Genomic DNA, 114,511 nt, shown 5'->3' with positions numbered 1-114,511 from the left:
ACCTGAGTCTGATACGGCTTGCTGCCGCTGCCCTGGCATTCCCCCCAAACCGCAGCATCATTGCTGCCTGTGTTCGGCCATTTGCTCAGGGACTGCAGTCCCTTGGCCGCCTTGGATGACGCAGCATCCGGCGACAGCGCCAAAACTTCCGCTTCCGTTGCTAATACACGCGACACCAATGTCTCCCGTCCCGAATCGACGCAATATCTTGATAGTTCGAGGCGTTTACGCACCAAGGGCGAGTGCGAGACTACCCTCGGAAAACCTCGTCCGCACTTTGCTGAAACAGTGCTTTCAGCGCGGCAAAAACTGTGGTTTGACAGACCGCGCAAACCGTTGCGCGCAATGCGTCAGCCTATCATCGCCATGGCACTGTGCCGATGAAAACGTGCAAAAAATCAGAACATAGAGAAGCTGGGTGACATGCATCAACCGGCTTCCTCGTCAAGCTGCGGTACCGCTGTTCCCGGTGAACATTCAGCCCACCGACGCTGCTGCAGATGCAAGTACCGACTCCGCCGCAGCCAAGCCACGACATTCCCGCTACTTTTGCTTACCAATGGCTCGACCCGGCTTCGGTGCTCATGCCGCGCCAGCTGCCCGCAAGTGCACCTTGCTGCCTATCTGGCTGTCAAATTGCTACCGAGGGTCTGAATGCTCTGGGTCAAATCGACCAGCACACCTTCGACGCCATACACGCCCTGTGTCACAGCCTTGGAAGTCGGCTCTGGGTCGGAGAATTAGCCACGGACGATGCTTCGGCTGGCAAGCCCGCGGCCAACAACACAGAAGACTGCAAGAGATTCTGTCTGGCAGCTAACGAACAGCGTCGAAAGTTCTCCAGCAAGAGCTGTTCGCTGGCATCCCCCGCTGGAAGATCTGACTGGCGCCGGCCTGTCAGCACAAACAGCACATCAACACCTGCTGCGGCAACCGCAACAAGGTAATCGCTATCCGGCTTTCGTTCGTCTTTCTCGTAGAGCAGTTGCGCCTGCTTGCGCACACCGCCAAGTTGGCCAAACCCTTCCTGATTTAAGCCAAGGCGTTCTCGTTCCTCACGCAAACGCGCACCAATACCCATATGTGTAACTCAATATTGACAAATATACGCATTTGCGTACCATTGCCATACCAAAGCCAAGCTAGCGCCGCTTCACAGCACCGCACTAGAGGCAAAAAGCAGCAGCCCTTTGCACAGAGCTGCTGCACCTATTCACATCAATCGATAGATTTTGACATGAAGCAGCTACATCCTCACGCGCAGGCCCGCACATGACTTGAGAGCCAAGGCCTACGGTCGCCCAATGGACACGGAACAGTCCAGATAGCCGCTTCCCGATCAACAGCCGGTGCAGTGTCGGCAACGGATCTTGCCTGCTCTGACAGCAGGCACTCTACGAATGTGTTCTGTAGCGCTCGACAATTTCAGCCTTTGTCTGAGTCCGGCGTTTACGGACTTGATACTGTCAAAGCATCAGCTATCCATGCGCGACTGTCGCGGGCAAATCGGTGCAGCTGAAAGCATGCGCTATTCAACACCAACGCCAGGACCTGCAGATCAGGCCCGACTGGAGTTTTGAGTCATGAGCCAGGACATTTTCGATCAGCGTGCCGATGGCAAGGCTTTTACGGCAGCAGCTTCGTTGGTGCCGGCAACCGTGCCGCAAGCCCAGATTGCCTGCCACCAAGCGCAGTTGATCGGCTATGCGTTGAGCCACCATGTGCCGGACATGCGGCGAGGCTTCGATATCCTTACCAGCTATGGCCGCTGGCATATAGATGCGAAGCCAGCCGCGCAGATGGCCGAGTTGATGCGCCAGCATCTGATGCAGCAACTGGAGACGATCTAGACCTACGCTTCCGACAGGACGCGGAAAGCAGTTCATCCGATCCTTGAAATCGGCCTCCGGGAAGACCATGAACCATGAAAAAAGGCTCTGCAGAATGCAGAGCCTTTTGATTGCACTAGCAGTGCCAGGGAATCAACCCAGCCACTTGCGGGCGTTGCGCCAGACGCGCATCCAGGGGCTGAATTCAGACTTGTCGCCCGAGGTCCAGCTCATCTGCACATTGCGGAATACGCGCTCGGGGTGAGGCATCATCGCCGTGAAACGGCCATCGGCCGTCGTCACTGCTGTCAGGCCACCGGCCGAGCCGTTGGGGTTGAACGGGTACTGTTCGGTAGGCTGGCCGTGGTTGTCCACATAACGCATGGCCTTGACCACTTGCTCTGCATTGCCACGGAACTGGAAGTTGGCATAACCCTCGCCATGCGCCACGGCGATGGGCAGGCGGGAGCCGGCCATGCCTTGCAGGAACAGGCTGGGCGACTCCAGCACTTCGACCATGGACAGACGCGCTTCGAAGCGGTTGCTCTGATTCTGCGTGAAGCGCGGCCAGTCCTGCGCACCGGGGATGATATCGGCCAGCTCGGCAAACATCTGGCAGCCGTTGCACACGCCCAGACCGAAGGTGTCGCTGCGACCGAAGAAAGCCTGGAACTGCTCGGACAGACGGTCGTTGAAAGTGATGGAACGTGCCCAGCCAATGCCCGCACCCAGGGTGTCGCCGTAGCTGAAGCCGCCACAGGCCACCACACCGGCGAAGTCCTTGAGCTGCGCACGACCGGACTGCAGGTCGCTCATGTGCACGTCCACCGCATCAAAGCCGGCTTCGGTGAAGGCGTAGGCCATTTCCACATGGGAGTTCACGCCCTGCTCGCGCAGCACCGCAACGCGGGGCTTGGCAGCCACGTTGATGAAGGGCGCTGCCACGTTCTCCTGAGGGTCGAAGGTCAGATGCACATGCATGCCGGGGTCGGCAGGCTCGCCCGCCGCAGCATGCTCGCTGTCGGCGCAAACGGGGTTGTCGCGTTGCTGGGTGATCTTCCAGCTCACGGCATCCCAGACCTGGTGCAGATCGGACAGGCTTGCGCCGAACACCTTGTTCGCATCGCGCCACACCTGCAGCTCGCCCTTGCCGGCGTCCACAGGAGAAGCAGCAGGACGGGTCTTGCCGATGACATGGCTGCACTGGATCAGGCCATGTTCGCGCAGCACCTGCAGCACTTCGGCACGGTCCTCGGTCCTGATCTGCAGCACGGCGCCCAGCTCTTCGTTGAACAGCGCGCGCAAGGTCAGGTCTTCGCGACGGCCGGAGACCTGCTTGCCCCAGTTCTTGCCTTCGCCGCTATCCATGCGGCTGTCGGAGATGCCATCGCCTTCGGTGATCAGCATGTCCACATTCAAGGCCACGCCCACATGGCCGGCAAAGGCCATTTCGGCGGCCGTGGCCAGCAGGCCGCCGTCGCCCCTGTCGTGGTAGGCCAGGATCAGTCCCTTGGCGCGCAGTGCATTCACTGCATCCACCATGGCGATCAGATCCTTGGGGTCATTCAGATCCGGCACTTCGTTGCCCGACTGATTGAGCACCTGGCCGATGATGGAGCCGCCCATGCGCATCTTGCCGCGGCCCAGGTCGATCAGCACCAGGGTGCTGTCTTCCACCTCGGCGTCGAGCTGGGGCGTGAGCGTGGAGCGCACATCGTCGATGGCGGCAAAGCCGGTGATGATCAGGCTCACGGGCGAGGTGACCTTCTTGGTCTGGCCGTTCTCGCTCCACTGGGTGCGCATGGACAGGGAGTCCTTGCCCACGGGAATCGAGATGTTCAGCGCGGGGCACAGCTCCATGCCCACGGCCTTGACGGTGGCGTACAGCGCAGCGTCTTCACCGGCTTCGCCGCAGGCGGCCATCCAGTTGGCCGACATCTTCACCTTGGACAGTTCAATGGGGGCGGCCAGCATATTGGTGATGGCTTCGGCCACGGCCATGCGACCCGAGGCGGGAGCGTCGATGGCGGCCAGCGGTGTGCGCTCGCCCATGGCCATGGCTTCACCCTTGAAGCCCTTGTAGTCGGCCAGGGTCACGGCCACGTCGGCCACCGGCACCTGCCAGGGACCGACCATCTGGTCGCGATGGGTCAGGCCACCGACGGCGCGGTCGCCAATGGTGATCAGGAAGCGCTTGGAAGCCACCGTGGGGTGGGCCAGCACTTCGATCACGGCCTTTTCCAGCGGCACGCCGGTCAGGTCCATGGCGGGCAGCTCGCGCTCCACGCTGGTCACATCCTTGTGCACCTTGGGCGGCTTGCCCAGCAGCACGTTCATGGGCATGTCCACGGGGAACTTCTGGTCGCCGGACTCGACCGCCGTGTCCTCCAGCACCAGCTGGCGCTCTTCGGTGGCCGTGCCGATCACGGCAAACGGGCAGCGCTCGCGCTCGCAGAAGGCCGTGAACTGCTCCAGCGACTCCGGAGCAATGGCCAGCACGTAACGCTCCTGCGATTCGTTGGACCAGATTTCCTTGGGCGACAGGCCGGACTCTTCGAGCTTGACGGCTCGCAGGTCAAAGCGTGCACCGCGCCCGGCATCGTTGGTCAGCTCGGGGAAGGCATTGGAGATACCACCGGCACCCACGTCGTGGATGGCCAGAATGGGGTTGCCTGCGCCCTGCTGCCAGCAATGGTTGATGACTTCCTGCGCACGGCGCTCGATCTCGGGATTGCCGCGCTGCACCGAGTCGAAGTCCAGTTCCGCAGCATTGGTGCCCGAAGCCATGGAGCTTGCCGCACCGCCGCCCATGCCGATGCGCATGCCGGGACCGCCCAGTTGGATCAGCAGCGTGCCCGCCGGGAACTCGATCTTCTTGGTCAGCTCGGAATCGATCACGCCCAGGCCGCCGGCGATCATGATGGGCTTGTGGTAGCCGCGGGTGATGTCGCCGACCTGCTGCTCGTACTCGCGGAAATAGCCTGTCAGATTGGGGCGACCGAACTCGTTGTTGAACGCCGCGCCACCCAGAGGGCCTTCGATCATGATCTGCAGCGGGCTGGCGATGTGCTCGGGCTTGCCCACTTCGCTGCCCCAGAGCTTGGAGACGGTGAAGCCGGTCAGGCCGGCCTTGGGCTTGGAGCCACGGCCTGTTGCGCCTTCGTCACGGATTTCGCCGCCGTTGCCGGTCGAAGCGCCGGGGAAGGGCGAAATTGCCGTGGGGTGGTTATGTGTTTCCACCTTCATCAGCACATGGTTGGTAGCAGCCTGCTTCTGGTAGCTGGGGGCGCTGACTGCGTCTGCCTTGGCATCGAACTTGGCGACAAATCGCTCGACCTCATGGCCTTCCATGATGGAAGCGTTGTCGGCATAGGCCACCACGGTGTGCTGGGGCGAGCAGGCTTCGGTGTTGCGGATCATGCCGAACAGCGACTTTTCCTGCTCCACGCCGTCGATGGTGAACTTGGCGTTGAAGATCTTGTGGCGGCAGTGCTCGGAGTTGGCCTGCGCGAACATCATCAGTTCCACATCCGTGGGATTGCGCTTGAGATCGTTGAAGGCGTTGACCAGATACTCGATCTCGTCTTCGGCCAAGGCCAGGCCCCATTGCTTGTTCGCGGTTTCCAGCGCTGCGCGGCCACCGCCCAGCACATCCACAAACTCCATGGGTTGTGCCGCCAAGGTGGTGAACAGTTGCTCGGCTTCAGCACGTGTCGCAAACACGGACTCGGTCATGCGGTCGTGCAGCAAGGCGGCAATCTGAGCCGTCTGCTCTGTCGACAGCTCGGGCTTGCCGCCCAGCAGGCCCGCCTTCACGTCCACGCGATACTCGGTCATGCGTTCCACACGGAACACATTCAGGCCGCAGTTGCGGGCGATATCGGTGGCCTTGGATGCCCAGGGAGAGATGGTGCCCAGACGGGGGGTGACGATGAAGGCCAGGCCTTCAGCGCTGCCCGTGTAAGGGTCTCCATAAGTCAAGAGCGCCGAAAGGCGCTCTTGCAATGCGGGCGCAACTGCGCCCTCGGTGGCAACCAGGTGCACAAAGCGTGCAGATACGCCGGTGATCTTGGGGTGGATGGCGACCAGATCGGTCAGAAGCTGTTGGGCGCGGAACGAGCTCAGGGCGTTTCCACCCTCAAACTGTGTCAGATGCAATGTCACGTGGCGGCCTGTTTATGTGAAGGCTGTTGAAAAGCGTCCTGGCCAATCCCCTGCCTGAGAGGACCGGGCCAAAGCGCTGAATTCGGTGAGCCTCGGATTTTACCGTGCCTCGGGGTTAGTCCGAATGCTCACACCCACAAGCCCTGCATGTTCAAGCGCGCAATGGGATAATTGCGCCCATGAGCATCACACTGAAGACCCCCGAAGACATCGAGCGCATGCGCGTTGCAGGCCGCTTTGCTTCGGATGTGCTGGACTACATCACCCCCCACATCAAGCCCGGCATCACCACCCAGCAGATCGACGATCTGTGCGCCAAGCGCATGGCCGAGCAAGGTACCAAGACGGCCTGCCTGGGCTATCAGCCTCCGGGCATGACGCCCTACCCGGCCTACGTCTGCACCTCGGTCAACCATGTGGTGTGCCACGGCATCCCCAACGACAAGCCTTTGAAGAAGGGCGATATCGTCAATGTCGACGTGACCATCATCACCGAAGACGGCTGGTTCGGCGACAACAGCCGCATGTTCATCATTGGCGAAGGCACGATTGCGGCCAAGCGTCTGTCCAAGCTGACCTTCGAGGCCATGTGGAAGGGCATTGCCCAGGTCAAGCCCGGTGCCACGCTGGGCGATATCGGCCACGCCATCCAGACCTATGCGGAGAGCAACAACCTGTCCGTGGTGCGTGAATACTGCGGCCACGGCATCGGCAAGGTGTTCCACGACGAGCCACAGGTGCTGCACTACGGCCGCCCCGGCGAAGGCGTGGTGCTGGAAGAAGGCATGGTCTTCACCATCGAGCCCATGCTGAATCTGGGCAAGCGCGACATCAAGGCCATGCCTGACGGCTGGACCGTCGTCACCAAGGACCGCAGCCTGACTGCCCAGTGGGAGCTGATGCTGGCCGTCACCAAGACCGGCTATGACGTGCTGACCTGGTCCGAGGGCTCGCCCACCCCGCCCGACTTCATCACGGCCATCCGCACCTGAGCGCACTGCTGCCGCTGACCTGCATGCCGCACCGGCCAAAGCCGGATGCGGCATATTTTTTGCTTGTAGACCTTGTGCTGCAAGCGCCATGCGCTCATCTTTTTGCCATCACAGGCCTCAAGCCCAAGTCAGTTGGGTTAAGGTGACGCTCAAGCACTTGCCCTGTTGAAACGCTTTTTTCTACTGCGCATGACCTCCTCTGCCCACTCCTACGCCAACTCTGCCGACGTCTCCGACCTCTCCTCGCTACAGGGCCTGCGCGAGCAATACCGCGAGGCCAAGGCCCGGCAGATGGACTTGCTGCGCAACCCCACGCTGGGCAGACGCAGCGTGCGCGGAGTGCTGCACCATTTCAGTGAACTGGCCGACGGTCTTCTGCGCACCCTCTGGCAGCGCGCGCAGATGCCGCAAGGCGCGGCCCTGCTGGCCGTGGGAGGCTATGGACGCGCCCAGCTCTTTCCCTACTCGGACATCGATGTGCTGGTGCTGCTGCCCCAAAGCAGTGCACAGCCGGCTGCGGAACTGGCGGCCAGCATCGAGAAGTTCATCAGCAGTTGCTGGGATGTCGGCCTGGAAATCGGCTCCAGCGTGCGCAGCATTGCCGAATGCCTGCAGGAGGCTGCGCAGGACCTGACGGTACAGACCGCCATGCTGGAGTCACGCCGCATCACCGGCAGCAAGGCCTTGTTTGCCGACTTCGAGCAGCAGTTTCGCGCGCAACTTGATCCCAAGGCTTTTGTCGAAGGCAAGCTGCTGGAGATGCGCCAGCGCCACGCCAAATATGACTTCACGCCCTATTCGCTGGAGCCCAACTGCAAGGAATCGCCCGGCGGGCTGCGCGATCTGCACACCATGCTCTGGCTGGCCAAGGCCGCTGGCTTCGGCAACAGCTGGCATGAGCTGGCCGAGCAGGACCTGATCACCCATTTCGAGGTGCAGCAGCTCGAATCCAACGAATCCCTGCTCAGCCTGATCCGTGCCCGCCTGCATGCCGCTGCCGGCCGCCACGAGGACCGGCTGGTCTTCGACCTGCAGACCGCCGTGGCCGAAGCCTTCGGTTATCGCTCCACCACGCCGGAGGGCCGCAAGCTGGCCATGCGGGCCGGCGAGACCCTGATGCGCCACTATTACTGGGCCGCCAAGGCGGTGACCCAGCTGTGCCAGATCGTGCGCATGAGCATCGAAGAGCGCCTGAACCCCGGCTCGCACGAGCTGATTCAGCTCAATGATCGCTTCTGTGAGAAGGCCGGCACCATCGAGGTGGTCAGCGACGATCTGTACGAGCGCGATCCGCATGCCATTCTCGAAACCTTTCTCATGTATGAGCAGCATGAGGGGCTGACAGGTCTGTCGACACGCACGCTGCGTGCGCTGTATGCCAGCCGCGACGTGATGGACAGCGCCTTCCGTCGCGACCCGGTCAATCGCGCCACCTTCATGAAAATCCTGCAGCAGCCGCGCGGCATCACCCATGCCATCCGGCTGATGAATCAGACCTCGGTACTGGGCCGCTATCTCTGGCCCTTCCGCCGCATCGTGGGACAGATGCAGCACGATCTGTTCCACGTCTACACCGTGGACCAGCACATACTGATGGTGCTGCGCAATGTGCGGCGCTTCTTCATGGCCGAGCATGCTCATGAGTATCCGTTCTGCTCCCAGCTCGCCGCAGGCTGGGACAAGCCCTGGATTCTGTATCTGGCTGCCATCTTCCACGATATCGGCAAGGGCCGAGGCGGCGATCACTCCGTGATCGGCGCCGTCGAAGTCAAGCGTTTTTGCCGCGCCCACCAGATCGACAAGGCCGATGCGGAGCTGGTCGAGTTTCTGGTACGCGAGCACCTGACCATGAGCCAGGTGGCCCAGAAGCAGGACTTGTCCGACCCCGATGTGATTCGTGCCTTTGCCGAACGCGTTGGCAACGAGCGCAAGCTCACTGCCTTGTACCTGCTGACGGTGGCCGACATTCGCGGCACCAGCCCCAAGGTCTGGAGTGCCTGGAAAGGCAAGCTGCTGGAAGACACCTACCGCCTGACCCTGCGTGTGCTAGGTGGTCGCGCCCCGGATGCCGCCGCCGAAATCGAAGCCCGCAAGCGTGAGGCGCTGGTGCAACTGGCCCTGTCTGCTCAACCCTTTGAGTCCCACAAGAAGCTCTGGGAGACACTGGATGTGAGCTACTTCATGCGCCATGAAGCGGCCGACATCGCCTGGCATACCCGCCATCTCTCGCGCCATGTGGGCCTTGGCAAGCCCGTGGTGCGCGCCCGGCGGTCGCTGGCCGGCGAAGGCCTGCAAGTGCTGGTCTATGCACCCGACCAGCCCGATCTGTTTGCCCGCATCTGCAGCTACTTCGACCGGGCCGGATTTTCCATTCTCGATGCGCGCGTGCACACGGCCAACAACGATTACGCGCTGGACACCTTCCAGGTCGTCGCCCCCACCATGCAGGAGCAATACCGCGAGCTCATGCACATGGTGGAAAGCGATCTGACGCAGACACTGCTGCGGGGCGGCCCGCTGCCCACACCCTCGCAAAGACGGCTGTCGCGCCGCGTCAAAAGCTTTCCATTCGCCCCGCGCGTCATCCTGCGCCCCGATGAAAAAGCCCAGCACTGGCTGCTGTCCATCTCCGCGTCAGACCGCGCCGGGCTGCTCTACATCATTGCCCGCATTTTGGCCCAGCACCATATCAGCGTGCACCTGGCAAAGATCAGCACCCTGGGCGAGCGCGTGGAAGACAGCTTCCTCATCGAAGGCCCTGAGCTGCAGGACAACAACAGCCAGTTGCGCATGGAGACCGAGCTGCTCAAGGCCCTGGCCCAGCCCGGTTGAAGCAGGCCCGGCAATTCGTGCTTTAGTTTGATGATTCGCTGCCGATAAGCAGTCACCACTACTACGGAAAGCCCATGCAGCTCGCCTCCAATGAAGTTGCGGCATCGCCGCCCACCACACGCAGTGGCCTGTTTCATATGCCGTTGTTTCGCCCCGGCACCGAGGTCACTCAGAATGGCCGACGCGAAATCGTCAGCCATGTCATCTTGCGCAGACGCGAACTGATGGTCTACCTCCGAGGTCACGACGACCCGGTCAAACCTGATCGCCTGAGTCTTGCCCCCACGGTGTTCACCACCGAACGCCGGCCTGAACCACTGACCTGGTTTCTTTGATCCCTCGAAACAAGAAAGCCGCTGACGCTCATGGCATCAGCGGCTTTTTCCATGGAACCCGGCTATCAGCCCAGCTTGGCCTGTGCATTGGCCATGATCTGGCCCAGTTGCACCGGCGCCGCCGGTTGCCACTGCGGATTGAACTGCAGGCCTGCAGCCTGAGGAAACAGCATGACCACCGTGGAGCCAAGCTGAAAGCGGCCCATCTCCTCGCCTCTAGCCAGCGTCACCGCTTCGGCACCTTCGTAATTCCAGGTCTTGATATGGCCTGGACGCGGAGGATTGATCAGGCCGTGCCACACCGTTGCCATGCTGCCCACTATCGTCGCTCCCACCAGCACCAGCACGAAGGGCCCATGATCGGTATCGAACACGCAGACCACGCGCTCGTTGCGCGCAAACAAGCCGGGTACGCCACGTGCGGTAACCGGGTTCACCGAGAACAGATCCCCTGGCACATAGGTCATGCTGCGCAGCTTGCCGGCACAGGGCATATGAATGCGGTGATAGTCGCGCGGGCTCAGATAGATCGTGGCAAAGCTGCCGTTATCGAACTGACGGGCCAGAGCCGCATCCCCTCCCACCAGCGCAGTCGCACTGTATTGATGCCCCTTGGCTTGAAAGATCTGCTCGCCTTCTATCCTGCCGAACTGACTGATCGCACCATCTACCGGGCAAATCCAGTCCGCCTGCGCCAGAGGGCGAACACCGTCCTTGAGCGCACGAGTGAAAAAGGCATTGAAGGTCTTGTAGGCTGCGGGGTCGGGATTGGCTGCCTCGGCCATGTTCACCTGGTAGCGCAGGATAAAGCGACGAATGACTGCCGTCGTCAATCCGCCGGCCTCGGCTTGCGCCAGTTTTCCCATCAGCGCGGTCAGCGCCTGCTTGGGCAAGAAATATTGGGAAAGTACGGCGAGTCGATCAGACACGATGGAATTTTGCTATCAAAGTTATAGAGCTGTCGAACAGGATTCTAGCCAAGACCACGGCAGCGGCGGCTGTCTTTGGGGGCTACAGGCGTTTTACCCCATCCAGGCCACCGCCCAGGCGCGACATCTCAATGATGCAAGCGTCATGACAAAGACCCATGTCCCCGTCTCATCGCTGCGACGCTTTACCCCTTTATAAGGGCATAAGCGAAGGCGAGACGCTACAATTCCAATGTTTAGCTGAATGCTGTTTCACAGCACGGCTTGATTGGATATCGGCCTTTTGTTCGGTCTGCGCAAACAGCGCAGCGCCCTTGCCACATTGAGGCCTGAGCAGTTGTTCTGCTCAGGCCTTTTCCGTGGTGATGACGAGCAAGCGCCGCAACTGACCTTTTCTAAGAGATTGAACAAATGGCCAAGGAAGAACTGATTGAAATGCAAGGTTCCGTGACGGAAGTCCTGCCTGACTCGCGTTTTCGCGTCACGCTGGACAACGGTCACCAACTGATTGCCTACACCGGCGGCAAAATGCGCAAGCACCACATCCGCATTCTGGCTGGCGACAAGGTGTCGCTGGAAATGTCGCCCTATGATCTGACCAAGGGCCGTATTACCTTCCGCCACCTGGCCAACCGTGGCCCGGCCCCCACGACACCTCGTTCAAAATAAATAGCGCCTCATCATCAAAAATTCGCCACTTTCAAAAGATGCGCAATTTTTTGTAGTTAGAATAGAGGCTTCGGAGCGTAGCGCAGCCTGGTAGCGCATCTGCTTTGGGAGCAGAGGGTCGCGAGTTCGAATCCCGCCGCTCCGACCAAATGACAAGGGGTTAGATCGAAAGATCTAACCCCTTTTGTCTGTCTAGGCTTCTCGACCTTGCCGGCTTATACGCGCCATCATATCTATTTGCGGCTTGGCAGACTAAGAACCGCCTTAACCCCCCTTGAGGCCGGCACGAAGCATCGATGCTTTGCGCCCTCATGGCAAGAAGGCTGACGCCTCCCTCCTCATTCGAGCTTGCACTCCTTCGGCCCAAAGTGACACATGCAAGAGCTCTCCGTGAGCGATGAAGCAGCCCGCATCATCCGCGCGACATGCCACCCGGGCGCGGCCTTGGCTGGCTCAAGGGAATAAGAAAAGCCGTCGAGACAGAACCTGGGCCGCAGCAACCAGCTTTCGGCAGGCAGAAGACAAAAGAAAAAGCCCCGGCTGCTACGGCCAGGGCTTTGGAATTGGCGCCAGGGGTTAAGCCATCTTTCAGTGCTACAACCTGAACCTAGCGATGCGTATCTTGCTCTCGAAATATGACAGACAGATGGCAAAAAGCCCTGACCGTTTCCGGCCAGGGCTTTATTGGTTGCGAGGGCCGGATTTGAACCAACGACCTTCGGGTTATGAGCCCGACGAGCTACCAGACTGCTCCACCTCGCGATATTCCGCGCCGGGGGCCGACCACCATTCCTAGGCGCCTGCATGATTTCCCCGACGCTTGTATTATAGCACATATGTATAAATTTACAGCATGAATAGATATTCAGTAATGAATCCCCTCGGGAAGCAGCACAAAAGTCAGTTGGCCAACCTAGCGGACTTTGCTCGTTAGAGCTCGTGCAGCTTACTTTTTGGCCGTCTCTTAAATCGCTTCTTTCAGATCACCTATCTTCTTCTGAGCGGTGCCTTCAACCTGCGTTGCGATCCCCTGGCTTCTTGCTCAGGACTGTCTATGTGTTCACCAAGCCTTTCCTGAATCCTGCCTGCCACATCCTTCAACGTGCCCTTGACTTGATCAGTATTCATGACGCCCTCCTTATGAACAAAGCCGCGAAATGCGGCTTGAGTCAAAGTTAAGCGCTAGTGAGGCCTACGGCCGTGGGACCTGCCAGGGCATCCATGTGATGCAAACCCTTGCGCGCCATCAATTGCTCACAACGGCAAACGCAAAACAAAGGCGCCCGCTGATCATGCTTGAAACTATGGTCACGCCGCTGGCTACCCCAGGCAGCCTGGGCATACGCCTCAGTATTGCGATGAATGGCCGCTATCGGACATTCCTTATCAAGATACGTCAGCAGCATCCGAAATATCGACCAGAGGGAACGCAAACCGTGGATTCGACATCATGCCAGCCCTGACCAGACGCCAGCGCACAGAGTTCAAGTGCTCCTTCTCCAGGACATAGGCTGCAAACAGCACGTGATGGAGCTTCATGGACGCGGCTTGCAGCACAAGCTAAGCCTGTCCAGCGCCCAGTCCGGAATTGAAGGCAATGTCTCATCTTCCTGCCGCAGAGGCTGGTACCGCTCCTCGGCACTGACACCTCGCAGCCTCTTCCAACCGCCCTGAACCCAGCGCCCGCATCTATCCGGCAACTCTTGGTGCCATTCAGTTTCATGTCTCCAGGCATCGATCCTCTCTTTTTATAGTCCTGAGAATTACACGGTTATTTGCAAACGATTCTCAATTGCGTTTATGATTCATCCCATGGTGCAGCGAGTCGCTGTACCGCCTCTTCATCGTGGGGCGCTGACAAGCAGGGGCTTGCAGCGTTTTAGCTAGCCAGCGGCCCTCTCCTATTAGCCAAGCCTTTTTTCCACGATCGAGCCAATCAAGTCGTCAGCCACAGCAGCACGGCCAAATACCGTTGCGCAGCCACAAGCCTGTGTCCCGGCTGGAGCACCGGCCAGAGCTTCTCGACTGCGCCATCACGCACCGCATATGGCCGGCAGAGTCCTGCACCAGATTGACGGCAAGCATCCTGCAAAACCCGGCCATCGCCGCTACTGATCCACCGCCCTGCGTTGCGGCAACGATCCCGAAGAGGATGAAAACCCATGGCTAAACCACTTGGCACCATCGCGCTTGCTGCCCGCCCCTCCGCTGCCGCGATACCCTGAGCCACTGGCCCGGCTTGGGCGGATGCCCCCTTCCGCAACTTCATTCCTCTCTGGCAGTGCAATCCGAATCGCTGCACGCACTGCCTTTTCCTGCCCGTGCAAACAGCCTAGCGACTGGACAACAAGACCGTGCAATGCATGTTTGAGAATTCGCGAGCACACCTCACAACTTACATTCCTGTCAACGAACTGACACAGTCAAGCATTAAAAAGGGACTCATCAGCTTCCATCCCCCCTGCAAGGAGTAGCCATGACCTACCTGTACGCCGCCTATCCCGAACTCAAAGCGACGAATCAAGAGATCATGACGCCAATGCCTGACCCCCACTCTCCCGAAGAGGTTCTGCGGATACTGTCCCAGACCCCACCCGAAGGCGAGTACAGCGCCGACGCCTTCTAAACGGTCTCCAGATAAACCAAGCCACCCGAAGGTGGCTTTTTTGTTTGCGTTTCAAGTCTAGCGCCGACCGTTCCCACGCCCGCCGTGGTGCTTATGCCCACCTCCATGACCACCTGACCGATGGCCATGATGCTTGTGGCCGTGCGGATGCCCGTAGTACCCATCATGGTGACGGTGCCCATAACCATGCCCGTGATGCGCATAGCAGCCAGACAAGAACAGCGCAAATGCAGAGACTCCAAGTAACTTTTTCATAGCAATAAGTCTAGGTTATTCAATCGCTTGCGGGTATTCGATGTGTAAGCAAGTGAAGCTCCTGCCATGCCTAGCCAGCCTTGAACTGGCTGTTGTTTCTGTAGCCTCATGTGGCCTCGAATTTAGTGAACCCCAACAGCCCCTCTTTCCAGGACCAGGATGGCTGCGATACGAGCCAGGAATGAGGCTCAAGCGTCAGAAGTGCCTTGTCACCAGGTCCGATACCGCGCCCCTTGCGCGTCTCGGGTATCACGCCCTGGAAGCAGGAGGACAAAAAGCATGCCCAAGAGCGGCGTTGCCGGATAGTCCAAAGGACAGCTGGAGCAAAAGGCTGATTGCAGATGAAAGCCCTTTGTGACGGCTATTGCAATTCCAGAAATCGAGAAGATGACCGCCTGGAACCGAAACCGGCTCGCGTCATGTTCGAGCCAGCTGATATGACCAACGCATTCATCTGCCGGGTAGCCAGACGCAAGAAAGTTAACTCATCAGATAGAGAGCCCCATAGAGTTTCGACCTCTCCATACAACAAAAAGCAAAAGGCGAGAGGCATGCCCGGCCAAATTGCAATCTCCAAATATTTTTAAAATTCGACTGTCTGTAAACAGGGTTTACTCCTGTTTTTCCCTATCATCATTACGTCAAAAATAGAACGAAGATTCATTCTATTTTTACGATGCAAAAAGAAACTTGGACATTCTTTCCAAATTCCAGCTCCCGTCATATTCAAACGCTTGGTGTGGCTCTGAGGCTTTTTGTAAGAAATGGCTTCTTTAACACTTCAATCCAAGAGTTATGCACCGAGGCCGAAGTTTCTATCGGATATTTCTACAACCACTTCACTGATAAAGAAGGCATTGCCAGGGAGCTTTATCGACACCTGCTCTCCCGCATGAATGCGCTGCTGGATGAAATTGAAGTGCAGCACGCAAGCAGCCGTGAACGCTGTGAAGCCGTACTGCGCATGCTGTTCGCCTTGGCTGAAGCCGAGCCTGATGCAATGGGTTTTGTGGTCAACGCACGCCACCGCGAGTTTCTGCCAGAGGAGCAAGCGATCTGTTCCGCTTCCGCATTTGTCCGTATGCGCGGCTTTGTGTTCTCCGGCATGAAAGACGGCGAGATTCGCTCAATGGAACCCATGGTTGCCGCCAGTTTGATGTATGGCAGTGCCATCCGCATTATCTGCCTGCACCTTGACGGATTGGTGGACACACCGCTCGAACAACTCTTTGACTCCTTGTGGGAAGGAGTATGGCGCTCACTTCGGCCCGATTGAGTTTGGTTTCACGAACCGACACCTATCAGGTGCCGGCCATTTTCCGACTGAATGTTAAAAGGAGTAGCAGGATGGCGCATCACATATTGATCATTGGCGGCGGCATTGGCGGAACCATGACAGCCAATCATCTGGTCATCAAGTTATATCCGGAATTGCTAAGCGGCAAGGTGCGCATCACCATGCTCTCCAATTCTCCTTGGCACTATTACAAGCCAGCCTTTATGTATGTGGCTTTCAATGCATTCTTCCGGGATGAACTGAGACGTAAACAGCGCGGGCTGCTGAGGCCTGAAATCGACTTTCAAGTCGAGGAAGTAGAGAGCTTTGATTTTTCGGCTCAATCAGTCCAATGCAAAAGCGGAAAAAGCTTTAACTACGACCATCTTGTGATATCCACGGGCTGCGTTCCTTCCCCAGAGCGCATTGCCGGCTTGGCCGAGGGCGGCGACCATTTCTACCAGCATGGGCCTGCCCGCAAATTGGCCGACAAGCTGACTCGTATCGAGAAGGGTCGAATATTCATCACCGTGACCTTCCCCAAGACCCCGAACGTCCCCCACCAGTGCGGCATCGCACCGATCGAGACAACTCTGATGCTCGACGATCTGTTGCGCCGCCGCGGAGTGAGAGACAAGGTGGAGATCATCTATACCTACCCCACGGTATCGCAATTGCTGCGCAACTGCCTGTTCCTTCAGAGGGATACCTGCGAGATCCTCCCCACGGTGTTCGAGCAACGCGGTATACGTTATCAGCGCGGGTTCACGTTGTCGCACGTGGACCCCGACGCAAAGATCGCCTATTCGGAAGAGGGCGAATCAGAAGACTTCGACATTCTCATGGCCACACCCCCCATTCGCGCAGTACAGGCCGTACGCGATAGCGGTATGTCCCAGGCACAGGATGGCGAAGGTTGGCTCCCCACTGACCACGAGACGATGCAAATGCTGGGCACCTCGAATGTCTACGTGCTCGGCGACACCGTGGATCTTCCTGTCAGCAAGGCCGGTGGCTCCTGCCACAGCCAGTCACCTGTTGTCGTCAACAACATCGCATCGCAAATCCGCTTCGACCGTACTTGCGATGCATACGACGGCCGAGTTGTGGCCATCGCGCAGATGGGACTCGATGACGGAATGCCTCTTTGGTATGACTACAAAGTAGATGTCAAGCCAACGCCTCCCACCAAGATCGGCGGAATGATGCGCAAGGGCTTCAATCGAGGCCTGTACTGGGCGGTAGCACGCGCCCTGGTCTAAGCCAGCTTCATGGATGTACACAAGGAGATTCGAGATGAATAGCACTACCGATATTCCGATGGCCGAGCACGAATCTGCCATGAAACTCAGTGCAGGCCTGCTGAACGACGATGCCGCTCTTCAGGGTTTGGAAGAACTCATGAGCAAACTCGAGCCTCTATTGGCAGGGCGCCGCCTGAACCGTGTCGTAGACATGCTTTCCGCGGCTGCCGATGCGGTCGATATGAGCGATGCGTACATGGTCGAAAAGCTGGCCAGAGCTTTTGAAGAAAGCGTATCTGCAGCATGGTCAGCCGGAAACGCGGCCCGCATGGCCGCAGCCCGCATGGAGCGACTCGAGACAACACCTACTTTAATTGGCCTTCTTCGCATGGCGGGTGAGCCAGATGTGCGCCGTGGGTTGGCGTTCCTGCTATCCATGGCTGGAGCATTGGGCCGGCAACATGCCTATGACCCTATCGACTACACAGCGGACTGAAGCCAAGTCCTTAGCAGTTCTGGCCCCAGCCCCTCCGCCGCAGCCGGTCTTTCTTTTCTGGAGAGGCAATCAATCTATGAGGCCTTGCCTCCTGAATAGTTGTGCCGCCTGCGCAACGCCAATCCTTATCCCCCGAATCCCTTGGACAGATCAGCAAGGCACTGGAAGAGCACTTTGCACCATCAGTTGCAGTCGTGAAGCAGATGAGCCAAAAACCTTTGCAATCAAGCCGCCATGTCCACCGATTGCATTCGCCGGGGTGCTGCCACACATTCACAAATCCACCACGGATGACGGGCCAGCGCCCCTCGGGGCCGCAGGAAAGGATGGCTGGCACGGCGCTGCTCTTGCCGTAGTGATGCCGCACACCGTCTGCTGGCGAGGCAGCCGCAGCTCTGTCCTGACAGCACTTGAAGGTGCGCGCCGCTGACTGCATGCAGGTAGCTCAATGCAAAAGCCCGACCACTATCACGAGGCTCTCAAGCACCGGGCAGCCTGTTTAGCGAGAAAGTAGAGCCTCAAAACAGTCTGCGCTCGCTGCATAGCAGCGAGCTGCAAAAAACAAAAATGCCCCACAAGCAAACCTGTGGGGCATTTTATAAACTGGGGTGGCTGATGGGACTCGAACCCACGACAACAGGAATCACAATCCTGGACTCTACCAACTGAGCTACAGCCACCGTAGAAGTCTCTATTCTACTTCAGAATTTGAGCCATCAAATCAAAATTGAGAGCAATAAACACTGAACTAGCAACGATTCAAGGCAAACACCTCTCATCAAATAAAAACGCTCTGCGCTGCAGAGCGTTTTTGAAATTCTGGGGTGGCTGATGGGACTCGAACCCACGACAACAGGAATCACAATCCTGGACTCTACCAACTGAGCTACAGCCACCGTAGAAGCATCTATTGTAATGCATAAATCAGGCCGGAAATAAACTCATGCCTGATTTAAATGCCTTACTGAGGACGCGGCACCTTGATCTGGACCTTGAAGGTCTTCTTCAACTGTTCATAGTAGGCCATGACTTCAGCCATGGAAGACCACTGCGTGAACTGCGCCTTTTGCTGCTCCAGCACCTGAGCATCTTGCGCAGGACGCTGGGCAATGCGATTGACCTTGATCACGGCATAACCTGCATTGCCAAGGTCGACACCCTCCCATGCAGGCAGGGCATTCGTGGGGGCACGCAATGCCGCATCCAGCACTTCACGCGGCAGGTCCCTGGCTTGATCGCGACCCACCTCGACAGCCGCAGGCAGTTGAGCTGCTTCAGGCTTGGCCTTCCATTCGGTCATCTTGGCCTTGCCTTCCTGCTTGGCCAGCTCTGCGGACTGGTGCGCCACATATAGCTGCTTGAGTTTCTCACCCACTTCATCCATGGACTGGGTGTGCGCAGGAGCATAGCTCAGCACACGACCAGCCACCAGGTTGCTGGGGGCCAGTTCCACTGCGTCGGTATTGCGCTTGTTCTCCAGAGAGTCTGCGGAGAACAATGCCTCAAGGAAACGCTTGTTGGCCAGAGGACCTTGCGCATCAGGGGCTGGCTCACGCGTCACGTTCTCGACCTTGTGAATGCTCAGCTTGAACTTCTCGGCCACAGGCTTGAGGCTTTCGGACTGCTCGTAAACGGCGTTGGAGAAGGCTTCGGCCGCCTCTGCAAACTTGCGCTGAGCCTGTTGTTGCTTGAGATCTGCTTCCAGCTTGGGGCGCATTTCCTCGAACGAGGGCACCTTGGGCTGCTTGATGCCGGTCAGCTCGATGATGTGAAAGCCAAAGTCAGACTCGACCACATCGCTGATGTCGCCCTGCTTCATCTTGAAAACGGCTTCTTCAAATGGCTTGACCATGGCCTCACGGCCAAAGTAACCCAGATCACCGCCATTGGCAGCAGAGCCGGGATCCTGCGAGTTGGCCTTGGCTACCTGGGCAAAGCTCTTGGGATCTTTGCGCACCTGGGCCAGCAATTGCTCAGCCTTGGCCTTGGCTTTTTCACGCTCGGCAGCCGGAAGATCCTTGGCCGCATTGATCAGGATATGGCTGGCACGACGCTCTTCGGGTCCAGCAAGACGGGCAGCATTTTCCTTGTAATAGGTGCGCAGGTCGTCTTCGCTCAGAACAATGCCTTGCTGTACAGCGGCCAGGTCCAATTGGACATATTCCACCGTTGCTGCCTCGGGCTGTTTGAACTGGTTGGTGTGTGCTTCATAGAAAGCCTTGAGCTCGGCCTCCGTGGGCTGGACCTTGCCTGCAAAGGCACTGGCATCAAACCGGGCAACTTGAATTTCTCGGCGCTGATACAGGGCGTCCATGGCCTGCTGCAACTGCGCGGCAGTCGTGAAGCTTGTCGAAGAGACGGAACCCAGTACCTGATTGAGTGCCAGTTCACGACGCAGATTGGCTTCAAACCCTTCGGGAGTCATGCCCTGCGAACCGACCAGAGCCTTGTAGGCTTCAGCATCCAGCGAGCCATCGGGTTTTTGCAAGGATGCAATCGCGGGGATTTCACGCAAGGTACGCACCAACTGTGCATCGGGCGTTGTCAGGTGCATCTTGGCGGCAGCAGCTGCCAGCACGCGATCACGCACCAGCTTCTCCAGCGTGGCATAGCGCGCCTCTGGCGAGTCGAGCAGCTTGGCATCCATGGTCGGATTCTGCGCACGCAGGCGGTCGCTTTCAGCCCTGTGAGCGTTGTCCCAGTCCTGCTGGGTGATGTCATGCCCATCCACGCGGGCCACAGTCTGGCTGGACTCGGTGAAGTAGTTCTGGTTGACTCCGACAAAAATGAAAGAGGGAATGATCAGCAAGAACAACAAGATCATCACGAACTTGGAATGCTTGCGGATGGATTCGAACATGGTCAATCTTTCTGCGGCAGCAAAAATAAAGGCGAACTTGCGTTCGCCTCATTAACAATGGTGAAAGCCGTGCGACCCGCTTGCGCCACCGACCGGGCCTCTACAGGGCACTGATGCTCTACAGAACTGCCATCCAACCTCCACCAACAGGGTTAGGCTAATCCTGTCCATTCTAACTGCCAGCTTTTCCATTGCCGCTGTCTAGCCAGGGCATCTTGCATAGAAATACCCCGAACAACCGTCACCTCCAGTAGCAATAGACGCCAAAACTCAAAGAAGGCTTTGAGCTCTCCAAGCCTTCTTTGCGCTGTAGCGGCGGGTACTGAATGTCTCGAACCGCCTAGCCACTCTGCGCAAAGGTTTATATCTTCATAAATATCCGCAACTTGCAGTGGTCTCCAGCTTTCCTTCCCAACCACACTCGAGGATGACGCACATGCACATGCACACGCACACGACTGCTGCTGCATGCGCTGTTTGACGCCCGGTCCAGGCACCGGAAACTGCTTGCAGATCCCCTGATCCAATACCGTCCGGCGTCCTCCTTGACCTCGTCGTCGGCATCTCAAGGACGACACCCTGACAACCCGATGCGAAGAGCTGGCTTCGACAACGTGATCCTGCGCAGTCTCTACGACACGTTCTCCCAGCAACTACCCTGGGAATGGCTCTTTGACCGCGACATGCGAGCCATCCTTGACCTTCACCCCGCAGCAAAAGCTGTGGGCGGCTTTGTGGACGTAAAGCACTACGCCCTGCATGAAGCAAGCCATGAGGCCAAGCAACTGGCAAAGTCACTCACCCTCCTCCAAAGCCTGATTGCCAAGGGGACCTGTGAAATGGCCGCATACCCGCACCCTAGCCCTCGCGCTTCTGATAGCACCGCCCCTGAAATAAAGCCACTGATCGCGCTGACCCTCTTTGGCTTCTTCTGCCTGATTGGCGTGCCCGTGGTGAACGCCAATACGCCAGATGCCTGGCCGATGTGAGTGCGATCGACTCAATTGAGATAGCTGCTTGCGCTTTACAGACAAGTGCTACGAAGCGAAACCATGAAAAATCTCGTTGCAGGACTGCTCCTGACCGCCGCCATCTGCATGGGCCGACCAGCACTCCCGCACAAGCAGATGAGCCAATCTTTCCCATCAAGACGCTGAGCGATGAATGCACGTGCCCCGGCATGCACACCGAGCGGCTGGATGAAAAGACCGTTCAATGCCTGAAAGTGAAACAATGACCAGAATCCCCAGTGAAGCAAGGTGCTCGGCTGGCCAGTCCTGTCACCTGGAGAGCCTGCAGAGCGCTACATCCCGCCCAGGACAGCTATGACAGCAAAGAGCTGCGGCGCACACTGGGCATTCCTGATAGCCGCTTCCGTGTGTTTGAGCTGCCAAGCCGCACCCATGTCTACCCCAACGGCACGCGGCTCCCCCTACCCCACCTCAACGACAACACGACCCGCTGCTCAGCGGGTTTCGCTTTTCTGGAACTCAGGTGCTCAAGAGCATGATCATTTACCGCATTGCCAAGAGCTGGCAAGACAATCTGCAGGTGTTGGACGACGCCCTGCAAAGACAGTATTCGAGGAGTGCTGCGCGCCCCACGAACGCGCCGCTGGCTGAGCAATGGGCCATGCGCTTCATGACCGAGACCAAAGTGCTGCCAGCCAGCGTGCTCAACCGCAAAGTCAACGAGAAGGCCAACCGCCGCAAGCCTGGCAAGAAAGAGCTCCGCGATCTCAAGGATGAGCCTAAGCTGAACCTGCTGCCCATGGTCTTCGCCAATGGCCGACATGCGCGCCCAAGGAGCGGAGTTCTAGCGCCAGCGTCGCCTGGCATCCAAGGCGAAACCTGTGTCTGTTCACAAAGGCTGGCGGGTCTCCGGCATCCGGCCCGGGAAGCTGGATGAGGCAAGGCAGGCCCATGAGCGGCTTTGTCAGATGGCACAGAAGGCAGACGACAAGCCACCAAAGCCCTTCGACAAAGCCTCATGGCTTCGCACTGCAGTACGCAGCAAGCCAGCCGTACATCCTTCAAAAGGGCGCCCAGCAATGCAAGGAGCTGACCATAAAAGCAGACTGGCATTCAGATTCAGGAGATTAAAAAGATCACTGCATAAGCTTCAAAAATCGCACGGAAGTTGCATGCCAGCGATGAATGCGAATCAATAACCTGGAACGATTTTCATTCATGGAAGAAAGTCTTGGCATTGACAATTTTTGACTGATTTACCACTCCAAACAAGAAGCAGGCTGACATGGATGAGGGAGGACGCACGCTGTAATAAATTGTGACGCCAATAGCGGAACACATTTGCGGTGCAAGTAGATTGTCGCTTTGCGCTCAAGGAACAGGCGTTACCGCTCTTCGATCGAGGAGGCTCTGGTCATATGTTCGCGAATAACGACCTCTTGGTTCTGACGCCACCTTTGGCGATCTTTGTTCTGGCAGTCATATTGGTCGCTGCCTGGCTCGCCCAACGATCTCAGCGCTTTCTGCTCTGGCAATCTTGCGCCTATTCACTCACTGCACTGCCTCTCGCCGCTCAAACCTTGATGCCCCTGGAGGAGCTCACTCGCTACGCACTCCTGCTTGGCAGTTTCTACCTGCTGAGCGCTTGGTGCCTTGCGAAAAGTTGGGCAGAGAGATGGCGTGTATCGGCCCAGCCACTTGTAGCGCTACTGATTGCCGGTATCACGTTAGCTGCGCTGTATTACTTTAGCCGGATCAGCCCCAACGTCTGGGCACGAGTGAACTCCTTCAGTGTTGGTTCAGGCCTTGTTTTACTGCTACCTATCCTCCAGGTCTATTCAAGGAAGAACTCATTTGACTGGCTCGACAAGTCACTGCTCTGGCTGAGCATGATTTTCACAGCCTACACCCTTACTCGACCCATGATTATTTCGCTGCTGGGATACCCGGATCCGCGGTCATTTCCAAGATCGCCGTATTGGCTCTTGACACTGGTGAGCATATTGAACTTCGCGATACTCTTTACCTTGGTCATGACCGTCATTGCCGCAAAGGAAACCGTTGGCAAACTACAGAAAGAACGTGACCTTGATACTTTGACCCAGATATTGAATCGCAGATCCTTCCATGAATATGCCCTGAAGCTTTTAACCGACATGAGGCTCTATCCCATGGCGGTGCTGGCCTGTGATATAGACCACTTCAAACGAATCAACGATACCTGGGGCCATGAATATGGCGATAAGGTGCTGCAGCTTGTCTCCGCGACTCTGCAAAACCATGTACGAGAGCGCGACCTCGTCGCACGGTTCGGCGGTGAAGAGTTTGTGATTCTGTTGATCGACATCGCACTGCGAGATGCAGAAGAAATTGCTCAACGCATCCGACAAGACCTCCGGTCGAATAAAGACCTTCTTCTCTCTGGCACAAAATTGACCATGAGCTTTGGGATTTCATCGATCACCGATCCGTCCCAGCTGGACCATGCCTTGAGAGAAGCCGATCAGCTTCTTTACCAGGCAAAAAATGCTGGACGTGATCAAGTGCATGTATCGGGAGTGAGTTATCCAGATATCTCTATCGAGAGCACTCATCCCAGCCTCGACCCATAGTGGCAAGATGACCTGCCGCAGCGCTTTATGAAAACCCTGTAGCGGGAGCTTTCCCAGCCGCCACTGAGCGGACTTCTGGCGTTCCGGGGAGCGATGCTCAAGAACATGATCATCTAGTGCATTGCCATCGGCTGGCAGGGCGATCTACAGGTGCAGGAGGATGTACCCCGCAACAGACTTTCTTTGCCGACTGCGGCTCCACACAGGAACGTTCGGAGGTCGCCCATCTTTGCAACCGCTTGGCGGTCAAAGCCAGGAAGCCAGCATCACTTCAATATTCGAGCGTATTTTTTCAAGCGTCTCCTTGAAGCGCTTGCCCTCCTCGGCCAGCTGCTCGCAATCGGACTCTTGCTTGCTCTTTAGGGCCGCGAGATGCAGATCCAACTTAGCGCGCTGCCTCATGGCTTGATCCAAAAGCCTTTCAGCTTCCACTTGATCGGCTGCGTTCGCACTCATTTTCTGTGCACGCTTCATCAACACATCGATATGAACCAAGTCCGCTTCAAACTCGCGGATGTGTCTTTCAGCCATCTGTTCTATCGTTTCCATGGCGACCTCCTAGCTAGGGACCGTCGCGTGAAGAGTCCTGCCAAATTGGTTGATATTCCGATCTTCTCGGAACACCCCCATCAAATCAGCCATCCCCTCGCAATTGCCCCAATCTATAAGGTACCGCATCTGCCCAGCCCGCAACAAGTGAGCGCCACCCAACACCATGAGCCCCATGCGCAAAACCGCTGGACTGGAATCTTCAGCACCAGCAATCTCCAACTTCTCAAGCTGAACAGCCAGCCACCAAGCGGGCTCGTTTTCTGGAGCTCATGCTTACACCTCAATTCGAGCGGGCACTGCCTGCCAAGCTGATGATTGGCCTGTTGATCGGTGCCTGTGATGCCTGCACAGGCATTGAGCATGCCAGCGGCCGCTCCATTGACACAGGGATCAACCATGACCCCGACGCAATCGGTGCGCACGATGCCAACACGCCCCCCCCGAAGACCTGCCACTATCGCCCGGACATTCGGGAGATATGCCGCGCGAAGCTACAGGCGGGTAGCCGTAGACCTGCTGAACGTATCCGGCCCAAGGGCGAGCGCGAGGTAGCCGCAGGCATGGTGCTGCGCATGCTCATGCAGCGTGAGCGCCATAGCGTCCAGGACTTCCCGCCGGGCTACATCATCGATCACCCGGCTGCAGACTAGCCTTCCACAAAAACGGCCCGGGAGCGAGCGGCCGGCAACAGCATCAACCCTCTGGCTGATCGTGGCCGGGAACAGCAACGAAGCGAGCCCGCACAAACAACCAAATGAGCAGACTCCTAGCAGTCCTATCCAAGTCCCAGTCTTTAAGGCCGTGGATTTGGATTCGCAGGAGATGGCTCAGGCCTCGGGACTGCTGCTCCAGGATCTGGCTGTGGTCGCTGTATTCCCTCCATTGCCGGCGGCCGCGTTTCCAGTTCAGGCTTTGGTGCTTTGTCATCGCAGGCGCTCAGCGCGCCAGCGGTCACCAGCAACGCGATAGCAGATAGAGATTTCATGATTGGCCTCCTGTCATCGAACACATGAGCATGCTAGGCCGAGCAGTTACGCGAAATGGAGCCAATTTTGCAAAACTCACACCCAGAGACACTCATCGGCATTCGCTCTGATTTCACCTTATTTATGCCCGTCCGATGAGCGAGACACCAATCTAGAAAGCTCCAGAGACACCTGAAAAGCAGGTATGAGAGCGAGAGCGTAAGAAGCCCGAAAAGATGTAACCCCGGCCCGCCGCCGCGGGCTTTTCTCAAGCGGCCATGAGCTCTCCTGCCGGGCGCCACGCCAGACTCAGGCAGCTTGGCAAGCAACGATTTTCGGTTGGTAGAGGCGGCTTGTGGCGGCTATTCGGGTTGGTAGAGAGGGCAAAGAAAAAGGGCTTAGATCGCTCTAAGCCCTTGATTTCTTTAGTTTTTTAGTGGTGGGTCCTGACGGTCTCGAACCGCCGACCTACTCCGTGTAAAGGAGCCGCTCTACCAACTGAGCTAAGGACCCACTAAAACTGGGTGTCAGTTCAGAGCATCTTTCAATGCTTTGCCCGGACGGAATTTAGGCACCTTGGCCGCTTTGATCTTGATGGAATCGCCGGTGCGAGGATTACGACCGGTGCGAGCTGCACGCTTGCCAACAGCAAATGTGCCAAAACCAACAAGCGATACTGTACCACCTTTTTTCAGTGTTTTCTTCACTGCGTCGATCGTGGAGTCCAGTGCACGCGCAGCTGCGGCCTTGGAAATATCGGCGTTGTTAGCGATGTGCTCAATCAGTTCGGTTTTATTCACAAGATGCCTCTCGAGAAATAAGTGAATGGAATGTCTCTGCAAACGCAGACCTTGCGTAGCAAGAAACCAGTCGCGATAAAGACGGAAGCCAGCCTATCAGTTTCTGCGTATGGGCAAGCCCATTTCTACCTGAAGCCGCTGACATTTTTGACGCCAACTCGCGCTGCGCATTCCAGCGACAGAACCAGATTCTATGCGGTTTTTGAGCGGGTTCGGCCATCCACAGCGGCTTTTTTCAAGCTTCTTCCGTGTCGGCTTCACCGATTGACAACAATTGACAAAATCTGCAGTCCGATCAAGTCATGCGATGCGCTGCCGCAAAGTCTTTTTGCTGCTCCGAAAGCAGCCCGCCAGATAGCAAAAAGCGCTTGATGAACAAGCGCTTTCAGAAAGCTCCACTTCGGATTTCAGAGCCTGGCACGAATTTCGGGCAATGCCTTTTGCAGGTAGTAGACCATGGACCAGACGGTCAGCACCGCTGCAATCCAGATCAGCCACTGCCCCCAGACGCCGGTATCGATCACTCCGAACGCCACTCCGTCATAGAGCAGAAAGGGGATGGCCACCATCTGGGCCATGGTCTTGGCCTTGCCGATCATGTGTACGGCCACGCTCTTGCTGGCACCGATCTGAGCCATCCATTCACGCAGCGCCGAAATTGCGATCTCGCGACCGATGATGATGAGGGCCACGAACACATCGGCGCGTTGCAGATGAACCAGTACCAGCAGCGATGCACAGACCAGGAATTTGTCGGCAACGGGATCTAGAAAAGCACCGAATGCCGATGTCTGATTGAGCTTGCGCGCCAGATAGCCGTCAAACCAGTCGGTGGCGGCAAACACGATGAACATCACGGTGGCGATGAGATTGCGGGTCGCCTGATCCAGCGGCGCGTAAAACACCCCCACGATGAGCGGAATCGCCACGATCCGCGTAAGGGTCAGCACAGTAGGGATGGTGAAGAACATGGGTGTCATTGTGTCACGAGCACGCAGCGCCAGCGCGGATTTGCGCTCGCGCAGCCTGCATCAATGCAGTGCCTTGTAGATTTCTTCGGCCAGCGTTGCGGAAATGCCCTCCACGGTCATCAGATCGTCCACACTGGCATCGGCCACGCCGCGCACGCCGCCAAAACGCTGCAGCAATCGCGCCCGTTTCTTGGGCCCCACGCCCGCAATATCTTCCAGACTGCTGCTGCCTGTGCGCACCTTGGCGCGAGCCGCGCGCATGCCGGTGATGGCGAAGCGGTGCGCCTCGTCGCGAATCTGCGCCACCAGCATCAGCGCCGCCGAGTCATGACCCAGGTAGACCTTGTCGCGCCCATCGGCAAACACCAGCTCTTCCAGGCCGACCTTGCGGCCCTCGCCTTTTTCCACGCCCACGATGCGCGACAGATCAAGGCCCAGTTCCGTGAAAACCTCGCGCGCCATGCTGACCTGGCCCTTGCCGCCGTCGACCAGCACCAGATCCGGCAGATGCGGCTGCTTGCCGGTCAGCTCGGCGCCGCCCGCCTCGCGCTGCGCCTCGGCCACGGGCTTGTAGCGACGAGTGAGCACCTGGCGCATGGCCGCATAGTCGTCGCCGCCGGTGATGCCTTCGATATTGAAACGGCGGTAATCGCTGCTCTGCATCTTGTGGTGATGGAACACCACGCAGGACGCCTTGGTGCTTTCACCGCTGGTGTGCGAGATATCGAAGCATTCGATGGTCAGCTCGTCGAGATTCTCGACCGGCAGATCCAGCGCCTCGGCCAGGGCGCGCGTGCGCGCCTGTTGCGAGCCTTCCTCGGCCAGCAGGCGGGCCAGCTGGATGTCGGCATTTTTCTGTGCCATCTCCAGCCAGATGCGGCGCTGCTCGCGTGGTTGCTGGACCACGGTGATGCGCACGCCAGTCTGCTCGGTCAGCAGTTCCACCAGCCGCTTCTCCACGGGATGGCTGACGACAAGCGTGGGCGGCACGGCCACGCCGACATAGTGCTGGGCGATAAATGCCTCCAGCACCAGCTCCTCCACGGGCCGCGCCTCGGCTGCGGCGTCCACCTCTTCCTCACTGGAGTAGACCGATGCGGCATCGCCCAGATTCGCCGGAAAGTAAGGCCTGTCGCCCAGGTGGCGGCCGCCGCGCACCATGGCCAGGTTGACGCAGGCACGGCCGCCCTGCACGCGCACGGCCAGGATGTCCACATCCTTGTCGTCCGTGGTTTCGATCGCCTGCTGGTGCAGAACGCGCGACAGGGCCGTGAGCTGGTTGCGCACCTCGGCCGCCTGCTCGAACTCCAGCCTGTCGGAGTGCGCCATCATGCGCGCTTCAAGCTGCTGCAGCAGCTCGCTGGTTTCGCCGCGCAGCATGGCCTCGGCATTGCGCACATCCAGCGCATAGGCCTCGGGCGATATCAGATCCACGCAGGGGCCGGTGCAGCGCTTGATCTGATAGAGCAGACAGGGGCGACTGCGGTTGGCGAACACCGTGTCCTCGCAGGTACGCAGCCGGAAGACCTTCTGCAGCAGCTGAATGCTTTCCTTGACCGCCCAGGCACTGGGATAGGGGCCGAAGTAGCGGTGCTTCTTGTCCACTGCGCCCCGGTAGTAGGCGATGCGCGGGAACTCCTGAAACGCCGGTTCGCCCTCCTTGCCGTCGCGATGGGCCACACCGGTGATCTTGAGATAGGGATAGCTTTTGTCGTCCCTGAACAGGATGTTGTACTTGGGGTACAGCGTCTTGATGAGGTTGTTTTCCAGCAGCAGCGCCTCGGCTTCTGAGCGCACCACCGTGGTCTCCAGCCTCGCGATCTTGCTGACCATATGGCCTATGCGCGTGCCGCCATGCTCCTTCTGGAAATAGCTGGAAACGCGGCGCTTGAGGTTGATGGCCTTGCCCACGTAGAGCAGGACACCGGCAGCATCGAAATAGCGATAGACGCCCGGCAATGGCGGCAGCGCGGCCACCTGGGCCAGCAGTTCGGCGGAATGCGTGGAAGACATGGGCGCTATTGTCTGCGCATGTGGACGAATCCGGCAGCAAGCGGTGCAAACGACCAGACAGCCTGTAGCACCTCAACAAAAGGAGCTGCCAGCGCTTTATCACATTTAATTTCAGATAGTTTTCAACCTGAAATCCTTGTTAAACAAGCGATAGCAGCTCCTATTTTAGAGCAAAGGGATTCGAGGCAACCCCTGCAGCCCGCCGCTTACTCGGCTTCGATTTTGGACGACTTCACCACCTGCGCCCAGTTGCCGTATTCGGTCTTGACCATGGCCGCCAGTTGCTGCGGGCTCATATAGTCCGCCGTGGCGCCCTGCTCTTCGGCCTTTTTCCTGAAGCCAGGATCCTCCACCACCTTCTTGATATCGGCAGCCAGCTTGTCGATCACGGGCTGCGGCGTGGCCTTGGGCGCAAACACGGCAAACCAGGACGTGGCGTTCACGCCCGGATAGCCGGCTTCAGCCGTGGTGGGTACATTGGGCAGGCTGGGCAGGCGCTGCTTGCCCGTCACTGCCAACACGCGCAGCTTGCCGCTTTGCACATGGGGCATGAAGGGAGGCGCGGTGCCGAAGGTCAGGTCCACCTGGCCGCCCAGCAGGTCCTGCAGCGCCGGGCCCGTGCCCTTGTAGGGCACGTGCACCATCTTCACGCCGGCCTGCTGCTCCAGCATGGCGCCCGTCACATGCTGCAGCGAGCCGTTGCCCGACGAGGCATAGTTGAGCTTGCCAGGATTGGCCTTGGTGTAGTTCACCAGTTCGGCCAGCGTCTTCACCGGCAGTTCGGAGCGCACCACGATGATCTGCGGAGCCGACAGCACATTGGCGACGGGGGCAAAGTCGCCCTGCTCCCAGCTCTTGGCCTTGGTCAGATGCGGGGAGATGACGTGATAGCCCGAGTACTGCATCAGCAGCGTGTAGCCGTCGGCATCCGCGCGTTTGACCAGATTGGCCGCAATGGCGCCGTTGCCGCCACCCTTGTTGTCCACCACCACCGATTGCCCCATCACCGGCGCCAGCGCCTGTGCGGCCATGCGGCCGGCCAGATCGGTGGTGCCGCCTGCGGCTGCGGGCACGATCATCAGCACGGTTTTGCTGGGATAGCTGCCCTGGGCCATGGCCGGGGTGCTGACCAGACCGGCGGTAGCCGCAGCCGCAGCCGCAGCCGCAGCCAGCATGAAATAAAGGCGTTGACGTTGAACAGTCATGTTTGTCTCCTTGTTGGAATGTTGAACCGCACCAGCTCCTTCCCCCGAAAGAGCCGCTGCAGCGGGGGCGAAAACCGTCTCAGGCCCTGGCCTGGGCGCGTTCCTTGATCTCGGCAAAATCCGCTGGCGGCCGGTGCAGATCCCAGCGCGCACCGGCCTTGACGATCTGGCTGGGCGTCTCGTGGCCTATCAGCGCCGGCAGGCTGCGCGCGGCCGCGACGATGCGGTCCAGGTCCGTGCCCGTGTCATAGCCCATGAGCTGCAGCGCATGCACGATCTCTTCGGTGCAGGCATTGCCCGATGCGCCCGGCGCATAGGGACAGCCGCCCAGACCGCCAATCGAGGCGTCGAAGCGATCCGCACCCGCAGCGATGGAGGCCAGCACATTGGCCAGCGCCATGCCGCGCGTATTGTGGAAATGCAGGGTCAGGCCCAGCTGCGGCCAGCGCGCCTTGAAGGCCAGGACCATGGAATGCACCTGGCTGGGATAGGCCATGCCCGTGGTATCGCACAGCGTGATGCCCTGCACGCCCAGATCGGCAAAGCGCTGCACCCAGGCCAGCACTTCGGCCTCGGCCACATCGCCTTCCATGGGGCAGCCGAAGCAGCAGGAAAGCGACACGTTGACGGGCGTTGCCGCCTGCTGCGCCGTCGCGATCACCTGCCTGAGTGCCTCGAAGGACTGGCTGCGCTGCATGCGCAGATTGCAGAGGTTGTGCGTCTCACTGACCGACATCACCAGATTGAGTTCGTCGGTCTGCGCATCGATCGCACGCTCCGCGCCGCGCACATTGGGCACCAGCGCCGTATAGACCGTGCCCGGCCGGCGCGCGATCTCGCGCATCACGATCTCGCCGTCGCGCAGGGCCGGTATGGCCTTGGGCGAGACAAAGGCGGTGACTTCGATCTTGGACAGGCCCGCCTCGGACAGCGCATTGACCAGTGCGATCTTGTCCTCGGTGGGGACAAAGGCCTGCTCCATCTGCAGACCGTCGCGCGTACCGACCTCGTTCATATGGATGCGGCGACCCGCACCGGTCCACACCTTCGTATTCAGGTCGGCGGCCATCATTGGACAATCCCCTTGGCGCGCAGCTGCGCGATCTGCTCGGCGCTCAGGCCGATCTCGGCCAGCACGGCATCGGTGTCGTCGCCCACATGGGGGGCGCTGCTGCGCACCGTGCCCGGCGTCAGCGAAAGCTTGGGCACCACGCCGGGCACCTGCAACTCGAAACCATCGCGGGTGCGCTGGGTCAGAATCATCTCGCGCGCCCGGTAATGCGGATCTTCGGCAATATCCTTGGCCGTGTAGACCTTGCCGGCCGGCACACGTGCTGCGCCCAACTCGTCCATCACCGTCTGCACGCTGCGCGCCTGCGTCCAGGCGCCAATCGCGGCATCGATCTCGGCCACGCGCTGGACGCGGCCCGCGTTGTCGGCCAGATCGGGCGCATCGGCCAGATCCTGGCGGTCGATGGCCGTCATGAGTCGCTTGAAGATGGAGTCACCATTGCCCGCCACCAGCACCCAGCCATCCTGGCAGGGATAGGCATTCGAGGGTGCAATGCCTGGCAGCGCACTGCCGGCGGCCTCGCGCACGGCGCCAAAGGCGCTGTACTCGGGGATCAGGCTTTCCATGATGTTGAACACGGCCTCATGCAGGGCCACATCGATCACCTGGCCGGGACCGCCGTTCACCTTGCGGTGGTACAGAGCCATCATCACGCCGATCACGCCGTGCAGGGCCGCCAGCGTATCGCCGATCGACACGCCCACGCGCACCGGCACCCTGCCCGGCTCGGCCGTCAGGTGGCGCAGCCCGCCCATGGCCTCGCCGATCACGCCGAAGCCCGGCAGATCGCGATAGGGGCCGGTCTGGCCGTAGCCAGAGATGCGCAGGATCACCAGGCCGGGGTTGATGACGTGCAGCTCCTCGGGCGACATGCCCCAGCCTTCCAGTGTGCCGGGACGGAAGTTCTCGACCAGCACGTCGGCTTCGGCAATCAGCTGGCGCGCCACGGCCTGCGCCTCCTGCTGGCGCAGATCGAGAGCGACCGAGCGCTTGTTGCGCGACTGCACCTGCCACCAGACGGAAGTGCCTTCCTTGATCAGACGCCAGTTGCGCAGTGGATCGCCCGCACCGGGCGCCTCGATCTTGATGACATCGGCACCAAATTCGCCCAGGGTCTTGCCACAGAAGGGACCGGCAATCAGCTGGCCCATTTCCACCACTTTCACCCCTTCCAGCGCGCGCGGCGTGACGGTCTGGGTTGCAGGGTCTTGGATATTCATCGTCGTCATCCGTTTGTCTCTTGATTGCTCTCTTGCTGTGCCGCTTTGCGTTGACCAACGCCAGGCAAAGCGGCTTTTCAATCATCTTGCCCTTGAAGAGCAGTCCTGCAAAACGCTGAAATGCGAAGCTGCCATCGCATTTGGGCATAGCCAGGACGGATAATGCAGTCCTCATGAAACTGGACCCGATCACCCTGCGTCTGTTTGTGGCCGTGATGGAAGAGAACGCCATCGCGCGTGCCGCGGCACGCGAGCACATTGCCCCCTCGGCCGCCAGCCGCCGTCTGGCCGAGCTGGAGGGTCAGCTGCAGCTTGAGCTATTCACACGCAGCAACCGGGGCAGCCAGCCCACGGCCGCCGCCTACGCACTGCTGAACATGGCGCGCGGCGTGCTCAACGAGCTGGACGGCATCGCCACGCAGATGAAGGGCTATGCCCAGGGCGGCGAGCAAGGCCTGCGCGGCCATGTGCGCGTGATGGCCAATATCTCCAGCATCACCCAGTTTCTGCCGGCCCAGCTGCAGAGCTTTCTGAGCCGGCACCCGCTGGTGGACGTGCGACTGCAGGAGCGCGTGAGCACCGATATCGCACGTGCCGTGGCCGACAACGAGGCCGACATCGGCCTGCTCAACAACGGCAGCTACGGCAGCAAGATCAGCCTGCGCCCCTATCGCCGGGATCGGCTGGCCGTGGTCATGCCCCAATCCCATCCGCTGGCCGGCGAGCACAGGCTGCGCCTGGAGCAGGTCATCGAGCATGATCTGATCGGCATGCATGCCGACAGCGCGCTCAACCATCTCATCACCCGCTCTGCCGCCGACCAGGGCCTGCAGCCGCGCCTGCGCATGAAGGTCACCGGCTATGACGCCCTGTGCCTGATGGTGGCCGCCGGTCTGGGCGTTGGCATTCTCCCCGAGGGCAGCGCCCATATCTACATGGGCGCACTGCCCTTGCGCTGCATCCGCCTGGACGAAGTCTGGGCCGAGCGCCAGCTCATGCTCTGCGTACGCTCGCAGGACGCACTCTCGCCCGTCGCGCAACTGCTGGTCGAGCACCTGTGCCAGAGCGCCTCAACCGATAAAAACTGAATCCATGCCTGATTTTTCACCCATGCCTCTGCCCGCCCCCGGGGCGCCCCATCCGTCGCTGTGCTGGGACATCTTCTGCCAGGTCATAGACAATTTTGGCGACGTGGGAGTGTGCTGGCGCACGGCCGCAGAACTCGCCGCACGCGGCCAGCAGGTACGCCTGTGGATGGACGATGCCAGCGCCCTGCAATGGATGGCTCCCCAGCCCTGGCCGCCCGGCCTGAGCGTCCATGCCTGGCCCGCGCAAGCCGCAGACGTTCCGGCGTCGATTGGCGATGTGGTCATCGAGGCCTTCGGCTGCGAGATTCCCGCGGCATTCGTGAGCGCCATTGCAGACAAGGCGTCGAAGAGCAAGCCTGCAGTCTGGATCAATCTCGAATATCTCTCGGCCGAAGACTATGTGGAGCGCTGCCATCGCCTGCCCTCACGCATCATGAGCGGCCCCGCCTCAGGGCTGACACGCTGGTTCTTCTACCCCGGCTTTACGGCAGCCACCGGCTCGCTGGTGCGCGAGCAGAACCTGGCACAGCGCCAGCAGACCTTCATGGCGCAGCGCGAATCATGGCGCCGCGCAGAAGGCATTCAGCATGACGAATGTGCCGTCTCGCTGTTTTGCTACGAGCCTGCCGCCCTGCCCCAGTTGCTCGCGCAGCTCTCGGACAAGCAGGCGCTCAATGCCAGGCTGCTGGTGACCCCGGGACGCGCAGCGACTGCCGTGCAGGCGCTGCCCCAAGCGCAGCAGATGCAGCCGGTCTATCTGCCAGCCCGCCCTCAGGCCCGGTTCGACGAAATGCTCTGGGCCTGCGACCTGAATCTGGTGCGTGGCGAGGATTCCCTGGTACGTGCGCTCTGGGCCGGCCAGCCCATGGTCTGGCAGATCTACCCTCAGCATGACAACGCCCACCACGACAAGCTGAATGCCTTTCTCGACTGGCTCCAGGCCCCGGACAGCCTCAGGCGCTTTCACCACACCTGGAACGGCATGACCGCACCGCAAACATTGCCTTTGCTCACACGCGAAATGCTTGATGAATGGGCCTGTTGCATCAGGGCTGCGCGAGCCGGATTGATGGAACAAACCGAGCTGATTGCGCAGCTTCAAGCTTTTGTCGCCGAAAAAAGCTAAAATCCACGTTTTGCCTCTCTGAGGGCAGTCGCAGCCGGTATGCCGAGCGATCTTGCTTTCGGGGTCGCGCCCCGCCGCGGTACATGCGGCAGGCCCCGCCGCCGCACCTTTGATGCGTTGCTTTCTCCAGCGACCATTGCGAACAGCTTGCCTGCCGTGTAGAGCGGCTCCAACCTTTCAAACGCAAGCAAGCCATGAAAATCGCTCAAGAAATCCGCGCAGGCAATGTGATCATGTTCGGCAAGGACCCCATGATCGTTCTGAAGACCGAATACGCTCGTGGCGGCCGTGGCGCTGCTACCGTGCGCATGAAGCTCAAGAGCCTGATCGGCAACTTCGGCACGGAAAACGTGTTCAAGGCCGACGACAAGATCGACAACGTGATCCTGGACAAGAAGGATTGCACCTACTCCTACTTCGCCGACCCCATGTACGTGTGGATGGACGAAGAGTTCAACCAGTACGAAGTCGAAGCTGAAAACATGGCTGACGCACTGAACTACCTGGAAGACGGCATGACTGCCGAAGTGGTGTTCTACGACGGCAAGGCCATCTCCGTCGAACTGCCCACCACCATCGTGCGCGAAATCACCTGGACCGAGCCCGCCGTCAAGGGCGATACCTCCGGCAAGGTTCTGAAGCCCGCCAAGATCGCTACCGGCTTCGAAGTGGCCGTGCCCCTGTTCGTGTCTCAAGAAGACAAGATCGAAATCGACACCCGCACCGGCGAATACCGCAAGCGCGTGTAATGTGGCGGCAGCTGCCGCAGCTGCTTCCCGGCAAAAGGCTTCCTTCAGGAAGCCTTTTTTCATTTCCGCCTCCGACAGCGGGATTACGCCAGCCCCTTCGTCTGCCGCGACACTCAAAACCGCTTCAGTCTGTGCAAGACTAAGGGCAGTCCATCCACTCCCACTGCCAATGACGCACTCCCTGCCCTGGCTGCAGCCCGAACAAGAATTTCCCCCCATCGATCAGACCTGGGGCGAGCGGGACCCCATTCCCGGGCTGCTGGCCGCCGGCAATACGCTGGATGCAGCACGTCTTCGCACTGCTTACAGCCAAGGCATTTTCCCGTGGTTCAGCGAGGGACAGCCGGTTCTCTGGTGGTCCCCCAACCCGCGCATGGCCCTGCATCCCGAGGAATTCCGCTTGCACCGCAGCCTGCGCAAAAGACTGCAGAAATTTCGCAATGATCCGCGCTGTGAAATTCGCATCGACAGCGCTTTTGCCACGGTGATGCAGCATTGCGCCCAGACCCCGCGCGATGGACAGAACGGTACGTGGATTGTGCAAAGCATCGTCGATGCCTATACCGAGCTGCATCAGCAGGGCGCTGCACACAGCGTGGAAACCTGGATCGACGGCCAGCTGGTCGGCGGGCTTTACTGCGTGGCGCTGGGCAGAGCGGTTTTTGGCGAATCCATGTTCGCACTGCAGACCGATGCCTCCAAGATTGCACTGTCGGCGCTGGTGGCCCTGTGCAGGGCTCATCAGGTGCCGCAGATCGACTGCCAGCAGGCCACAGCACATCTGTCTTTCATGGGCGCTCGAGAAGTCACAAGAGCGCAGTTCGCCCGGACCGTTCAAGCCCAAGCCCGGCTGCCCGATATGCAGTGGCAATTCAGCCCCATATACTGGGAACAGTTGCTAAGCCATACTGAGGCTTGACGCACCGCATCTGCAGCCGAGTCCGATCATGACGCACCCGAACGACCTCCCGCTACATGCCCTGCAGTTTTATGCCACGGCAGCCTATCCCTGCAGCTATCTGCCTGGCCGGCTGGCACGTTCTCAGGTCGCCACACCCAGTCACCTGATTCAGAACACCACCTATTCGGAACTGGTCACGCTGGGCTTCAGGCGCAGCGGCATGTTCACCTATCGCCCCTATTGCGACGGCTGCAAGGCCTGCGTTCCCCTGCGAATTCTGGCCCAGGAGTTTCGCCCCAGCCGCAGCCAGCGGCGCGCAGCAAAACAGCATGGGCAACTTGTCGCCTCCATTCAGCGCCTGCACTACTCCGACGAGCACTACCAGCTCTACCTACGCTACCAGCAGCACCGCCATAGCGGTGGCGGCATGGACAACGACAGCGTGGACCAGTACACGCAGTTTCTGCTGCAAAGCCGGGTCAACTCACGATTGGTCGAGTTCCGCGAGCCGGGCGCGAACGGCCAGCCCGGCACACTCAAGATGCTCTCCATTCTGGACGTACTGGAGGACGGGCTGTCGGCGGTCTACACCTTCTACGATCCGGAGGACCACGCCAGCTATGGAACCTTCAATGTGCTGTGGCAAATTCAGCAGGCCAAAGCCATGAACCTGCCTTATGTCTATCTTGGCTACTGGATCTCCGAGAGCCAGAAGATGCGCTACAAGGCCAGCTTTTTGCCCCATGAGATTCGCCAGGGCGAGCTATGGCAGCGCGTAGACAGGCAAAGCATTGTGCGCTCGCAAATTGAAGAGTGACGCTGCAAAAAACAGCACATGGATATATGAGCGGATGACATGGCTGCACGGCTGCAGCACCGCTAGAATGCCCTCATCCCGCAAAGTATCTCCAACGCATGAAAAAAGACGACCTATCGGCCTCCGCAAAGCCCAGCGTCCAGGTTCTGGAACGCATGTTCACGTTGATCGACGTGCTGGCATCGCGTGAGGAAGCGGTTTCTTTGAAGGAGATCAGCGAACGCACGGGCCTGCATCCATCGACCACGCACCGCATACTCAATGACCTTGCACTGGGCCGCTTTGTGGATCGCCCCGAATCGGGCAGCTACCGCCTGGGCATGCGCTTTCTGGAACTGGGCAACCTGGTCAAGGCCCGGCTGAACGTACGTGAAGTGGCGCTGACCCCCATGCGTCAGCTTTACAAGCAGATTCAGCAACCCATCAGCCTGTCCGTGCGCCAGGGCGACGAGATTGTCTATGTGGAACGCGCCTACAGCGAGCGCTCGGGCATGCAGGTGGTACGCGCCATTGGCGGCCACGCGCCTTTGCACTTGACCTCCAACGGCAAGCTGTTTCTGGCAGCTGACGATTCCCAGCAGGTGCGCGCCTACGCCATGCGCACTGGCCTGCCCGGCAAGACCCATTTCAGCATCACCCAGCTGGGCGACCTCGAACATGAGCTGGCCAAGGTACGCCAATACGGCATTGCCCGCGACAACGAAGAGCTGGAATTGGGCGTGCGTTGCATGGCAGCCGGCATTTACGACGACCAGAGCAAGCTGATTGCGGGCCTGTCCATCTCTGCCCCCGCAGACCGCCTTGACGAGAGCTGGGCCCCCAGATTGCAGGCCACGGTGCAGGAAATTTCCGTGGCGCTGGGTTTCAGCGGCACACGCCCTGCGCCGGCTCAAGCACCGGCCAACCCCTATAGCCGCAGCCAGCACGGCTGAATCTCTTCGCTCCAATGACAGGAGCGAGCTCATCTCGCAATCCGCAAAAGCGGCTGGGAAGGCCATTTCAGGTATTGATCCAATAAAAAAGCGCTACCGAGGTAGCGCATTTTTTGCTGACGGGCCTGGCCCTCTCGCCAGGCTCAACCACGGATACGGCTGGCAATCGTGTTGCTGGCCGTGGGGCCCTTGCTTTCCATCCAATGGCGCACTCGCTCGGCATCTGCCAGGCGGCTGAACTTGCCTGCGGAATCCAGGAACACCATGATCAGCTTGCGCCCGGCCACATGGGCCTGCATCACAAGGCAGCGTCCGGCTTCGGAGATATAGCCGGTCTTTTGCAGGCCGATATCCCAGTTGTCGCTCTTGACCAGACGGTTGGTGTTGTTGAACTGCAGCGTGCGGCGACCGACGGCCACTTCATAGCCGGGCGATGTGGAGTACTCGCGCATCAGCGGATCGGCATGAGCCACCGCCACCAAGCGCGCCAGATCGCGTGCGCTGGACTGGTTGCTGCTGGACAGGCCGGTGGGCTCCACATAACGCGTGTCCTTCATGCCCAGTTGCAGCGCCTTGGAGTTCATCAGTTGCACAAACTGCGCCAGACCGCCGGGATAAGTGCGTCCCAGGGCATGGGCAGCACGGTTCTCGCTGGACATCAGCGCCAGGTGCATCATCTCGGCACGCGTCAAGGTGGTACCGACACGCAGGCGGGAGCTGCTGTGCTTTTCGGTATCCACATCGTCCTGCGTGATGGTGATCATCTCATCCATGGGCAGGCGGGCCTGAGAGATCAGCAGACCGGTCATCAGCTTGGTCAGCGAGGCAATCGGCAGCACTGCCTGATCGTTCTTGCTCAGCAGCACCTCATGTGTGTCCTGGTCAATCACATAAGCCACGCTGCTTTGCAGATCCAGGGGATCCGAGACGGAGTGAAGACCCGCCATCTGCCCGTAGGACAGGCGTGCGGGCTCGACTGCCGTGGCAGCTGCTGCTGCCGCAACCGCAGCACTGGTGGCTCCTGCTCTGGCCAGACGCTTCTTGCCGCCGGTCTTCTCGTCTCTTTCGGCCTTGGCTGCTAGAGAAGTCTTTCCGCCCTTCTTGCTTGCAAGCTTGGCGTCTGCCTTTTCCGGCTTGCCTTTGGCGACCTTTGCGCTTTTGGGCTGCGCTGCGGCACGAACCTTGCCAGCCGGCTCCTTGGCCGCTTTCTTAGCCGAAGCTGCAGCAGCCACGGGCTTTTTGGAGTCTTTTTTGGGCGTCGCCGCATGCGCTGCCGGAGCAGCCAGAGCGCAGCTCAACAGAGCCAAAGACACCACCTGGGTGAGTTTTGCAAGGCGAAATGGACGCAGCAGCTGCATGCGATACTCCAGACAACAAGGTGTAAGGATTTAATTCAATCAAAAAAGTTGTGCAGCGACAAGCACTTACACAACCTTCTCGATAATCTGAGTGAAATTATAAATCCAGCAGTCAACCTTGTGCTGCAACAACTTCCTGATTGCTATGCAATTTGTTCAAAGCGCTCAGATATGCCTTGGCCGATGCGACCACAATATCGGGGTCAGCACCCACTCCGTTGACGATGCGACCACTGCGCTGCAGGCGCACCGTCACCTCGCCCTGACTCTCGGTTGAGCCGCTGATGGCATTGACGGAATACAGCACCATCTCGGCACCGCTCTTGACTTCGGACTCGATGGCCTTGAACGAGGCATCGACCGGACCATTGCCCTCGGAGCTGGCCTTGATTTCCCGGCCTGCATTGCTGAAGACCACGCTTGCATGTGGGCGCTCACCTGTTTCACTCTGCTGGGCCAGCGAAATGAACTGGAACTGATTGTCCTGGTGCTCCGCGCCTTCGGCATTCACCAGCGCCAGAATGTCCTCATCAAAGATCTCGCTCTTGCGATCCGCGAGCTCCTTGAAGCGCGTGAAGGCTTGGTTGATGGCAGCTTCGCTGTCCAGCTCCACCCCCAGCTCCTGCAGACGCTGCTTGAAGGCGTTGCGACCACTGAGCTTGCCCAGCACGATCTTGTTGGCCGCCCAGCCCACATCCTCGGCACGCATGATTTCGTAGGTGTCACGCGCCTTGAGCACGCCATCCTGATGAATGCCGGAGGCATGGGCAAAGGCATTGGCTCCCACCACCGCCTTGTTGGGCTGCACCACAAAGCCCGTGGTCTGACTGACCAGGCGGCTGGCGGCCACGATATGCTGGGTATCGATATTCACGTCGAGACCAAAGTAGTCCTTGCGCGTCTTGATGGCCATGACCACTTCTTCAAGTGAGCAGTTACCTGCACGCTCGCCCAGCCCGTTGATGGTGCATTCGATCTGGCGCGCGCCGCCGATCTTCACGCCCGCCAGCGAATTGGCAACCGCCATGCCCAGGTCGTTGTGGCAATGCACGGACCAGACGGCCTTGTCGCTGTTGGGAACGCGCTCGCGCAAGTTGCGAATGAACTCGCCATAGAGCTCGGGAATCGCATAACCCACGGTGTCGGGCACGTTGATGGTGGTTGCACCTTCCTTGATGACGGCCTCGATCACGCGCGCCAGAAAATCGGGTTCGCTGCGATAGCCGTCCTCCGCGCTGAATTCGATGTCTTCAATGAGATTGCGCCCGAAGCGCACCGCCTGCTTGGCCTGCTCCAGCACCTGCTCGGGTGTCATGCGCAGCTTTTTCTCCATGTGCAGCGGACTGGTGGCGATGAAAGTGTGAATGCGAGCGCGGTTGGCCCCCTTCAAGGACTCGGCCGCACGCGCGATGTCGCGGTCGTTGGCGCGGGAGAGCGAGCAGACCGTGGAATCCTTGATGGCACGCGCAATGGTCTGGATGGACTCGAAGTCACCATTGGATGCCGCGGCAAATCCTGCCTCGATCACATCGACCTTGAGGCGCTCCAGCTGGCGTGCAATGCGCAGCTTTTCATCGCGCGTCATGGAGGCGCCGGGCGACTGCTCGCCGTCACGCAAGGTGGTGTCAAAAATAATGAGCTGATCGGACATGGTGGGGACTCTCTATGTGATGGCGCCGGTAGACGCCTGTTTTGACTGGAGGATTGCCGACAAAAAAGCCGGTGCGCTTTTGGCGACACCGGCTTTGAACCTTTTATGCGGCTACCGCCTCTTCGGCGACAGCAGGGACGCGCTGCACTCCCGAGATGATGGCGCGCAACGAGGCAGAAACGATATTGGCATCGACCCCGACGCCATAGCAGACCTGAGCGTCATCCACGCGCAGCTCCACATAGGCAATCGCCTTGGCATTCGCTCCCTCGCCAATCGCATGCTCGGCATAGTTGAGCACGCGCACATTGCGACCGACGTTAGCCGACAGCGCCTGCACGAAGGCATCAATGGGGCCCGTACCTTCGCCTTCCAAAAAATACTTTTCTCCGGCGATCTCGATGTGGGAAGTCATATTGACCACGCCATCTGCCTCGCTCAGACGATATTGAGGCGGCTTGACAGTGTTGACCCCATATTCGCGCTGGAACAGCTCCCACAGATCCGCAGCCGACAATTCCTTGCCGCTGGCATCCATCTCGCGCTGCACGACCTGGCTGAACTCGATCTGCAGGCGACGAGGCAGCTGAAGCCCATACTCGCTCTCGAGCAGATAGGCAATACCACCCTTGCCCGACTGGCTGTTCACGCGAATCACGGCCTCATAGCTGCGACCCAGGTCCTTGGGATCGATGGGCAGATAAGGCATATCCCAGATATCGCCCTCCTTGTGGGCGGCGAAAGCCTTCTTGATGGCATCCTGGTGGGAGCCGGAGAAGGAGGTGTAGACCAAGTCACCCACGTAAGGATGACGAGGATGCACGGGCAACTGGTTGCAATGCTCAACCGTTGCACGGATATCGTCGATGTCGGAGAAATCCAGACCGGGGTTCACGCCCTGGATATACATATTGAGCGCCACATTCACCACGTCCAGATTGCCGGTGCGCTCGCCGTTGCCGAACAGACAGCCTTCCAGACGGTCCGCGCCAGCCATCAGGGACAACTCCGCTGCTGCCGTCCCCGTGCCGCGGTCGTTATGAGGGTGAACCGAGATCACCACGCTGTCACGGCGCTTGATGTTGCGATGCGTCCACTCCACCATGTCGGCAAAGATATTGGGCGTGGAATGCTCCACGGTGGTGGGCAGGTTGATGATGCACTTGTTCTCGGGCGTGGGCTGCCAGACGTCGGTGACGGCATCTATCACGCGCTTGGAGAACTCCAGCTCGGTGTCCGAATACATTTCGGGCGAGTACTGGAAGGTCCATTTGGTGTTGGGGTGCTGGGCCGCGATGTCCTTGAACATCTGGGCATTGGTCACCGCCAGTTCAACGATCTCGTCTTCACTCATATTCAGCACCACACGGCGCATCACGGGAGCCGTGGCGTTGTAGAGATGGACGATGGCGCGGGGCACGCCTTCGAGCGCTTCGAAGGTGCGGCGAATCAGATGCTCACGCGCCTGGGTCAGCACCTGCACGGTCACGTCGTCGGGAATGCGGTTTTCCTCGATGAGCTTGCGCATGAAGTCAAACTCGATCTGCGAGGCCGAAGGAAAGCCGACTTCGATTTCCTTGAAACCGATCTTCACCAGTTGCTCGAACATGCGCACCTTGCGCTCGATGTCCATGGGCTCGATCAGAGCCTGGTTGCCGTCACGCAGATCCACGCTGCACCAGACCGGAGGCTTGGTGATGACCGCGTCGGGCCAGGTGCGATCGGTCAGACGCACGGGGGCGAAAGCGCGGTATTTGGTGGAAGGGTTTTGCAACATGGTGAGTCTCTTTAGTCGAAATTAGAGGAAATTGAACCCAGCTCCAGCGACGCCCAAAAGCAAAAACGGCCCGTCGCTGATGCTACGGGCCGCCAAGTAGGGTGTGTTTGTACGCGCGCGCTACTTTCTCTGCCCGTTGGACATTAGTAGTAGAGCTAGCGACAGGTTTTGCATGCGGCTCACTTTAACACAAGAAAAGTTGACAGGGCCAGGATTTTTTGGGGCCGCGCTTCAATCGTCGTGCAGACCACGCTCATCGGGCTCGTCCTTGGAGGTCGCCACAATGCTGACCTGCTCCCCCTTGGCACGGCGCCAGACATAGATCACATAGCCCGAGACCGAGTAGCCGACAAACACCAGGAAGAGCATGGTTGCAGGCTCGATGCTGACCACGGCCATCAGCAGGGCCACCACCACCAGCGAGACGAACGGCATACTCTTGGCGCCGCCGATGTCCTTGAAGCTGTAATAGGGAATATTGGTGACCATGGTCAGACCTGCGAACAGCGTGATGGCGAACATGATCCAGGACAGATCGGCCCTGTCCGTGGGATAGCCGCCGAACCAGGAAATCACATCGCCGAAGATGGGCACATCGCGGTGGGAAACCATCAGGGCACTGGTCAGCCAGATAAAGCCCGCAACCAGGGCCGCAGCCGCAGGCGAAGGCATGCCCTGGAAATAGCGCTTGTCCACCACGGCCGTATTCACATTGAAACGCGCCAGGCGCAATGCGGCGCAGGCGCAATACACAAAGGCGGCAATCCAGCCCCAGCGCCCCAGGGGACGCAAGGCCCATTCATAAGCAATCAGCGCGGGCGCAGCACCAAAGGACACCATGTCGGAGAGCGAGTCCATCTGCTCGCCGAACGCGCTTTGCGTGTGCGTCATGCGCGCCACGCGACCGTCCAGGCTGTCGAGCACCATGGCGCAGAAAACGCCCACGGCCGCCAGTTCGAACTTGTTGTTCATGGCCATGACGATGGCGTAGAAACCGCCAAACAGCGCTGCCAGCGTGAACAGATTGGGCAGCACATAAATGCCTTTGCGCGGCTTGCGCGGCATTCCACTCAGATCGGCAGAATCATTGCTGTTTTGCATCAAACAGACCTCCAGTGCTTGCATGTCAAATGCATGCAGCTATTAAAACGATAGTATTTCAAGCATGGCCATCATGACCATGTCCCTGCCACCAGTGTACCCGCCACACAGATCGCCTCCGGAATGAAAAAAGGCCACCTCGAAGGTGGCCTCTTGCCCAAGCGCAGTCATCCGGCTCGCGCCGAATGACTTGCCTGCATTAGTTGCGGGTCTGGTCGACCAGCTTGTTCTTGGAGATCCAGGGCATCATGGAGCGCAGCTGGCCGCCCACTTGCTCGATGGCATGGTCGGCATTCTGGCGACGACGGGCAGTCATCGAAGGATAGTTCAGACGACCTTCGCTGATGAACATCTTGGCGTATTCACCGCTCTGGATGCGCTTGAGGGCGTTGCGCATGGCCTTGCGGGATTCTTCGTTGATGACTTCGGGGCCGGTCACGTACTCGCCATACTCCGCGTTGTTGGAGATGGAGTAGTTCATGTTGGCGATGCCGCCTTCATACATCAGGTCAACGATCAGCTTGAGCTCGTGCAAGCACTCGAAGTAAGCCATTTCGGGAGCGTAGCCAGCTTCGGTCAGCGTCTCGAAGCCCATCTTCACCAGTTCCACGGCACCGCCGCACAGCACGGCCTGCTCGCCGAACAGGTCGGTCTCGGTTTCTTCCTTGAAGTTGGTTTCGATGATGCCGCCCTTGCCGCCGCCGTTGGCGGAAGCATAGGACAGGGCCACGTCACGAGCCTTGCCGGACTTGTCCTGGTAGATGGCGATCAGGGAAGGCACGCCGCCGCCCTTCAGGTATTCGGAGCGCACGGTGTGGCCGGGGCCCTTGGGGGCAACCATGATCACGTCCAGATCGGCGCGGGGCACGACCTGGTTGTAGTGCACGTTGAAGCCGTGAGCGAAAGCCAGGGTAGCGCCGGACTTGATGTTGGGCTCGACGTTGTTCTTGTACACCTCGGGGATGTTCTCGTCGGGCAGCAGGATCATGACCACGTCGGCAGCCTTCACCGCGTCGTTCACTTCCATCACGGTCAGACCGGCCTTGCCGACCTTGTCCCAGGAAGAGCCGCCCTTGCGCAGACCGACCACAACCTTCACGCCGCTGTCGTTCAGGTTTTGAGCATGTGCGTGGCCTTGGCTGCCGTAGCCGATGATGGCAACAGTCTTGCCCTTGATCAGGCTCAGGTCACAGTCCTTGTCGTAGAAAACTTTCATGATGGCTCCAGGTCTCTTATCTTGAGGGGGTTAAAAAGGTTTGTTCAGATTCAAAAGTGGTGCAACGCAGCCATTAGACACGCAGAATGCGTTCGCCGCGGCCAATACCCGAGGCGCCCGTGCGAACGGTCTCAAGGATGGCAGTGCGATCAATGGCTTGCAGGAAGGCGTCGTTCTTGGACTGGTCGCCGGTCAGCTCCACGGTGTAGCTCTTCTCGGTCACGTCGATGATGCGGCCGCGGAAGATGTCCGCCATGCGCTTCATTTCCTCGCGTTCCTTGCCCACGGCACGCACCTTGACCATCATTAGCTCGCGCTCGGTGTAGGCACCTTCGGTCAGGTCCACCACTTTAACCACTTCAATCAGTCGGTTCAGGTGCTTTGTGATTTGCTCAATCACATCGTCCGAGCCCGTGGTCAGGATGGTCATGCGCGACAGCGAGGGGTCCTCGGTCGGTGCGACAGTCAGGGATTCGATGTTGTAGCCACGGGCGGAAAACAGGCCCACGACGCGCGACAGTGCTCCAGGCTCGTTCTCGAGCAGCACGGCAATAATGTGTTTCATTGGGAGATTCCTCTTTTCGCCGCCCTCCCCCGACACCGGTAAGTGCCAGGCTCGGCGGACAATAGATTCGTCAAAACGCTATTTAAAATATAGCTGCTTGTGCTTGATATGTAAGTGCTTGAAGCCGATTTCTTTCAAAACCGGCTACCCGGCATCACAGATCGTCGGCGCCCAGCAGCATTTCCGTGATGCCACGGCCGGCTTGCACCATGGGGAACACGTTCTCGGTCGGATCGGTGCGGAAGTCCAGGAAAACCGTCTTGCTTTCCTCGCGCACGATACGGCGCGCCTCGCGCAGCGCAGCCTCGACATCGGCAGGCTTTTCGATCAGCAGGCCACGATGGCCAAAGGCCTCGGCCAGCTTCACGAAGTCGGGCAGCGAATCCATGTAGCTGCTCGAGTAGCGACCCGAGTATTCAATTTCCTGCCACTGGCGCACCATGCCCAGGAAGCGGTTGTTCAGCGCACAGATGACCACCGGGGTGTTGTACTGCTTGCAGGTGGCCAGCTCCTGGATATTCATCTGGATCGAGCCTTCGCCCGTGATGCAGAAGACTTCGGAGTCCGGCTTGGCCAGCTTGATGCCCATGGCGTAAGGCAGGCCCACACCCATGGTGCCCAGACCGCCGGAGTTGATCCAGCGACGGGGTTCATCAAAGCGGTAATACTGGGCAGCCCACATCTGGTGCTGACCCACATCGGAGGTGATGTAGGCGTCGGCATCCTTGGTCATGTTCCACAGTGTGTCGACCACGTACTGGGGCTTGATGACTTCGGTGTTGGACTTGTCGTAGCTCAGGCAGTCGCGGCTGCGCCAGCCTTCGATGGTGTTCCACCATTGGCCCAGAGCTGCCTCATCGGGGCGCTGTGCCGACTCGCGCAGCATAGCGATCAGCTCATTGAGCACGTCCTTGACATCGCCCACGATGGGCACATCCACCTTCACGCGCTTGGAGATGGAGGAAGGATCGATGTCGATATGGATGATCTTGCGCTCCACCGACATGAAATGCTTGGGATTGCCGATCACGCGATCGTCAAAGCGCGCACCCACGGCCAGCAGCACATCGCAGTTCTGCATGGCATTGTTGGCTTCGATGGTGCCGTGCATCCCCAGCATGCCCAGGAACTTCTTGTCACTGGCCGGGTAGGCGCCCAGGCCCATCAGCGTATTCGTGACCGGGTAGCCCAGCATGTCCACCAGCTGACGCAGTTCGTTGCAGGCATTGCCCAGCAGCACGCCGCCGCCGGTATAGATGTAGGGGCGCTTGGCCGTCAGCAGCAGCTGCAGAGCCTTGCGGATCTGGCCCGCATGTCCCTTTTTGACGGGGTTGTACGAGCGCATTTCCACTTTTTCAGGATAGCCCGTGTACAGCGCCTTCTTGAAGGACACGTCCTTGGGAATATCCACCACCACGGGGCCGGGACGGCCGGTGCGGGCGATGTGGAAAGCCTTTTTCATGGTCTCGGCCAGCTCGCGCACATCCTTGACCAGGAAGTTGTGCTTGACGATGGGACGAGTGATGCCCACGGTATCGCACTCTTGAAATGCGTCGGTACCGATGTAATTGGTCGATGTCTGTCCCGCGATCACCACCATGGGGATGGAGTCGGTATAGGCGGTGGCAATGCCCGTCACCGCATTGGTCAGACCGGGGCCGGATGTCACCAGCGCCACGCCCACTTCACCGGTGGCACGCGCAAAACCGTCGGCTGCATGCACGGCCGCCTGCTCGTGGCGCACCAGCACATGCTGAATGCTGTCTTGCTTGTAGAGCGCGTCGTAAATATAGAGAACTGCCCCACCAGGGTAACCCCACAGGTGCTTGACACCTTCAGCCTGAAGAGACTTGATGAGGATTTCGGAGCCCATCAGTTCCTGGGCGCCCTTGGGGGACGATGCGGCGGCTGCAGAGGCCAGCTCGGCTTTGGAGATTTCCATGATCAACCTTTGTGAATTTCTCTAACGAAAAACCTTCGGTGCCCTTAGCCTGAAGCCCTTGTGAGGCCGGTTTAGGACTTAAGACCACATGCCATGGACGTTTGTGTGTACGCCGGACCGTGATCCGTTTGCTTCTTTAAGTTGAAGATCATTATCGCACTGCAACAAGACCTTCAAATGCAGTACACAAAAAAACATCATCGGATGCGATAATCTGCCGCTTTCGCCACTACCTAACTCCCGCTTTCTCCAGGGTTACTCTCTCTTGGCCACAGAACAAGAACTGTCTGCATTCCTCAAAGACGTTGAAAAGCGCGCCTTCAAACGCAGCGTTTTCCATGTCCGCGACGAGGAGGCCGCCCTGGATATCGTGCAGGACAGCATGCTCAAACTGGCCCAGCACTATGGGGACAAACCGGTCAATGAACTGCCCATGCTGTTCCAGCGCATTCTGTCGAACAGCACGCTGGACTGGTTTCGCCGCCAGAAGACCCAGAAAGCCGTTTTCACTCACTTCAGCGACCTGGAGTCTTCCGTAGACGGGGACAGCGACTTCGACTGGCTGGAAACCTATGCCACCAACAGCGACGAATCCGCCGCCAGCAACGCCGAGAGCCTGACCGAACGCAAGCAGACGCTGCAAAGCATAGAAAAAGAGATACAGGAGCTGCCTGCGCGTCAACGCGAGGCCTTTCTCATGCGTTACTGGGAAGAGATGGATGTCGCAGAGACTGCTGCCGCCATGGGTTGCTCTGAAGGCAGCGTCAAAACCCATTGCTTCCGCGCCATTCAAACATTGAGCAAGGCACTCAAGGCCAAAGGAATCGAGTTATGAAATCCGCGCCCACCCTCCGGCAAGAACAGACCGCCGACCGCATCGCCCGTCAAATCACTGCCCGACTGAGCGAGGGCGAAGCCTTGCTCCCTTACGAAATCACCGAGCGCCTGCGCGCCTCCCGCGAGCAAGCCGTGTCTGTACGTCGCCGCGAAGCGTCTGTGCTGCGCGTTCAGACCAGTACTGCAACATCCGCCCAGGGCAGCACCCTGACACTGGGCAGCCCCGATGAGGGTAGCGGCTGGTGGCGCACTCTGGTCTCGGCCATCCCCGTTTTTGCACTCATTGCGGGCCTGGTAATCTACAACTCCGACACCGAACAAAGTATGCTAAGCGAAGTCACCGAGGTCGATACCGCCTTGCTGACCGATGATCTGCCCCCTGCCGCCTACTCTGACCCTGGTTTCATCCAGTACCTCAAGACCTCGGCAGCCACCCCATCAGAACACTAAACAGCCTGCCACCTCTGCCTTGATGCCCACTGAGAAGCGCTCCCTCCTGAAACCCGACAACACCGCCGCCATCATGGCGGCGCTGTTGTTGGTGGCCTTGAGCTGGACAGGATGGAATGTCGTACAGCAAGTCAGGCTGGCGCCCAGCTCCGTGCCCCCCGCCACGGTAGCTGCATCCAGATCCATGCATGCAGACCCGTCCACGCGCCAAAGAGCCTCAGCACAGGCCTCGGGCCCACGCTGGGGCGAACTCAGCAGCCACCAGCGCGAGATTCTGCTGCCGCTGCAAGAGCGCTGGGCCATGATCGGCTCGGTACAGAAGCGCCGCTGGATTGCCCTGGCGGATGGCTTTGACAAACTCAGCGAGCGCGAACAGCAAAAGCTTCATGACCGCATGGAAGCCTGGTCCGGCCTGAGTGCCGCCCAGCGCAACCAGGCCCGGCTGAATTTCGCCATTACCAACAAGCTCGCGACTGACAAGCAGGCCCAGTGGGAGGCCTACCAGGCTCTGAGCGATGAAGAAAAGCGACTGCTGGCTGCCCGCGCCACTCCCAAGGTGGTAAGCGCCGCACCGGCCATCAAGCCTGTGCCCTCCAAGAAGCTGGCGCGCATTCCTGCTGCCACGGCCTCCCCCAATACGGTGCCGAATCTGCCCAAGATTCCACCCGCAACCATTCATCACCCACCACCGCCCGTGCCCGCAACACCAGCCATGGTGGAGACGCACCCCATCCGTACGCCCTCGGTGATTGTGGAGACGGCTCCCGTGGACATTCCTCGCGCCACCCCGATCACCCTGCCTCCGCTGGATGCTCCAGGTCAAGACGCGCACCAATGACAGTGTCGGTGCGGCAACCGAGCGCCAAGCCCGCTGACCTGAGCCCTACAATGCCCTCATGCAGCAAGACACCCGGCCGGCAGCCTCATCGACTCCTGACTTCATAGCACCAAGCCTGCGTCGCCGTATGGCTTGCTGGCTTTATGAAGGCATGCTTTTGTTTGGCGTGGTGTTCATCGCCGGCTATTTGTTCGGCACGCTGTCGCAGACGCGCAATGCACTCGACAATCGGCATCTGCTGCAGGCCTTCATGCTGGTGGTGCTGGGGATTTACTTTGTCTGGTTCTGGAGCAAGGGCCAGACACTGGCCATGAAGACCTGGCATATCCGCGTGGTCGATACCCAAGGCCGCCCCCTGACGCAAACCCGCGCCCTGCTGCGCTACGCAGCCAGCTGGATGTGGTGGCTGCCACCGCTGGCCCTGCTCTACCCGCTGGGCCTGCCGCCACTGGAGGTGCTGGTGCTGCTCATGGGCTGGATTCTGATCTGGGCGCTGCTGAGCCGCTTTCACCCGAGAAAGCAGTTCTGGCACGACGCCTGGGCCGGCACCCAGTTGGTGCATCAGGCCCCCACTCCCAAACGCATCCGCTGACCCATCCTCCCCCATGAGCACCTCCTCACCCGACCCCGTCAACCCGCAAAAAAGCCGCACCGGACTGTCCCGGGTGCTGCATGCCGGCGGCTACTCGCTGGCTGGCCTCAAGGCCGGCTGGCATGAAAAAGCCTTCCAGCAGGAAGCCGTCTGCGCATTTGTCATGATCCCGCTGGCTTTCTGGCTGGGCCAGAGCTGGGAGCAGACAGCGCTGCTGGCTGGCACCGTCATCCTGGTGCTCATTGTGGAATTGCTCAATACCGGCATAGAGGCAGCCATAGACCGTATCGGGCCCGAATGGCACGAGCTTTCCAAGAAAGCCAAGGACATGGGCAGCGCCGCTGTATTTCTGGCCCTGTGCCTTTGCGGAGCCGTCTGGGCTGCCGCTCTTTATCACCGTTTCATCGTATGACTCAACCCGCTTTTTCCATTTGCGTGTACTGCGGCTCACGCCCCGGCACCAACCCTCAATTCACCGAAGTCGCCAAGGCCGTGGGCCAATGGATAGGCTCGCGCGGCGGCCAGCTGGTCTATGGCGGTGGACGCAGCGGCCTGATGGGCGTGGTGGCCGAAGCCACGCAACAAGCTGGCGGCCGCGTCGTCGGCATCATCCCTCAGGCACTGGTCGACAAGGAACTGGCCAACCAGGCCTGCGACGAGCTGCACATCGTCAAGAACATGCACGAACGCAAGGCCATGATGGCCGAGCGCAGCGATGCCTTCGTGGCCCTGCCCGGCGGCATCGGCACGTTTGAAGAGCTGTTCGAAGTCTGGACCTGGCGCCAGCTGGGCTACCACGACAAGCCCATCGGCATTCTCAATGTGGATGGCTATTACGACGCCATGCTGCAGTTTCTTCAGTCCTGCGTGGGCAACGGCTTCATGGGCGAGTGGCAGATGGGCCTGGTCGAAAGCAGCAGCGACACCTCGGCCCTGCTGCAAAATCTCGTCCAGAATGCCGGCAGCCAGCTGGATACACCGCCTCTGCGCTCGGTAATCTGAGCCCTGGAAAACACTGCAGGGAGGCATCCGCCGACCCGTAGCGCTGCCTGCAGTGCGCACACCCGGCCCCGGACCATGAAAAAAGCCAGACTCAAGGTCTGGCTTTTTGCCTGGGGCGCATGACTGGGGCGCGACATGGCGACTTAGACAGCAGTGTCGTCCAGCTCGCCCGTACGGATGCGCACCACGCGCTCCACGGGAGTGATGAAGATCTTGCCGTCACCAATCTTGCCGGTGCGCGCGACGTTGACGACGGCATCCACGCAGCGGTCCACGTCCTCATCTCGCACCACGACTTCGATCTTCACCTTGGGCAGAAAATCGACCACATACTCCGCGCCACGATAGAGCTCGGTATGGCCTTTCTGGCGGCCAAAACCCTTGACTTCGGTCACGGTCAGACCATTCACCCCACACTCGGCCAGGGCCTCGCGCACTTCCTCTAGCTTGAAGGGCTTGATGACGGCAGTAATCATTTTCATGGGGCTGGTTCCTCAATGGATTGAAATCGGCAAAACACCGGAGGCAGAACCTCAGGCGCGAAATTTGTTGGTGATGGGGTAGCGCCAGTCCTTGCCAAAGCTGCGCATTGTCAGACGTGGACCGACCGGCGCCTGGCGACGCTTGTACTCGTTGATTTGTATCAGACGTGTGACCCGCTCCACATCCGCAGACGCAAAACCCTCGGCGACGATGGAGCTTATGCTCTCGTTGTTTTCCATGTAACGGGACACGATGGCATCCAGCACCTCGTAGTCCGGCAGGCTGTCCTGATCCTTCTGATCGGGGCGCAGCTCGGCGCTGGGCGGACGCGTGATGATGCGCTCGGGAATGGGGTCGAGCCCCGTGCCGAAGGGATCGTTGGCATTGCGCCAGCGTGCCAGCGCAAACACCTCGGTCTTGAACACATCCTTGATGACGGCAAAACCGCCGGCCATGTCGCCGTACAGCGTGCAGTAGCCGGTGGACATCTCGCTCTTGTTGCCCGTGGTCAGCACGATGGAGCCAAACTTGTTGCTCATGGCCATCAGCAGGGTGCCGCGAATACGGGCCTGCAGGTTTTCCTCGGTCGTGTCTTCGGCGCGTCCGGCAAAAGTGCCAGCCAGCGCGGCCTTGAAGGCTTCGAACTGCGGCGCGATATCGATCTCTTCGTGCTGCACGCCCACGCGCTCGGACATTTCGCGCGCATCCAGCCAGCTGATATCGGCCGTATAGGGCGAAGGCATCATGACCGTGCGCACCTTGTCTGCGCCTAGAGCATCCACGGCAATGGCCAGTACCAGGGCCGAGTCCATACCGCCCGACAGGCCGATGAGTGCGCCCGGAAAACGGTTCTTGCCCACATAGTCGCGCACGGACAGCACCAGCGCCGACCAAAGCGCATGGTGGTGGTTCAGCTGGGGCTTGACTTGCCCCATCAGCGTCACGCATCCATCCACCAGCTGCGCGGCAACCATGGGCAGCTCTTCCTCGAAAGCTGCCGCGCGAGCCGACACCTGACCGCTGGCGTCCACCGCAAACGAGCAACCGTCGAACACGACCTCGTCCTGGCCGCCCACCAGATGGGCATAGACCAGGGGAACCGCGTTTTCCATGGCGCGCTGCGCAATCACCGCCTCGCGCTCCAGGGGTTTGCCGCTATGGAACGGCGAGGCATTGATGACGGCCAGCAACTGGGCGCCTGCGGCCACGGCCGCCCGCGCAGGGCCGGCATGCCAGGCGTCTTCGCAAATCAGCAGTCCGATCTGGATGCCGTCCAGCTCGAAGACACAGCTTTTCTCACCGGCCGCAAAGTAGCGCTGTTCGTCAAACACGCCAAAGTTGGGCAGCAGTTGCTTGAAATAGCGCGCAATCTGCTGACCATCGCGCAGCACGCTGGCAGCGTTGAACAGTTTCTCACCTTGCTCATCGCGCTGCGGGTGACCGATGACCAGCGCCAGCCCCGGCCATTGGGCACTGGCTTGCTGCAACTGCTGCAGGGCCGCATCGCAGGCTTCCAAAAATGCCGGACGCAGATACAGGTCCTCAGCCGCGTAGCCACACAGGGCAAGCTCGGGCGTGAGCAGCAGGCGGGCACCGTTGGCATAAGCTTCAGCAGCAGCGGCGATGATTTTCTGGACATTGCCAGAGAGGTCTCCCACAACAAAATTGCGTTGGGCACAGCAAATGGAAAGCGTCATGAAAAGCAAGCTAGGCGGTGAGGCCACCAGCCCCCGCGACAATCAGGGCATGGCCGAAAACAAGATTATCACTCGCGTGCTTGCCAGCTTGCAGCAGCTGGACGCACAAACCTGGAATGTGCTGCTGGCCTCTCAATCCACGCCCACGCCCTTCATGCGCCACGAATACTTGGCAGCCATGGAGCAAAGCGGCAGCGCCACGCCCGATACCGGCTGGATCGCCCGGGTCATCACCGTCTGGGACGGCGATGAGTTGCTGGCGGCCTGCCCCCTCTATATCAAGACCCACTCCTACGGCGAATATGTGTTTGACTGGGCCTGGGCGCGCGCCTATCAGCAGCATGGCCTGCCTTACTACCCCAAGGGATTGCTGGCCGTCCCCTTCACGCCCGTGCCAGGCTCCCGCCTGCTGGCACGCAGCCAGGCACTGCGCGTGGCGCTGGTGCATGCCGTCCAGGCCTGGGCAGCCGAGCAGCAGCTGTCATCTCTGCACCTGCTGTTTGGCGATGCCGACGATCTTGCTGCCTGCGCCGCAGCCGGCTGGATGCAGCGCAGCACAGTGCAGTTTCACTGGACGAACACGCCGCCCGCGCCCCCCGCTGCGGGCGGCACTCTGCCCGCCAGCATGCAGACCTGCGCCGGCACTGCGACAGCACCGTCCCGCTGGAAGGACTTCGACGACTTTCTGGGCTCGCTGAACCAGGAAAAGCGCAAAAAAATCCGCCAGGAGCGACGCAAGATACGCGAAGCCGGCGTGAGCTTCAAAGCCATGCAGGGTAGCGACATCGGTGCGCAGGACTGGTCCTTCTTCTACCGCTGCTATGAGCGCACCTACCTGGAGCATGGCAACCCGCCGTATCTGACACCGGAGTTCTTTGCCTCCATGGCCTCGGCCATGCCCGAGAACTGGGTGATGTTCATCGCCGAGCGCAACGGACAGCCTGTCGCCTCAAGTTTGATAGCTATTACCGATTTTCAGCAAACGATTTCGGAATCAAAACCATTGTTTTTTGAGGATGGACAATCGCAAGCAGCTATTAATAACAAGGCGGCCTATGGTCGCTACTGGGGCGCTCTGGAGCGGGTCGACAGCCTGCATTTCGAAGCCTGCTACTACCAGCCCATCGAATGGTGCATCGCCAACGGCTTTACCCGCTTCGAAGGCGGTGCCCAGGGCGAGCACAAGATGGCCCGCGCGCTGCTGCCCGTGGAAACACCGAGCGCCCACTGGGTGGCCCATCCCGCTTTTGCCGATGCCATCGAGCGCTTCCTGCTGCGCGAGAGCGAAGGCATGGCCCAATATGTGGAAGAGTTGCAATCCCATAGCCCGCTGCGCAAGGCCTGAAGGTGGAGACAAAAAAAGGCCGCTTTGCAGCGGCCTTGAAGCTCAGACTCCAGGAGACATTCAGAAGGTTTCCCAGTCATCCTCATCCAGCGAGGACTTTTGCACATTACGGGCAGTAGCGGATTCGCCAGCAACCGCGCCCCCCATCAAAGAGCGCGGGGCTGCCGGCATGGGGGCAGGACGGGCAGCCACACGACGGACAGGTGCCTGACGCGCCGGGGCGGCGGCGGCGACCACGGCCGGCGCCGCAGCACGGGCTGCAGCCTTGGGTGCCTGGTCATAAAGCGCACTGGCAGGCAACTGGAAGACCGCCACAGCCTGAACCAGATCCTGCGCCTGCTTGCGCAGCGCACCGGCGGCAGCAGCACTTTCCTCCACCAGCGCCGCGTTTTGCTGCGTCGTCTGATCCATCTGCGTCACCGCCTCGCCAACCTGGGCCACACCCTGGCTCTGCTCCTGGCTGGCGGCACTGATCTCGGCCATCAAATCCGTCACCCTGCTGATCGCCGACACGATGTCGGCCATGGTGGCACCGGCCTTGTCCACCAGTTGCGTGCCCTGCTCCACCCGCTGCACGCTGGTGCTGATCAAGGCCTTGATTTCCTTGGCTGCCTCGGCACTGCGCTGGGCCAGGGTACGCACCTCGCCCGCCACCACGGCAAAACCACGGCCCTGCTCACCGGCGCGCGCTGCTTCCACGGCCGCATTCAGCGCCAGGATATTGGTCTGGAAGGCGATGGAGTCGATGACGGTGATGATGTCGGCAATCTGCTGGCTGCTGTTGTTGATGCCCTTCATGGTTTCCACCACTTCGGCCACCACGGCACCGCCCTGCGCTGCCACCTGGGAGGCATTCATCGCCATTTGATTGGCGGCACGGGCGTTGTCGGCGTTCTGGCGCACGGTAGAGCCCAGCTGCTCCATGGAGGCGGCGGTTTCCTCCAGCGCACTGGCCTGCTCCTCGGTGCGACCGGAGAGATCAGCATTTCCCGAGGCAATCTGCGAACTGGCCGAGGCCACGCCTTCCGCGTTCTGGCGTACCGAGCGCACGGTCTGCACCAGACTGCTTTGCATACGCTCCAGGGCGCCGAGCAAGCGGCCTGTTTCGTCCTCTCGCTCCACGCGGATGACGCCGCTCAGATCCCCATTGGCCACACGGTCCGCGGCCTGCACCGCCTGCTCCAGCGGCGCACGGATGGAACGCACCAGCCAAATGCCAGCCCCTGCAGCCACCAGCACCGCAATCAAGGCTGCCAAGGCAAGCATGCTAACAGCCCGGTCGTAAACCTTCTCCGAAGCCAGAGTCTCGCCCCTTGCCACATCGCCGTTGAACTTGATCAGCTTTTGCAGAGTCGCCGAAGACTGGTCATAGAGCTTGAGAGATTCGCCTCCCAGCAATTGCTTGGCCTGCTCTTTATCGCCTCGACGCGAAATTTCGAACAGTTGCTTGTTCAACTCGACGTAGCGCTCCCGTTCGCGCAGGAACTGCGTGTAGAGCTCGCGCTCCTCGGCAGTGACAATCAAAGGTTCATAGAGCTTTTTTGCCTCCGCCAAGTGTTTCTGCAATTGCTCGAATTGAGCTTCCACCTGAGCCATATAGCCGGGCTCGTCATTATTGACATGCCGCAACTCGAGCAAGCGGGTACGCGCCAGGTCGGTATTGAGTGTATTGATCACTTCCACACTGGGCAGGGCATTGCCGGTGATGGTTTCGGCGCTGGAGCGCATGGAGCGCAGCTGCAGCAATGCCATGGCAACCACCACGACCAGCAGCAAGACCAGAACCCCGAACGTACCGAGAATCCGCGTGGAGATTTTGATGCTTTTCATTGATTGCACCTCCCTCTATTACCAATTAGTTTTTATAAATACTTCTTTTGAATCCATGCCCGCGAAGCGCAAGGATTCAATTTTCTGCTCGATCGGGAAATATCTCTTTGAATGACATACCAGAGATGGAATGGTCCTTGATACCGGTTTATATGTTTTCAATTGTTTCCAGTTTCATATTCCTTGCCTATCTTCACGAGCCTACAGTCATGTAGGCAGCCACTTACGCAGCACTTGAGTTACTGAAAGTTACCAATCAGTGACAACAGAGATTCTCGATGCCATGGCAACCTACATAGCCTTGAAAAAGCATCAAGCCACCCCTCTTCTTGATCAATATCAAGACAGTTTGAAGAAAGCTTGTAAAAAAACCCCGACAGCATTCGCTATCGGGGTTTTGAGACGGAAGTCGTTGAAACCGGCAATACCTCGACCTCAGAACTGCTCCCAATCCTGGTCATTGCTCAAAGCGGGCTGAGCCGTTTTGACCGGCGCAGGCACAGCCTTGCCCGGGCCTTGACCGGCTAACGCCGCAGCCCGCTGGCCAGCGCTCATGCCGGCCTTTGCAACCGGCTCGACCCGATTTTTCAGCGCTGCAGCGGCAAAGCTCTGTGCCTGATTCCCCAACTGAAAAATCGCCACCGAATCGACCAGCGCCTTGGCCTGGCGCTGCAAAGAATCGGCGGCCGCCGCGCTCTGCTCCACAAGGGCCGCATTCTGCTGCGTGGTCTGATCCATCTGGGTGACGGCTTCACCCACCTGGGCCACGCCCTGGCTCTGTTCGCGGCTGGCCGCGCTGATCTCGCCCATGATGTCGGTCACGCGGCCTATGGCCGTCACGATTTCAGCCATGGTGTCACCGGCCTTGTCCACCAGCTGCGAGCCTTGCTCCACGCGCTCCACGCTGGCATGGATGAGCTGCTTGATTTCCTTGGCCGCCTCGGCGCTGCGCTGGGCCAGCGTGCGCACCTCGCCCGCCACCACGGCAAAACCACGGCCTTGCTCGCCGGCACGCGCGGCTTCCACGGCCGCATTCAGGGCCAGGATATTGGTCTGGAAGGCAATCGAGTCGATGACGCCGATGATGTCGGCGATCTGGCGGCTGCTGTCGTTGATGCCCTTCATGGTGTCCACCACCTGGGCAACCACATCCCCGCCTCGACCCGCGACATCGGAGGCATTCTTTGCCATTTGATTGGCTGTCTGGGCGTTGTCGGCGTTCTGGCGCACGGTCGAGCCCAGTTGCTCCATGGAGGCCGCCGTTTCCTCCAGGGCGCTGACCTGGCTTTCGGTGCGCGCCGAAAGATCCGCATTGCCCTGAGCGATTTCGCTGGACGCGAGGGCCACGCCATGGGCATTGCCGCGCACATCCTGGACCACGGAGGACAGTTGCCGACGCATGTCTTCCAGCGCATTGAGCAGCAAGCCCATTTCATCGCGGCGCTGGTTCTTCACCACCATGCCCAGCCTGCCGGCAGCCACGGCCTGCGCCAGCTCAACTGCCGTGGCCACGGGAGCCGTGATGGCACGTGTCATCGCAATGCCGACCACGGCGGCAAACAGCACCACCAGCGCCAGCGTACCGAGCAGCCAGTAGCGGGCCAGCTCGAAACTGGACTTTTCGGCCTGCTGGGCCTGAGCCGCGTTCTCGAGCTGCAGCGTCATCAGCTTGCCCGTGCTTTCCGCCAGCTGGCTGAAGGCCTGTTCGGACAGCCCTGCAAAAAAAAGCCCCAGCTCGTCGGCCATACCTGCCTGGCTGTCCACGGTGTTGTAGTCGCCATCGCGTGCCCGCGCCAGCAACTGCTCGTGCAGCTTCAGGAAATTCGCCTTGTTGGCCTGATAGCCCTCGTAGGCCTCGCGCAGCGGCTGGCTGGCAATCAGCTCGTTGACCACTTTCTCCTGCTCGGCAATGGTTTTCAGGCGCTGCTGGATCTGCTGCTCGTAACCTTCGATCTCGACCAGGGTGCGTGCCGTGGCAATGCCTGCCTCGTGGCGGCGCAGCCGGTTGTACTCGGAGCGCATGGAGGCTGCGTTGTAAACGCTGGGCAGCGCCACTTCGGAAACCTCGCGGCCCGCTGCATGAATGCTGGACAGCTGCAGCCAGGCCACCAGACCGAGCAATGCAGACAACAACACCAGCGCCGTAAAGCTGATGCCCAACTTGGTCCCCACGCGCCAGTCCGAAATCTTCCAACTCATGCGCACCCCCTCGTATATATCGATACAGGCAATAAAAAACGCACCAAGCGATGTCCGCCGGGTGCGTTTCAAATTGTATAGATGCAGATAGCGAGGCTTCTCTGCAAGTAAAGGTTAGAGACCCTTTACTAGTTTGGATCAGCCCTTGTAGTTGGCGATACCGTCCACGATTTCCTTGTGTGCCGCGTCCACGCCCTTCCAGCCCAGAACCTTGACCCACTTGCCCTTTTCCAGATCCTTGTAGTGCTCGAAGAAGTGGGCAATCTGCTGCAGGGTCAGCTCATGGATGTCGCTGAGGTGGTTGATCTTGTCGTAGGAGGGCAGCAGCTTCTGTGTGGGAACGGCCAGAACCTTGCCGTCGACGCCGGACTCGTCTTCCATCTCCAGAATGCCGATGGCACGGCAGGGCACGACCACGCCGCTGGGCAGGGGGAAGGGAGTCATCACCAGCACGTCCACGGGGTCGCCGTCGCCAGACAGGGTCTGGGGCACATAGCCGTAGTTCACGGGGTAGTGCATGGCAGTGCCCAGGAAACGATCCACGAACAGGCAGCCGGATTCCTTGTCCACTTCGTACTTCACGGGAGCCGAGTTGGCCGAGATTTCGATGACGACGTTGAAGACTTCAGGCGTCTTGGAGCCGGGGGTCACATTGTTCAGAGACATGATGGTTGGGAGAAGTAATACAAAAAGCCCGCCAGAGCCAACAAAGCATCGGCACCTGAGGGTCAGCCCGCGATTTTAGGCGCATGACCCTAACGCTGGCATTACATGTTTGAAAGATGCGCGTGCAGTCGTGTATTCCCGCCGGGCAGCCTCACCCGTTGCAGCCATGAAGACCCACTCAAACCAATACCCATAAAGCGGTTTCAGCTCTCAGAACAAGAGCATTTCAGGCGCTCACCGTATGCCGGCGACGCACGGGACCGCTGCGCTGCTCCACCGCCGCCTGCACCTCCTTGCGCAGACCCAGAGCAAAACCCAGCTCGGCCGCCACAAACAGCGGACCTATCAGCAGACCCATCACATCGTCAAGAAAAGCGGGCTTGCGTCCTTCCCAGTAGTGACCGACGAACTGGATCACCCAGCCCAGCACAAACAGGCCCAGCCCCCAGGCCAGCCAGCTCCCCGTGGGCTGCACGGCGACAGGAGTCGCCAGCGCCAGCATGGCGGCCAGCAACACGCTCATGAACAGGCCGTAGCGCCCGTCGAGCCGCCAGTAATACACTGCTGCAGCAACCGCTGCCAGCAGGGCCAGCGAGATCGGCATGCCGCCAAGCGCTCCCCATTGCAGCCTGGCCAGCAGAATCACCACCGCCTGCATGATCATGGGCACACCGATGTAGTGCGTGACGATATTGCGCGGGTCGCGGTGGTAGTCGGCGTAGTTGGACAGTTGATCGATTAGGGTTTTCATCGCTGTATCTCCTGGTCGCTTGTCAGAGCATGGTGGCGCAGCATCAACCTTGCCGTCTGTCATGCCACCGACACAAGCGCTAAACCCCTCACCCAGGCCTGCACTGGCCTCAGTGCCCACTGCACGCAAGCGCGGCAGCTTCGAGCATGTCAACGCCAATGACCTCTGGGCCATCGTGCAGGCCGGCCGCTGGTTCCGCTCGCTGCCGCCGGAATTGACCGCCCAGATGCAGCAACTGGCCCAGCCAAGGCTGCTGGCCGCCGGCGAATGGCTGTTTCGCCGCGGCGATGCCCCCTGCGGCCTGTATGCGGTGGCCAGAGGCTCGCTCAGCATCTCCGGCACGGCAGCGCTTCAGGAAAACACCCGCACAGCCTTGCTGACCTTGATCGAGCCGCCGAGCTGGCTGGGTGAGATCGCCCTCTTCGATGGCGAGCCCCGCACCCACGACGCCTGCGCCAACACCGCCTGCGCCCTGCTGCATATCCCTATACCGCCGCTGCGCGAATGGCTGGATGCCAACCCGCATTGCTGGCGCCACATGGCCCTGCTGCTGACCCACAAGCTGCGTGCCAGCCTGATCGCGCTGGAGGAGCAGACCGTGCTGCCTGCACCGCAGCGCGTGATGTGCCGTCTGGTGCAAATGGCCATGGGCCACGAGCAGTGGGCCGACCGCATGCGCACTCACCGCGAGCTGGCCGTCTCCCAGGAGCAGATCGCACGCATGCTCGGCCTGTCACGCCAGACCACCAACCAGATCCTGCAGGAGTTGCAGCAGGCTGGCTGGCTGCAACTGCGGCGCGGCAAGCTGGAGGTTCTCGACCTGGCTGCACTCAAGGCCGCAGCACTCACCGGGCAAATCCCCACGAGCAGCTAGGCGCTGCCGGCCTGGCTCGGGGTCCCCCGTCCCGCCCCGCTGTCCGCTTGGTGCTGGACAAGCCTGCTATCTCTTTGATAATGAAATCGGGTCTGATGCACCAGACCCGGCTCAAGATCATCGCGGGCGACCCAGCCGAGTTCCGACATGCCGTCGTTGTCGCCCGCCATAACAACGGATACCCCATGCCCCTGTCTCCCAGTGCCAGCCGCAAGCCAGTCCCCATCAATATGCGCGACGTCAAATACCGGGGCTATGCCCGTGATGACGGCATGTGGGACGTGGAAGCCGAGCTGATCGACCAGAAAACCTATGACATCGAGCTTCATGGCCGCCGCAAAGTGCCAGCGGGCAAGCCGATTCACCATATGTGGATCCGCCTGACCATCGATGCCGACATGGTGGTCCACGGCATAGAGGCCGCCATGGACGACCACCCCCTGGGCCACTGCCCCCAGGCCACAAAGTCCATGCAGAAGATGGTGGGCTGCTGCATAGCCCGCGGCTGGCGCCGCGCCATTGCCGACAATCTGGGCGGGGTAGTGGGCTGCACGCATCTGCGCGAGCTGCTGTTCAATATGGCAACGCCCGCTTTTCACACCGTGCTCAACCAGTTCGGCCCCAATGGCTCGGGCCTGCCGCCACGCCATCTGGGTCAGTGCCTGGGCTGGGACTTCAACGGCCCCGGCGTGGCCGAGTTCTACCCCGAGTTCAAGGGCTGGAAGCCGCTCTCTCAGCAACCCGTGGAAACCACTACAAAAGACTGATCCACAATACCATCAAGCACCACCAGCTATCAATTTTGATAGCCCACAACAAGCCCGCAGCCGGCCCGGACTTCGCTCTTGCGGCACAATCGAGCCTATGGCAGAACGTGTGATCCCCTTGGTCGATGAGCGTGCGGCATCCCGCAGCGCAATCGTCCCCAGCCCCCTGCAGGCCCCTACCGGGCTGCTGCAGGATCAATGGGGACGGCCTTTGCGCGACCTGCGCATCAGCGTCACCGACCGCTGCAACTTCCGCTGCAACTACTGCATGCCCAAGGAAGTTTTTGACAAGAACTACCAATATCTGCCCCACAGCTCGCTGTTGAGCTTCGAGGAAATTACGCGCCTGGCCAGGCTTTTTGTCGCCCATGGCGTGCGCAAGCTGCGCCTGACCGGCGGCGAGCCACTGCTGCGCAAGAACATCGAAGCCCTGATTGCCCAGTTGGCCGAGCTGCGCACGCCCGACGGCCAGCCGCTGGACCTGACACTGACCACCAACGCCTCGCTGCTGGCGCGCAAGGCCCGCGCCCTGAAGGAAGCCGGCCTGAACCGCGTGACCGTCAGCCTCGACGGACTGGACGACGCCGTGTTCCGGCGCATGAACGATGTGGACTTTCCCGTGACCGATGTGCTGGCCGGTATCGAGGCTGCACAGACCGCAGGCCTGTCGCACATCAAGGTGAACATGGTGGTCAAGCGCGGCACCAATGACGACCAGATCCTGCCCATGGCCCGCTACTTCCGTGGCACGGGAATCACGCTGCGATTCATCGAATACATGGACGTGGGGGCCACCAACGGCTGGCGCATGGACGAGGTGCTGCCTTCGGACGAGGTCATAGCCCGTCTGCGCGCCGAGCTGCCGCTGATCCCGCTGGCACCCAGCGCCCCTGGCGAGACCGCCGTGCGCTGGGGCTATGCCGACGCCAGCGGCCGACATGATCCGCAGCTGGGCGAGGTGGGCGTCATCAGCAGTGTGACCCACGCTTTCTGCGGCGACTGCAACCGTGCACGCCTGTCCACCGAGGGCCAGCTCTATCTGTGCCTGTTCGCCAGCCAGGGTTGGGACTTGCGCAGCCTGCTGCGCACCGGTGCCAGCGATGCCGAGATTGCAGCCGCCATTGCCCCCATCTGGCAACAGCGCGACGATCGCTACTCGCAAATGCGCAGCGAAATGCCCCCCGATATGGCGCCAGTCCGGCAAGGTCGGCGCATCGAGATGAGCTATATCGGTGGCTGACTCACGCATCACCCCCGAGCAGATCACCGGTTGCGTGCTGGCCGGAGGACGCGGTGCGCGCATGGGCGGTGTTGACAAGGGCCTGCAGAGCTTTCAAGGCTTGCCACTGGCACTGCATGCATTGCAGCGCCTGGCTCCGCAGGTCGGCCCCTTGCTCATCAATGCCAATCGCAATACAGCAGCTTACGCCGAGCTGGGCCTGCCACTGGCTGCCGAGGTCTGCGCCGACAGCCTGCCCGACTACCCCGGCCCGTTGGCGGGCTTCATGGCCGGTCTCGCGCATTGCCGCACGCCATGGCTGCTGTGCGTGCCCTGCGATACGCCGCTGCTGCCCCTCGATCTGGCTGCGCGAATGCTGGCGTCGCGTGGCGATGCCGATATCGTCATCGCTCACGGCAGGGATACCGAGCATGCCCAGCCGGGACAGCCGCCGCAACTGCGCCCCCAGCCCGTGTTCTGCCTGTTGCGGGCCGGACTCGCCTGCAGCCTTGAGCGCTTCATCACCAGTGGTGGCCGCAAGATAGACGCCTGGACCAGCCAGCATCACAGCGCCCAGGCCGTATTTGACCGCCCCGGGGACGAACAGGCCTTCAGCAACGCCAACACGCTGGCCCAGTTGCTTGATCTGGAGCAAATCGCCCCCGAACGCCAATACTGAGTCACCGGCACCACCAGCCAAAAGCGTAAAGTGCCACGCAGCCCATGGCCGCATCCTGTCATGAGGTTTTCTATTTTTTTGCTGTTATGACTGCGACTTTTCAACCTGCCGCCTCCACCAGCGCCCAGACGCTGACCACTGACCAGGTACTGCAACAGCTGCAAGCCTTGCTGCAGCCGCTGGGTGCGGTCGCCGAGGTGGAAGCCGTCGCCCTGCCCGATGCCCTGGATCGTGTGCTGGTAGCCGATGTGATCTGCCCCGTCAACGTACCACCCCACGACAACAGTGCCATGGACGGCTATGCCTTTGCCGGCAGCGAACTGGAGCAGGCGCGGCCCGGCCAGCCGCTGATGCTGCGTGTGGTGGGGACGGCTCTGGCAGGAGGGCCTTGGCAAGGCCGGCTTGGCGCGGGCGAATGCGTGAAGATCATGACGGGTGCGGTCATGCCGGTGGGTGCGGATACCGTAGTCGCCCATGAGCAGGCCAGCTCTGGCGAGGAGTGCATTCAGTTTGACGGCAGTGCCCTGCGTGCAGGTGCCAATCGTCGCCTGCGCGGCGAAGACCTGGAGCAAGGCTCTGTGGCACTGCAGGCAGGCCAGCGCCTCACACCAGCCGCCCTGGGTCTGCTGGCCAGTCTGGGACTGGGCCAGGTCAGCGTGCGACGCCGCCTCAGCGTGGCTTACTTCTCCACCGGTGACGAGCTGCTGAGCCCAGGCGCCGAGCCGCGCGAGGGAGCCATCTACGACAGCAACCGCTTCAGCCTGCAGGCGCTGCTGCGCCGTCTGGGAGCCCATGTGCTGGACCTGGGAGCAGTGCCCGATGAATCGGCCGCACTGGAAGAGCGCCTGCGCGAAGCAGCCACCCTGGCCGATGTGGTGCTGACCAGTGGCGGCATCAGCGCCGGTGAGGCCGATCACACCCGTGCGATGCTGCAGCGCCTGGGCACTGTGCAGTTCTGGCGGGTGGCCATGCGTCCCGGTCGGCCGCTGGCGGTGGGCCTGCTCGCTCCCGCCGGTGGAATCTCATTGACCAGATCAACAGGCATCCCGATCAAGACAAGCGCAAACCGCTCCCAAGATCTGAGCAATCCACCGCCCACTCAGCGCCCGGCGGTGCTGCTGGGACTGCCCGGCAACCCGGTGGCCGCCATGGTGAGCTTTCTGATGTTTGTGCGTCCGGCCCTGGCCATGCTGGCAGGCGAACGCAGCACCCCCGTGCCATTGCTGCAGGCGATCAGCAGCGAGCGCCTGCGCAAACGCCCGGGCCGCACCGAATATCTGCGCGGCGTGCTCGAACTCAATGAGAAGGGCCAGGCCGCCGTGCGCACCACGGGACCGCAAGGCTCGGGCGTGCTCAGCTCCATGGTCGCCGCCGACTGCATCATCGTGCTGAACGATGCGCGCGGCGACGTCCTGCCCGGAGAATCCGTCAACGTCCTGCTGCTGCAGGGGCTGATCTGAAAACGGGCTTTCTGCCTGGTCTTCGACCCTCGATCCATTCTGGGAAATATTGCATGCCATACCAAGCCACCCACTGGGCCACAGAACCCACAAGGCAGGCCATCGATGCGCTCAAGGGCGCGAATTTGCTGGAATTCGGCACCCCCTGGTGCGGCCACTGCCAGCGCGCCCAGCCGCTGTTGCAGGCTGCGCTGGCTACCCAGCCAGAAGTAGCGCACATCAAGGTGGAAGACGGTCCCGGCCGGCCGCTGGGCCGCAGCTATCGCGTCAAGCTCTGGCCCACGCTGATTTTTCTGCGTGACGGCAAGGAAGTGGCGCGCATCGTGCGCCCCGAATCCGAGCAACAGATCCAAGAAGCGCTGGCACAAATCACGAACTGAGCCAGCGCATCTGCCCCGGCTCCTGGCTCAGCCCTTCTTGAGTGCCAGCTCCACACCCTTGTTGGCCAGCGCATCGGCGCGCTCATTGCCAGGGTCTCCGGCATGGCCCTTGACCCAGCGCCAGTCGATGCGGTGGCCGCTGCCCTGCACCAGCGCGTCCAGCTGCTTCCAGAGTTCGACATTCTTGACGGGTTCCTTGGAAGCGGTAACCCAGCCCTTGGCCTTCCAACCCTGTATCCACTCGGTAATGCCTTTGCGCACGTACTGGCTGTCCAGATACAACACCACATCGCAGGGACGCTTGAGCGCGGACAGCGCCTCGATCACGGCCTTGAGTTCCATGCGGTTATTGGTGGTTCCCAGTTCACCACCGAAGAGTTCTTTCTGCGCCGATCCGGCCTGCAGCAATGCGCCCCAGCCGCCAGGGCCGGGATTGCCCTTGCAGGCACCATCGGTATAGATCACAACTTGATTCAATTTTCTTCCTTGTTACGCCAGGACATGTCCGGCGGCTGCCTCTGGGTCACGGGCGCCTTCATGCCGGCCGGCACGCTGCTCTTGCGCCAGCTCGGGCTCATCAGCCGCATGCCCTGCACACGCTTGACGGCCACCACGCAATAGACGCCTCCCATCACCGGCCAGCAGCGGTGGCCCAGGCCTTCCATGAACTGCCAGCGGCTCAGCCACTTTTCACTTTGAGTGGCAGGACGATAACAGCCAAATTGCACTGCTTCGATCTCGAAGCTCAGCAATCGCAGCCAATCGCGCAAACGCCAGTAGCCCACACCCAGGCTCAGGTCCGGCAAATAGCCCGCACTGCGCTCCACCCGGCGCTGCAAGCCCAGCAGGCTCGAGGGGTTCAGCCCGCTGATCACCAGTCTGCCTTCCGGCACCAGCACACGCGCAGCCTCGCGCAGCGCGGCATGCGGATCGTTGCAAGCCTCCAGCGTATGCGGCATCAGCAGCAGGTCGAGGCTGGCCTCGGCAAAAGGCAGGGCTTCCGGGGCGGTTCTGAGCGCCGGCATCAGCGGAGCAAAATTCTGTGCTTCATCAGCGGGCGGCAGCGGCGGCGACACTGCGGTCGCCTTCGCTTGCGCTACAGTGCCTGCTTTTGCATCCGGAACGGGATCGAGGCCCTCCAGCGCCAGCCAGCGATGAGGCATGCGATTGCCGCGCAGGCCTTGCAGCTGCGGCAAGCCCAGCTGCAAGGCGTGGTAGCCAAAGATATCGGCCACCGCCTCGTCAAAGCGCTGCTGCTCCCATTCCAGGAGATAGTGCCCGAGGGCTGAATCCGTCCAGTGATGCATCTCTATAATTTTGCAGCTCATGAACCTGTTGCCCATTCCCGCTTTTTCCGACAACTACATCTGGATGCTCCACGATGCAGAACATGCCGTGGTCGTCGATCCAGGTCAGGCCGAGCCTGTGCTGGCCACCTTGGCACAGCGAGGTCTGAAACTGCAGGGCATTTTAGTCACCCACCATCATGCCGACCATGTGGGCGGCGTGGACGCCATTCGCGCGGCCACGGGTGCTGCGGTCTGGGGCCCCGCCTACGAGACCCTGCCCGAGCCCGTGACGCGCGTGCGGGGGGGCGACCACGTGGAGCTGCTGGGCGGCCCCTGGCAGGTCATCGATGTGCCGGGGCATACCAGCGGCCATATCGCCTTCTTCAGCACCCTGGCACAAGACCAGCCCCTGCTGTTCTGCGGCGACACGCTGTTCTCGGGCGGCTGCGGTCGCCTTTTCGAAGGCACGGCAGCGCAGATGCAGGCTTCGCTGGACGCACTGGCCGCCCTGCCCGGCAACACGCTGGTGTGCTGCGCACATGAGTACACAATTTCCAACCTGCGATTTGCGCAGGCCGTGGAACCAAACAACCCGGAACTGGCTCAGTATCTGGAATATTGCCAGCAACTGCGCAAGAACGGGCAGCCCACGCTGCCCTCCACATTGCAGACCGAGCTGGCCGTCAACCCGTTCATGCGAAGCCGCGCTGCCGATGTGATCGCAGCCGCCATGCACCATGATCCTCAAACCAGGCCCGAGGAGCCCGCCAGCGTGCTGGCCACCCTGCGCCAATGGAAAAACGTTTTCTGATGAAGCTGCTATCCACCCTGCTGCTGACAAGCGCACTGATATTGACCGGCTGCGCAACCACCAGCAGCGTCGACCCCATGTATCCTAATGGCCCGCTCAAACCCCTGGGCCAGGGCAAAGTCGGCAGCTCCGAAGTCGCTGAGCTTGAAGCCACGGGCGATCTCTGGGTTCGCATCCGCAAGGGCTTTGCCATGCCCAATCTTGAGCAGGACCTGGTCCAGAACCAAGAACAGTGGTATGCCACGCGCCCCGACTACATCCAGCGCATGACGGAGCGATCGAGCAAATACCTGTTCCACATCGTCGAGGAACTGGAGCGCCGCAACATGCCGACAGAGCTGGCGCTGTTGCCCTTCATCGAGAGCGCCTTCAACCCTCAGGCCGTCTCCAGCGCCAAGGCGGCCGGCATGTGGCAGTTCATGCCGGCCACGGGCACCTATTTCGACCTCAAGCAGAATGTCTTCCGCGATGATCGCCGCGACGTGCTGGCCTCGACCCGCGCCGCGCTTGACTATCTGCAAAAGCTCTACAACATGTTCGGCGACTGGCATCTGGCCCTGGCCGCCTATAACTGGGGAGAAGGCAGCGTGGGCCGCGCCATCAAGCGCAACGAAAAGCTGGGCCAGCCCGCCGGCTACCTCGACCTGCAGATGCCGGCCGAAACCCGCAACTACGTGCCCAAGCTGCAAGCCGTCAAGAACATCGTGGCCGAACCCGAGAAGTTCAACACCGAGCTTCCCATCATCGAGAACCACCCCTATTTCCAGGCCGTGGATCTCCCGCACGACATTGACGTTGAGCTGGTGGCCAAGCTGGCCGATGTGAGCGTCAAGGACTTCAAGGCGCTCAACCCCAGCTTTCACAAACCGGTGATCTTTGCACGCGCCACACCACAGGTGCTGCTGCCCTGGGACAACGCCAAGGTTTTCCGCCGCAATCTGCAGGCCTATAGCGAAGGCCAGTTTGCCAGCTGGACGGTATGGACCGTGCCCACCACCATCACCGTGGCCGAAGCCGCCCAGCGTGCAGGCCTGGGCGAAGCCGACCTGCGCGCCATCAACAACATCCCGCCGCGCATGCTGATCAAGGCCGGATCGGCTCTGATGGTGCCGCGCGATGCCAATGTCAAGACCGATGTGCCCGGCCATGTGGCCGACAACGGCCAGATCTCCTTCGCCCCCGAAATCGTGACCGTGCGCACCACGGTCAAGGCGCGCAAGCGCGATACCCTGGTCAGCGTGGCCAGCCGCTATGGCATCAGCGTCTCCAACCTCGCGGACTGGAACGACCTCAAGTCCACGGCATCCTTGCGCCCCGGCCAGTCGCTGATTGCCTACCTGCCCAGCCGCGCAGCCCGCAGCGCACGTGCCGAAGCCAACGACAGCCCACGCGAGTCAGCCCGCAACACCCGTGGTGGCAGCAAGGTGGCAGCCTCCAGCAAGAACGCCAGAACCAGCAGCGCGCCCGCTCCCCGTGGCGGCAAGAGCGAACCCAAGGCACGTGGCGGCACACCAGCCAAGAAGCGCAAATAAGCTTCGCCGCCCGCCAAAAAGCCCGCTGTTCGTAAAAACCGGCGGGCTTTTTTTATCTCTGCTCATTCAAAGAAATCAATAGCAGCACACGCCTGATATAAAAGCGCTGGCAGCCAATTCAAGCGATATTTTCAGCGCCTGTCCACCAGCGCATGGGCAATCGTGCCGAGATCCACATATTCAAGTTCGCTGCCTATCGGCACGCCACGCGCCAGCCGCGTGACCAGAATGCCACGCGACTTGAGCGCCTCGCTGACAGCATGGGCCGTGGCCTCGCCCTCTGCCGTGAAGCTGGTGGCCAGAATCACCTCCTGCACCACGCCATCACAGGCACGCTCCAGCAACTGCTTCATGCCGATTTCCTTGGGGCCCACCCCGTCGAGCGGGGACAGCCGCCCCATCAGCACATAGTAATAGCCCTGATAGGCCCCCGTGCGCTCCATCGCAGCCAGATCGGCCGGAGCCTCGACCACGCACAGCCGAGCCCCGTCTCGCCCGGCGTCATCACAGATGCTGCAGATGGCGCCTTCGGTAAACGTATGGCAGCGCTCGCAGTGATGAACAGAGTTCACCGCCGAGTCCAGCGCCCGCGCCAGCTGCAGCGCACCAGCCTGATCACGCTGCAGCAAATGAAACGCCATACGCTGCGCCGACTTGATGCCCACACCCGGCAGTCGGCGCAAGGCCTCGATCAAGGTGTCCAGAGATTGCACATCAGACACAGGCTTGTCCTTTCAGTCACCAGAAAAAAGGCGACCCGGAGATCGCCTGATATTTGAATGCAGGATTTCGCACACTGCACTCAACGCTGGCATGCCCCAAGCCAGAGGCAGCAAGCAAGCGCCGCCGCGCAGCGAGGCTGCCGTCCCCCTCAGGGGGAAGCGGCTTCGCCGCACAGGGGGAGCCGTTTAAAACGGGAACTTCATCCCGCCGGGCAGGCCGGGCATACCGGCAGTGATCTTGCCCATCTTCTCGTTGGAGGTCTCTTCGGCCTTGCGCACAGCCGCGTTGAAGGCAGCAGCCACCAGGTCTTCCAGCATGTCCTTGTCTTCGGCCAGCAGACTGGGGTCGATGGTGATGCGCTTGACGTCATGCTTGCAGGTCATCACGACCTTGACCAGACCGGCACCGGATTCGCCTTCGACTTCGATATTGCCCAGCTCTTCCTGAGCCTTCTTCAGGTTGTCCTGCATGGCCTGAGCTTGCTTCATCAAACCGGCGAGTTGTCCTTTGTTGAACATGAGAATTCCTTCTTTTGTTGAAACGCCTTATTCAGGCTGAATAGATATGGGCTTGATGCTACCGGGCACGATTTTCGCGCCAAAGTCTCGCATCAAGGTTTGCACCTGCAGATTGCTTTTGACAATGTCCTCGGCCAGCAACTGGCTGGCTTTTCTTTCCAGGGCCAGTCGGCGGGCGGGACTATCCGTCACCGGCCCCTGCTCAACCTGCAATTGTCGCGCATGACCGGCCGCTTCCAGCGCAGCACGCAGACGATCACGTGTGCCAGCCTGATTGAGCGAGTTGGACTCCACGCGCAGCCGCCACAGATCGCCGTCGCGGCCCAGAAGTTGAGACTGCAGCGCCAGCTGCCGCGCCACGGCCACCACGGCTTCGCTCTGCAGCAACTGCTGCACCACGCCAAACCACAGATCGCCCTCGGGGGTACGTTCCACAGGGGCTGCATCCTGGGCCGTGCTGACATAGCCGCCGTTTGCGCTCTGGGCCGCCGGCTCGTCAGACTCCATGGGCGGCATGGCATGCGGGGGCTGTCCGATATCCAGGTCGGCATCATCGCCCCAGCGCCCATCGTCAGACCAGCCCTCATCGGGCATGCCTGCCCAGGCCGCCTCGCTGGCATCCTGCTCTTCGGGAGCATCAGCCATATCGCTGCCCTCTGCACTCTCGGAGGCATCGTCGACAGGCCTCTGGTCTGCCTCGGCGACGGCCTCCTGACCCTCAGCAGGCAGGTTCTGCCGAACCGCAGCAGGCTCAGGCGTCACTGCAGGAGCAGGCAAGCGGGTCGACTCCGGCACTGCCTGCATCACCGGCCTTGCGACGGAATACTCTGCTGAATCCGAGCGATCGGCAACAACTTGAATATGTTCTGGCTCGGCCATGCCGGCCACTGACGCAGGCTCCTGCACCGGTGCGGACTCCAGTGCGGATTCCACCACCGGCTGCACGGACTGAACCTTGGCCGGTGGCGCCTCCATCGCCGCTGGCGTTGAAGCCGGAGACTGCTGAATCGGATCCGGAGCCTGGACAACAGGCCGGCTAGGCCTCAGCGCCGGAGTTTTTTTTTCAGCCATGCCGGCTTCGGCGTTTTCCGGCTTGAAGGCCAGCAGCCGCAGCAGTGCCATGGTCAGCGCAGCGTACTCATCCGGGGCCAGCCCCAGTTCGGCACGGCCGTGCAGGCAGATGCTGTAGAGCAGTTGGGTCTCGTCGCGCGGCATCAGACTGGCCAGTCGGTCTACTTCGGCAGCCTCCGGGTCGCTGGCATCCAGCGGCATATCGGGTACGGCCTGCAACACGGCCATGCGCTGCAGCACGGCGCACATTTCTTCCAGAGTCGATGCAGCAGACAGACCGTTGTGGCGCAGCTCTTCGGAGACTTCAACCACCATACGCCCGTGACCCTGCGCCAAGGCATCGATCAGGCGAAAGACATGGCTGCGATCCACGCTGCCCAGCATCTGGCGCACCGTCGTCTCCTGCAACTGCCCGCTGCCAAAGGCAATCGCCTGGTCGGTCAGGCTCAGCGCATCGCGCATGGAGCCACGCGCAGCACGCGACAGCAATCGCAGCGCCTGAGGCTCTGCCGGCACGCTTTCCTTGTCCAGCACATGGGTCAGGTGCTCCAGAACTGTCTCGGGCGCCATCGGACGCAGATTGAACTGCAGGCAGCGCGAGAGCACAGTGACCGGCACTTTCTGCGGATCGGTTGTGGCCAGCACGAACTTCAGATACTCCGGAGGCTCTTCCAGCGTCTTGAGCATGGCGTTGAACGCGGTGTTTGTCAGCATGTGCACCTCGTCGATCATGAAGACCTTGAAGCGCCCCTGCACCGGCTTGTACACCGCCTGCTCCAGCAGGCTCTGCACCTCATCCACACCCCGGTTGGACGCAGCGTCCAGCTCGGTGTAGTCGGGGAAACGCCCGCTATCGATTTCAGTGCATGCTGCACAAACCCCGCAAGGGGTTGCGGTGATTCCACCGTTACCGTCCAGGCCCTGGCAATTCAGAGACTTGGCCAGAATGCGCGACACCGTGGTCTTGCCCACGCCACGTGTGCCCGTGAACAGATAGGCATGGTGCAGGCGCTGCTGGGTCAACGCATTGGTCAGAGCCTGAACCACGTGCTCCTGCCCCACCATTTCGGTGAAGGTACGAGGCCGGTATTTGCGAGCAAGCACTAAATAAGACATAGCCTCTGATTCTACGGGGCCGGGACATGCCAACAAGCCTGCTCCTGGAATCTCATTTCACAGCTCGCGGGGCTGTGTCGGTTTTGCATCTATAATCGAGTGTGACGGGCCTCCTCGCATGGGGAAGCAGCCAACCGGGTCAGGTGGGGAACCAAGCAGCCCTAACTGTGGATACAGTGCCGAGATCAGGCTCGTCACCTTTCGATGGAAACCTCTTTACAGACAAGAGGCTGTCTTCCGAGAAAGGCAATTCCTCACATGAACAACAAATGCTGCAGTGCTTCTCCCTGGAAAAGTACAGGAAAAGTGTTTCGTGCTGACGTCATGTCCTGGATCTCAAATCCACCTCGGAGGCGATGCCGCCCCGATCAGAGCCGAATCTGAACCCTTCATTGCATCAGGATCTCCCGCAGGCCATTGGCAGACAAGAGCGGCAACCAAGAGGCCAAGAGATCAGATGCAAAAAAGGCCGCAGTCGCGGCCTTTTTGTCTCTACCGGATTGAAATGGCGCCGCACAGTGACGCCATGAAAATTCAAACCGGAACGCCCACCAGATCATGCCCCTGCGTGCCCACGATGCGCACGCTGATCAGCTCGCCCACCTTGTAGGTCTTGCTGGCCTTCTCGGGCGGCTGGATGTGAACCACACCGTCGATCTCGGGAGCATCGGCATAGGTCCGGCCCATACCGCCCTTTTTGCCCAGGCTGACAGCCTTGTCCACCAACACCTTCATGACCTGGCCTACGCGGCGCTGCAGACGTTTGGTGGAGACCTCCTCGGCCACCTCCATGAAGCGCGCACGACGTGCTTCGCGTACTTCTTCAGGCAGCATGCCTGGCAGTTCGTTGGCTGTGGCGCCTTCGACGGGGCTGTAGGCAAAGCAGCCGGCACGGTCGATCTCGGCTTCGCGAATGAAGTCCAGCAGATGCTCGAACTCCTCCTCGGTCTCGCCGGGGAAGCCGGCAATGAAGGTGGAACGAATCACCAACTCGGGGCAGATCTTGCGCCACTCGCGGATACGGTCCAGGTTCTTTTCGCCCGATGCGGGTCGCTTCATACGCTTGAGCACATCGGGGTGGCTGTGCTGCAAGGGCACATCCAGGTAAGGCAGGATCTTGCCCTCGGCCATCAAGGGCAGGACCGCATCCACGGTGGGATAGGGGTAGACATAGTGCAGACGCACCCAGGCACCGTGCTGCTGCGCCAGCTTGCCCAGCTCGTCGGCCAGTTCCAGCATGCGGGTCTTGACGGGCTTGCCGTCCCAGAAACCGGTGCGGTACTTCACATCCACACCATAGGCCGAGGTATCCTGGCTGATCACCAACAGCTCTTTCACGCCCCCTTCGAACAGCGCCTTGGCCTCCTTGAGCACATCGCCGATCGGACGCGAAACCAGATCGCCACGCATGCTGGGAATGATGCAAAAGGTGCAGCGATGGTTGCAGCCCTCGGAAATCTTCAGATAGGCATAGTGCTTGGGCGTGAGCTTGATGCCAGCATCGCCAAAGCTGCCAGGCACCAGGTCCACGAACGGGTCATGCGGCTTGGGCAGGTGGGTGTGCACCGCATCCATCACTTCCTGCGTCGCATGGGGTCCCGTGACTGCCAGCACACTGGGGTGCACTTCGGCCACCATGGTGGAGCCGCCCTCTTTGCCTGCCTTGGCACCCAGGCAACCGGTCACGATCACCTTGCCGTTGGCTGCCAGAGCTTCGCCAATGGTGTCCAGGCTTTCCTTGACGGCATCGTCAATGAAGCCGCAGGTGTTGACGATGACCAAATCCGCGCCTTCAAAGGTCTTGGAAGTCTGGTAACCCTCGGCGCTGAGCTGCGTGAGAATCAGCTCGCTATCAGTCAAGGCCTTGGGGCAGCCCAGCGAAACAAAGCCCACTTTGGGGATTGCGGTTTGCGTGGGGCTAACGGAGTCGATTGATTTCATTTGATTTTTCCAGCAGCGCAGCGTCTACGCGCCAAGCAGAAATTTTATTTCAACGGCCAAATCAGCAGACTCGACTCTGTTGTTCGAGTCAGCCACACGCACGATGAAAAACTGGTAAACGAAAAAGGCGCTACCGCTTCTATAGCTGTAGCGCCTGTATTCTGGCTGGTTCCACGAGATTCAAGCTCGCGACCAACGGATTAAAAGCACGCGTCATCAACAAGCATTGACACGGCCCAAAACAGGTTAATCGACTGATTTTACCAGCTGCGCACCCAGGCTGCTCGCGCCCTCCAGGCCTTCCCAGGGCTAAGGTATGCGATGGAAGCTTGAAACCACCCTGCCCTGCCTAGCAAGAGGCATCCAATAGTCGCCCTCAATGCTTGTTGGAGCGAGCCCAGTCAATATGAGCAGATAAAGGAGCGGCAGCAAGGCATTGCTCACTAGAGAAAAGCCGTTAGCAGAGGATTTCCGACATGCACTGGACAAGCCAACAACCCTGACGATTGTCGAGTGCCAGGGCCACGCCGAAATTTGCTGCAATCGCGCCATGGGATTGCCGTAAATTCGCACGATGGCTCCTGACAAGGCCTATGGCCGTGAACCCCTTGTCACGACCACTCGAAATTCATGGGTCAACAACTCCCTCAACACATTCAAACGACTCCAAGCATTCATGCACCCTGAGCCAACAGCACTTTCAGCAAGAAAGATACATACTGCCAAGCGCACGGGAGTCACCTATGCGTATCGGTGAACTCGCCGCACTCACAGGCTGCACGCCCAAAGCGCTACGCCTGTATGAGGCGCACGGCTTGCTCGGCACCGTGGCACGCCGGGGCAGCTACCGCCACTACGACCTGGAAGATGTGCAGCGCGTGCAGTGGATCCGCCAGGCGCTGTCTCTGGGTTTTCGCCTGGCTGCGCTACAGCCGCTACGCAGCATCGACACTCCCTCCGGCGCTGCCGCCGTCCAGACCCTGCTCCAGACCCGGCGACGCGCCATTGCCGACGAACTGGCGCGGCTGCAAGCTGCCGACATCGCCCTGGCAGCATTGTCCATGGAGCTGAGCACATGCGACGGTGCAAAGACATGCCGTTCACCAGAGCCACTCTCCATTTGACGTTGTAGGGCTTGACTCTGCCCCCAAGGACAAGGTGATGCTGGCTGCTTACGAACTCAGCCCGCCTCTATCACCATGTCCCGTCGCATCCTCATCATCCTCGGCCAGCCCTCCACCAACAGTCTATGTGCCGCCTTGGCGAGCACCTATGCCGATGCCGCGCGCCATGCTGGAGCCGAGGTCCGACTGTTGGAGCTGGGTGAAATGCAATTCGACCCCATCCTGCGCCACGGATACGAGCATAGCCAGCCGCTGGAGGCCGACCTGCAAGGCGCTCAGCTCGACATTACCTGGGCGCAACACCTGGTGTGGGTCTATCCGATATGGTGGGGCGGGCTACCGGCGCTGCTCAAGGGCTTTCTCGATCGCATCTTCCTGCCTGGTTTCGCCTTCAAATACCGAGCCAACTCTGCATTGTGGGACCGCCTGCTGGCCGGCCGCACTGCTGAACTGCTTGTGACGATGGATTCCCCTCCTTGGTACTACCGCTGGGTACAGCGCCAACCAGGTCATCGGCAAATGAAGCAGAGCATCCTGGAATTCAGCGGGATCCGGCCCGTGCATGTGCACAGTTTCGGCCCTGTGGTCAAATCCAGTGCTGCCAAGCGCGCCGTCTGGATGGAGCGCGTGCACACGCTGGGCACTCGTGCAGGCTTACGCTGACAGCGTCCTTCCTTATCCTTCATCCACCGCTCTTTGCTGCGACAGCAGGGGTCGGCAAGCCACCCCACTTTCGTTCCGTGAAGCCCCACGCGACCCAGGAATACGGCCACAGACTGCTGCAGGGCGGATGCATCGACCGGTTGAATCGCCGCCCACTGCAGTCATTCATTGAAGCTAAAAACCTGCCACCCTCCAAAAAACACTCGTCGCAGTTTTCACAAACTGCGCCGCAGCCGCTTCCCACTGGCCACGAATGCTGACTTTGCCACGCCAGTGGTGTTGCAAAACAGCGTCTGTTTCAAGCGGTGCCACCACATCCAGCACCACTCTGTAGACCGGACGCTCCGGGTATAGGGTGCCTTGCATGCTTCGGACCTGAATCATGCCCCCAGCTGCCGCAGACAGCGCAGCCTCCGAGAGGGTACGACTCGCATCCTGATCAACGCTGCGCACCGTCAAATCCAGTACCGGCCCCACACCCGCGTCAGCGATAAAAATTGCGCTGTCGCCGATGCTGATGCGTTGAATATCTTCTTCCTGCACATAGGCAAGAACCTCCAGCCGATCGCCGCCCACGACTCTACCCAGCAATTCATTCCGGGCCAGCCAGTCTCCCGGTCGAAGATCCGGATCCACGTCGCGCAGAACTCCAGTGCCCGAGGCATTCAGACGGTAGCGACTGGCTTCGGTTTCCACCGCCTGCTGTTGGATGGCCGCCTGCAGCTGACGCTCTTGCAGAACCTGCCAGTCCCTGCGCAGCTCAGAGTCGAAACCTGCTGCCGCTATTTGCTGCGAATACTGGGCCCTCTGCGCATCGTTTTGAGCCTGAGCGGCCTTGAGAGCCGGGGAGTCCAGCATAAAGACAGGGGCATCAACCTTGACCATGCGTGCGTCGCCAAACATTTGCTGCTGCAGCTGCGATGCATCAAGCGCATGCAAAGGCCAGATTTCGCTGGATTGCAACATACCCTCGGTGCGGATTGGGGCAGGCAGAGGCAGCCAGCAAAGTGCAATAAGTGCAAAGGCTCCAATGGCACTCCAACGTGCTCTTCGACTACGGACGATCTGAGGCCAGCGCAAATGCCATGCAGCAATCTCGGAGCAGAGGGGCTTGGCAATGAACCACACAATCTCCACAAGAAACAGCAAGATGCCCAGCGCCTTGATGAAGAAGTGATAGACCAAGGCGGCAATACTTAAACGGGCAAGAACTGCAAGGGCAATCACTGAAATCAGGTATTTTTTCTGCCAGAAGCACCATGCAGCCGCACTCATTTTTTGCCCCAATTGGTGCATTGAGTCCTTGGTGGTGACTGGTCAAGCGAGTCGGTTGTGGTGCAGTGTGTAGCTGCCTGAGGCTGCTTCCAGCAGGAGACTGCAAGACGCGCCATCGAGTTCTCTCGGAACCGTTGGCGCAAAGCTTGCTATTGGAGATTTCAGCCCTGAGCTGTGAATTTCAGATCAACACCGTTCGCAAGCGCGCTTGCCAGGCATTCCGAGGCATTGGAAGACGCACAACAACGCCCACCAGGCACATCAAACTGCTCCAGCAAAGCCAGGCAGTTCAATCGCGGCAGCGACATCGTCAAGCTTGAGGGATCTGGACGCCCAATGGAAATCGACCGCAACATCATGGGCGTGACGATTGCAATCGATGGTGTGGAAATGCCTCATGAGGGGTCCTGAAAACCCCGGTAGTCAATCCTGATCGCTTCCTTGCCTCAGGTCGTCCGCGACCGACGCGACAAAGCTGACGCAGAGCGTCAACACCATGAGCGCAAAACTGACAAGCAGCCACTTCATAGCGTCCTCGTGCAATTGATATTTGCAAACAGTATGCTCGCATTGATTGACAGCACTACATAGATGTTTACGCTAGGACCAAGCACAAACCAATCACCCGTCACCCGAGGCTCCATATGGGCTCAGGCCCTTTGCAAAGCAGTCACAAGAAGCGCCAAGGCCTGCTCGATGCAGGCGAACGAAGCGAGCCAAGCCACCCGTCTGCTGGACGAGATCGGTTGCCAGGCACTCAAACGATGCGACCGCCTATGTAGCGACACCTGCCGACTAGTGAAGCGAGAACACCGCCGCGGCATCAATCTCAAGCGGCCTGGAAAGCAAATACCCTTGGGCGCAATCCACTCCAAGCCTTTTCAGCATATCCAGCTCTTCCGCCCGTTCAACGCCCTCTGCAATCACCAGGCTTCCTATTTCGTGCGCGAAGCTGATGAGGCCTCTGGCCAGTGCACGCCGTTTCTCATCTGTATCGATAGAGTGAGTAAGACTCATATCCAGCTTGATGATCTCGGGCTCGAGATTGAGAATATGCCGCATGCTGGAATAGCCTGCACCAGCATCGTCAACCGCCAGTTTCGCGCCCCGGCGACGGTAAGGCTCCAGCCCAATGGCAAGAGCCTTGTAATCCTTGACCGCAGCATGTTCTGTAATCTCCAGGACCAGACGTGAGAGATCATCAATGCCATCAAGTAGTTGATGGAATTTGCTGCTGAGCAGCAATTGTGGCGAGCAGTTGACACTTACGCTGCTGTTGGCGGGCAGCCGCTCCAGCGCTGGCAGCACCTTGGAAACAGCGCACAACTCCAGGTCGATGCCCAAACCGGCCTTGTCTGCCACATCGAACCAATAATCCGGAGCATGCCTGGGTTCGACATCAAAACGCGAAAGGCTTTCAAAGCCGCAGATGGCCTTGTCACGCAAACTGCAGATCGGCTGGAAAACCATCCTCGGATCACCGTGCGCCAACGCGGATCGGACTTCACCGACCAACCGTGCCTTGACCTGCTCCTCGGCAGCCTGCTCTTCGATACGGTCTGCCAGGATCTCTGCAAATGCGCGCAGCAATTGCATGTCGCGCTCCCCTAGCGTTGGATTCGGGAGGTAGCTGAAGCAGCAAAGCGTCCCATACACATGCCCATCCGTGAGACGGACGGGAACACTCAAATGGGACCCAATTGGAATGGCATGTGTTGCAGAAATGTGCTGAGCAACCGGCACACGACTTGTGTCCGGAATGCATTCGGGCAGCTCGCCATGAACAACCTTCAGGCAGTATCCCTCCTGCATGGGAATGCTCTGGCCTTGATAGAGCGGCCCGCCCGAAACACTGTCCAAATGCTTGAGCACCCGTTCGGCCGCACCGAAGTGTGAGACAAAGGCGATATCCATTCCCAGATGCTTGCGAACCGCACGCAGTATGCGATCCACTCCTTCTGCGCACACACCTGATCTCATCAAATGATTGAGATGGCGATTCCCGTCAACCTCCAGATCGTTCATCTGCATGCCCCCTCTTACATACAGTCGACTCACACGGCTTTTGTCAATATTTAATCTGGAAAAGCATGCAATGTGAAGCGATGATCATCGATATCCAACAAGTGTCTCCGCATCGGCCGTGGCGAAAATGTCAATCGATCCACCAGTTTCGCCATCCACCTGGATTCCAGCTGCTGCTCCAGGAATGTTTCCGCGGGGAGTTTTTCTGTATGACGGCTTCGTGGCTTAAGTCGCCACTGTGGTCCGCTTTGCCTCCTCGAATCTTCGCTCCACTCAAAAGTAGGGAGCCCACCTCAGGGAAGTCTAGGCATGAAGATATCCAGAGTTAGTGAAGCGCAGATCTGCTACTTGCCCAGGGTAGTCCATTCTTGCGAATCGCTCTGCATCTGCTGCATGGTCATCAGAACCAATGATCCAAGCATGCCTGCTTAACGCTGGGGTAGTCTTGCCCGCACCAAGGACACGATGCGATTGCACCGCTCCCCATCGAAATTGAAGGCGTCGCTGAGCGCCATATCCAGATCCTGTGAAAGCCCTTCACGAAGCATGCTTCGTGCACGGAAGAAGCGCGTGCGCACCGTGGCCTCTGGAATTTCCAGTATCTGCGACACCTCTTCCGCACTCATCTCTTCCACCCCGCGCAACATGAAAACCCTGCGGAAGTCATCGGGCAGCAGGTCGATGCGCGCCTCCATGATTCGACGCAACTCCGAACGCATGACGGTTCGATCGGGGCTGCGGTCCATATCGTCTTGCTGCCAACTGGCATCCATCTGCTGAGTCGATACCATCGCGGACTCCAGCGGCACGATCTTCAACTGACGACGTCTGATCTGTCCAAGTGCTTCGTTGACGACAATGCGTACCAGCCATGTCGACAACTTGGCATCCGCCCTGAAATTCCCCAATGCCTGCCAAGCCTGCAAATAGGCCTGCTGCACGACATCTTCGGCATCCGTGTCACTTTTCAATATGGCTCGTGCGGTGCGGAACAACAAGCGATTGTGGCGTCGCATGATGGCCTCGAAAGCCACCTCATCGCCAGCTGCGGCTCTGAAAGCGAGCTCCAGATCCGAAGCATCAGCAACCGCAGGGCTGTGGTTCGAAGGTTGAGTGTGCGGCATGTACGCCTCCTTTGACCATTGGATGGTGTATCCGCGTCCAGCGTTCCCGTGTCGATCTGATTCTCGGCCCTGCTGCCAACAGGGGCGGAACGTGGTGACGCTCCGATCCATCCAATGGATGAGTGCTTGCCCTGGCCACCGGATTTTCGGTCTCCCAAAGCTGGCCTCGTCACCTACGAAGGAGTGCATCATGTCGTTTTTGCATATCGCTCATCCACAGGAGGCGCGCCGCCTCTTTCTTGGCCAATCCGGGCTGATGCTTTCAGGTGCCGCTGTTGCGCTACTAGCCGGCCGTGAAGCGCTAGCCGCCAAAACCGGCGATGGAAAAGCCCAGGACACTCAAATCCTGAACACCGCCCTGAGTGCAGAGCTGGAGGCCATCGCTGCTTATCAGTTGGGAGCCGAAAGCAAACTGCTGCAACACTCGGTGCTGGATCTGGCCCTGACCTTCCAGGGCCATCACAAAGCGCATGCTGAACTACTTGCCAAGACGGTTGAAAAACTGGGTGGCAAGCCGGTAGTCCCCAAGACTGCTTACAACTTCCCAGCAAATCAGCTGAAATCACAGGAGGATGTGCTGCGCTTTGCGGCACGACTGGAGCAAGGGGCCGTCAGTGCTTATCTGGGAGCCGTTCCCTTGTTCGGCAATCGAGAACTATCCAAGGCTGCGGCCAGCATTCTGGGTGATGAAGCCATGCACTGGGCAGTACTGCGCCAGGCAGTAGGCGAAGCACCGGTCCCCACGGCATTCGTATCATGAACACCGAACGGTGGCTGCTGCTTGGCATGCTGTCGTTCGCTGCGACAGTGCATGCAGCACCTGACAAACTTCCTGGCGAGCAGATATACGCTCGCTGTGCGGCCTGCCATGCGCTGGCATACGACCGAGTGGGACCGCATCATTGCGGCCTGTTGGGACGGCGTGCTGGCACGGTTCCCGGCTTTGCTTACTCGGATGCGATGAAGAATTCCGGCTTTATCTGGGACGAAAAAACACTCGATCGTTTCCTGACCCAGCCCATGAAGGTGCTACCAGGCACGACAATGACGTACGCTGGAATCCCTGACTCCAAGGAGCGTAGCGACTTGATTGCCTACCTCAAGCAAGCTAATGGTTCACGAGAGTGTCATTCACTTCGAGCACTCCCGCATTGAACGCATATACCCTAGCTGCGCGTCGCAATCGGCCTGAAACAGTTCACCAAGAAAATGCTCAGGCTGACCGCTTCAGGCGGTGGATTCAATCGGCCGATGCAACACCATGCCTCGCCTCCGGCGCGAGGAGTCGGCCCCCCCGGAATACGCGTCAAGGTAGGATGTGAACGACAAATCGCCGGCTGCATGTATTTGGGTCTAGCAGTCACAGTCGAAGGCATCGCTCACCTGGAATCCATCACCCTGCCCGTCTTCCAGAGCGGACTTTTCTCATTCCAGGGGCCAATATGCCCGACGAGAGCTCTGTTTGCAGCGTTTGAGCGGCCACACAGGGCTCAGGCCGCTTCAAGGCTGACGCCTTGACGGGAACACAGCCCCATCCTCCAAGCAGCAACTATCCGCATCCACCCTAAAAATACCGCCTAGTAGTCGTGATTCCAACGCAATCCAGGCGATCCGTCATTCATCAGGCGAATTCACTGGACTCGCCATCCCGGCAGCTGTACCGTCTTCTTTAGGTTCAGAAACTTGATTGAAGGCCGCCTTCCCCATGAGCAAATCCAAAGAGTCCACAGTCCATCGCATCGTGGATGCAAAGCAGTGGGAACTCAATCGCGAAAAAGAGCGCATCACCTATCCTGCCAACCACGCCGGCCCGATTCAAATGGACTGGCGCAAGCGTGAGAACTACTCGGCCACTGACCTGAACTACCGGGGAAGAAGCAAAACCCCATAACAGCAGCTCGGTCTCCGATCTCCTGACGAACCCCGCCACTGTTGAACTGAGCGGGGTTCTGCTTTTTCGACAAGCACACGGCGACCAGCGCCAGCACCGCTGGCCCGCCAGAAGACAAGGCCTGGCTCCACCATCACCTAAACTGACCGATCTGCTGAGCCGCTGCCTGCCCAGCGGAAAGCAGGTTCGCCACTCCGACGGACAAAGCCTTTGGTGAAGCACAAAACCTGGCTGCAGAGGCCACTCAGCCTCGCAAGAGTCGTTTCTGTTGATTGATAACCCGGCACAGAAATCGATACGGAGCGCTATCCGAACCGTAGGCCGACAGAGCAAGGGCCGCCCGTGTCCATGAACGCTCAGGAGAGCAAACCGCAATTCCTTGGAGCGATGAATGCTCCACCAAGGGAATAAAACATAAAAGCCGCTACAGCTTTAACAGCTGTAGCGGCTTATGCATTCTGGTGGGTCCTGCGAGATTCGAACTCGCGACCAACGGATTAAAAGTCCGCTGCTCTACCGACTGAGCTAAAGACCCTGCCACACATCAAAAGCAGTAGTTGCCTAATCAGTGGAATGACGTTATTGTAATCTATTTTTTCCGGCTCTTTGCCTAATTCTTGAATTAGTTGGATTAGCTTGGTTTGCGAGCCAACTGATCAAGTACCCAGCCTGCTGCGCACTGACCAAAGGTAGCTGTCACAGCCACGACCGAGCCATAGCCGTGGCAGTTGAGACTGCCATCACCGCCCTCGATTGAGCAAGATGCATCAGGTGGTGCGACAGCCTCGCGGCTGAACACACAAGTCACCCCCATGCGCTTGCCATCCTTGGGAGCGCCATGCTGCTTGCGCAGCCGGTAGCGCAGCTGCGATAGAAGCGGATCATGGGTTGTCGCACTCAGGTCTGCAATGTCCACCAAGTGGGCCATGCGCTTGCCACCTGCAGCACCGACGGAGATAAAGCACTGCCTGGTTTTGCGCGCATGCGCCGCCATTTCGGCCTTGGCCTTGATCTGATCACAAGCATCTATCACCGCATCGGCATCTGCCGGCAAGAGTTGCTGCCAGTTGTCTGGGTCGACAAATTCATCGATGCAATTGACCACGCAAGCGGGATTGATCTCGGCGATGCGATCACGCATGGCTTCGATCTTGGCCTGACCGACAGTGCTGGTCAGCGCATGGATCTGGCGATTGATATTGGACTCGGCCACATGGTCCATATCGATCAGAGTCAAGCGGCTCACGCCGCTGCGCGCCAGAGCCTCGGCCGTCCATGAACCGACTCCGCCCACACCAACCACCACCACATGGGCCGCACGAATCCGGGCTGCCCCCTGCACGCCGTAGAGGCGCTCCAAACCGCCAAAGCGGCGCTGCACATCTGCTTCTTCCATAGAAAAAACAGCGCCGGATCGGGGCGCTGTTTCCGCTTGAGGCTGAGAATATTCGGCCATTACTTGAGCGTCGCCAGCTTGGACTTGGCAATCCCTGCGGCTTCCGAGTTCGGATAGGCCTGCAGCAGCTCTTCCAGGGTCTTGCGAGCTGCCTTGGTGTCCTTGAGTTCCACCAGACAGTTGGCGATGGACAGGGCCGCTTCGGGTGCACGAGCATGCATGGGCGCATTGGTCATGACCGAACGGAAATTGGCGATGGCATTCTTGTAGTCGCGCGTGGCGTACTGCGAGTTGCCCAGCCAGAAGCGCACCGACGGCGTATAGCCGCTCTTGGGCCATTGACGCAGGAAAGCGGCGAAGGCCTGACCGGCCTCGGGGAACTTGCCCGAACGGAACATGCCCAGAGCCTGCTCGAATTCCTGCTGCTCATTGCGATCGGCAGTGAACTCCACGCCGTCCACGGTGACGCTCACGGGCTCGAACTGGCGCAGCCGCTCGTCAAAGCCTTTGGCCAGATCTTTCTGGCCACGCTGCAACTCCGCGGCGTCGCGCGTCAATTGCTCGTTCTGACCTCGCAGCTTGGCCTGGTCCGACTTGAGCGACTCGATCTGCGACTGCAGATCCAGCAGGCTGCGGCGGGTCTGCTCCTGCGATTGCTGCAGGCTGTCAACGCGCTGGCGCAGTTCGATGATGGCGCGGCGCGCCTCGTCATCACCAAACAGGGCTGCATGGGCGCTGATGGCAGAGCCGGCCAGCAGGCCGGCCGCCACCATGCGAGGCAGCATTGCGTGACGGAGAGTCAACAAGGCCTGCTTCATCATTAACGGTAGTTGATTTCAACGCGACGGTTCTGGGCGTAAGCGTCTTCGCTATGACCTTCAGCAGCGGGCTTTTCCTTGCCGTAGCTCACCGCTTCAACCTGAGCGTCGTTCACGCCCAGCAGGCCCAGAGAACGGCGCACGGCTTCAGCGCGCTTTTGACCCAGGGCCAGGTTGTATTCACGGCCGCCGCGCTCGTCGGTATGGCCTTCCAGCTGCACCTTGGCAGCGGGGTTGGCCTTGATGAACTTGGCATGGGCTTCGATCTGGGGCTGTGCATCAGCCTTGACAGAGTAGCTGTCAAAGTCGAAGTAGACGATGCGGCTGACACCCTGAGGGCCTGCCTTGGAAGCGGCGGAACCGGTCAGGTCCACGCCCGACACGCCACTTTGGCCCTGGCCGCTGGTGCCAGCACCCTGGCTGGACAGCGAACCGTCAACGGGCTTGTCGTCCAGCTTGACGCCAGAGCTGCAACCTGCGACCAGCGCGGTCACAGCCAAAGCCAGGGAAAGACGTTTGATAGTCAACATGAGATTTCTCCGAACAGTCCACAACGGACTTCATCACTAGAAAGAAAGAGGGAAAGCAAACTTCAGATCAGTGTTTTTGGAACGGGCCCCAGTCGGGCTCACGTATGTCTCCACTTGCACCGGCCAGACGCGCCTTGATCTTGCCGTCCAGCGTTGTGGTCATGAGTGCTTCACGGCCGCCCTGAATGGTGGCGTAAACAATCAGACGGCTATTGGGCGCAAAACTCGGGCTTTCGTCCGCCGTGGTGTCCGTGACCGAGTTCACTGTGCCTGTCGCCAGATCCATGACCTGGAGCTTGAAACCACCGCCTACGCGGGAGATATAGGCCAGCCATTTGCCGTCGGGGCTGATGGCGGGCGAGATGTTGTAGTTGCCGGTGAAGGTCACTCGCTCGGCGCTGCCGCCCGAGGACGAGACCTTATAGACCTGAGGTGCACCGCCACGATCGCTGACGAAGTAAATGGTGCGACCGTCACTGGAGAAGCAGGGCTCGGTATCGATGCCGCTGCTTTGCATGAGACGGCGGGGCTCACCGCCCTGGGCGCTGAGCAGATACAGCTGCGAGCCGCCGTCGCGGCTCAGCGTCACGGCCAGACGGCTGCCGTCTGGCGACCAGGCGGGAGCGCTGTTGGAGCCGCGGAAGTTGGCCAGCAGACGACGATGGCCGCTGGCTACATCGTGCACATAGACCACGGGTTTGCGTGACTCGAAGGACACATAGGCCAGTTGCGTGCCGTTGGGCGCCCAGGCCGGGGAAATGATGGGCTCGGGACTGGACAGCGCGGACTGGGCATTCTCGCCGTCCGCATCGGCAATCCACAGGCGGTAATGGGCACCGGCCTTGGTCACATAGGCAATGCGGGTGGAGAAAATGCCTTTCTCGCCCGTGAGCTTTTCATAGATGTAGTCGGCAATGCGGTGGGCCACGAGGCGCAGATCGCCGGTGGTGACTGCGAAGCCCTGACCACCCAGATCCTGGCCCTTGACCACATCCCAAAGGCGGAAGCGCACATCCCAGCGGCCATCCGCCAGACGCGTGATGCTGCCGGTCGCCAGCGAATCGGCACCCTTCTGACGCCACTGGGCCACATCGGGGCGTGAGGTCTCGTCAAGCGCCAGGCCCGAGGCATCCACGCCGCGGAACTGTCCGCTGCGCTCCAGGTCGGCCTGGATGATGGCGGAAATCTTCTGTGGGGCCGAGCCTTCTCCCTTGAACTGGGCAATTGCGATCGGCAACTGTGTCAGGCCCACGCCTGTTACCTCAACCCTGAACTGGGCCAGTGCCGGAAGGGCCGGCGTGGCGGCTAACGTTGCCAGCATGGCTCTGCGGGAAGCGCGCGGCCCTGCCGCCCAGGTTGTCAGGGATGGAAGTCGGTCAATAGTCATTGGCAGCCATCAAAATTTCCGGAATTGCCCGGTACAAACACAAGCGCGAATGTTACACACACTGACGGATTCCTGATGTAAGAACGTGCTCAGTAGGGTGATCAAACGCAAGTGCCACAAAACTTTCAGATCGGGAGCATGCCAGAGTCTGCATGAGCGCAGAGGCAATCCCCTCGCCGATTCTGCCGCAGGCTTGCGCTTTATATTCAAACAGGCATAGTTGGTTACAACTTCATCCAGAATTTCATCTATTGAGATCCGTGCGGACTCCAAAAGCACAAGCCCTAAAATCACGCGCTTATGCAAGCCACACCGTCCCCATCGCCGAGCGAGACCGCCAAGGCCGTCCCTGCCCCAGCTCCCGCCCAAGCAGCCCCCGTCAATCCATCCGAGCTGCCGCTGATGCAGCGCCTCAAGCGCCTGACGCCTTATTTCTCGGGCCAGCGCTGGGCCTGGGGTCTGGCCATCCTGGCCACGCTGGTGGGGGCAGCCACCGAGCCCGCCATGCCGGCACTGCTCAAGCCTTTGCTCGACAGCGGCTTTACGGCTGGCTCGCTTGCGCTGTGGACGGTGCCGGTGTTTCTGATCGGCCTGTTCGTCATTCGCGGCCTGGCCCAGTTCACGGGACAGTACGCGCTGGCACGCATCACCAATGACGGCATGCTGGGTCTGCGCCAGAAGCTGTTCGAGCGCCTGCTGGCCGCCGACATGAGCCTGTTTTCCAGGCAATCGGCATCGGCGCTGTCCAACACCATCGTCTACGAGGTGCAGACCGGTGCCCAGCAGCTGGTGCAGGCCATGATGAGCATCTCCCGCGACGGCTTCACGCTGATCGCCCTGCTCGGCTACCTGATCTATCTGAACTGGCAGCTCACGCTGATCGTGGCCTTCATGGTGCCGGGCGTGGCCTGGGTCATGAAGACGCTGTCGCGCCGCCTCTACCGCATCACCAAGTCCAGCCAGACGGCCACCGACGAGCTGGCCTATGTGGTGGAGGAGAACGTGCTGGCCCACCGCATGGTGCGCCTGCATGGTGCCCAGGCTTCGCAGCAGTCGCGCTTTGGCGAGTTGAGCCGTCAGCTGCGCGGCCTGAACACCAAGGCCACCATTGCCTCGGCCGCCATGACGCCGCTGACCCAGGTGCTGGCGGCGATTGCGCTGTCGGTGATTCTCTGCATCGCCCTGTGGCAAAGCCGCGAAGGCGCCGCCGCCATCGGCTCGGCCAGCGTGCAGGATGTGACCGTGGGCGGCTTTGCCGCATTCATCTCGGCCATGCTGATGCTGATTGCGCCCATTCGCCGCATGGCCGATGTGGCCAACCCCATCACGCGCGGCGTGGCCGCACTGGAGCGTGGCCTGGCCCTGCTCGAAGGCTCCACCGACGAGCAAGGCGGCAGTTTCAAGCCCTCCGCCAAGGTCAGCGGCGCGCTGCAGCTGAGCGATGTGAGCGTGCAGTTCGGCGCGGACAAGGCTCCGGCCCTCTCGCACCTGAGCCTGAACGTCAGGGCCGGCGAAGTGGTGGCCCTGGTCGGGCCGTCCGGTGCCGGCAAGACCACGCTGGTCAATCTGCTGCCCCGCTTTTTCTCGCCCACCAGCGGCCAGATCACTCTGGAAGGCGTGCCCGTGGCCGACTGGGACCTGAACACGCTGCGCCAGCAGTTCGCCATGGTCAGCCAGGACGTGGTCATGCTCAACGACAGCGTCGCGGCCAATGTGGCGCTGGGCAAGGATATTGACGAGGCCCGCGTCTGGTCCGCGCTGGAGGCGGCCAATCTGGGCGACTTCGTGCGCAATCTGCCTCAGGGCCTGCACACCCTGGTGGGCCACAATGCCAGCCAGCTCTCGGGCGGTCAGCGCCAGCGCCTGGCCATTGCGCGCGCGCTCTACAAGGATGCGCCCATCCTGATTCTGGACGAAGCCACCTCGGCGCTGGACAACGAGTCCGAGCGCCTGGTCCAGCAAGCCCTGAACCGGCTGATGCAGGGACGCACCACGCTGGTGATCGCCCACCGCCTGTCCACCATCGAGCATGCGGACCGCGTGGTGGTCATGGAGCGCGGCCAGATTGCCGAGCAGGGCTCGCATGCACAGCTGATGGAGCTGGGCGGCCTCTACGCCCGCCTGCACAACCAGGTGCGCAGCTCGACCCCTGGCGAGCCTCAAATTTAAGAGCTGCTACCGCATATAAATAAAGGACTTCAGAGTCAAACAACTCTGAAGTCCTTTTTCATTGGACGCTAGCAGCTATCAAAATAACTAGACCGGTACTGAACCCGTCCGCTACCAGCTCCCTCGGGGAGGCTGAGTACGGCGCTCATGCTGCAGCGCCTTGCCCAGCAGATCGACCATGTACTGCCGGTCCGCGAGTCTGGCGAAGTCCGCTGCCGTCATGTTGCGCTGGTTGCGCAGCGTGATGTCCGCGCCCTCCTCCAGCAGCAGCCTGACCACGGCTTCGCTGCTGTACTGGGCGGCCAGCATCAGCGGCGTGCTGCCGTTCGGCGATGCGGCATCGATATAGGCGCTTTCCTCCAGCAGCAGCTTGACGATGTCCAGCGTCTGCGGCGTATCGGCAGAGGCCGCGTAATGCAGCGGCGCCCAGCCCTCTCGATTCACATCGGCACCGCGCTTGATCAGCTCGCGCACGATGTCAAGGTGGCCCTTGATGCAGGCCATCATCAGCGGCGTCTCGTTCTGGCGCGAAGCCAGATTGACATCGATGCGCGGCGCCTTGAGCAGCACGTCGAAGACCTTGAGCGAGTCCTGATGCAAAGCCGCCACCAACCCCGGCCGCCCCCGCGAATCCAGGGTGTTGGCGTTGAAGCCGCGAAAGATCAGATTCACCATGGCACTGGAGTTGTCGCTGACCAGCGCCCGCGAATAGTCCTCGTAATCATTGGCTCGTGCCAGTCCTGGCAGGCCTGCCACCCCGACGACAGCAGCACCGGCCCAGCGCAGGCTCTGGCGGCGGTTCAATGACGATGCAATCGATGGGGCAGCAAAAAGACTCATGCACTCGCTCCAGAGTTCGCTGACAAGGTCACGCCCTTGAACAGGCGGTCAAAGTTGGCACTGGTGGCGGCAGCCACCTCCTCGATGGAAATGCCGCGCACCTCGGCAATCTGCTTGGCTACAAAGGGCACGTAGGAAGGATTATTGGTCTTGCCGCGGTAGGGCACGGGTGCTAGATAAGGGCTGTCGGTTTCTATCAACAGCCTGTCCAGCGGCACAAAAGCCGCCACGTCGCGCAGATGCTGGGCATTCTTGAAGGTCACGATGCCCGACAGGGAGATGTAGTAACCCATGTCCAGACCGGCACGGGCCACTTCGGCCGTTTCGGTGAAACAGTGAAAGACACCGCCGGCCTGGGTGGCGGAATCGGCCTCGCCGCACTCGCGCAAAATGCCCAGGGTGTCATCGGAGCTGCTGCGGGTGTGGATGACCAGCGGCTTTTGCGTGATCTGCGCAGCCCTGATATGCGTGCGAAAACGCTCGCGCTGCCATTCCAGATCGGCAATCGTGCGACCGCCCTTGCGGTCTTCCATGCCGTAGTAATCGAGACCGGTCTCGCCGATGGCCACCACGCGCGGCAGCGCGGCGCGCTCCACCAGGTCCTGCACGCTGGGCTCGGTCATATCCTCGGTATCGGGGTGCACGCCCACGGTGGCCCAGAAATTGTCGTAGTCCAGCGCCAGCTGGTGCACTTCGGGAAACTCTTCCATCGTCGTGCTGATGCACAGCGCGCGCGTGACCTTGGCAGCGGCCATGGCTTCGCGGATCTGCGCAATATTGGCGCTCAGCTCGGGGAAATTCAGGTGGCAGTGGGAATCGGTAAACATAGAAATTGGACCTCCCCTGAGCGGCTGCGCCGCTTCCCCCAGGGGTCGACGCCATCGCTGCGAGACGGCTCTTGCTCGGCGTCTCTGATGTGGGAGCGCGCCAGTGTTAAAAATCAGATTGTCTGAGTGGGCTTCTCGGAGCTCAGGGCCGTGCCCAGAATCTGCTCGATCTTGGCCTTGAGCTCGGCGGACTTGGCATCCTTGGGAAACTGGATGCCCACGCCCTGGGTGCGATTGCCGGAAGCACGCTCGGGCGTCACCCAGGCCACACGGCCCGCGACCGGGTAGCGCTGCGGATCGTCGGGCAGGGTCAGCAGCACATAGACATCATCGCCCAATCGGTAGTCACGCTGCGTGGGCACAAAAATCCCCCCTTCGGCGAACAACGGAATATAGGCGGCATACAGCGCCGCCTTCTCCTTGATCGCCAGCTGCATCACGCTGGGACGAGGGGTGGTAGTTGCGTTCATAGTGGATAGCAGAATTCTTGTGGCAGCCGGGCGGCTGTACTCGCGAGGTTAACACCCGGAAAAATTTTGACCAAACCCTTGCCTCATGACCTAGCGCACGGCTCTGGCGGCTTTGCCCGAGATCAGCACCGCCCGCGCCCTGGAAGCCAGGGCCTCCATCATCAACCCGGCATTGAAGGGGTGATCGGCCGTGCGCGCCGCCTGCACCAGCTCGCGCGACCATTCGGCCAGCAGCGCCATGGGCAGCGGCTTGCCCGGCAGATCGGCAGGCGAGAAATACCGGGGCTCGCCGCCGCCGGCCAGAGCCATCAGGTCGTGGCAGATTTTCTGCAGCGCCTGCACGGCATCCACGGGAGCAAAAGCCGCCAGCGCAGCCACATCTCCCTTGGCCAGCTGCCTTGGCAGTTGCGCCCAGGCGGCGGCCTTGCCCGCGTCCGCCGCCATGCGCAGCGCATCGCCGGGTCGGCCGCCGGCAGCCTGCAAGGCCGCTGCAGCATCCGGCTCGTTCAAACCCTGCGCCTGCAGCCACTGCGCGGCCTCGGCCGCTGCGGGCCAGGTCATGGTGTGCGTCAGGCAGCGGCTGCGAATGGTGGGCAGCAGCTGGTGCGCTGCCTCGCTGGCCAGCACGAAGCGGGTGTCTCCGGGCGGCTCCTCCAGCGTCTTGAGCAAGGCGTTGGCGGTAATCGCATTCATTTGCTCGGCCGGGTAGACCAGCACGGCCTTGCCGCGTCCGCGCGCGCTGGTGCGCTGGCAGAACTCCACGGCATCGCGCATGGCTTCCACGCGGATTTCCTTGCTGGGCTTGCGCTTTTTGTCGTCGATGTCGGCCTGGGCTTTTTCCGGCAGCGGCCAGCCCAGCTCCATCATCTGCACCTCGGGCATGAGCACGCACAGATCGGCATGGGCACGCACCTCAATGGCATGGCAGCTGGCGCAGTGGCCGCAAGCGCCTTGCGCAGACGGCTGCTCGCAAAGCCAGGCGCGCACCAGCGACAGTCCCAGTGCGTACTGGCCCAGACCCGAAGGCCCTTGCAGCAGCCAGGCATGACCACGCTGGGCCAGCAGGCGGCCACGCTGCTCGGCGATCCAGGGCGCTTCGAGATCGGATGCACTCATGGCTTGCTGCCCACCATGATGGCCAGCCAGCCCTTGCGCACCACGGCCTGGGTGATCTGCTGCCACACGGCGTGGCGGCTGGCATGGGCGTCGATACGCACAAAGCGCTGAGGCGCAGTCCGGGCTCGCTCCGCATAGCCTTGGGCCACGCGGGCAAAGAACTCGCCGGGCTGGGCTTCAAAGCGGTCGGGAACACGGGCCGTGGCCAGGCGCTCGGCAGCCACTTCGGCGGGCAGGTCAAACCACAGCGTCATGTCGGGCTCGCGCATGAAATCCGGGGCCTGCCCTGCCTGCAGCGCCGTGCCGGTCTGCGCCATGCGCTCCAGAGCCGACAACTGCTCCAAGCTGAAGCCGCGGCCCGCGCCCTGGTAGGCGAAAGTGGCATCGGTGAAGCGGTCGCTGATGACCACCTCGCCACGCGCCAGCGCCGGCTCTATGACCTGCACCAGATGGTCGCGCCGGGCCGCGAAGGCGATCAGCGCCTCGGTCAGCGGGTCCATGGCGTCATGCAGCATCAGGGCGCGCAGCTTTTCGGCCAGTGGCGTGCCTCCGGGCTCGCGCGTGAGCGTGACCACCCGGCCCTGATCGCGAAAAGCCTGGGCCAGTGCCTCGATGTGCGAGGACTTGCCCGCGCCATCGATGCCCTCAAAACTGATGAACAGACCCTTGGATAAAGCTGTACTCACTGATATTTCCTCTAGTGCGGCGCATGGCGGCACCAGTTGTTTGATTCGACACAGGGCTCAGACCACGGCCTGCCGCCCTCAAGGATTGCTTATTGACCGCGTTGGTAGCGGTTGACGGCCCTATTGTGCTCGTCCAGCGAGGCGCTGAAATGGCTGGTGCCATCACCCTTGGCCACGAAATACAGGGCCTTGGTCTGATCGGGCTGCACGGCCGCCATCAGCGCAGCCTTGCCGGGCATGGCGATCGGCGTGACGGGCAGACCCGCACGGGTATAGGTGTTCCAGGGCGTGTCCTCCAGCAGATCACGCTTGCGCAGATTGCCGTCAAAGCTGGCCCCCACGCCATAGATGACCGAAGGATCGGTCTGCAGACGCATGCCTATGCGCAGGCGGTTGGAGAAAACGCCGGCAATCTGCGCGCGGTCTGCGGCGCGGCCGGTTTCCTTTTCCACGATGCTGGCCAGGATCAGGGCCTCATCGGCGGATTTGAGCGGGGTATTGGCCGCCCGCATGGCCCAGGCATCGGCCAGACGACGATCCATGGCATGCAGCGCACGGCGCAGCACAGCCATGTCCGAGCTGCCCTTGGCGTAGGTATAGGTATCGGGGAAGAAGCGGCCTTCGGGCGGCACGCCCGCGCGCTCCAGTGCTGTCATCACGGCCTCGTCGCTGAGCCCTGCGCTGTCCTGCTTGAGGAATTCCTCACGCGCCAGCGCCGCACGCACCTGGCGCCAGTTCCAGCCTTCGACAAGCGTCAGCGCACGCAGGCTTTCCTCGCCGCGCGCCAGCTTTTGCAGCAGCACATAGGGCGTGAGACCCGTGCTCAGTTCGTAGTTGCCGGCCTTGATGGCGCGGTCCTTGCCCGAGAGGCGAAACCACGCATAGAGCAGGCGCGCATCGGTTTGCACTCCGGCCTTGACCACGTTCTGCGCCACGCCACGCGGCGTGGTGCCGGGCTCTATCTCCAGCTCCAGACTGGGCTCGGACAACTGCAGCGGCTGGTTCAGCCACCACCAGGCGCCTCCCGCCGCGAGGGCAGCCAGAAGCAGCAAAAATATCAGTGCTCGAATAAGGGCACGCACAAGCTAGATCCATCAGTACACAGAGCGACGATCATAATTCAGCCATGACCCAGCCCAAGACGCTGCCCCTGAACGGCATTACCCCCATTTCCCACCTTGGTGTCATCCGCGCCGTTGGCGCCGACGCAGCCAGCTTTCTCCACGGCCAGTTGAGCAACGATTTCGCGCTGCTCAAGTTCGATCAGGCCCGCCTTGCGGCTTTTTGCACGGCCAAGGGCCGCATGCTGGCCAGCTTCATCGGCTTCAGGCTCAGCGCCGACGAAATCGTGCTGATCTGTGACCGCAGCCTGCTGGCCCCCACGCTCAAGCGCCTGTCCATGTTTGTGCTGCGCGCCCAGTGCAAGCTCAGCGATGCGACGGCTGACTTCGCCCTCTACGGCCTGGCCGGCCAGGCCGCCGAGCAGCTTGCCGGCAAGAATGCGGCCGCCTGGGCGCTCAAGCAGCAAGGCGATGCCCATGTGATCGCGCTCTACCCCGCTGCAGGCAACCAGCGTGCGCTGTGGGTAGGCCCTGCGGGTCAGGCCCCCGAAGGGCAGTTGCTGAGCGAAGACCTCTGGCAATGGTCCGACGTCCAGAGCGGCGTGGCCACGCTATCGGCTCCCGTGGTCGATGCCTTCGTGCCCCAGATGCTGAACTACGAATCCCTGGGCGGCGTCAACTTCAAGAAGGGCTGCTACCCCGGCCAGGAAGTGGTGGCTCGCAGCCAGTTCCGCGGCACGCTCAAGCGCCGCGCCTATCTGGTTCATGCCGAGCAGGCTCTGAGCGTCGGCCAGGAAGTCTTCAGCGCCGAAGACCTCGAGCAGGCAACCGGCACCGTGGTGCAGGCAGCAGCAGCTGTGCAAGGCGGCTGGGATGCCATCGTCTCGATGCAGATTGCCTCTTCCACCCGCGACGATCTGTTTGCCCATGCAGCGCTGGCCGAAGGCCAGAGCGCCGATGCGGGCAAGGGAATCGCGCTGCAGACCCAGCCCCTGCCCTACGAGCTGCTGGCGGATATCTGAACGTCTCGGGCCGGCACTGCCGCAGGCCTGGCAGTGCGGGCCCGGCCACCGCTAAACTTTACTTGCACCCGGGTCATTATCTTTTCCTCAAAAAGATAGCAGACCCCGAAAGCTGGCTCTGCGTTCGCATTGATTACTCTCACTTGCTGGACGACAACGTCCTGCCGGATGGCAGTGGTCTGCGACGCCTCAACGGCCAGACTTTGCTGGAGCCCGCAGCGCAGCTCCAGCGACCGCCTCCACCCGCAACATTGCCAGCACCAGCGCCGTGCAGCTGGCCCGGCAGACCGTGGCGCCGACGGCTACAACGTCAGCGCCTCGGTGTGGACCGCTTTGGCGTGCTGCTGGCCATGGTGCGTGCCGGTGGGGCCGGTCCTCACACCGCTGAAGCCTCGCACGCCAAGACCTTCACCTCTACCCCACCAGCGGCCTCGCCAAAGCCATTCAGTCCAATCCCGATGCGGCCGGCATGGCGAATATCCCCGGCTTCCTGGTACTGGACGGCGGCGTGCCCCTGAAGATCGGCAATGAAGCCATTGATGCCATTAGTGCCATTGGCGTGGCCGGTGCGCCTGGCGGCCATCTGGACGAAGCCTGCGCCCAGAAGGCCATCACCGCGCTGAAGGATCAGCTGCAGTAAAGCTGCCGGCACGCAGGCTAGAAAGAACAGGCTTCGAGCCTGCGTGCGGCAAGGCCTGCGAAGCAGGCCGCCGCAGAGCGCTCTCGCCAGCGGGTGGCCCCCACCTTCAGCCGCCCGCTCACCTCTGTCCCGGACCTCGGCCGAACGGAATCAGAAGACCCCGTAGCGATAAGCCACATAGGCGGCCACCGCCACCCCGATCAGGCTGAGGACGGTCATGATTCTTGCCATGGTTGCTCCTTCACATCAAGCATCAAATCAGGCTTGAACGCTTACATATAAAGCGTAATAAGCTATCAAAAAAGATGTATCAAAGCACTTTGCACATCGTGATGTGGGGAATGCCGGCCTCCTCATAAGGCTCGCCTACCGGCGTAAAGCCTACGCGCAGATAGAAGGCTTCAGCATGGCGCTGCGCGTGCAGCACGATTTCCTTGTCACCGCGATCGCGCGCCGCATCCATCAGGCTCTCTAGCACCATGCGCCCCCAGCGGCCGCCGCGCACGCTGCGATCCACGGCCATGCGGCCGATACGCCCCACGCCCGGCGCATCGCTGACCAGCCGGCCCGTGGCCACGGGCTGGTTCAAGCCGTTGAACAAGACCACATGACGCGCCACAGGGTCGAGCTCATCGATCTCGATCTCGCGCGGCACGCCCTGCTCGCGCACAAACACGGCCAGGCGCAAGCGCTCGGCATCGCGCCCCAGATCGTTCCAGCTACCCGAGCGCAGCGTGACGACCTCCTGCCCTGCTTCATAGGCCGTGAGCAGATCCCGCATGGCCTGGGGTACGGGCCTGGGGGTCTGCGTCGCCGCGTCGGCAAACACATAGACCAGCTCCACGGTGTTGAGCAGCTCCATGCCCCGGAAGATGCCTGCCTCGAACTGCAGCGAGGTATTGCCTTGTTTGACGCAGCGGATGCCGACATCCAGCACATCGCCCAAAGTGGCCGATCCGTGATAGACCGTGCTGGCCTTTTTCACAAACAGCTCGCCGCCCAGCGATGCAAAGCCTGCCTCGTAAGGAATGGCCAGCTGGCGCCAGTAGTTGGTGATGGCCACATCGGCATACATCAGATAGTGGGCATTGAAGACGATCTTCTGCGCGTCCACTTCGGCCCAGCGCACCTCGATACGGGTAAAGCTGCGAAAGTCCTGTCGATTCATGGTTCTCACTCTGGTTTCAATTCAATCCAAACGCGCCGCGCAAGGCCTGCGCCATGTCCCGGTGCGCCTGACGCGCCTCGGCAATCACGCGGCCCATCTTGACGAACTCATGGGTCACGCCCTTGTAGATTTCCAGATCCACAGGCACGCCTGCCATGCGCAACTTGTCAGCATATTCCACGCCCTCGTCCACAAGGGGATCGCACTCTGCCAGGCCGATCCAGGCAGGTGCGACATCGTCGACATCGGGAGCCAGCAAAGGAGCGAAGCGCCAATCCTCGCGATCCTGGCCTCTGGCGATATATTGCGCAAAAAACCAGGTGATGGAAGCTTCTTCAAGAACCAGTCCATGGGCAAAGCGGCGATGGGAGTCGGTATCCTGGTGCGCCGTGGTGCCCGGGTAGATCAGCAGCTGCAAGGCCAGCTTGAGGCCGGCGTTGCGCGCTTCGATCGCACAGGCTGCCGCCAGCGTACCGCCGGCGCTGTCGCCACCGACAGCCATGCGGCTGCCATCCGCCCCCAGGCTCGCCGCATGGGCCGTCAGCCACTGCAGCGCATCCCAGGCGTCATCATGTGCAACGGGGAACTGGAACTGCGGCGCCAGGCGGTAGTCCAGCGACACAACCATACAACCCGCCAGGTGTGCGAGCTGGCGGCAAAGCTGGTCATGCGTGGCCACGCTGCCTACCGTAAAGCCGCCACCATGCAGATACAGCAGCGCAGGCAAGCCCGCAGCGGGGGCTTCATCGCGGGTCACAGATGCATAGAGGCGGGCCGGCAGATTCGCTCCGTCGCGTGCGGGAATCTGCAGGTCCTCCACACGGGGCAAGGCCTGCTTGGGGATTTCAAGCACGCCGGCGCCAGCTTCATAAGCCGCCTTGGCAGCTTCGGCACCGAGCTCGTGCATGGGAGTGCGCGCGGCCCGCTCCATGCGACGCAGCACATCGCGCATGGATGGTGTCAGACTGGCTGGCAAAGCCGCAGAGGAATCGGACATGATCACGACGATTAAAAAACACAGGCTGGCATTGTGCGTTGCAACTCCGAAGTCTGCAGGCCAATGCCGACAATTGTTGGTAATCGATACCGTCGCAGACGTTCCATGAAGCCAGCCCATGACAAGCAGCAGCACGGCGGCAGCCGCGGGATCCCGGTGAAGCAGGACCTGCGGCAGGAGCATCCAGACCATCAGTCCATAGAGCAGGCCCGACATGCCGACATCGTCGCTCACGTGAGCCGAGGTGAACCACAACAGCAAAGAGACCAGAACGGCCAGAGAGCCCATGCAGGGCCTGTGCATTTAGGCCCTGTAAGCCGAATCACAAATAAATAACAATCATTCTCAATTACATCTATAATCGGCTTTACATTTCTTCGCATGCCAGCATGATTTCCTGACACAAGCCAGCCAGCGAACCGACTGCATCGTTTGGTTGTCTGTCATGCTGAGCTCTCCGTATATCTGCTTTTCCTCGCCAAGGGTGATTCACCCGCGCTTCGTCGTTGCAGCTCCTGTCTGCGGCAATCCTTGCCGCCCAGCTCCAGCGCATCAGGAGGCGGTATGAAAGCCACATCGCCCCTTTTTCACTACCGCCTTGCGATTGCCTCGCGCAGTTTGGCTGCCGTCCTTGGAGGCTATGCGCTGGCCGCATTCAGTACGGCGGCCCTGAGTCTTCTGCTGAGTTCCCTGATGGGCCGCGTGGAGGCGGTGATGACCGCCACCTTGCTGTCCTGGGTCATCTACGCCATGGCTATTGCCTGGACCTTCTATGCACGCACGGCGTGGCTTGCCTGGGCCGGTGTACTCCTTCCTGCCCTAGCCCTAAGCGCAGCGCTGTATGGGCCATTGTGGTTGGGGGTGGAAGCATGACCACCCCTCAAACCAAGACAAGCGCCAAAACCACGCGCCAGCCCGAGCAGGAGGGTTTTCGCCAGGCCATGTCCTGGCTGCATACCTGGTCGGGACTGATTCTGGGCTGGCTTCTGTTTGCGATTTTCGTCACCGGCACGCTGAGCTTCTTCAAGAACGAATTCAATCTGTGGATGCGACCCGAGCTGCATGGCCTGCCACCGTCCGACAGCGACGTTGCACAACGCGCCCAGGCAGCGCTGCATGAGCACGCGCCGGGCGTCAGCAACTTCATCATGCGTCTGCCCGATGAACGCACGCCGGCCGTCAATGTACTGTGGCGCGACAAGCCCAACAGCCGCTTCGATACCTTGCTGCTGCACCCGCAAACCGGTGCCGCACTGCAGGCCCGAGAGACCGCCGGCGGAGAATTTTTCTACCGCTTCCATTTCGAGCTTCGCACCGCTCACAAGGGGCGCTGGACGATCCAGGGCCGCTGGGTGGTGGGCGCGGCGACGCTGATGATGTTCATTGCCTTGCTGACCGGCGTGGTCACGCATCGCCGCATCTTCAAGGACTTCTTCACCTTTCGCCCGCGCAAGGGCGGACAGCGCGCCTGGCTGGACGCACACAACGTCTCGGGGGTACTGGTGCTGCCGTTCTATCTGATGATCACCTTCAGCGGTCTGATGATTTTTCACGCCATGTATATGCCGGCCGGCATAGTCGCCGCCTACCCTGGCGCGAAAGGAACGGATTCGCAAAGCTATTTCTCCGAGTTGCAGGGCGATGTTCCCGGTGCGCGCAGCGCCAGGCGTGGCAGCAACGCACAGGCCGAACCCCTGCCCATGCTGGATCTGGCCCCCATGCTGAGCCAGGCCAGTCAGCTGTGGCGGGGCGGTCGTGTCGGCAGCATCACCGTGCGCAGCGACAGCCAGGGCCCGCTGGTGGAGATCACCCGCCACGACGGCGACAGGCTGCAATACGGACCAGCGCGGCTGCGTTTCGATGGCCGCACCGGCCAGCTGCAAACCCAGGTCGATCCGCAAAGCCCGGCCATCAAAACCTATGGCGTGCTCTATGGCCTGCACCTGGGGCGCTTCGCCGACATCGGGATGCGCTGGGTGCTGTTTGGCTTTGGCGTCATGGGTTCGCTGATGATTGCCTCGGGCCTGATACTGTGGTCGGTCAAGCGCCGCGCCCAGGCCCTGCGCAAGACACCTGCCGCCCCCCTGCCCTTTGGCGAACGGCTGGTGGCAAGTTTCAATATCGGCCTCATGGGTGGTCTGCCGCTGGCGATCGCGGCCTATCTGCTGGCCAACCGGCTGCTGCCATTGGAGATGCCAGGCCGCCCCGATGCCGAACTGTCCTGCTTCTTCGGCACCTGGGTGCTGGCCTTGCTGCTGGGTCTGATCCGGCCCACGCGCCAAGGATGGGCACTGGTGCTGGGCATGGCCGCCACCGCATACCTGCTATTGCCTTTGGTCAATGCCTTGACCACCTCAACGCATCTAGGCGTCAGCCTGCCGGCCATGGACTGGAGCTGGGCCGGCATGGATCTGAGTTTTGCGGTCACGGGGCTGATGCTTGCCGCCCTCACCCGGCATCTGCTGAAACACAGGCCCCAGCCCGCAGCCAGACATGCGCCCCCCGCCAAGGCCGCGGCAACCCCTGGACGCAAGCCCGGCTCCCAAGGGATCCCTGGCGACAACACTGCGCAGGAGGCATAGCAATGCTGCTCGACTTTCTGTTGTGCTTTGCCGCCTGGACGGCTCTTGCCCTGGCCATGGAACGACACCATGAAGACGCTTGGCCGGATATCGAGAGTGAAGCTCCCGCCGCAGTACTGCGCCGCCAGCGCCTGTTCCAAGCCGGCTGGCTCCTGCTGGCCTTGTCACTGGGCATTGCTCTGGGCTTTCCGGGCGCAACCACCACTGCCATGTCGGCCACCGTGTGGACGGCCGCTCTTTGCCTGGCGGCTCTGGCCGCCTCCAGCATGGCGACCTGGCAAGCGCAGCGCCTGCCTCTGTTTGGCTTGATGGCACTGGCGCTGGGAATACTGGTTTTTACCTTCGACCGCCTCGGTCCTTGACGGACTGCACTCAGAACCCGCAGGGGCCACGAATCAGAGAGTCGCTGAGCATCAATGACTGAGAACCCAGGCAGCTATTGATGCAACAGGCATCCCGATCATGACCGGGCAAGGACATTGCATGCGCATCGCGATGCAGCAGCCGCCTCGGCCCTTGCCTGGCTGGCCGTGGCCAATCGATTGAACAAGAGGTGCAAGAAAAGAGTACAGGGCCATACAAGAGATCAACAGGCTCTCTTTTCTTGGAGTCCAGACCGGTGCTTGAGTCTGGATATCGGGCAGAAGACCTTCACTCGTGCAGAGCAATTCATTCACCTATCCAGCACCCAAGGAGATTTTCATGCGCAATTTTTATCATCCCATTGCTCTCGCCACTCTGCTGCTTGCCAGTCTGGGCACAGCCCATGCTCATCAAGTCTGGCTGGAGAACGATGGCGGCCAGGCCCAGTTGTTTTTTGGTGAGTTCAATGACAACCTGCGCGAGACTTCGCCCGGGGCGCTGGACAAATTTCTGGCCACGCCCACGCTGGCCCAGCAAACAGCCGGCGGCACGCAGCAACTGAGCGGCCGGCGAAATGCCACGGGTTTCAGCTACAACGCGGCAAGCCAGGCCCAAACCCTTTTTGCCAGCGCCTCCTATCCCTTGATTGACCGCAGCAAGCGCAATGAGCCAGCTTTGCTGTGGGTACCTGCGGCCCGCTGGGTAGCAACGTCGACACAGGCCGTGGCCGTCAATGCCCAGGCCCTGGATTTGGTGCCCACGGGCCAGCCGGGCCAATTCATGGTGAGCTTCAACGGTCAGGCCCTGCCCAAGGCCAAGGTGCAAATCGTCGCCCCCTCGGGCTGGTCGCGCGAGGCACAAAGCGACGAGCAGGGCCGGGTCAACTTTGCCCTGCCCTGGAAGGGCCTGTACGTGGCCGAAGTACATCACAGCGACAAGCAAGGCGGCGAAGCACAAGGCAAGCGCTATGGCGAGGCCAGCTATGTGACCACGTTGAGCTTCAGCGTCAAGGACGGCATGCCATCCCCCGCCCTGCCGTCTGCCATCAGGCCCTGACGCAGCCCCCCATTCACTCCGGCAACCGCTCCGACCACCCCTGGTGGTCATTGTCCGTGACCATCTATTTGACAGCAGCACCATGAACCACCCATTCCCCGGCATACCCAGCCGACCATCGCTGGCCTTGCTCAGCGCCCTGGCCTGCCTGAGCCTGGGCACTCAGGCACAGACCTCGCTTCCCGCACACAGCGCAGACGGCAGTGCCGAAGTCATGCTGGCCCCCGTTACCGTGCAAGACAGCCTGGCCGGCGAAACAGCCACAGGTCCGGTCAGCGGCTTTGTCGCCCGGCGTGCGATCTCGGCCACCAAGACAGATACGCCCCTGATCGAAACGCCGCAATCCATCAGCGTAGTCACGCGCGACCAGTTCGAAGCCCAGGGCGTGACCACACTGCGCGAAACCACACGCTACACGGCGGGCATCAACTCCAGCTATTTCGACAACCGCGTGGACTCTTTCAAGGCCCGCGGCGGCGATGTCAGTCAGTACCAGGACGGGTTGCTGCGCACTTACGGCACCTACAACAACATCAAGGTCGAGCCCTACACGCTGGAGCGCGTGGAATTCCTGCGCGGCCCCTCCTCCGTGCTTTATGGCCAGGGCAGCGTGGGCGGTGTGCTCAACCTGACCAGCAAACGCCCCCAGGCCGAGCGCATGCGTGAGGTGCAGATACAGCTGGGCAGCCACGGCCGCAAACAGATTGCCAGCGACATGACGGGCGCCATGGACGACGAAGGAAAGTGGCTCTACCGACTGGTGGCCGTTGGCCGCGACAGCAACACCCAGGTCGATCATGTCAAGGACAACCGCGTGGTGATTGCGCCTTCGCTGACCTATCGTCCCAGCACCGATACTTCGCTGACGCTGCAAGCCCTGTACCAAAAGGACAAGAGCGGCTCCATCACCCAGTTCTTTCCCTGGCAGGGCACGCGCCTGCCCAGCCCCTATGGGCAGATTCCGACAAACACCTTTATCAGCGAACCGGGCTGGGACAAGTACGACTCCGAAAACAAGTCCTTTGGCTATCTGTTCAGCCATCGTCTGAGCCCTCAATGGACACTGCGTCAGAACCTGCGCCGCACCATCAGCGAGGTGGACTACCGCACGCTCTACACCAGCTTTGCAGCCAACGCAGCCACGGGCCGTCCGGCACGTCCGGTGTTTGACGCCAACGGCCGCACCGTACAGCGCGATGCCGTATGGCAGATCAATGGCGGACGCATGCTGCTGGTCGACACGCAGCTCGAAGGGCTGCTGCAAACCGGTGAGGTTCAGCACCAGCTGCTTGCAGGCATGGACTGGCAGCGCAACACCAGCAACCAATCCAGCTGGCGCGGGCCAGGCACGGCACTGGATGTCTACAACCCCGTGTATGGCACGTTCACGCCGCCCTCGGCCTCCCGGCTGCTACGTGCGCCCAACGTGTCACAGCGCCAGCTCGGTTTCTATCTGCAGGACCAGTTGCGTTGGGGCCCCTGGACCGCGACAGTAGGCTTGCGTCACGACAAGGCCAAAACCGAGACCGAAGGTCGCCCGGCAGCGGCTGCCGACGACTCTGCCACCACCAAGCGCCTGGGTGTGACCTATCAGGCCGGTGGCGGCTGGGCTCCGTATGTCAGCTACACGGAGTCCTTCCAGCCACTGGGCGGCGTGGACTTCTACGGCACGCCGTTCAAGCCCCAGCGCGGCAAGCAGTTGGAAGCCGGCGTGAAATGGATTCCCGAGGGCAAAGGCATTTCTGGCTATGCCGCGGTTTACGGCCTGCGCGAACAGAATCGCAAGACCAATGATCCGGGCAACCCGCTCAACAGCCTGCAACTGGGCGAGGTCAAAACCCAGGGCTTTGAAGCCGAGCTGATCGCAAGCCTGGCCAGAAACTGGGACTGGACGCTGGCCTATGCCTATACCGACGCAAAAATCAGCCGCAGCAACGCTGGCGACCAGGGGCAGCGCGTGGCCTCGGTATCGCGCCATATGGCCTCCAGTTGGCTGATGCATCGATTTGCCGCTCAGGGCCGCGGAGGCTGGAGTCTCGGCGCCGGTCTGCGCTATATCGGACCACAGTGGAGCGGCACCTCTGCCATCGACACGCCCTCGTCCCTGCTGGCAGACGCGATGGTGGCCTATGACGCCGGCGACTGGCGCCTTGCCCTGCATGCCAACAATATCGGCGACAAGGTGGTGATCACCCAATGCCTGTCGCGCGGCGACTGCTTCTACGGCGAACGCCGCAACTTTCTGCTGACTGCCACCTATCGTTACTGAACGGGCAGGCAATGCGAACAATGTCCAGCCGCCACCATGAAATCCGAGGCGAAGGCGTCAAAGACACCCTCTCTTCAGTTTGTGAGGTCGGCTGGCGAGGCAGGCTGCGCTTGATTGAAGTGCCGCACGCAAGCGGCTGGAGAACCTCATTTCAGCGCAGCAAATTCGTTTCTGAGCGCCTTGGTGCTGCGCTGATAGGCGCGCGGTGGCAAACCGCACCAGCGCTTGAAGGCGCGGGCAAAAACACGCTCTGACTCGTAGCCGCAATCCTCGGCGATCTGGGCCAGCGGCAAACCCGATTCCAGTTGCTGGGCTGCATGGGCCATACGCTGCTGCTGCAGATAGGCCATGGGCGATTCTCCAACCAGCGCCTTGAATTTTTCGGCAAAGAGCGAGCGTGACATGGCCGCCTCCCTGGCCAGGGCCTGCAAGGTCCAGCCATGGCTGGGGCGGCCGTGAATGGCGGCCATGGCCCGGGCAATCTGCACATCGGCCAGGCCGCGCACCCAGCCTTGACCGCGCTGCTGCTGTGCGGCGAAATGGTTGCTGAGCACGTGGATCAGGACCAACTCACCCAGGCGCGCGGCGGCCAAACGCCAGCCGGCGCGTCGCGCCAGCGAGTCCTCTATCAGAGTCTGCAGCATATTGCCCAGCATGGCCGGTGGAGCGGCCTGCGCTGCAGGTATGTGCAGCAGCGGCGGCAGCAGAGTCAATATGGAGTGCCGGCAGTAGGCCGATATCCAGAGCAGCACCGAATCGATGCGGGTCTGGGCCCCGCCTCCGCCATGCTCGAACGTCAGAGGATTCTCGTCCTTCGGACCCTGGGCATAGCGTTCGATCATGCGTGCGAACGGAACCGGTGCCAGGGCGAGGTCCGACGCAATTACGTGCGGACTGCCCAGCGGCAACACCACCAGATCGCCAGGCAAGACCTGCAACGGTGCCTGGCCTTGTACTTGCAGCCAGTACGGCTGCCCCTGGGCGATGCGGATCATGGTCCCCGGCACTCCCTCGGACGCCAGCGCCCAAGGCTCACCCAATGAAAAGCTGGCCGTCACCGCGCGCTCGGCTCGGCAGATGGCCAGCACGTCGCTTAAATGGTCGCTGCTTTGTTTCATGGAGGATTCCGGACGATTTGTGTCATTTTATGGATGCTTTGCGCTTCACGTGACAGGCGGCCTTGTCGACACTGGCTGGCACCGTATGCGGGCTGCCTGCGCAGCCCGGAACGAGCAAACCATACCCATATCAAGGAGCAAACATGTCCAAGACACGATTGAAAATAGGCATTGTGGGCGGCGGCATTGGTGGCCTGGCCGCCGCCAACGCACTGCACCGCAGCGGACACGAGGTGACGGTGTTCGAGCAGAGCCGGCAATACCTGCGCGTGGGCGCCGACATCAATCTGACGCCCAATGCCGTACGCGCGCTAGACGGACTGGGCGATGGCATTGCGGCTGCCGTACGGGCTTCGGCAGCCCGCCCAACGCACCGTATCAGCCGCACCTGGGACAACGGCGAGGAAACATCGCGCCTGACCATGGGCAATGAGGCCGAGCGTCAATACGGTGCGCCACAACTCACCATCCATCGCGCCGATCTGCTGGCTGCGCTGGCCGACGCCTTTCCCCATGAGCAGGTGAAGTTCGCCAAACGCGTCAACCGGATTGTGCAAACCGATGCCGGTGTTGCCGTGGAATTTTCCGACGGCGCGCGAGTCGATGGACTGGATGCGCTGATAGGCTCGGACGGGATTCATTCGGTGGTGCGCACATCCCTGTTTGGCGCAGAGAGCCCACGCTTTACCGGTGTGGTGGCGTTTCGCACCGTGGTGCCCACCGAGCGCGTGCGCCATATTCCCGATATCGGGGCCTTCACCAAATGGTGGGGACCGACTCCGGACAGCCAGATCGTGACCTTTCCGCTCAATCAGGGCCGCGACACCTTCATCTTCGCCACCACGGCGCAGGCATCCTGGCATGAGGAATCCTGGACCACCGAGGGCAGCGTGGCCGAACTGCGCGGCTTTTATGCCGGCTTTCATCCACATGCACGAGCCTTGCTGGATGCGTGTGACAGCGTGCTCAAGACGGCTTTGTATGAGCGCGACCCGCTGCCGCACTGGTCGCAGGGGCGAGTGTCGCTGCTCGGAGATGCCTGCCATCCCATGATGCCGTTCATGGCCCAGGGTGCCGGCATGGCGATCGAAGATGCCGTGGTACTGGCCCGCAACCTTGATGCACTGCAGGATGCCGAAGGCGTTGCGCAAGCCTTGCAGAACTACGAGGCCATGCGCAAGCAGCGCACCAGCCAGATCCAGATAGGCTCGCGAGGCAATAACTGGCTGCGTGCCGGAGGCAATGCCGACTGGGTCTATGGCTATGACGCGTGGCAAGTTGCTTTGACGGCCGAGCCGGTTGCCTGCTCTACCTGAACGGCAGTACACCCCGGCAGTGTTGCCCTGCGCAGCGCCTTCGGGGGTCGATGGTGCGGTCTTGAGCGGGCATCGTGGCGCTGTCGGCATCCGGCGAAAAGCCACGGTGCATGGCTGGCAGCCGCCCATGCCTGGCTTGGCCCATTGCATGAGCCTGCCTCTGCCCATGAGCAAGAAGACAGGTGTCTGCGGGAGCGCATCTGCCATGGCGGATCCGGATCTCGCCAAGCGCTGCTGACTTGCGAGACATGTCAGAGGACGGTGACGAGCGGCCTCGGAAGCCAGGCGAGAAAGTATTGGCCTGTGACTTCCGGCCGCTGCTTTGGAAGTTGCGGACCCCGGCCCTCATTCTCAAATGGCGCATCAACCGGCGAAGCACATTTAATGTGCGGATGACCCCGCCTGCAGCATGCGGAAATTCGTGCGTCTATATGTGTTGCAACAGCATCCTGGCGGTTGTCCAACACAGGGCCGCAGGAACTATTCCAGACCTGCTTCATCCTCGCCGGACAAAGCGCCTGCTTTCTCGCAATGTGCACGCAAGCGCATCAGCGCGTTGTACATGGCATTGCGCTCATCTTCAGGCAATGCCCGAATGGCGGCAGCCTGGCTGGCACGCGCCAAGGGCATGACCTGTGCATGCAGGGCCTCGCCCTGTTCGGTGACCTGACAAAAAATCTTCTTGCGCGGCGTATTGCCTTCACCCTGCAGATCCACCAGGCCTTTGGCTTGCAGCCGCTTGAGAGCGCGGCTCACCAAGGCCTTGTCCGAGGTGGACTGAATGACCAGATCCGAGAAGGCCAGCCGCTTCGAGTGGGCAATCAAGGCCAGCAAGCGCCACTCAGAGACCGTCAGATCGTGCTTTTCGGCGTAGGGCACGGTAATCGTGCGCCGCAGAGCATTTCCCACCTGGCTCATCAAGGTGGTGATGAAGTCGTCCACCGTCAGTCCGTCGCCTTGCGCATTGAGCTGCGACCAGGGCGTTTCGCATGTTTTCTTGTTCATGCGCCATTGTTCCATCCGAATTAACAAATTCAGATGTCAATAGTGAAAACGGCAATTTGATCGATCAACTATAAGCGTATAACTCCGTTTATTGTTTCTCTACAGATTCAATGTTTCATTAATGAAACAAAAAGATTGCGCACAAGATTTATACCCACGGCCCAAGGAGAGGCGACCATGTCAGTTGATAGACGCCAGTTTTGCTTTACCGCTCTTGCCTGCGGCACGCTGCTTGCGCAGCCGGTGCTTGCCGAAGAGAGTTATCCCAGCAAGCCCATCACGGTGATCGTGTCCTACCCGCCGGGCGGGGATACCGATGCAATCGCCCGCCTCTTTGCCGACAAGCTCAGTCACAGGCTCAAGCAGACAGTGCTGATCGACAACCGCCCGGGTGCCGGCGGGGCGATAGGCAACGGCATGGTGGGGCGTGCACGCTCCGATGGCTACACATTGCTGTTCACTCCCAACCCCTTCACCACCGCCCCCCTGGTCATGAAGCTGTCGGGCGCTGCAGCCTACGACGTACTCAAGGGCTACGAAGCCATCATCAACACCGCCACCCAGCCCCTGGTGCTGGTCACGAGCCCCAAGCTCGGTGTCAAAAACCTGCCCGAGCTGATTGCCCGGGTCAAGAGTGGCGCCACCGTCTCCTATGCCAGCCCCGGCGCCGGCTCACCCATGCACATCGCCGGCGAATGGCTGAACAAGGCCGCTGGCGTCAAGTTGTCCCATGTTCCATACCGCGGCGTCGGCCCCTCGGTGACCGATGTCGTGGCCGGCCATGTCGATACTGCCTGGGTCACTTTCGGGCCTGTGCGCCAGTATCTGGACTCCGGCAAGCTGGTGGCGCTGGCCATCGGCGATACCAAGCGCTCATCGCTGGCACCTGCCGTTCCGACATTGACCGAGCTGGGCTACAAGGATGTGGTGGTCAGCGCCTGGAACGGCTTCTTCGCGCCGAAAAAGACTCCGGCAGCGGTAATCAATCTGCTCAACGAGCACCTCAATGCCATTTTGCGTGAGCCCGAAGTCGTGGAAAAACTGGCTGTCTTCGGCGCCCTGCCTGCGGGCGGGTCGCCCAAGGTGCTCAGCGATCTCAATCAACGCGAGTACATGGTGATGGGCAAAGCCATCAAGGAACTCGGCATCGTGGCCGAGTGACACCAATGAATCGTTCAGGCCCAGTCCTGGGCGATTCCAACAGACCTCTATATGACTGAAGTGGCACAAGCCTCTGGTCCGCAGCGACCCGGGGCCTTCCGCTGCGAGGTACGGATATGACATCTGCTCTTTCATCTCGATCCACGCTGGGCATGGATACTCCACAGGTGACGGCCAAGGCCAAAGTGCTTGGTCGGGCCATCTACGCAGGAGATCTCAAGCTTGCCGGCATGCTGCATGGCAAGGTTCTGCGCAGCCCTTACCCGCATGCGCGCATCGCTCGCATAGACACCACCGAGGCGCGCGCGCTGCCTGGCGTCAAGGCGGTTCTGACCGGCGAGGATGCGCCCGCCAATCTTTGGGGGGCGCATCACAAGGAGCGCGCCGTCCTGGCCAAAGGCGTGGTGCGTTATTGCGGCGAAGAGGTGGCCGCCGTGGCCGCTGTTTCCGAAGAGATCGCACGCGACGCGCTGGATCTGATTCGGGTGGAATATGAAGAACTGCCGGCCATTCTGACGCCCGAGGAAGCCATGGACGAGGAAGCCTTCGGCATCCATCCAGGGCGCAACAATGTGGGCCACCATATCCAGTTCGAGCGCGGTGACGTGGAGGCAGGTTTTGCCGCTGCGGATCTGATTCACGAAGCCACCTACACCACGCATTCTCAATACCCCGGCTATATGGAGCCCATGGCTACGGTGGCCTCGCTGGACCCCGATGGCCGGCTTGTGCTCTATACCTCGACCCAGGCAGTGAATCTGGTGCGCATGCAGGTGGCCATGACCCTTGGTCTGCCCATTTCCCGCGTGCGCGTGATTCAGGCCGCGACCGGAGGTGGCTTCGGCGGCAAGATCGTGGAGGACGACAACCAGTTGCTTGCCGGCCTGCTGGCTCTGCATACCCGACGTCCGGTGCGGCTGGTCAACAACCGCCTGGAGGACTTCCAGGCCGCATGTGCCAGCGTGCCCGAGCGCATCACCCTCAAGCTGGGCATGCTCAAGGACGGCAGCATTGTCGCCAAGCAGGTTCGCATCATTGCCGAATGCGGTGCATATGCAGGCCTTGCCGGTGATGTGATGCACGTCAGTGCCATGCGCAGCGACAACATGCACCGCAATCCCAATGTGCGTTCTGAAGCAACGCTGTACTACACCAACAATCCGCCACGCGGTGCCTTCCGGGGCTTTGGCGGAACCCAGATGCAGTTTGCGCTCAACAGCCATATCCACACCATGGCGGAGAAACTGGGCCTGGACCCGGTGCAGGTGCACAAGATCAACGCGCTCAAGGCCGGTGATGTCTCGATTCACGGCTGGCATATCGGCAGCACAGGACTGCTGGAGTGCATAGACATGGCAACCGAGGCCATAGGTTGGGCAAGCAAACGCCAACGCGTCAAGGCCAGCGGCATCAAGCGCCGCGGCGTGGGCATGGCAGCGGCCATGCATGTGAGCGGCAACCGCACCATCGGCAACTGGGATGGATCGACGCTGGTCATCAAGATCAATGAGGACGGTCGAGTCTTCCTCATCAGCGGTGAATGCGATATGGGCCAGGGGGCGAGCACCATGCTCAGCCAGATCGTGGCCCATGAACTGGACCTGCCTCTGGCTGATATTCATGTGCTTGCGCCCGACACCGATGTCGCACCGGTGGCCGTGGGCACTCTGGCTTCACGCGTCACCATGTCGGGCGGCAACGCGGCCATCATCGCCGCGCGCAAGGCGCGGAAAGAGTTGCTGAGCCTGGCTGCCGAGCGCCTGGGTGCATCGCACGACGCGCTGACGCTGAAAGGCGGTGCCGTCTATGTGAGCGCGGAGCCTGAACGCCGCAGCACCGTGGCCGAGCTGGCGCGCCAGCATATCTGGCGCCATGGTGGAGGTGGTATCCAGGTCGCCGGGACCTGGGACCCCAAGACCGTCATGCATGACGACAAGCTCTACGGCAATATCGCCGCTGCCTACTCCTACGCCGCCCAGGCCGTTGAAGTTGAAGTGGATATCGAAACCGGCCAGGTCAGCGTCATCGACAGCTATGTCGCCGACGACTGCGGCAAGGCGCTCAACCCCACTGCGATTCACGGCCAGACCAATGGCGCCACCGTTCAGGCCATAGGCTGGACGCTGTATGAGCAGTTGCACTACGAGGGCGGGCGCCTGGCGAACGGCAATTTCGCGGACTACAACATGGCCACCGCCGATGCGGTTCCCATGCTGCGCGGCGGCCTTGTGGAATCCAACGATCCCAACGGCCCCTATGGCGCCAAGGGTGCCAGCGAAACAGCCATCCTGCCCGGCGCGCCAGCCATAGCCAACGCCGTCTATGACGCGATTGGCGTGCGCATCACCGATCTGCCCATCACCCCGGAAAAAGTGCTGGCTGCATTGCGCGACAAGCAGCGGCAAGGAGCAAGCCATGCGTGAATTTGATTTTGCGGAGCCCTGCTCGGTTGCGGAGGCCAGCCAGATGCTTGCCGAGTACGGTGACGATGCACGCATCATCGCGGGCGGGTCGGCGCTGATGCTGGCCATGCGCCAACGCATGCTTGCGCCCACGCACCTGATCTCGGTGGCGAGGCTGCCCCGGCTGCATGGCATCGATTTCGATCCGCACCAAGGTCTGCGTATCGGGGCCATGAGCCGCCACATCGATGTGGCTCGCTCCGAGCTCGTGAAAGCGCATGCCCCGGTGCTGGCCCGGATGGCTGCCCAGGTGGCCAATCCACAGGTGCGCAACCAGGGCACGATTGGCGGCAATCTCTGTTATGCCGACCCATCCACGGACCCGCCCGGCTGTCTGATGGCCCTCGACGCCTCGGTCGTGCTGGGCAGCACACGCGGAGAACGCGTGTTGTCGATGGAAGAGTTCCTGGTCGACTACTACACCACGGCCATGGAGAGCGATGAGCTACTGCTGGAAATCCGGGTGCCGCTGCAGGCGCCCGGCACCCAGGGGGAATACACGCGCTTTCTGCGCACGGCAGCAGAGCACCGCCCCCTGGTCAGCGTGGCCCTGGTCGTGCAAAGAGAAGGGCAGATATGTCACCAGGCACGTCTGGCTGTGGGCGCATCCACGCCCATTCCCACCAGGCTGCGCCGTGCCGAAGACTGCTTGCGCGGCAAGACCGTGAATGCGCATCTCGCTTCAGAGGTCGCAAGCATCGTGGCCGAGGACATCCAGCCGGTCTCCGACCTGCGCGGCAGCAGCGAGTTTCGCCGCGCCATGGTGCGCACGGTGACCCGCCGCACGGTGGCCACGCTGTTCGGAATCGATATCAATGAAGGAGTTGCCGCATGAGCACGCATCGCATCGAATGCCAGGTCAACGGCGAATCGCACAGCGCCGAAGTCGCGTCACGGCGACTGCTATCGGATTTCCTGCGGGACGACCTGCACCTGACCGGCACCAAGCGGGGTTGCGAGACCGGCACCTGCGGCGCCTGCTCGGTGCTGCTGGACGGTGAAGTCATCAAATCCTGTCTGATGCTGGCCGTGCAGGTTCAGGGGTGCAGCATCACCACCATCGAAGGGCTGGCCGCCAACGAGCAGCTGCACCCCCTGCAGAAGAACTTCATGCAGTGCGGCGGCCTGCAATGCGGCTACTGCACGCCGGGTTTCATCATGGCCTCCTGCGACCTGCTCAAGAACACGCCCCAGCCCAGCTGCGAGGAAGTGCGCCACGGCCTCAGCGGCAATCTCTGCCGTTGCACCGGCTACACCCAAATCGTCGAATCCGTGCTGCATGCGGCACAGGAGATGCATCATGGAAATTGAAAAAACCCTGACCGTTTCAGCCCCTCCCCAGCAGGTCTGGGATCTGCTCCTCAATCCCCAGATCATGGCCGGCGCCGTGCCCGGGATGAAGTCCATCGATGTCATCAGCCCCACGGAATACGTGGCGGAGATGCACCAGAAGATTTCCTTCATCAGCGCCAAGTTCAAGCTCAAGACCAGGATCGTCGAGCAGAAGGCTCCGGAATACATGCGCGTGGAAGGCACCGGCGAGGATGCCTCGGTGGCCAGTTCGCTCAAGCAGACCAGCGAAGTGTTCCTGACGCCTGCTGCCAACGGCGGCACCGATCTACGGATCAAGGTCAATGTCGACGTGCTGGGCCGCCTGGGCGCCTTCGGCCTGTCGGTCATGAAAACCAAGGCCGACCGTCTCTGGGAAGAGTTTGGCAGCAATCTGGCTGCTCGCATCGAGGCTGGTGGCTTGATCGTTGATGCAGCACCACATTCCTCCGCCTACCCCTCGACAGCGCCCACCATGCCTTCATTGGCCAAGCAAGCTGTTGCGAGCCCTGAGATCAAACCTGTCGCCGCATCGACCATCTCCTCTAGCGCAGCACCGCAGGGACAGATGGAAGCAGCCATCACAGCCTCGACACAGGACACATACAGCGAAGCCGGCTGGTGGGCCCGCATCTTCGGAGGTGCCCGCAATACACGCCGCGCCGGCCAGGTCATACGCGTAGAAGTGCGTCAGATGGACAAGACGATCTGTGTCGAGTGGCCTGCCACAGCTGCATCCGAATGCCGGGAATGGCTCCAGTCTCTGCACAAGTAAGCACTGCTTTTTTTTGCACCGACCAGCAAGGAGGCTCACGACTCAATAGCTCAATCACATCAAGCCACGCATGCAAAAAATACTGAACGACATTAAAAATTGGAGACATTCATGCTGAAGAAGGTAGCGAGCGCCATTGCGCTTCTGGGGGTGGGAGGATTGGCACATGCACAATCGTCCGTACAGATTTACGGCATCATGGACACGGCCGTCGAAACCATGAACAACGTGGGCGCAACCAAGTCCAGCCTCACACGCATGCCCAATCTGGCGGGCAGCGTTCCATCGCGCCTGGGCTTTCGCGGCCGCGAGGATCTGGGAGGCGGATTGAGCGCATCCTTCACGCTGGAGATGGGTATCGGCCCCGACAGCGGAGCTCTCAATCAGGGCGGTCGCGGTTTCGGCCGCCAGTCCTTCGTCAGCCTCAACGGCCCCTGGGGATCGCTGGGGCTGGGCCGTCAGTACACCATGCTGTTCTGGTCCGTACTCGACGCTGACGTGATCGGTCCGAGTCTGCACAGCATGGCCAGTCTGGACAACTACTTTCCCAATGCACGTGCCGACAATGCGATCTCCTACAAGGGCACCTTCTCGGGCCTGACGGTCGGCGCAACCTATAGCTTCGGCCGCGATGCCGTCAATGCGGGCCCCAGTCCCGGCGGTAC

102 protein-coding genes, 6 tRNA genes, 1 other RNA gene and 3 pseudogenes (1 of these 112 cut by a window edge) are annotated in these 114,511 nt (G+C 60.6%); 57 read left to right on the top strand and 55 right to left on the bottom strand.

The window, feature by feature from the left end:
* Together JAO85_RS00555 and JAO85_RS00550 are read right to left on the bottom strand one after the other, a co-directional pair.
* On the bottom strand, positions 1–143 hold the 5' portion of the coding sequence (locus JAO85_RS00555) for an SWIM zinc finger family protein (RefSeq protein ID WP_202787494.1). Its footprint begins 1,237 nt before the window's first position; only the first 143 of its 1,380 coding nucleotides appear in the window; its start codon is at positions 141–143; its stop codon lies off the left edge, out of view.
* Between the two features lie 563 nt (positions 144–706).
* Positions 707–1,081, bottom strand: a complete 375-nt coding sequence (locus tag JAO85_RS00550) for a helix-turn-helix domain-containing protein (protein ID WP_003069723.1) — start codon at positions 1,079–1,081, stop codon at positions 707–709.
* A gap of 502 nt (positions 1,082–1,583) precedes the next feature.
* Here JAO85_RS00550 and JAO85_RS00545 point away from each other — a divergent pair.
* Positions 1,584–1,850, top strand: coding sequence for a hypothetical protein (locus JAO85_RS00545; RefSeq protein WP_039048432.1), 267 nt, complete (start codon positions 1,584–1,586; stop codon positions 1,848–1,850).
* 132 nt (positions 1,851–1,982) lie between these two features.
* Here the strand turns inward: JAO85_RS00545 and purL are convergent, their stop codons facing one another.
* Positions 1,983–5,993 carry a phosphoribosylformylglycinamidine synthase gene (gene purL, locus JAO85_RS00540; protein ID WP_039048431.1) on the bottom strand — a complete coding sequence of 1,337 codons (4,011 nt, stop codon included), beginning with the start codon at positions 5,991–5,993 and terminating at the stop codon, positions 1,983–1,985.
* Positions 5,994–6,172: 179 nt separating this feature from the next.
* Here purL and map point away from each other — a divergent pair, with 179 nt between their 5' ends.
* From map to JAO85_RS00525, 3 genes are all read left to right on the top strand, one after another.
* On the top strand, positions 6,173–6,985 hold the full coding sequence (map, locus tag JAO85_RS00535; protein WP_039048430.1) for a type I methionyl aminopeptidase: 813 nt from the start codon (positions 6,173–6,175) through the stop codon (positions 6,983–6,985).
* Between the two features lie 189 nt (positions 6,986–7,174).
* Positions 7,175–9,817: a [protein-PII] uridylyltransferase gene (locus JAO85_RS00530; protein ID WP_052263660.1), complete on the top strand. Its 2,643-nt coding sequence runs from the start codon at positions 7,175–7,177 to the stop codon at positions 9,815–9,817.
* A gap of 74 nt (positions 9,818–9,891) precedes the next feature.
* Entirely contained in the window at positions 9,892–10,152 is a 261-nt protein-coding gene (locus tag JAO85_RS00525; RefSeq protein WP_003056528.1) for a hypothetical protein, read from the top strand.
* 65 nt (positions 10,153–10,217) lie between these two features.
* Here the strand turns inward: JAO85_RS00525 and asd are convergent, their stop codons facing one another.
* On the bottom strand, positions 10,218–11,081 hold the full coding sequence (gene asd, locus JAO85_RS00520; RefSeq protein WP_202787225.1) for an archaetidylserine decarboxylase: 864 nt from the start codon (positions 11,079–11,081) through the stop codon (positions 10,218–10,220).
* A gap of 411 nt (positions 11,082–11,492) precedes the next feature.
* Here asd and infA point away from each other — a divergent pair, with 411 nt between their 5' ends.
* Together infA and JAO85_RS00510 are read left to right on the top strand one after the other, a co-directional pair.
* A complete protein-coding gene (infA, locus tag JAO85_RS00515) occupies positions 11,493–11,750 on the top strand; it encodes a translation initiation factor IF-1 (protein WP_003056533.1) in 258 nt (85 codons plus the stop codon).
* Between the two features lie 71 nt (positions 11,751–11,821).
* A tRNA-Pro gene (locus JAO85_RS00510) sits at positions 11,822–11,898 on the top strand.
* A gap of 537 nt (positions 11,899–12,435) precedes the next feature.
* Here the strand turns inward: JAO85_RS00510 and JAO85_RS00505 are convergent.
* Positions 12,436–12,512 (bottom strand) — tRNA-Met (locus JAO85_RS00505).
* Between the two features lie 202 nt (positions 12,513–12,714).
* Positions 12,715–12,878, bottom strand: a pseudogene (locus JAO85_RS25580) (CsbD family protein).
* Positions 12,879–14,226: 1,348 nt separating this feature from the next.
* On the opposite strand from JAO85_RS25580, the gene JAO85_RS00500 reads away from it, so the two are divergent.
* The gene (locus tag JAO85_RS00500) at positions 14,227–14,376 is read left to right on the top strand and encodes a hypothetical protein (RefSeq protein ID WP_003066434.1); all 150 of its coding nucleotides are present in this window, start codon (positions 14,227–14,229) and stop codon (positions 14,374–14,376) included.
* Here the strand turns inward: JAO85_RS00500 and JAO85_RS00495 are convergent.
* Positions 14,373–14,558: a hypothetical protein gene (locus tag JAO85_RS00495; RefSeq protein ID WP_202787224.1), complete on the bottom strand. Its 186-nt coding sequence runs from the start codon at positions 14,556–14,558 to the stop codon at positions 14,373–14,375. The genes JAO85_RS00500 and JAO85_RS00495 overlap by 4 nt on opposite strands.
* 749 nt (positions 14,559–15,307) lie before the next feature.
* Here JAO85_RS00495 and JAO85_RS00490 point away from each other — a divergent pair.
* The 3 genes from JAO85_RS00490 to JAO85_RS00480 all read left to right on the top strand — a co-directional run bounded on the left by JAO85_RS00490 (position 15,308) and on the right by JAO85_RS00480 (position 17,647).
* Positions 15,308–15,907, top strand: coding sequence for a TetR/AcrR family transcriptional regulator (locus JAO85_RS00490; protein ID WP_202787223.1), 600 nt, complete (start codon positions 15,308–15,310; stop codon positions 15,905–15,907).
* Positions 15,908–15,978: 71 nt separating this feature from the next.
* On the top strand, positions 15,979–17,169 hold the full coding sequence (locus JAO85_RS00485) for an FAD/NAD(P)-binding oxidoreductase (protein WP_202787493.1): 1,191 nt from the start codon (positions 15,979–15,981) through the stop codon (positions 17,167–17,169).
* Between the two features lie 34 nt (positions 17,170–17,203).
* Positions 17,204–17,647 (top strand): DUF1641 domain-containing protein, encoded by a 444-nt coding sequence (locus JAO85_RS00480; RefSeq protein ID WP_202787222.1) that lies wholly within the window; start codon positions 17,204–17,206, stop codon positions 17,645–17,647.
* A 604-nt stretch (positions 17,648–18,251) separates the two neighbouring features.
* On the opposite strand, the gene JAO85_RS00475 is transcribed toward JAO85_RS00480, so the two are convergent.
* From JAO85_RS00475 to JAO85_RS00465, 3 genes are all read right to left on the bottom strand, one after another.
* Positions 18,252–18,327: transfer RNA gene (locus JAO85_RS00475), tRNA-His, on the bottom strand.
* Between the two features lie 140 nt (positions 18,328–18,467).
* Positions 18,468–18,543, bottom strand: a tRNA-His gene (locus tag JAO85_RS00470).
* Positions 18,544–18,608: 65 nt separating this feature from the next.
* A complete protein-coding gene (locus JAO85_RS00465; RefSeq protein WP_202787221.1) occupies positions 18,609–20,507 on the bottom strand; it encodes a SurA N-terminal domain-containing protein in 1,899 nt (632 codons plus the stop codon).
* Between the two features lie 545 nt (positions 20,508–21,052).
* Here JAO85_RS00465 and JAO85_RS00460 point away from each other — a divergent pair.
* The 3 genes and pseudogenes from JAO85_RS00460 to JAO85_RS00450 all read left to right on the top strand — a co-directional run bounded on the left by JAO85_RS00460 (position 21,053) and on the right by JAO85_RS00450 (position 24,090).
* Positions 21,053–21,496: a 3'-5' exoribonuclease domain-containing protein gene (locus tag JAO85_RS00460; RefSeq protein WP_202787220.1), complete on the top strand. Its 444-nt coding sequence runs from the start codon at positions 21,053–21,055 to the stop codon at positions 21,494–21,496.
* A gap of 505 nt (positions 21,497–22,001) precedes the next feature.
* Positions 22,002–22,286: pseudogene (gene rdgC, locus JAO85_RS00455) on the top strand (recombination-associated protein RdgC); the annotation flags it as partial.
* Positions 22,287–22,896: 610 nt separating this feature from the next.
* Positions 22,897–24,090, top strand: coding sequence for a diguanylate cyclase (locus JAO85_RS00450; protein ID WP_054073940.1), 1,194 nt, complete (start codon positions 22,897–22,899; stop codon positions 24,088–24,090).
* Between the two features lie 246 nt (positions 24,091–24,336).
* Here the strand turns inward: JAO85_RS00450 and JAO85_RS00445 are convergent, their stop codons facing one another.
* Positions 24,337–24,639, bottom strand: coding sequence for a hypothetical protein (locus JAO85_RS00445; RefSeq protein ID WP_202787218.1), 303 nt, complete (start codon positions 24,637–24,639; stop codon positions 24,337–24,339).
* 272 nt (positions 24,640–24,911) lie between these two features.
* Between JAO85_RS00445 and JAO85_RS00440 the strand changes: the two genes are divergently transcribed.
* A complete protein-coding gene (locus JAO85_RS00440) occupies positions 24,912–25,292 on the top strand; it encodes a hypothetical protein (protein ID WP_202787217.1) in 381 nt (126 codons plus the stop codon).
* A gap of 752 nt (positions 25,293–26,044) precedes the next feature.
* Here the strand turns inward: JAO85_RS00440 and JAO85_RS00435 are convergent.
* The 7 genes from JAO85_RS00435 to JAO85_RS00405 form a co-directional block, all read right to left on the bottom strand.
* Positions 26,045–26,120, bottom strand: a tRNA-Val gene (locus JAO85_RS00435).
* Positions 26,121–26,134: 14 nt separating this feature from the next.
* Entirely contained in the window at positions 26,135–26,407 is a 273-nt protein-coding gene (locus JAO85_RS00430) for an HU family DNA-binding protein (protein WP_003056615.1), read from the bottom strand.
* 407 nt (positions 26,408–26,814) lie between these two features.
* A complete protein-coding gene (pgsA, locus tag JAO85_RS00425) occupies positions 26,815–27,378 on the bottom strand; it encodes a CDP-diacylglycerol--glycerol-3-phosphate 3-phosphatidyltransferase (RefSeq protein ID WP_003066269.1) in 564 nt (187 codons plus the stop codon).
* Between the two features lie 60 nt (positions 27,379–27,438).
* Positions 27,439–29,391: an excinuclease ABC subunit UvrC gene (gene uvrC, locus JAO85_RS00420; RefSeq protein ID WP_202787216.1), complete on the bottom strand. Its 1,953-nt coding sequence runs from the start codon at positions 29,389–29,391 to the stop codon at positions 27,439–27,441.
* A 206-nt stretch (positions 29,392–29,597) separates the two neighbouring features.
* On the bottom strand, positions 29,598–30,596 hold the full coding sequence (locus JAO85_RS00415) for a tripartite tricarboxylate transporter substrate binding protein (RefSeq protein WP_202787215.1): 999 nt from the start codon (positions 30,594–30,596) through the stop codon (positions 29,598–29,600).
* A gap of 79 nt (positions 30,597–30,675) precedes the next feature.
* Positions 30,676–31,668 carry a hydroxymethylglutaryl-CoA lyase gene (locus JAO85_RS00410; protein ID WP_202787214.1) on the bottom strand — a complete coding sequence of 331 codons (993 nt, stop codon included), beginning with the start codon at positions 31,666–31,668 and terminating at the stop codon, positions 30,676–30,678.
* Positions 31,665–32,897: a CaiB/BaiF CoA-transferase family protein gene (locus tag JAO85_RS00405; protein ID WP_012837815.1), complete on the bottom strand. Its 1,233-nt coding sequence runs from the start codon at positions 32,895–32,897 to the stop codon at positions 31,665–31,667. Before JAO85_RS00405 ends, JAO85_RS00410 begins: the two co-directional genes overlap by 4 nt.
* A gap of 164 nt (positions 32,898–33,061) precedes the next feature.
* On the opposite strand from JAO85_RS00405, the gene JAO85_RS00400 reads away from it, so the two are divergent.
* The 6 genes from JAO85_RS00400 (at position 33,062) to JAO85_RS00375 (ending at position 38,501) form a co-directional block, all read left to right on the top strand.
* A complete protein-coding gene (locus JAO85_RS00400; protein WP_012837814.1) occupies positions 33,062–33,976 on the top strand; it encodes a LysR family transcriptional regulator in 915 nt (304 codons plus the stop codon).
* Positions 33,977–33,980: 4 nt separating this feature from the next.
* Entirely contained in the window at positions 33,981–35,102 is a 1,122-nt protein-coding gene (earP, locus tag JAO85_RS00395; RefSeq protein ID WP_202787213.1) for an elongation factor P maturation arginine rhamnosyltransferase EarP, read from the top strand.
* A gap of 194 nt (positions 35,103–35,296) precedes the next feature.
* Positions 35,297–35,851: an elongation factor P gene (efp, locus tag JAO85_RS00390; protein WP_003056627.1), complete on the top strand. Its 555-nt coding sequence runs from the start codon at positions 35,297–35,299 to the stop codon at positions 35,849–35,851.
* Between the two features lie 169 nt (positions 35,852–36,020).
* Positions 36,021–36,770, top strand: a complete 750-nt coding sequence (gene aat / locus JAO85_RS00385; RefSeq protein ID WP_012837812.1) for a leucyl/phenylalanyl-tRNA--protein transferase — start codon at positions 36,021–36,023, stop codon at positions 36,768–36,770.
* Positions 36,771–36,798: 28 nt separating this feature from the next.
* Positions 36,799–37,569, top strand: coding sequence for an arginyltransferase (locus JAO85_RS00380; protein WP_202787212.1), 771 nt, complete (start codon positions 36,799–36,801; stop codon positions 37,567–37,569).
* Between the two features lie 98 nt (positions 37,570–37,667).
* Positions 37,668–38,501 (top strand): IclR family transcriptional regulator, encoded by an 834-nt coding sequence (locus JAO85_RS00375; protein WP_003066249.1) that lies wholly within the window; start codon positions 37,668–37,670, stop codon positions 38,499–38,501.
* A 143-nt stretch (positions 38,502–38,644) separates the two neighbouring features.
* Here JAO85_RS00375 and pbpG read toward each other — a convergent pair whose 3' ends face one another.
* The 7 genes from pbpG to JAO85_RS00340 form a co-directional block, all read right to left on the bottom strand.
* Positions 38,645–39,859 carry a D-alanyl-D-alanine endopeptidase gene (gene pbpG / locus JAO85_RS00370; RefSeq protein WP_202787211.1) on the bottom strand — a complete coding sequence of 405 codons (1,215 nt, stop codon included), beginning with the start codon at positions 39,857–39,859 and terminating at the stop codon, positions 38,645–38,647.
* Between the two features lie 112 nt (positions 39,860–39,971).
* The gene (locus JAO85_RS00365) at positions 39,972–41,510 is read right to left on the bottom strand and encodes a 2-isopropylmalate synthase (protein ID WP_012837810.1); all 1,539 of its coding nucleotides are present in this window, start codon (positions 41,508–41,510) and stop codon (positions 39,972–39,974) included.
* 103 nt (positions 41,511–41,613) lie between these two features.
* Entirely contained in the window at positions 41,614–43,287 is a 1,674-nt protein-coding gene (gene leuA / locus JAO85_RS00360) for a 2-isopropylmalate synthase (protein WP_003066243.1), read from the bottom strand.
* 231 nt (positions 43,288–43,518) lie between these two features.
* Complete coding sequence (gene pssA, locus JAO85_RS00355) at positions 43,519–44,388, bottom strand: CDP-diacylglycerol--serine O-phosphatidyltransferase (RefSeq protein ID WP_003056635.1); 870 nt, start codon at positions 44,386–44,388, stop codon at positions 43,519–43,521.
* A 199-nt stretch (positions 44,389–44,587) separates the two neighbouring features.
* Positions 44,588–45,604 carry a ketol-acid reductoisomerase gene (gene ilvC, locus JAO85_RS00350; RefSeq protein WP_003056637.1) on the bottom strand — a complete coding sequence of 339 codons (1,017 nt, stop codon included), beginning with the start codon at positions 45,602–45,604 and terminating at the stop codon, positions 44,588–44,590.
* Positions 45,605–45,677: 73 nt separating this feature from the next.
* Entirely contained in the window at positions 45,678–46,169 is a 492-nt protein-coding gene (gene ilvN, locus JAO85_RS00345; RefSeq protein WP_003056638.1) for an acetolactate synthase small subunit, read from the bottom strand.
* 154 nt (positions 46,170–46,323) lie between these two features.
* On the bottom strand, positions 46,324–48,111 hold the full coding sequence (locus tag JAO85_RS00340) for an acetolactate synthase 3 catalytic subunit (RefSeq protein ID WP_003066236.1): 1,788 nt from the start codon (positions 48,109–48,111) through the stop codon (positions 46,324–46,326).
* A 265-nt stretch (positions 48,112–48,376) separates the two neighbouring features.
* Between JAO85_RS00340 and JAO85_RS00335 the strand changes: the two genes are divergently transcribed.
* The 6 genes from JAO85_RS00335 (at position 48,377) to JAO85_RS00310 (ending at position 51,830) form a co-directional block, all read left to right on the top strand.
* Positions 48,377–48,946: an RNA polymerase sigma factor gene (locus JAO85_RS00335; RefSeq protein ID WP_003066234.1), complete on the top strand. Its 570-nt coding sequence runs from the start codon at positions 48,377–48,379 to the stop codon at positions 48,944–48,946.
* Positions 48,943–49,398 (top strand): DUF3619 family protein, encoded by a 456-nt coding sequence (locus JAO85_RS00330; protein WP_087864541.1) that lies wholly within the window; start codon positions 48,943–48,945, stop codon positions 49,396–49,398. Before JAO85_RS00335 ends, JAO85_RS00330 begins: the two co-directional genes overlap by 4 nt.
* A gap of 22 nt (positions 49,399–49,420) precedes the next feature.
* The gene (locus tag JAO85_RS00325; protein WP_003066230.1) at positions 49,421–50,236 is read left to right on the top strand and encodes a DUF3106 domain-containing protein; all 816 of its coding nucleotides are present in this window, start codon (positions 49,421–49,423) and stop codon (positions 50,234–50,236) included.
* Between the two features lie 127 nt (positions 50,237–50,363).
* On the top strand, positions 50,364–50,828 hold the full coding sequence (locus tag JAO85_RS00320) for an RDD family protein (RefSeq protein ID WP_003066228.1): 465 nt from the start codon (positions 50,364–50,366) through the stop codon (positions 50,826–50,828).
* Positions 50,829–50,841: 13 nt separating this feature from the next.
* Entirely contained in the window at positions 50,842–51,240 is a 399-nt protein-coding gene (locus tag JAO85_RS00315; RefSeq protein WP_087865019.1) for a diacylglycerol kinase, read from the top strand.
* Positions 51,237–51,830, top strand: coding sequence for a TIGR00730 family Rossman fold protein (locus tag JAO85_RS00310; RefSeq protein WP_012837805.1), 594 nt, complete (start codon positions 51,237–51,239; stop codon positions 51,828–51,830). The genes JAO85_RS00315 and JAO85_RS00310 overlap by 4 nt, the downstream gene beginning before the upstream one ends.
* 143 nt (positions 51,831–51,973) lie before the next feature.
* On the opposite strand, the gene JAO85_RS00305 is transcribed toward JAO85_RS00310, so the two are convergent.
* Positions 51,974–52,312 carry a P-II family nitrogen regulator gene (locus JAO85_RS00305; RefSeq protein WP_003056652.1) on the bottom strand — a complete coding sequence of 113 codons (339 nt, stop codon included), beginning with the start codon at positions 52,310–52,312 and terminating at the stop codon, positions 51,974–51,976.
* A gap of 51 nt (positions 52,313–52,363) precedes the next feature.
* A complete protein-coding gene (locus JAO85_RS00300; protein WP_202787210.1) occupies positions 52,364–54,010 on the bottom strand; it encodes an NAD+ synthase in 1,647 nt (548 codons plus the stop codon).
* Between JAO85_RS00300 and JAO85_RS00295 the strand changes: the two genes are divergently transcribed.
* Positions 54,009–55,355 carry a GNAT family N-acetyltransferase gene (locus tag JAO85_RS00295; protein ID WP_202787209.1) on the top strand — a complete coding sequence of 449 codons (1,347 nt, stop codon included), beginning with the start codon at positions 54,009–54,011 and terminating at the stop codon, positions 55,353–55,355. The two genes, JAO85_RS00300 and JAO85_RS00295, sit on opposite strands and share 2 nt — an antisense overlap.
* Before the next feature lie 60 nt (positions 55,356–55,415).
* Here the strand turns inward: JAO85_RS00295 and JAO85_RS00290 are convergent, their stop codons facing one another.
* From JAO85_RS00290 to JAO85_RS00275, 4 genes are all read right to left on the bottom strand, one after another.
* Positions 55,416–57,185, bottom strand: a complete 1,770-nt coding sequence (locus JAO85_RS00290) for a methyl-accepting chemotaxis protein (RefSeq protein WP_012837802.1) — start codon at positions 57,183–57,185, stop codon at positions 55,416–55,418.
* Between the two features lie 435 nt (positions 57,186–57,620).
* Entirely contained in the window at positions 57,621–59,384 is a 1,764-nt protein-coding gene (locus JAO85_RS00285; RefSeq protein WP_202787208.1) for a methyl-accepting chemotaxis protein, read from the bottom strand.
* A gap of 138 nt (positions 59,385–59,522) precedes the next feature.
* Positions 59,523–60,050 (bottom strand): inorganic diphosphatase, encoded by a 528-nt coding sequence (gene ppa / locus JAO85_RS00280; protein WP_003056663.1) that lies wholly within the window; start codon positions 60,048–60,050, stop codon positions 59,523–59,525.
* A 226-nt stretch (positions 60,051–60,276) separates the two neighbouring features.
* Positions 60,277–60,801, bottom strand: coding sequence for a DUF962 domain-containing protein (locus tag JAO85_RS00275; RefSeq protein WP_039048411.1), 525 nt, complete (start codon positions 60,799–60,801; stop codon positions 60,277–60,279).
* 61 nt (positions 60,802–60,862) lie between these two features.
* On the opposite strand from JAO85_RS00275, the gene JAO85_RS00270 reads away from it, so the two are divergent.
* The 6 genes from JAO85_RS00270 to JAO85_RS00245 all read left to right on the top strand — a co-directional run bounded on the left by JAO85_RS00270 (position 60,863) and on the right by JAO85_RS00245 (position 66,180).
* Positions 60,863–61,675 (top strand): Crp/Fnr family transcriptional regulator, encoded by an 813-nt coding sequence (locus tag JAO85_RS00270; protein ID WP_052263664.1) that lies wholly within the window; start codon positions 60,863–60,865, stop codon positions 61,673–61,675.
* A gap of 185 nt (positions 61,676–61,860) precedes the next feature.
* Positions 61,861–62,442, top strand: a complete 582-nt coding sequence (locus tag JAO85_RS00265) for a DUF2889 domain-containing protein (RefSeq protein WP_187427527.1) — start codon at positions 61,861–61,863, stop codon at positions 62,440–62,442.
* 97 nt (positions 62,443–62,539) lie between these two features.
* Positions 62,540–63,682: a GTP 3',8-cyclase MoaA gene (gene moaA / locus JAO85_RS00260; protein WP_039048409.1), complete on the top strand. Its 1,143-nt coding sequence runs from the start codon at positions 62,540–62,542 to the stop codon at positions 63,680–63,682.
* A complete protein-coding gene (gene mobA / locus JAO85_RS00255; RefSeq protein WP_039048408.1) occupies positions 63,675–64,340 on the top strand; it encodes a molybdenum cofactor guanylyltransferase MobA in 666 nt (221 codons plus the stop codon). The genes moaA and mobA overlap by 8 nt, the downstream gene beginning before the upstream one ends.
* 86 nt (positions 64,341–64,426) lie before the next feature.
* Complete coding sequence (locus JAO85_RS00250; RefSeq protein WP_202787207.1) at positions 64,427–65,800, top strand: molybdopterin-binding protein; 1,374 nt, start codon at positions 64,427–64,429, stop codon at positions 65,798–65,800.
* 53 nt (positions 65,801–65,853) lie between these two features.
* Positions 65,854–66,180, top strand: a complete 327-nt coding sequence (locus JAO85_RS00245; protein ID WP_039048406.1) for a thioredoxin family protein — start codon at positions 65,854–65,856, stop codon at positions 66,178–66,180.
* 27 nt (positions 66,181–66,207) lie between these two features.
* Here JAO85_RS00245 and rnhA read toward each other — a convergent pair whose 3' ends face one another.
* Positions 66,208–66,657: a ribonuclease HI gene (gene rnhA, locus JAO85_RS00240; protein ID WP_003066200.1), complete on the bottom strand. Its 450-nt coding sequence runs from the start codon at positions 66,655–66,657 to the stop codon at positions 66,208–66,210.
* Entirely contained in the window at positions 66,654–67,487 is an 834-nt protein-coding gene (locus tag JAO85_RS00235) for a class I SAM-dependent methyltransferase (protein WP_012837791.1), read from the bottom strand. Before JAO85_RS00235 ends, rnhA begins: the two co-directional genes overlap by 4 nt.
* Before the next feature lie 19 nt (positions 67,488–67,506).
* Between JAO85_RS00235 and gloB the strand changes: the two genes are divergently transcribed.
* Positions 67,507–68,280, top strand: a complete 774-nt coding sequence (gloB, locus tag JAO85_RS00230) for a hydroxyacylglutathione hydrolase (RefSeq protein ID WP_039048405.1) — start codon at positions 67,507–67,509, stop codon at positions 68,278–68,280.
* Positions 68,280–69,812 carry a transglycosylase SLT domain-containing protein gene (locus JAO85_RS00225; RefSeq protein WP_054073927.1) on the top strand — a complete coding sequence of 511 codons (1,533 nt, stop codon included), beginning with the start codon at positions 68,280–68,282 and terminating at the stop codon, positions 69,810–69,812. The genes gloB and JAO85_RS00225 overlap by 1 nt, the downstream gene beginning before the upstream one ends.
* Before the next feature lie 131 nt (positions 69,813–69,943).
* Here JAO85_RS00225 and recR read toward each other — a convergent pair whose 3' ends face one another.
* From recR to dnaX, 3 genes are all read right to left on the bottom strand, one after another.
* Complete coding sequence (recR, locus tag JAO85_RS00220) at positions 69,944–70,534, bottom strand: recombination mediator RecR (protein ID WP_012837788.1); 591 nt, start codon at positions 70,532–70,534, stop codon at positions 69,944–69,946.
* 186 nt (positions 70,535–70,720) lie between these two features.
* Positions 70,721–71,053, bottom strand: coding sequence for a YbaB/EbfC family nucleoid-associated protein (locus JAO85_RS00215; protein ID WP_003066189.1), 333 nt, complete (start codon positions 71,051–71,053; stop codon positions 70,721–70,723).
* A gap of 27 nt (positions 71,054–71,080) precedes the next feature.
* A complete protein-coding gene (gene dnaX / locus JAO85_RS00210; protein ID WP_202787206.1) occupies positions 71,081–73,240 on the bottom strand; it encodes a DNA polymerase III subunit gamma/tau in 2,160 nt (719 codons plus the stop codon).
* 103 nt (positions 73,241–73,343) lie between these two features.
* On the opposite strand from dnaX, the gene ffs reads away from it, so the two are divergent.
* Positions 73,344–73,439, top strand: an RNA gene (gene ffs, locus JAO85_RS00205) — signal recognition particle sRNA small type.
* A gap of 335 nt (positions 73,440–73,774) precedes the next feature.
* Here ffs and rimO read toward each other — a convergent pair.
* A complete protein-coding gene (gene rimO / locus JAO85_RS00200) occupies positions 73,775–75,181 on the bottom strand; it encodes a 30S ribosomal protein S12 methylthiotransferase RimO (protein WP_003066187.1) in 1,407 nt (468 codons plus the stop codon).
* 743 nt (positions 75,182–75,924) lie between these two features.
* Here rimO and JAO85_RS00195 point away from each other — a divergent pair.
* Both JAO85_RS00195 and JAO85_RS00190 read left to right on the top strand, forming a co-directional pair.
* Positions 75,925–76,305, top strand: a complete 381-nt coding sequence (locus JAO85_RS00195) for a MerR family transcriptional regulator (protein WP_039048403.1) — start codon at positions 75,925–75,927, stop codon at positions 76,303–76,305.
* A 75-nt stretch (positions 76,306–76,380) separates the two neighbouring features.
* Complete coding sequence (locus tag JAO85_RS00190; protein WP_039048402.1) at positions 76,381–76,968, top strand: NAD(P)H-dependent oxidoreductase; 588 nt, start codon at positions 76,381–76,383, stop codon at positions 76,966–76,968.
* Between the two features lie 174 nt (positions 76,969–77,142).
* Here JAO85_RS00190 and JAO85_RS00185 read toward each other — a convergent pair whose 3' ends face one another.
* Entirely contained in the window at positions 77,143–78,243 is a 1,101-nt protein-coding gene (locus JAO85_RS00185; RefSeq protein WP_237734643.1) for an HlyD family efflux transporter periplasmic adaptor subunit, read from the bottom strand.
* A gap of 228 nt (positions 78,244–78,471) precedes the next feature.
* Here JAO85_RS00185 and JAO85_RS00180 point away from each other — a divergent pair, with 228 nt between their 5' ends.
* Entirely contained in the window at positions 78,472–78,654 is a 183-nt protein-coding gene (locus tag JAO85_RS00180; protein WP_202787205.1) for a hypothetical protein, read from the top strand.
* A gap of 384 nt (positions 78,655–79,038) precedes the next feature.
* On the opposite strand, the gene JAO85_RS00175 is transcribed toward JAO85_RS00180, so the two are convergent.
* Both JAO85_RS00175 and JAO85_RS00170 read right to left on the bottom strand, forming a co-directional pair.
* Positions 79,039–80,274 (bottom strand): EAL domain-containing protein, encoded by a 1,236-nt coding sequence (locus tag JAO85_RS00175; protein WP_202787204.1) that lies wholly within the window; start codon positions 80,272–80,274, stop codon positions 79,039–79,041.
* Between the two features lie 422 nt (positions 80,275–80,696).
* Positions 80,697–81,392 carry an RNA polymerase sigma factor gene (locus JAO85_RS00170; RefSeq protein WP_202787203.1) on the bottom strand — a complete coding sequence of 232 codons (696 nt, stop codon included), beginning with the start codon at positions 81,390–81,392 and terminating at the stop codon, positions 80,697–80,699.
* Positions 81,393–81,582: 190 nt separating this feature from the next.
* On the opposite strand from JAO85_RS00170, the gene JAO85_RS00165 reads away from it, so the two are divergent.
* From JAO85_RS00165 to JAO85_RS00155, 3 genes are all read left to right on the top strand, one after another.
* Positions 81,583–82,152, top strand: coding sequence for a ferritin-like domain-containing protein (locus tag JAO85_RS00165; RefSeq protein WP_012837780.1), 570 nt, complete (start codon positions 81,583–81,585; stop codon positions 82,150–82,152).
* Positions 82,149–82,547: a cytochrome c family protein gene (locus tag JAO85_RS00160; RefSeq protein WP_202787202.1), complete on the top strand. Its 399-nt coding sequence runs from the start codon at positions 82,149–82,151 to the stop codon at positions 82,545–82,547. Before JAO85_RS00165 ends, JAO85_RS00160 begins: the two co-directional genes overlap by 4 nt.
* A 550-nt stretch (positions 82,548–83,097) precedes the next feature.
* A complete protein-coding gene (locus JAO85_RS00155; RefSeq protein ID WP_003070780.1) occupies positions 83,098–83,283 on the top strand; it encodes a hypothetical protein in 186 nt (61 codons plus the stop codon).
* 459 nt (positions 83,284–83,742) lie between these two features.
* On the opposite strand, the gene JAO85_RS00150 is transcribed toward JAO85_RS00155, so the two are convergent.
* The 5 genes from JAO85_RS00150 to tolB all read right to left on the bottom strand — a co-directional run bounded on the left by JAO85_RS00150 (position 83,743) and on the right by tolB (position 87,414).
* Positions 83,743–83,818: transfer RNA gene (locus JAO85_RS00150), tRNA-Lys, on the bottom strand.
* A gap of 96 nt (positions 83,819–83,914) precedes the next feature.
* On the bottom strand, positions 83,915–84,739 hold the full coding sequence (locus tag JAO85_RS00145; protein WP_039051128.1) for a ThiF family adenylyltransferase: 825 nt from the start codon (positions 84,737–84,739) through the stop codon (positions 83,915–83,917).
* Positions 84,739–85,500 carry a tol-pal system protein YbgF gene (gene ybgF, locus JAO85_RS00140; RefSeq protein ID WP_202787201.1) on the bottom strand — a complete coding sequence of 254 codons (762 nt, stop codon included), beginning with the start codon at positions 85,498–85,500 and terminating at the stop codon, positions 84,739–84,741. The genes JAO85_RS00145 and ybgF overlap by 1 nt, the downstream gene beginning before the upstream one ends.
* Positions 85,500–86,027, bottom strand: coding sequence for a peptidoglycan-associated lipoprotein Pal (gene pal / locus JAO85_RS00135; RefSeq protein ID WP_003061517.1), 528 nt, complete (start codon positions 86,025–86,027; stop codon positions 85,500–85,502). The genes ybgF and pal overlap by 1 nt, the downstream gene beginning before the upstream one ends.
* Positions 86,028–86,094: 67 nt before the next feature.
* Complete coding sequence (gene tolB / locus JAO85_RS00130; RefSeq protein ID WP_034361226.1) at positions 86,095–87,414, bottom strand: Tol-Pal system beta propeller repeat protein TolB; 1,320 nt, start codon at positions 87,412–87,414, stop codon at positions 86,095–86,097.
* A 300-nt stretch (positions 87,415–87,714) separates the two neighbouring features.
* On the opposite strand from tolB, the gene msbA reads away from it, so the two are divergent.
* A complete protein-coding gene (gene msbA, locus JAO85_RS00125) occupies positions 87,715–89,583 on the top strand; it encodes a lipid A export permease/ATP-binding protein MsbA (protein WP_202787200.1) in 1,869 nt (622 codons plus the stop codon).
* A gap of 111 nt (positions 89,584–89,694) precedes the next feature.
* On the opposite strand, the gene JAO85_RS00120 is transcribed toward msbA, so the two are convergent.
* The 6 genes from JAO85_RS00120 to mltG all read right to left on the bottom strand — a co-directional run bounded on the left by JAO85_RS00120 (position 89,695) and on the right by mltG (position 94,604).
* The gene (locus tag JAO85_RS00120; protein WP_202787199.1) at positions 89,695–90,423 is read right to left on the bottom strand and encodes an ankyrin repeat domain-containing protein; all 729 of its coding nucleotides are present in this window, start codon (positions 90,421–90,423) and stop codon (positions 89,695–89,697) included.
* Positions 90,420–91,250 (bottom strand): TatD family hydrolase, encoded by an 831-nt coding sequence (locus JAO85_RS00115; protein ID WP_003061510.1) that lies wholly within the window; start codon positions 91,248–91,250, stop codon positions 90,420–90,422. Before JAO85_RS00115 ends, JAO85_RS00120 begins: the two co-directional genes overlap by 4 nt.
* Positions 91,251–91,363: 113 nt before the next feature.
* A complete protein-coding gene (locus tag JAO85_RS00110; RefSeq protein WP_012837773.1) occupies positions 91,364–91,687 on the bottom strand; it encodes a PilZ domain-containing protein in 324 nt (107 codons plus the stop codon).
* 123 nt (positions 91,688–91,810) lie between these two features.
* Entirely contained in the window at positions 91,811–92,836 is a 1,026-nt protein-coding gene (locus JAO85_RS00105) for a DNA polymerase III subunit delta' (protein WP_202787198.1), read from the bottom strand.
* A complete protein-coding gene (tmk, locus tag JAO85_RS00100; protein ID WP_039051133.1) occupies positions 92,833–93,522 on the bottom strand; it encodes a dTMP kinase in 690 nt (229 codons plus the stop codon). Before tmk ends, JAO85_RS00105 begins: the two co-directional genes overlap by 4 nt.
* An 89-nt stretch (positions 93,523–93,611) precedes the next feature.
* On the bottom strand, positions 93,612–94,604 hold the full coding sequence (mltG, locus tag JAO85_RS00095; RefSeq protein ID WP_012837770.1) for an endolytic transglycosylase MltG: 993 nt from the start codon (positions 94,602–94,604) through the stop codon (positions 93,612–93,614).
* Between the two features lie 44 nt (positions 94,605–94,648).
* Between mltG and JAO85_RS00090 the strand changes: the two genes are divergently transcribed.
* Positions 94,649–95,605: a folate-binding protein YgfZ gene (locus tag JAO85_RS00090; RefSeq protein WP_202787197.1), complete on the top strand. Its 957-nt coding sequence runs from the start codon at positions 94,649–94,651 to the stop codon at positions 95,603–95,605.
* Between the two features lie 430 nt (positions 95,606–96,035).
* Positions 96,036–96,245: pseudogene (locus JAO85_RS25575) on the top strand (heme-binding protein); the annotation flags it as partial.
* Positions 96,246–96,555: 310 nt separating this feature from the next.
* On the opposite strand, the gene JAO85_RS00080 reads toward JAO85_RS25575, so the two are convergent.
* On the bottom strand, positions 96,556–97,413 hold the full coding sequence (locus JAO85_RS00080; protein ID WP_202787196.1) for a GNAT family N-acetyltransferase: 858 nt from the start codon (positions 97,411–97,413) through the stop codon (positions 96,556–96,558).
* A gap of 16 nt (positions 97,414–97,429) precedes the next feature.
* The gene (locus tag JAO85_RS00075; RefSeq protein WP_202787492.1) at positions 97,430–98,410 is read right to left on the bottom strand and encodes an alpha/beta hydrolase; all 981 of its coding nucleotides are present in this window, start codon (positions 98,408–98,410) and stop codon (positions 97,430–97,432) included.
* A gap of 564 nt (positions 98,411–98,974) precedes the next feature.
* Here JAO85_RS00075 and JAO85_RS00070 point away from each other — a divergent pair.
* The 5 genes from JAO85_RS00070 (at position 98,975) to JAO85_RS00050 (ending at position 104,680) form a co-directional block, all read left to right on the top strand.
* Positions 98,975–99,283, top strand: a complete 309-nt coding sequence (locus JAO85_RS00070; protein ID WP_202787195.1) for a DUF3649 domain-containing protein — start codon at positions 98,975–98,977, stop codon at positions 99,281–99,283.
* Positions 99,280–100,992 (top strand): PepSY domain-containing protein, encoded by a 1,713-nt coding sequence (locus tag JAO85_RS00065; RefSeq protein WP_202787194.1) that lies wholly within the window; start codon positions 99,280–99,282, stop codon positions 100,990–100,992. Before JAO85_RS00070 ends, JAO85_RS00065 begins: the two co-directional genes overlap by 4 nt.
* A gap of 2 nt (positions 100,993–100,994) precedes the next feature.
* Entirely contained in the window at positions 100,995–101,354 is a 360-nt protein-coding gene (locus JAO85_RS00060; RefSeq protein WP_202787193.1) for a DUF3325 domain-containing protein, read from the top strand.
* Positions 101,355–101,694: 340 nt separating this feature from the next.
* Positions 101,695–102,411, top strand: a complete 717-nt coding sequence (locus JAO85_RS00055; RefSeq protein WP_202787192.1) for a DUF4198 domain-containing protein — start codon at positions 101,695–101,697, stop codon at positions 102,409–102,411.
* Between the two features lie 82 nt (positions 102,412–102,493).
* Complete coding sequence (locus JAO85_RS00050) at positions 102,494–104,680, top strand: TonB-dependent siderophore receptor (RefSeq protein WP_202787191.1); 2,187 nt, start codon at positions 102,494–102,496, stop codon at positions 104,678–104,680.
* 146 nt (positions 104,681–104,826) lie between these two features.
* On the opposite strand, the gene JAO85_RS00045 is transcribed toward JAO85_RS00050, so the two are convergent.
* A complete protein-coding gene (locus tag JAO85_RS00045) occupies positions 104,827–105,798 on the bottom strand; it encodes an AraC family transcriptional regulator (protein WP_202787190.1) in 972 nt (323 codons plus the stop codon).
* Between the two features lie 143 nt (positions 105,799–105,941).
* Here JAO85_RS00045 and JAO85_RS00040 point away from each other — a divergent pair, with 143 nt between their 5' ends.
* Entirely contained in the window at positions 105,942–107,114 is a 1,173-nt protein-coding gene (locus JAO85_RS00040; protein WP_202787189.1) for an FAD-dependent monooxygenase, read from the top strand.
* A gap of 480 nt (positions 107,115–107,594) precedes the next feature.
* Here JAO85_RS00040 and JAO85_RS00035 read toward each other — a convergent pair whose 3' ends face one another.
* On the bottom strand, positions 107,595–108,119 hold the full coding sequence (locus JAO85_RS00035) for a MarR family winged helix-turn-helix transcriptional regulator (RefSeq protein WP_003061480.1): 525 nt from the start codon (positions 108,117–108,119) through the stop codon (positions 107,595–107,597).
* A 177-nt stretch (positions 108,120–108,296) separates the two neighbouring features.
* On the opposite strand from JAO85_RS00035, the gene JAO85_RS00030 reads away from it, so the two are divergent.
* The 6 genes from JAO85_RS00030 to JAO85_RS00005 all read left to right on the top strand — a co-directional run.
* Positions 108,297–109,280 (top strand): tripartite tricarboxylate transporter substrate binding protein, encoded by a 984-nt coding sequence (locus JAO85_RS00030; protein WP_202787188.1) that lies wholly within the window; start codon positions 108,297–108,299, stop codon positions 109,278–109,280.
* Between the two features lie 116 nt (positions 109,281–109,396).
* Entirely contained in the window at positions 109,397–111,703 is a 2,307-nt protein-coding gene (locus tag JAO85_RS00025) for a xanthine dehydrogenase family protein molybdopterin-binding subunit (protein ID WP_202787187.1), read from the top strand.
* Positions 111,696–112,577, top strand: coding sequence for a xanthine dehydrogenase family protein subunit M (locus JAO85_RS00020; protein WP_202787186.1), 882 nt, complete (start codon positions 111,696–111,698; stop codon positions 112,575–112,577). The genes JAO85_RS00025 and JAO85_RS00020 overlap by 8 nt, the downstream gene beginning before the upstream one ends.
* Positions 112,574–113,053: a (2Fe-2S)-binding protein gene (locus JAO85_RS00015; RefSeq protein WP_054075362.1), complete on the top strand. Its 480-nt coding sequence runs from the start codon at positions 112,574–112,576 to the stop codon at positions 113,051–113,053. Before JAO85_RS00020 ends, JAO85_RS00015 begins: the two co-directional genes overlap by 4 nt.
* Positions 113,043–113,846, top strand: coding sequence for an SRPBCC family protein (locus JAO85_RS00010; protein WP_054075361.1), 804 nt, complete (start codon positions 113,043–113,045; stop codon positions 113,844–113,846). Before JAO85_RS00015 ends, JAO85_RS00010 begins: the two co-directional genes overlap by 11 nt.
* A gap of 111 nt (positions 113,847–113,957) precedes the next feature.
* Positions 113,958–114,511, top strand: a 554-nt coding sequence (locus tag JAO85_RS00005; protein WP_202787185.1) for a porin, incomplete at its 3' end; no start/stop codon positions are given.

The organism is Comamonas sp. NyZ500 (assembly GCF_016772095.1).
GTDB classification, from domain to species: Bacteria; Pseudomonadota; Gammaproteobacteria; order Burkholderiales; family Burkholderiaceae_C; genus Comamonas; species Comamonas thiooxydans.
This window is presented reverse-complemented; position numbering and strand designations above follow the sequence as displayed.

Excerpts from the sequence above, each read along its gene's own strand:
- JAO85_RS00090 (WP_202787197.1), top strand. The coding sequence starts at position 94,649 with ATGACCCAGCCCAAGACGCTGCCCCTGAACGGCATTACCCCCATTTCC.
- pal (WP_003061517.1), bottom strand. The coding sequence starts at position 86,027 with ATGTTGACTATCAAACGTCTTTCCCTGGCTTTGGCTGTGACCGCGCTG.
- JAO85_RS00170 (WP_202787203.1), bottom strand. The coding sequence starts at position 81,392 with ATGCCGCACACTCAACCTTCGAACCACAGCCCTGCGGTTGCTGATGCT.
- JAO85_RS00375 (WP_003066249.1), top strand. The coding sequence starts at position 37,668 with ATGAAAAAAGACGACCTATCGGCCTCCGCAAAGCCCAGCGTCCAGGTT.
- JAO85_RS00040 (WP_202787189.1), top strand. The coding sequence starts at position 105,942 with ATGTCCAAGACACGATTGAAAATAGGCATTGTGGGCGGCGGCATTGGT.
- JAO85_RS00070 (WP_202787195.1), top strand. The coding sequence starts at position 98,975 with ATGAAAGCCACATCGCCCCTTTTTCACTACCGCCTTGCGATTGCCTCG.
- JAO85_RS00035 (WP_003061480.1), bottom strand. The coding sequence starts at position 108,119 with ATGAACAAGAAAACATGCGAAACGCCCTGGTCGCAGCTCAATGCGCAA.
- JAO85_RS00270 (WP_052263664.1), top strand. The coding sequence starts at position 60,863 with ATGCCACCGACACAAGCGCTAAACCCCTCACCCAGGCCTGCACTGGCC.
- ppa (WP_003056663.1), bottom strand. The coding sequence starts at position 60,050 with ATGTCTCTGAACAATGTGACCCCCGGCTCCAAGACGCCTGAAGTCTTC.
- JAO85_RS00160 (WP_202787202.1), top strand. The coding sequence starts at position 82,149 with ATGAACACCGAACGGTGGCTGCTGCTTGGCATGCTGTCGTTCGCTGCG.
- JAO85_RS00530 (WP_052263660.1), top strand. The coding sequence starts at position 7,175 with ATGACCTCCTCTGCCCACTCCTACGCCAACTCTGCCGACGTCTCCGAC.
- JAO85_RS00045 (WP_202787190.1), bottom strand. The coding sequence starts at position 105,798 with ATGAAACAAAGCAGCGACCATTTAAGCGACGTGCTGGCCATCTGCCGA.
- JAO85_RS00225 (WP_054073927.1), top strand. The coding sequence starts at position 68,280 with ATGAAGCTGCTATCCACCCTGCTGCTGACAAGCGCACTGATATTGACC.
- JAO85_RS00450 (WP_054073940.1), top strand. The coding sequence starts at position 22,897 with ATGTTCGCGAATAACGACCTCTTGGTTCTGACGCCACCTTTGGCGATC.
- JAO85_RS00330 (WP_087864541.1), top strand. The coding sequence starts at position 48,943 with ATGAAATCCGCGCCCACCCTCCGGCAAGAACAGACCGCCGACCGCATC.
- JAO85_RS00495 (WP_202787224.1), bottom strand. The coding sequence starts at position 14,558 with ATGGGCACCGTCACCATGATGGGTACTACGGGCATCCGCACGGCCACA.
- JAO85_RS00060 (WP_202787193.1), top strand. The coding sequence starts at position 100,995 with ATGCTGCTCGACTTTCTGTTGTGCTTTGCCGCCTGGACGGCTCTTGCC.
- JAO85_RS00235 (WP_012837791.1), bottom strand. The coding sequence starts at position 67,487 with ATGCATCACTGGACGGATTCAGCCCTCGGGCACTATCTCCTGGAATGG.
- JAO85_RS00310 (WP_012837805.1), top strand. The coding sequence starts at position 51,237 with ATGACTCAACCCGCTTTTTCCATTTGCGTGTACTGCGGCTCACGCCCC.
- JAO85_RS00075 (WP_202787492.1), bottom strand. The coding sequence starts at position 98,410 with ATGTCCGATTCCTCTGCGGCTTTGCCAGCCAGTCTGACACCATCCATG.
- JAO85_RS00285 (WP_202787208.1), bottom strand. The coding sequence starts at position 59,384 with ATGAGTTGGAAGATTTCGGACTGGCGCGTGGGGACCAAGTTGGGCATC.
- JAO85_RS00295 (WP_202787209.1), top strand. The coding sequence starts at position 54,009 with ATGAAAAGCAAGCTAGGCGGTGAGGCCACCAGCCCCCGCGACAATCAG.
- JAO85_RS00110 (WP_012837773.1), bottom strand. The coding sequence starts at position 91,687 with ATGCAGCTGGCGATCAAGGAGAAGGCGGCGCTGTATGCCGCCTATATT.
- JAO85_RS00065 (WP_202787194.1), top strand. The coding sequence starts at position 99,280 with ATGACCACCCCTCAAACCAAGACAAGCGCCAAAACCACGCGCCAGCCC.
- JAO85_RS00215 (WP_003066189.1), bottom strand. The coding sequence starts at position 71,053 with ATGTTCAACAAAGGACAACTCGCCGGTTTGATGAAGCAAGCTCAGGCC.
- uvrC (WP_202787216.1), bottom strand. The coding sequence starts at position 29,391 with ATGTCTTCCACGCATTCCGCCGAACTGCTGGCCCAGGTGGCCGCGCTG.
- JAO85_RS00325 (WP_003066230.1), top strand. The coding sequence starts at position 49,421 with ATGCCCACTGAGAAGCGCTCCCTCCTGAAACCCGACAACACCGCCGCC.
- JAO85_RS00485 (WP_202787493.1), top strand. The coding sequence starts at position 15,979 with ATGGCGCATCACATATTGATCATTGGCGGCGGCATTGGCGGAACCATG.
- JAO85_RS00410 (WP_202787214.1), bottom strand. The coding sequence starts at position 31,668 with ATGATGGCCGCCGACCTGAATACGAAGGTGTGGACCGGTGCGGGTCGC.
- JAO85_RS00415 (WP_202787215.1), bottom strand. The coding sequence starts at position 30,596 with ATGACTGTTCAACGTCAACGCCTTTATTTCATGCTGGCTGCGGCTGCG.
- JAO85_RS00465 (WP_202787221.1), bottom strand. The coding sequence starts at position 20,507 with ATGTTCGAATCCATCCGCAAGCATTCCAAGTTCGTGATGATCTTGTTG.
- JAO85_RS00365 (WP_012837810.1), bottom strand. The coding sequence starts at position 41,510 with ATGTCCGATCAGCTCATTATTTTTGACACCACCTTGCGTGACGGCGAG.
- ilvN (WP_003056638.1), bottom strand. The coding sequence starts at position 46,169 with ATGAAACACATTATTGCCGTGCTGCTCGAGAACGAGCCTGGAGCACTG.
- leuA (WP_003066243.1), bottom strand. The coding sequence starts at position 43,287 with ATGTTGCAAAACCCTTCCACCAAATACCGCGCTTTCGCCCCCGTGCGT.
- infA (WP_003056533.1), top strand. The coding sequence starts at position 11,493 with ATGGCCAAGGAAGAACTGATTGAAATGCAAGGTTCCGTGACGGAAGTC.
- JAO85_RS00030 (WP_202787188.1), top strand. The coding sequence starts at position 108,297 with ATGTCAGTTGATAGACGCCAGTTTTGCTTTACCGCTCTTGCCTGCGGC.
- JAO85_RS00155 (WP_003070780.1), top strand. The coding sequence starts at position 83,098 with ATGAGCAAATCCAAAGAGTCCACAGTCCATCGCATCGTGGATGCAAAG.
- JAO85_RS00055 (WP_202787192.1), top strand. The coding sequence starts at position 101,695 with ATGCGCAATTTTTATCATCCCATTGCTCTCGCCACTCTGCTGCTTGCC.
- JAO85_RS00275 (WP_039048411.1), bottom strand. The coding sequence starts at position 60,801 with ATGAAAACCCTAATCGATCAACTGTCCAACTACGCCGACTACCACCGC.
- JAO85_RS00490 (WP_202787223.1), top strand. The coding sequence starts at position 15,308 with ATGCAAAAAGAAACTTGGACATTCTTTCCAAATTCCAGCTCCCGTCAT.
- JAO85_RS00320 (WP_003066228.1), top strand. The coding sequence starts at position 50,364 with ATGGCTTGCTGGCTTTATGAAGGCATGCTTTTGTTTGGCGTGGTGTTC.
- JAO85_RS00265 (WP_187427527.1), top strand. The coding sequence starts at position 61,861 with ATGCCCCTGTCTCCCAGTGCCAGCCGCAAGCCAGTCCCCATCAATATG.
- JAO85_RS00050 (WP_202787191.1), top strand. The coding sequence starts at position 102,494 with ATGAACCACCCATTCCCCGGCATACCCAGCCGACCATCGCTGGCCTTG.
- moaA (WP_039048409.1), top strand. The coding sequence starts at position 62,540 with ATGGCAGAACGTGTGATCCCCTTGGTCGATGAGCGTGCGGCATCCCGC.
- JAO85_RS00305 (WP_003056652.1), bottom strand. The coding sequence starts at position 52,312 with ATGAAAATGATTACTGCCGTCATCAAGCCCTTCAAGCTAGAGGAAGTG.
- rimO (WP_003066187.1), bottom strand. The coding sequence starts at position 75,181 with ATGAAATCAATCGACTCCGTTAGCCCCACGCAAACCGCAATCCCCAAA.
- pgsA (WP_003066269.1), bottom strand. The coding sequence starts at position 27,378 with ATGTTCTTCACCATCCCTACTGTGCTGACCCTTACGCGGATCGTGGCG.
- JAO85_RS00010 (WP_054075361.1), top strand. The coding sequence starts at position 113,043 with ATGGAAATTGAAAAAACCCTGACCGTTTCAGCCCCTCCCCAGCAGGTC.
- pbpG (WP_202787211.1), bottom strand. The coding sequence starts at position 39,859 with ATGCAGCTGCTGCGTCCATTTCGCCTTGCAAAACTCACCCAGGTGGTG.
- JAO85_RS00185 (WP_237734643.1), bottom strand. The coding sequence starts at position 78,243 with ATGAGTGCGGCTGCATGGTGCTTCTGGCAGAAAAAATACCTGATTTCA.
- JAO85_RS00165 (WP_012837780.1), top strand. The coding sequence starts at position 81,583 with ATGTCGTTTTTGCATATCGCTCATCCACAGGAGGCGCGCCGCCTCTTT.
- JAO85_RS00550 (WP_003069723.1), bottom strand. The coding sequence starts at position 1,081 with ATGGGTATTGGTGCGCGTTTGCGTGAGGAACGAGAACGCCTTGGCTTA.
- JAO85_RS00175 (WP_202787204.1), bottom strand. The coding sequence starts at position 80,274 with ATGCAGATGAACGATCTGGAGGTTGACGGGAATCGCCATCTCAATCAT.
- pssA (WP_003056635.1), bottom strand. The coding sequence starts at position 44,388 with ATGCAAAACAGCAATGATTCTGCCGATCTGAGTGGAATGCCGCGCAAG.
- JAO85_RS00015 (WP_054075362.1), top strand. The coding sequence starts at position 112,574 with ATGAGCACGCATCGCATCGAATGCCAGGTCAACGGCGAATCGCACAGC.
- JAO85_RS00250 (WP_202787207.1), top strand. The coding sequence starts at position 64,427 with ATGACTGCGACTTTTCAACCTGCCGCCTCCACCAGCGCCCAGACGCTG.
- JAO85_RS00340 (WP_003066236.1), bottom strand. The coding sequence starts at position 48,111 with ATGGAAATCTCCAAAGCCGAGCTGGCCTCTGCAGCCGCCGCATCGTCC.
- JAO85_RS00445 (WP_202787218.1), bottom strand. The coding sequence starts at position 24,639 with ATGGAAACGATAGAACAGATGGCTGAAAGACACATCCGCGAGTTTGAA.
- JAO85_RS00195 (WP_039048403.1), top strand. The coding sequence starts at position 75,925 with ATGCGTATCGGTGAACTCGCCGCACTCACAGGCTGCACGCCCAAAGCG.
- JAO85_RS00545 (WP_039048432.1), top strand. The coding sequence starts at position 1,584 with ATGAGCCAGGACATTTTCGATCAGCGTGCCGATGGCAAGGCTTTTACG.
- efp (WP_003056627.1), top strand. The coding sequence starts at position 35,297 with ATGAAAATCGCTCAAGAAATCCGCGCAGGCAATGTGATCATGTTCGGC.
- dnaX (WP_202787206.1), bottom strand. The coding sequence starts at position 73,240 with ATGTCTTATTTAGTGCTTGCTCGCAAATACCGGCCTCGTACCTTCACC.
- JAO85_RS00120 (WP_202787199.1), bottom strand. The coding sequence starts at position 90,423 with ATGAGTCTTTTTGCTGCCCCATCGATTGCATCGTCATTGAACCGCCGC.
- JAO85_RS00300 (WP_202787210.1), bottom strand. The coding sequence starts at position 54,010 with ATGACGCTTTCCATTTGCTGTGCCCAACGCAATTTTGTTGTGGGAGAC.
- earP (WP_202787213.1), top strand. The coding sequence starts at position 33,981 with ATGCCTGATTTTTCACCCATGCCTCTGCCCGCCCCCGGGGCGCCCCAT.
- gloB (WP_039048405.1), top strand. The coding sequence starts at position 67,507 with ATGAACCTGTTGCCCATTCCCGCTTTTTCCGACAACTACATCTGGATG.
- JAO85_RS00380 (WP_202787212.1), top strand. The coding sequence starts at position 36,799 with ATGACGCACCCGAACGACCTCCCGCTACATGCCCTGCAGTTTTATGCC.
- ilvC (WP_003056637.1), bottom strand. The coding sequence starts at position 45,604 with ATGAAAGTTTTCTACGACAAGGACTGTGACCTGAGCCTGATCAAGGGC.
- msbA (WP_202787200.1), top strand. The coding sequence starts at position 87,715 with ATGCAAGCCACACCGTCCCCATCGCCGAGCGAGACCGCCAAGGCCGTC.
- JAO85_RS00405 (WP_012837815.1), bottom strand. The coding sequence starts at position 32,897 with ATGACGACGATGAATATCCAAGACCCTGCAACCCAGACCGTCACGCCG.
- JAO85_RS00025 (WP_202787187.1), top strand. The coding sequence starts at position 109,397 with ATGACATCTGCTCTTTCATCTCGATCCACGCTGGGCATGGATACTCCA.
- JAO85_RS00525 (WP_003056528.1), top strand. The coding sequence starts at position 9,892 with ATGCAGCTCGCCTCCAATGAAGTTGCGGCATCGCCGCCCACCACACGC.
- JAO85_RS00290 (WP_012837802.1), bottom strand. The coding sequence starts at position 57,185 with ATGAAAAGCATCAAAATCTCCACGCGGATTCTCGGTACGTTCGGGGTT.
- JAO85_RS00080 (WP_202787196.1), bottom strand. The coding sequence starts at position 97,413 with ATGAATCGACAGGACTTTCGCAGCTTTACCCGTATCGAGGTGCGCTGG.
- JAO85_RS00500 (WP_003066434.1), top strand. The coding sequence starts at position 14,227 with ATGACCTACCTGTACGCCGCCTATCCCGAACTCAAAGCGACGAATCAA.
- JAO85_RS00115 (WP_003061510.1), bottom strand. The coding sequence starts at position 91,250 with ATGTTTACCGATTCCCACTGCCACCTGAATTTCCCCGAGCTGAGCGCC.
- JAO85_RS00145 (WP_039051128.1), bottom strand. The coding sequence starts at position 84,739 with ATGGCCGAATATTCTCAGCCTCAAGCGGAAACAGCGCCCCGATCCGGC.
- map (WP_039048430.1), top strand. The coding sequence starts at position 6,173 with ATGAGCATCACACTGAAGACCCCCGAAGACATCGAGCGCATGCGCGTT.
- tolB (WP_034361226.1), bottom strand. The coding sequence starts at position 87,414 with ATGACTATTGACCGACTTCCATCCCTGACAACCTGGGCGGCAGGGCCG.
- ybgF (WP_202787201.1), bottom strand. The coding sequence starts at position 85,500 with ATGATGAAGCAGGCCTTGTTGACTCTCCGTCACGCAATGCTGCCTCGC.
- JAO85_RS00400 (WP_012837814.1), top strand. The coding sequence starts at position 33,062 with ATGAAACTGGACCCGATCACCCTGCGTCTGTTTGTGGCCGTGATGGAA.
- JAO85_RS00190 (WP_039048402.1), top strand. The coding sequence starts at position 76,381 with ATGTCCCGTCGCATCCTCATCATCCTCGGCCAGCCCTCCACCAACAGT.
- JAO85_RS00440 (WP_202787217.1), top strand. The coding sequence starts at position 24,912 with ATGCTTACACCTCAATTCGAGCGGGCACTGCCTGCCAAGCTGATGATT.
- JAO85_RS00105 (WP_202787198.1), bottom strand. The coding sequence starts at position 92,836 with ATGAGTGCATCCGATCTCGAAGCGCCCTGGATCGCCGAGCAGCGTGGC.
- JAO85_RS00245 (WP_039048406.1), top strand. The coding sequence starts at position 65,854 with ATGCCATACCAAGCCACCCACTGGGCCACAGAACCCACAAGGCAGGCC.
- aat (WP_012837812.1), top strand. The coding sequence starts at position 36,021 with ATGACGCACTCCCTGCCCTGGCTGCAGCCCGAACAAGAATTTCCCCCC.
- JAO85_RS00480 (WP_202787222.1), top strand. The coding sequence starts at position 17,204 with ATGAATAGCACTACCGATATTCCGATGGCCGAGCACGAATCTGCCATG.
- JAO85_RS00315 (WP_087865019.1), top strand. The coding sequence starts at position 50,842 with ATGAGCACCTCCTCACCCGACCCCGTCAACCCGCAAAAAAGCCGCACC.
- JAO85_RS00020 (WP_202787186.1), top strand. The coding sequence starts at position 111,696 with ATGCGTGAATTTGATTTTGCGGAGCCCTGCTCGGTTGCGGAGGCCAGC.